The sequence below is a fragment of the Allochromatium humboldtianum genome, from assembly GCF_013385175.1.
Classification (GTDB): Bacteria; Pseudomonadota; Gammaproteobacteria; order Chromatiales; family Chromatiaceae; genus Thermochromatium; species Thermochromatium humboldtianum.
Window position 1 is genome coordinate 282,644 of sequence record NZ_JABZEO010000002.1, and the last position, 115,343, is coordinate 397,986.

Consider the following 115,343-nt stretch of genomic DNA (forward strand, 5'->3'; position numbering starts at 1 on the left):
TCCATGTCTACAACTCGACCTCGCCCGTACAGCGCGACTGGGTGTTCGGCCAGGATCGCGAGGGCGTGAAGGCGATCGCGCGCCAGGGGGCCGAGTGGGTGGCGCAGGGTGCGCGCGACTATCCCGAGACACGCTGGACCTTCCAGTACTCGCCCGAGAGCTACACCGCGACCGAGCCGGACTATGCGGTCGAAGTGTGCGAGGCGGTGCTCGACGTCTGGCAGCCGACACCCGAGCGGCCCTGCATCATCAATCTGCCGGCCACGGTCGAGGTGTCGAGTCCGAACGTCTTCGCCGATCAGGTCGAGCACTTCGCGACCCACATCAGCCGGCGCGACTCGATCGTGCTCTCGGTGCACACCCACAACGACCGCGGCGGGGCGGTGGCGGCGGCCGAGCTGGCCTTGCTGGCCGGCGCCGATCGGGTCGAGGGCACCCTGCTCGGCAATGGCGAGCGCACTGGAAACGCCGATCTCCTGACGCTGGCGATGAACCTCTACAGCCAGGGCATCGACCCGAAGCTTGACCTCAGCCGTCCGGACGAGATCGTCGCCGTCTGCACCGAATGCACCGGCTTGCCGGTCCATCCGCGTCATCCCTGGGTCGGCGAACTGGTCTACATGGCCTATTCGGGCAGTCATCAGGACGCTATCCGCAAGTGTCTGGCACGCCAGACGCCGGACGCGCCCTGGAACGTGGCCTATCTGCCGATCGATCCGGCCGACCTGGGACGCAACTATCAGGCGGTGATCCGCGTCAACAGCCAGTCGGGCAAGGGCGGCGTGGCCTTCGTGCTGGAACAGGAATTCGGCCTGAGTTTGCCGCGCTGGTTGCAGGTCGAGCTGGCGGGCTTGGTTCAGCGCGAGAGCGAGACGCGCGGCGGGGTGCTGGACGCAGCGCAGATTCGCGCCATCTTCGAACGGCACTTCATCGTCGATCAGGCCCCGCACCAGTTGCTGGGCTATCGCTTGGACCGCAACGGGCACGACGTCATCGAGGCGCGGATCGGCGCCCCGGACGGCGAACGGATGCTGCATGGCGAAGGGCAGGGCGCGATGGCCGCCTTCGTCGATGCCTGGACGCGCTGGAGCGGTCGGAAGGTCTCGGTGCTGGACTATCAGGAACACGCCATCGGCGAGGGCACGGACGCCGAGGCCGCCGCCTATGTCCGGGTCGAGGTGGACGGACAGGCCATCAGCGGCGCGGCCATCGACCGCGACACGGTGGCCGCCTCGCTACGGGCCTTGCTCTCGGCGCTGAATCGTCGTTAGAGTGCGATCCTTCAACCAGACCGAGGCCATGGACTGCCGCGATCAGCGGTCCCTTGGCCTCGGTGTCATCCCGCTGGAATAAGCCGGACGCGCGCACCGATGGCTTGCACGGCACGGTTTGACGGATTTCCACCTCTCGCCTTCGGATGCGCTCTTGCATGATCAAGAAGATCGACGTCGCCGACCTGCGTGTCGGCATGTATGTCCATGACCTCAACTGCGGCTGGCTGGATCACAGCTTTCTGCGCAGTCGGTTCCAGATCAAGTCCGACTCCAACATCGAGCGTATCCGGCGTCTGGGTATCCACGAACTCTATATCGACACCGACAGGGGCGCCGACCTCCCCGAGGCGCCCACCGAGGGCGAGGTCGTCGAACAACTCGAACAGGAACTGGTCGAGGTCGGCGAGCAGGAGCACGTCCTGCCGCAGCCGGTCTCGCTCGCCGAAGAACGGGTGCAGGCCCGACGCATCCACAACGAAGCGCTCCAGCTCATCGGCGGACTCATGCGCGATGCCCGGCTCGGGCGTCCGATCACACTGGAACAGGTGCGCAACACCATCGGCGAGATGGTCGGCTCGATCTTCCGCAATCAGAACGCGCTCATGGCCCTGGCGCGTATCCGCCATACCGACCGCTACACCTTCGAGCACTCGGTCAATGTCTCGGTACTCATGGTCTCGTTCGCGCGCGAACTGGGTCTGGAGCCTACTGTGATCGAAGAGATCGGCATCGGCGCCCTACTGCACGACATCGGCAAGACCCAGGTGCCGGACGCGATCCTGAACAAACCCGGCCGGCTCTCGGACGAGGAGTTCGCGATCATGCGCGGTCATGCCGCGCACAGTCGCGACATCCTCGCCGCTATTCCAGGTTTCTCGCCGACGGCGCTCGCGGTTGCCGCCGAACATCACGAGCGCTTCGACGCCACCGGCTATCCCGACGGCAAGGGCGGCGAGTCGATCTCGCTCTATGGCCGGATGGCGGCCATCGTCGATGTCTACGACGCCATCACCTCGGATCGCGTCTATCACAAGGGCATGGAGCCGCATCAGGCGCTGCGCAAACTGCTCGAATGGAGCCGCTTTCATTTCGATCCGGATCTGGTGCGCCAATTCATCCGCTGTGTCGGCATCTACCCGGTCGGCAGTCTGGTGCGGCTGGAGAGCAACCGGCTCGGCGTGGTGCTGGAGAACGGTCGCGAAGGACTCATGGAACCCATCGTGCGCGTGGTGATGGATGCGCGCTGGCGGCGCTTTCTGCCGGTCGAGGACGTGGATCTGTCGCGCAAGGTTCGGGGGAAGAAGGATCAGATTCTCGGCGCCGAGGCGCCCGAGCAGTGGGGCATCGATTGCGAGGAGACGCTGCGTCTGCCCTGCTGATGCGCCGAGGCCCGCGCGCGGCGGGCCTCGGTGTCTGCTCGATCGTCGTGATGGCTGGTTCTTCAGCCCGTCCTCGCGGTGAGGGCTGAGTCCTGGGGCACGACGCTCAGGACGTTACTCATGATGCGCGGGATGCGGCTGAGGATCTCGGGATGATCGCTCAGGACCACGACCCGGGCGCCGATGTGCTGGAGTCGTTCGTTGAGCATCCACAGCAGCGCCAGACCCGAGTCGAAGACCCGGTCCAGGCAGGTCAGATCCATGATGCAGGTCTGAAGATTGGCGGGGATCGCGGCGAACACGCGGCAGACTTCGTCGGTGATCGTCAGATCCAGGTTGCCATGGAAGGAGAGGTCGAGCCTGTCCTCGCTTGGGATGAACGATGTTGTCAACGGCATAGTAACCATCCTCCAGTGATGTGCCGCAAGCCGGTCGGGGTTTACGGCAACGGGTTGGGTCTCTTCTGAGCACTCGGGACGCCCTGACGACCGGCCGGCGCTGATTATGGACCCATTGATCAGTGTTTGGCCAGTGTCCCGTCAATCCAGTCCCGTGGCTCTCGAGGGCCGAGCAGGAGGGTCTTTGCTTACAAGCCCACCATTAACATGGGTTTCGGGTCTGTGAGAAATCCGTACGACTACTCAAGACAGGCGTTTCCACGGCAAGTCCTGGAGCGACGACCTGCGGTTCGACCGCGAATCGGGCGCGGCGTTCAACGTGTCCAATCGAGCATCTCACTGGCATGGTCGCGGGTACGCGCGGTGATCTCGGTGCCGCCGAGCATCCGGGCGATCTCGTCGACGCGCGCGCGGTCGTCGAGCGGCTCGATGCGGGTGAAGGTCTGGCCGTCGATGGTCTCCTTGCGCACGCGCAGCTGATTGTGGGCCTGGGCGGCGACCTGGGGCAGGTGAGTGACGCAGAGTACCTGACGCGATTCGCCGAGCCGGCGCAGCAGCCGCCCGACGATCTCGGCCACGCCGCCGCCGATCCCGACGTCGACCTCGTCGAAGACCAGCGTCGGCACCCGTCCGCACTCGGCGGTGGCGACCTGGATGGCGAGACTGATGCGCGAGAGTTCGCCGCCGGAGGCGACCTTGGCCAGCGGCTGCATGGGCTGGCCGGGATTGGCGCTGACCAGCATCTCGACGCGCTCCAGACCATTGGCGCTCGCGCGTTCCTCGGGCAGCGGATCGAGCTGGAGGCTGAACTGGCCGCCGTTCATGCCGAGCTGCTGCATCGAGCGCGTGACCGTGGTCGAGAGACGCTCGGCGGCGGTCTGGCGGGCGCGCGTGAGTTCGGCAGCGGCGGCGAGGAAGTCGCGCCAGACCCGTTCGCGGCGTTCGCGCAGGTCGCCGAGCGTGACGTCGGACTGTTCGAGCGCGTCCAGTTCGGCGCGACGCTGGTCGAGCAGCTCGGGCAGTTCGGTCGGCTTGACGCGGTACTTGCGCGCCAGATCGTGGAGCTGGCCGAGACGGATCTCGACTTCCTGGAGCGCGGCCGGGTCCAGGTCCAGCCCGTCGAGATAGCGGCGCAGTCCGGCCGCCGCCTCGCCGGCATGGATGGCAGCCGTCTCCAGCAGATCGCGGCTCTCGGCCAGCGCCGGATCGATGCCGGCCAGTTCCTCGATCTCACGGGTGGCGCTGCGCAGCTGATCATCGATCGCCGGTTCGCCCTCGGCCAGCAGCAGCAAGACCCGGCCGACGGTCTCCTGCAAGCGTCCGATGTGACTCAGACGGCGCTGTTCATGGTCCAGGTTTTCAATGGCCTCGACGTTCAGACCCAGCGCCGAGAGTTCATCGACCTGGAAGCGCAGCAGATCCAGCCGCGCGGCGCGATCGGCACTGGCCGTTTCGAGCGCCTGGAGCCGCTGATCGAGGTCGCGGAAGGTGCGAAAGGCCGTCGCGACCGCCGTCACCTGATCGCCATGCCCGCCATAGGCGTCGAGCAGCTCGCGCTGGGCATTGGCGCGCAGCAGCGATTGATGCGCGTGCTGGCCATGAATGTCCACCAGCCGTTCGCCGAGATCGCGCAACTGGGCGCCCGTGGCCGCGCGGCCATTGATGAAGGCACGCGAGCGGCCTTCGCGCACGATCAGCCGCCGCACCACGCAGGCATTGTCATCGTCCAGCCCCTGCTCGACCAGCCAGTCGCGCGCGTCCGGCGCCTGATCGAGATCGATCTCGGCCAGGATCTCGGCGCGTTCGCGTCCGGCGCGGATCAGACTCGCGTCGGCCTTGTCGCCGAGCACCAGACCGAGCGCCTCGATCAGGATCGACTTGCCGGCGCCCGTCTCGCCGGTGAGCGCGGTCATGCCGGCATGGCATTCGAGTTCGAGATGACTGACGATGGCCAGATCCCGGACCTGGAGATAAGTCAGCATGGTGGAGTCCGTGTTATGTGATGCCCGCCCCAGTGGAGCTTGGCGCGGAGGATCTGATAGTGGTCGTGTCCCTTGGGGTGGATCAGATGCGCCGCGTGCGGATGGCGCGCGATACGCACCCGCGCCCCAGGCGGCAGCCGCAGATCGGTCTGACCGTCGCAGGTGACTTGCACATGACCCTGCTCCGAGCCGCGCACCCGCACCTCGATCGAACGCCCGCCCGGCACCACCAGCGGGCGGTTGCTGAGATCATGCGGACAGATCGGCACCAGGAGGATGGCATCCAGCGCTGGATCGACCAGCGGTCCGCCGCCCGAGAGCGCGTAGGCGGTCGAGCCAGTCGGGGTCGAGACGATGAGTCCGTCGGAGCGCTGGGCGCTGACGAAGACGCCGTCGATCCAGATCTCCAGCTCGATCATGCGCGCCGTGCCCCATTTGTGGATGGTCACGTCGTTGAGCGCGGCCTCGGGGTCGCCGGCGTCCTGCTCGGTGACGATCCGGGCATCGAGCATCGAGCGCCGGTCCGAGTCGAACTCGCCGGCCAGGATGCGGTCGAGCGCCGATTCGATGTGCTCGGGCGAGACGTCGACCAGAAAGCCCAGCCGTCCGAGATTGATGCCGAGCAGGGGCACGTCGTGCGGCGCCATGACCCGCGCGGCATGGAGCAGGGTGCCGTCGCCGCCGACCACCACGATCAGGTCGCAGACCGCGCCGAGCCGATCCAGGGCCAGCGCCTCGCCGATGGGCGCATCGAGCAGATGGGCGCTCTCGGCCTCCAGTCGCACCTCGATGGCGCGCGCGCGCAGATGTTCGCGCAGGCGCACGAGGGTTCCGCGAACCCGCTCGGGGTCGCCCTGCTTGGCGATGAGGCCGAGCGTCTGGAAAGCGGGCATAGGGTTCAACCGCGTCTGTGGGTGGATGTTCAGGGTGTCCTGTCGGACGACGTCGCGGATTCTAGCAATGGCTCCAGCCGTTTTCGATGCTCGGATCAGTGCGCGCCCAAGTCGGCCCAACCTTGACAGCCTGAGTCGGAATCCCTAAATTGCGTGTTAGCACTCTGGCTTGGTGAGTGCTAAACATCAATCACGAACGCGATTCGGACAGTATTCATCGACTATCGTGGGCACCGGGAAACGCATATCCGCCGGCGACAGGCTCCAGACCAGCGAGGGTCAGGTCAGCGAGCGCGCGCAGCATTTCCTCAAGGCGCTCGTCGAGCGCTACATCCGCGAAGGCCAGCCGGTCGGCTCGCGTACCCTGGCCAAGGATACCGGACTCGATCTCAGTCCGGCGACCGTGCGCAACGTCATGGCCGATCTGGAGGATCTGGGGCTGATCGCTTCGCCGCATACTTCGGCGGGGCGGGTGCCGACGGTGGCCGGTTATCGGTTGTTCGTCGATACGCTGCTGACGGTGCGTCCGCCCTCGGAGGACGACATCGCCTCGCTGCGCACTCAGTTCAATGCACGTCTCGACCCCAAGGCGCTGATCGAGACGGCCACGAATCTGCTTTCGGGCATCACGCATCTGGCCGGCGTGGTCATGCTGCCGCGCCACGAGCGGCACGCCTTCCGCCAGATCGAGCTGCTGCCGCTGTCGGACGCGCGCGTGCTGGCGATCCTGATCACCAGTGAGGGCGAGGTCCACAACCGCATCATCAACACCGACCGGCGTTTCATGCCCTCGCAGCTCGAACAGGCGGCGAACTATCTCAACCAGATGTTCACCGGGCAGGACATCAAGGACGTGCGCAAGCGGTTGCTGGAGGATCTCCAGCGCACCCATGCCCACATGGATCAGATGATGATGCGCGCCCTGGCCATGGCGCAGGACGTGATGGCCTCGGCCGAGGGCCGCGACGACTGCTACATCGCCGGTCAGACCAATCTGATGGAGTTCGGCGAGCTGGCCAGCATGGACCGGCTCAAGTCGCTGTTCGACGCCTTCACCCAGAAGCACGAGATCCTGCACATCCTGGATCGCTGCATCGCCGCCGATGGGGTGCAGATCTTCATCGGCGAGGAATCGGGCTATTCGCTGCTCGACGATTGCAGCCTCGTCACCACGCCCTATCGGGTCGAGGATCGGGTCGTCGGGGTGCTGGGCGTCATCGGCCCGACGCGCATGGACTACCAGCGCGTGATCCCGATCGTCGACGTCACGGCGCGGCTGCTGGCGGCGGCGCTGCGGCAGTGAGGTTCGGTCGGAGCGAACCCCGGCCCGACCGCGAAGGCAAAGGCAGGCCCCGCCGGCGGGCCGCTGACACTGAATCAACGATTGCGCCCCCAGGGGCGGAATTTCAACCGGAGGTTTTTTTGATGAGCACGGAACCACAGCGCCCGGAGTCGGCGCCCCAGGAAGCGCCCCAGCGCGACGAGGCGGCCCTGCGCGCGGCGGTTGAAGCCTACAAGGAAGCCGACACCACGCTCGACGAGCTGCCCGCGTCGGCGGACGGGGCGAGCGCCGAGTCCGAGGCCCAGACCGAGGAGCGTTCGATCGAGGAGCTGAGCGCCGCCCTGGATGCCGCGCGCGTCGAGATCGAGGATAGCCGCGATCAGGTACTGCGCGCGCGCGCCGAACTGGAGAACCTCAGACGCCGTCACGCCCAGGAGCTGGAGAAGGCGCACAAATTCGCACTCGACGGCTTCGTGCGCGAGCTGCTCCAGGTGCGCGACAGTCTCGAACTCGGCTGCAACGCGGCGCAGGAAGCGAGCGCGGATGTCGACAAGCTGCGCGAGGGCACGGAACTGACGCTCAAACTGCTCGGCGACGTGATGGAGAAGTTCGGCGTGGGCGTGGTCGATCCGACCAATCAGCCCTTCGATCCCGAGTTCCATCAGGCGATGTCGATGCAGCCGCGCGAGGACGTGCCGCCGAACACCGTGGTGCTGGTCATCCAGAAGGGCTACACGCTCAATGGACGGCTGGTGCGCCCGGCGCTGGTCATGGTCTCGCAGGCGGCGGCCGCGCAATAGACTTGAAGGGCTTGGGGGCTTGCCCCAACTGAACCAATCATTTGGCGCCCGAGCGCCATTCCAAACGCTTTCGGAGAATAGAACCCATGGGAAAGATCATCGGCATCGATCTCGGCACCACGAACTCGTGCGTGGCCGTGATGGAAGGCGACAACGTCAAGGTCATCGAGAACGCTGAAGGCGACCGCACCACGCCCTCGATCATCGCCTACACCGGCGACGGCGAGGTGCTGGTCGGTCAGTCGGCCAAGCGCCAGTCGGTCACCAACCCCAAGAACACGCTGTTTGCCATCAAGCGCCTGATCGGACGGCGTTTCGAGGACGGTGTGGTCGGCAAGGACAAGGACATGGTTCCCTACCGGATCGTCAAGGCCGACAATGGCGACGCCTGGGTCGAGGTCAACGGCAAGAAGATGGCTCCGCCCGAGATCTCGGCCAAGGTCTTGCAGAAGATGAAGAAGACCGCCGAGGACTATCTCGGCACCACCGTGACCGAGGCGGTCATCACGGTCCCGGCCTACTTCAACGACTCGCAGCGTCAGGCGACCAAGGACGCCGGACGCATCGCCGGTCTCGAGGTCAAGCGCATCATCAACGAGCCGACGGCCGCCGCGCTCGCCTATGGCATGGACAAGAAGCGCGGGGATCAGAAGATCGCCGTCTATGACCTGGGCGGCGGCACCTTCGACGTCTCCATCATCGAGATCGCCGAGATCGAGGGCGAGCATCAGTTCGAAGTGCTCTCGACCAACGGCGACACCTTCCTCGGCGGCGAAGACTTCGACATGCGCATCATCGACTTCCTGGTCGACGACTTCAAAAAGTCGCAGGGCTTCGATCTGCGCAACGACCCGCTGGCGCTCCAGCGTCTGAAGGAGGCAGCCGAGAAGGCCAAGATCGAGCTGTCCTCCAGCCAGCAGACCGACATCAACCTGCCCTACATCACGGCGGATCAGAGCGGGCCGAAGCATCTGAACGTCAAGCTCACCCGCGCCAAGCTGGAGTCGCTGGTCGAGGATCTGATCGAGCGCACCATGGAACCCTGCCGCATCGCGCTCAAGGACGCGGGTCTCGCCGCCGGCGAGATCGACGAGGTCATCCTGGTCGGCGGTCAGACCCGTATGCCCAAGGTGCAGGAGAAGGTCGAGCAGTTCTTCGGCAAGACCCCGCGCAAGGACGTCAACCCGGACGAGGCGGTGGCCATCGGCGCCGCGATCCAGGGCGGCGTGCTCGGCGGCGAGGTCAAGGACGTGCTGCTGCTGGACGTCACCCCGCTGTCGCTCGGCATCGAGACCCTCGGCGGCGTGATGACCAAGCTGATCGAGAAGAACACCACCATCCCGACCTCGGCCCAGCAGGTGTTCTCGACCGCCGACGACAACCAGACCGCCGTCACCGTGCACGTGCTCCAGGGCGAGCGCGAGCGTGCGGCGAGCAACAAGTCGCTGGGTCGCTTCGATCTGTCCGACATCCCGCCGGCGCCGCGCGGCGTGCCGCAGATCGAGGTCAAGTTCGACATCGACGCCAACGGCATCCTCAACGTCTCGGCCAAGGACAAGGCGACCGGCAAGCAGCAGTCGATCGTGATCAAGGCATCCTCCGGTCTGTCCGAAGCCGAGATCGCGCAGATGGTCAAGGACGCGGAGGCCCATGCCGAGGACGACCGTCAGTTCCATCAGCTCGTGGCCGCACGCAACCAGGCCGACACCATGATCCATGCCGCGCGCAAGTCGATGGAACAGCTCGGCGAGCAGATGGAGAGCGGTGAGAAGGAATCGATCGAAGCAGCCATCAAGGATCTGGAAGAGGCCATGAAGGGCGAGGACAAGGATCGCATCGAGTCGCTGACCAAGAAGCTCGGCGATGCCTCCGGCAAGATGGCCGAGCGCCTCTATGCCAAGTCCGGCGACGCGGGCGCGGCGGGTGCCGAGCACGCCCAGCCCGGTGCCGGCGCGAGCGGTGCGGCCCACGACGACGTGGTCGACGCCGAATTCGAAGAAGTCAAGGACGACAAGCGATAAGGTGCCAGGCTCGCGCGCCCGTCGGTCTTTAAGGCCGGACGGGCGTAGCAGCCGGAAACAGATACATGGCAAAACGCGACTATTACGAAGTGCTGGGGGTTCAGCGCAACGCCAGTGAGGCCGACATCAAGAAGGCCTTCCGGCGGCTGGCGATGAAATATCACCCCGACCGCAATCCGGGCGACAGCGAGGCTGAGGCCAAGTTCAAAGAGGCCAAGCTGGCCTATGACGTGCTGACCGATCCCAAGAAGCGTTCGGCCTACGATCAGTTCGGCCATGCCGGCGTCGATGGCGCCGGCCCCGGCTTCGGCGGTTTCGGCGGCGGCGGTCCGGGCGACTTCGCCGGCGCCGGTTCCTTCTCGGATATCTTCGGCGACGTCTTCGGCGACATCTTCGGCGGCGGCGGACGCACGGGCGGCCGGCGCTCACAGCGCGGGGTCGATCTGCGCTATGACCTGTCGCTGACGCTGGAAGAGGCGGTCGCCGGCAAAGAGGTCAAGATCCGGCTCCCGACCTGGGTCGACTGCCAGTTCTGCAACGGCAGCGGCGCCAAGCCCGGCACCAAGCCCAAGACCTGTCCGACCTGTGGCGGACATGGTCAGGTACGGATGCAGCAGGGTTTCTTCTCGATCCAGCAGACCTGTCCCGAGTGTCGGGGCACGGGTGCGGTGATCGAGGAGGCTTGTACGCACTGTCACGGACGCGGGCGGATTCAGGAAGAAAAGACACTCGCGGTCAAGGTGCCGGCGGGTGTCGACACCGGCGACCGCATCCGGCTGGCAGGCGAGGGCGAGCGTGGGGAGCAGGGCGGGCCTCCGGGCGATCTCTATGTCCAGATCCAGGTCATGGAGCATCCGATCTTCACCCGTGAGGACGCCAATCTCTACTGTCAGGTGCCGATCAGTTTCGTCACAGCGGCGCTCGGCGGCGAGCTGGAAGTGCCGACGCTCGACGGCAAGGTGATGCTTAAGATCCCGCCCGGCACCCAGACCGGCAAGATGTTCCGGGTGCGCAACAAGGGTGTCAAACCCGTGCGCGGCGGTGTGGTCGGGGATCTCATCTGCCGGGTGCTGATCGAAACGCCCGTGGATCTCACCGAGCGCCAGAAGGAGCTGCTGCGCGAGTTCGAGGCCAGCGTTCAGGAAGGCGGATCGCGGCACAATCCGCAATCGCACTCCTGGCTCGACGGGGTCAAGAGCTTCTTCGAGAAGATGGGACTCTAGGAGCGTTCCAGGATCAAGCGGGTGACGTCATGAGTGAAGCACTGCAAACGGCCGTCGCCCGTCAACGTCTGCTGTTGCGCGGACGGCTGGCCGGTCTGCTCGAACGGCTGGCGCTCCAGGCCCGTGACGACTGGCCCGAACGCGCGTCCCTGGAGCGGCTCCTGGCCGAGGCGTTGCCGAACCTGCCGTCCTGCAAGTATCTCTATGTGCTCGACCGGAGCGCACACCAGATCACGGCCAATGCCTCGCCCCAGGGGCTGTTGCCCGAGCATCTGGGGCGCGACCGAAGCGACCGTCCCTATCTGGCCGAGGCGCTGGCCGGCGAGCGCTTCTCGCTCTCACCGGTCTACATCAGCCGCAACGCGCGCCGCCCCTCGCTGACCGCGATCCAGCGTATCGAGGACGAGTCGGGCAATTGGCTCGGCTTCCTCGGCGCCGACTTCGACCTGCGCGAGCTGCCGCTGACGCGCGAACTCTATCAGCCCTCCGGCGACTGGGTGCAGCTCAAGGGCGATCCGGCCATCCGGGGCGGGCTCTTCAGCCAGCAGCGCGTCGAGAGCCTGATGGACGCACGCATCGACGCGGTGCTGGCGCTCCTGGTCGAGCTGATGACCGCGCACGGCGTCTTTCACGGCAAGCTGCATTTCTCCAGCTCGCGCGCCACGCTCTGGACGCTCGACGATCCCTATCGCTACCGGCTGCTCGATTACGAGGATCTGGCCGATCCGGGCATCTGTCTGGCCTATCCCCGGCGCGACTACCCGAGCGAAGCGTCGATCCCCGAGTCGCGGGTCGCCGATGTCTTCCACACCTTCCGCGAGCTGCGTTTCATGGACGAGACCATCTATCTGCGCTCCGGATCGCTCAACATCTTCAATGGCATGGTCGGGCTGAACTTCTCCTGCGACGGCTCGCACTACATGCCCTGGCACGAATTCCTGCGCAAGAGTCTGGGCTTCTGGCTCGGTACGGGTGAGGCTTGCGCCTGACGACGACCATCTACAATCTCCGGGGACTTGCCGCCCGTCTCGGCCTTCGGACTTGCTTCAACCTGCCTCGAATCGGAACAGGGCCACGGCCCTGGCCAGTGACCGCGCCTGATCCTCCAGGCTCTCGGCCGCCGCCGCCGCTTGCTCGACCAGGGCCGCATTCTGCTGCGTGACCTCGTCCATCTGGATCACGGCGCGCGAGATCTGTTCGATGCCGCTGCTCTGCTCGCGGCTGGCCACGGCGATGTCGGTCAGCAGGGTCGTCACCTGCCGGAAGGAGTCGACGATCTCGGTCATGGTCTGACCGGCCTGTTCGACCAGCTTCACCCCGTCGTCGACCTGCTCGACCGAGCCGACGATCAGTGTCTTGATCTCCTTGGCGGCATTGGCCGAACGCTGGGCCAGATTGCGCACCTCGGCGGCGACCACGGCGAAACCCTTGCCCTGTTCGCCGGCGCGCGCGGCCTCGACAGCCGCATTGAGCGCCAGGATGTTGGTCTGGAAGGCGATCGAGTCGATCACGCCGATGATGTCGGCGATCTGGCGGCTCGAATCCTGGATACGGCCCATGTTGTCGACCACATGCCGGACGAGCTCGCCGCCGCGCGCCGCGACCTTGTTGGAGTCCTGGGCGAGCTGATTGGCCTCCTGAGCATTGTGGGCGTTCTGCTTGACCGTGGCGCTCAGCTCTTCCATGGCGCTGGCGGTCTCCTCCAGGGTGCCGGCCTGGGTCTCGGTGCGGGCCGAGAGATCACTGTTGCCGGAGGCGATCTCGGCGGCGGCCGTGTTGATGGTCTCGGTCGATTCTTTGATGTCGGTGACGACCTCGCGCAGACGCTCGACCGTCAGGTTGGTGTCGTCCTTGAGTTGGCCGAAGGTGCCGGCATAGTCCGATTCGATGCGCCGGCTGAGATCGCCCTGGGCGATGGCCGCGAGCACCTGGGCCACATCGGCGAGTCCGGCCGAGAGGATGTCGATCAGTCGGTTGAGTCCGTCGGAGAGCTCGTGGAAGAACCCGGTCTTGCCGTCCAGCGTCAAGCGGCGCGAGAAGTCGCCCTGGACGGCGGCTTCGAGCAAGGACGCCAGTTCGGCTTCGGTCTCGACCTCGGTGGTGCGGTCGGTCCACTCGACCACGGTGCCCAGCCGCTCGCCCTGAGCGTCGATGACCGGATTGAGGATCAGCCGGAAGGTGCGTCCGCCGATACGGATCTGGGCGAGGTGATTGTTCTGGAGGGTCGCCAGCATCGATTGCTGGCGCTCCGGATGGCGATGGAAGACGTTCAGATGGCTGCCGAGCAGGCTGTCCACCCGGAACTCGGGCAGGTCGCGGCGCAGGTCGGATTCGGCCAGGCGCAGCATCCCGAGCAGGGCTTCGTTGGCGTAGATGATGATCCCGTTCGGGTCGGAGACCATCATGTTGGTCGAGGACTTGTCGAGCGCGCTCTTGATGCGCAGGGCCTCGGCGGCGATCCGGGCATCGGCGCGGGTGCGCTCGTCGAGGTTTGCCTGCATCCGCGCCAGGGCGCTGAACAGGGCGCCGATCTCGTCGCGTCTCGTGGTGTCGATCCGGCTGTCGTAATGACCGGCGCCGATGCGCTCGAAGATCCGTGTGGCTTCGCCGAGCGGCCGGCCGACCAGACGGCGCATGAGCCAGAAGAGGATGAGCGCCAGCGTCAGCACCACGACCACAGCGGCGCCGAGCGTCAGGTTGCGCAGCAGGACGCTGTCGCGGCTCAGCTCGTCGTCGTAGGAACCGCCGCCGATCACCCAATCCCAGGCCGGGAAGTGGGTGTAGGCCACCACCTTCATGCGCGGCGCGGTCTCGCCCGTCTCGCGGTTGATCCAGGGGTAATGGATCACGCCCTCCCGGTTCTCCAGGATCTCGCGGATGAAGGTCCGGCCGTCGGCATCCCTGGCGTCGAGGATGTTGGCGCCTTCCTGAGCCGGGTGGATGACCAGCCGCCCGAGATCTGCGCCTGGCCGGGCATCCAGCGCATAGAAGTAGCCGGTCTCGCCGATCTTGATCGACAGGATCTCGCGCTTGAGATGGTCCAGACCCTCGGTCATGTCGAGCCCGATGAAGAGCGCACCGATGACTTCGCGGCGCGCGTTCAGCATGGGCCGGTAGACGGTCATGTGATCGTGCCCGAAGAGGGTGGCGCGGCCGATGAATTCCTCGTCGGCGAGCAATGCCGGGAGCGCGGGGTGGCCGTCGGCGAGCAGGGTGCCGAGCGCCCGCTCGCCCTGTTCGTTCTTGAGCGTGGTGGCGACGCGCACGAAGCCGTCGCCCGTCCGCACGAAGAGCGTGGCCACGGCGCTCGTGGTGTTGGTGAAGCGGTCGAGATCGCTGTTGTCGAGCGTGAGTCGACGCTCGCCGTCGTAGAGCGCCGGGGTGATCCGGCCGCCGACCCGCACCGGCTCCTCGGGGTTCAGCGTGAAGGCCGAACCGAAGCGCGCGGCCAGTTGCTCCATCAGCCGATGGGCCTCTTCGCGTAGCGCCGTATCATGGTTGGCGAGCATGGAGCGCACCAGCCGGCTCTGCTGTTCGAGCTGGGCGATGACTTTGCGCTCCATGAGCGAGTGATTGAACTGGGCCACGCCGATGGCGAAGGCGCCCATCAGCACCGCGATCACCCCGACGGCGGCCAGCGTCAGGGCCATGGCCACGGAGCGGCCGCCAACGAATCTCTGTCCGATCATTCCGAGTTTCTCTATCCGAACCGAAGTGTTTGAGTCTCGACACAACCTTGGCTTGCCAAGGAACACTACACCTCAGGCCAGACGAGACGATGCACGCTGTCGCACAGGAAAGGAGGATGCCGCCAAGCGGTCGATTCGATCGCGCGCTTGGGCATCACCTGAAGACGAGCCGGGGTATTTTGGCAGGATTTCGTGGTGTCGGGCCACAATTATCATTGCAATAACCCAAAGTCGATCGAGTCTTCGGAGGCGACGCAGCACCAGCTCTGCGTCGGGCGCTATACTGCGACGGCGGCCGGGGTCGCTCCCGAATCGCCACGCCTCGCAGACCGTGGCTTGCCGCGCCCAGTTCGAGTCTGCGGTGACGGCGGAGACGACTTTTGACACTTGATGTGTTCATAGTTAAATGGAGGGGCAACCCCCCGATCCTGAGACGAACCGAGGGTCTCTTCGACAAGCGCAGCTTTTTTTGGGTGGAAATCCTTGACGCTGGGTGGTTTTCGGGCCTATCTTGCGTCGTTTGCCCTGAAACAGCGCACCAAAACGCGCCGACAGGTACAAATCATTGCTTTGACAGGATGCCTCCCATGCCGATCACCCTTGCCCCCAAAACGCGCGAGACGCTTTGCAAGGAGCTGGGCGTTTCCAATCTTCCGGATCTGATGGACCGTGATTTCCAGGACATTTCACCAGACACCGATGTCGATCGCGCCAAGGTTGCCTTATATGCGGACAGAAACCGTGGATCCGTGCGCCTGAACTCGGGCCGGTTCTATACGGCGAAAGAGTTTGCCGACCGCGTGCGTAAAATAAAGTCGCTTGTCTTGCCTTGACCTGGAGTGTGCACATGGATGGTTTGAACGCCGAACCGTCTTCTCTCGATCAGGATCGTGAAGGGCTAAAAAATCTCGCCGAACTCTACGCCGAAGCCAAGGCGTTGATTCTGTATTCCGAGCAGATCGATCCGGACTCACGGTCAAACCTGCAAGTCATCAAGGAGCTTCGTGACGCCTTCGATCACCTGATGCGCGTCATCGCGACACGCACGACGGATCGCACGCTGTCTGACGCGGATGATCCGGACTATTGCCGCAAACACATTCAGAAATCTGTCGGGCATGTCTATCGCGCCGCCTTTGATGCTCTCGACGGAACGGTGCTGTCGCTGATCACCAAGATCACTGAGGTGGTCGATCATTATCCACCCGAAGTGCTCAATCAGGTCATCCCGAACTATTGGGAGATGAAATCCGAACTCTATAAGCTCTCCGGCAAGATCGCCGATCATCGCGCCAGAAAGGACGTTGGTGCGCAAATCGGCTTGACGCTCGACCGCTATGTGCAGGACATTGAGGTTGTCAAAGGGTTCTACCAGACGGTTCTCGACTGTGGGCCGTCTCTTGAAGAATGCGCAGCTCAGTACAAAAAACACAACACCAAGGCCAAGCGAAAGGATCTCTTCGAGAAGATCCTTCTGGTCATCTTATCCGTTGTGCTGACGCTGATCGCGCGGCACTTTATTCCGTTGTAGTCGCTCCCCTGGCGGATAACGCCGAAGCCCCGGCAACAGCGATTGGCTGTGCGATCCCCTATACCTTGATCGACCCGAGCGTCAGGTTGGAGTAAGAGCGGTTCGTATTGCCGAGGACGATGTAGCCTTGGCCGTGCTAGACTGGATGTGAACCCCGTATACGGAAGGGTAGGTGTCGATTCCGGCAACGCGCCGGATTCAGTCACTCCCTGTTAGCCCTGCGGGGTTCGTTTGTGTTGGTGCTGACGTGGGTAGTCCGGGAGTCGAACCCGGCCCTCCTGACCCAAAGCCAGGCGCATCGTGCTCCATCCCACGCCAGCGGGAGCAGTGTACTCCGTTTGGCCCTTGTATTTCCGCTTGTTACTCGCGATTTCCGCCGATCACCTGCCAATCCTGGTTCTGGTAGAACCGGATGCGCGTTCGTGATCCAAGCGCTTCATGGAGTGCTTGGGCGATCTCAGCCGCTTCCTGTTCGTGGCGATCCCACCAGTCATCATCGGCGGTGGCGGGCGGGAAGTTATTATCCTCGAAATCATCCTGCCAAGCGGCGATCCGGCGCACCAGCGGAAAAGGGATCGCCAGATCATCGTAGCCGAGCATCCTGCCCTCATTATCCCACAGTCCGCTACTGCCGTATTCGTCCTCCAGACGAATTTCAGGGAGTTCGCGGGTGAAGGCTTCGCGCCGCCGCGCGTGCTCGGCGACACGCTCTGGAACATTGCCGGTTTTGAGGCTGTCTTCCGGCTTCCAAAGCCCAGTTCCGTTCGAGTAAAGAAGCTGTGTCGGCACATTGAAGAGATGGGCATACCACAGCAGCTCATCGATGGACGGTGAGATGCTCAGGTTCGGTCCCGAGCTCGGACGTGAGTCGTTGCTGATGACATAGAGTTCGTCGAGACAGGCCAGCAGGGTGATGGGTTTCGCTATCAGGTCATCGCGCAGATACTGATGAACCCAATCGGGACAATGGCGTGTGGCCTTCTTGATCCAGTCATCCGGTGCCAACTCCTTGGGAGCGATGATCCAGACTTTGGCTCCGATCAACCCCGACAACCGGATTTCAGCGATGGCCCGCGCGGCGAGCGACGAAAACACAACGCCCACCGTCCGGGTCAAATCCGGCGGCTGATAGCGAAAGCGGCAACTGCGCGTCTCGTAATCATCGCACGACGTGTAATTCATCTCGAACGGATGACGATAGTTCGCCGGATCGATCAGTGCTGCCTTGAGCGCTTCGATATCCTCGGTCCCGCAGGCTTCCATCAGGAATTTCACATAGTTCGATTCCGGCTGATAGAGGCAACAATAGTAGAGCACCAGGAAGCGATGGCCGTAGTCGTCGCCGTATTCATCATCCAAATCACGAAAATGATACATTTTTCGAGAAAGAGCAGATTCCAGTTGCTCTGTAATGGGCCGAAGTTTCGTATGCCACTCAGCAACGGCCGCTAACTCTTCCTCTTCATCCAGATCACACTCGTTACACGGCACGCCTGGAATGAACTCAATCATTGCCTTGGCGGGTGGTCGGTCAGGTAGGGTTGCCAGCGACCAGGGGCAGTCGCGCTGATCGGGGTTACTGAAGATGGCGGCCGATGACACCGCGTCCAGCACTCTCGTCAGGAAGTCAGCAAGACGATCTGCGATCAAGTGTCTGCCTTGCAGATGGTCCAGCAATCGCGGCAAAGGGATGCATTCAGGTGTATTGGGATCGCAGCTATCGAAACATCTCACGCGCTCAACTAGGCGTAGACCCGGCCTGAGTGCGGCATACTCGGCTATGGCCCGTTGTTTCGCGATTTCATAAGTCTCCCCCTGGTGCTGAAACAGTATGGTCAGCATCTCGATCGGATCGACAAAGGGGACACGTTGAGTAGCGGGCGGCTCCACGAGCCGAATGGCCCGAAGCGCTTTGCCGGAGACCGGATCGGTCAGTCCCTCAATGAAAGCAACTTGCTCGGGTTCGAGATGCGAGATCGGCAGCACAGCGAACAGGTTGGACAGATCAAGCATACGATTCTCCATAACGTCATGGGGTCGCTCAGTCCGTGTTGGGGCGGATTGACGAACCCGGCGCGGCTGTGGCTGAATGCGGGTGTGCGCTCCCGAGTATAAACGGGTGTTAGGCTGGACTCGACGCCAGTCGGCGCACCGGATGTCACCGCATAACAGGCGGCTTCGATGCAGGTTCCGTGCGATCCGGGACACTTGCTCCGGTGGCATCTGCCAGACTGTGGCCCGAGATATAGCGCTAGGGGACTTCGGTTGATTGGTCTGCGCCCTTTCCCACAGCCTGGACCCCGCTCTGCGGCTCCCATCGTGCCCTGTATACCGGAGGGGTGCGATGCGTAGGCCGCGTTGGCGTTAACCGCCTCGCGGCCATCCGCGCCTGCCGAATAAATCTTCCGATCATCTACAGAGATCTACGCCGACCCTGCTCGCATAGCGCAATCCGCCTGCTTGAATCGGGTGCCGCCACAGCCTGCATCCTGTTCGATGGTGTTGGCGATCTGGTCGATGTTCATGACGCTCGCTGCTCCAGCTCTGCGTCGGGCGCTATACTGCGACGGCGGCCGGGTCGCTCCCGAATCGCCACGCCTCGCAGACCGTGGCTTGCCGCGCCTAGTCTGAGTCTGCGGTGATTACTTCTACTTTGTCAGATTTCAGACCAACTCATTGATTTAAAAGGAAATGACGACCTAGCCTGTGGGTAACTAAAGTCATTAGATTCAATGAGTTACGGTAAATGTGACAAAGTAGAATTACGGAGACGATTTGTGACACCGGATACGTTCATTGCGCTGTGGAAAGGCAAGCCACTGACCGAGCGCCAGGGCGCACAGCAGTATTTCAATGATCTGTGCGATCTGCTGGGGGTCGACAAGCCGCGCGATCCCGATAACTACTGCTTCGAGCGCGGGGCGAAGAAGGCCGCCGGCGGTCAGGGCTGGGCGGATGTCTGGAAGCGCGGATACTTCGGCTGGGAAAACAAGAAGCCAGGGCTGGACCTGGACAAAGCCTACAAGCAGTTGACCGACTATGCCGGTCATCTCGACAACCCGCCGCTGCTGGTGGTGTGCGACCGCGAGCGGATCATCATTCATACCGCCTTCACCGGCTATCCGGACGAGCCGCGCGAGATTCGTCTCGATGACCTGCACGATCAGGATCAGCGTCAGATTCTGCGCTGGGTCTTCACCGATCCGGAGAAACTGCGTCCCGAGAAGTCCAGCGCGGCGATCACGGAAGAGGCGGCGCGCGAGTTCTCGGCGATTGCCGAACGGATGCGCGCACGCGGGATCGAGCATCAGCGGGTGGCGCATTTCCTGGTGCAATGTCTGTTTGCGATGTTTGCCGAAGACGAGACGCTGCTGCCGGGCAAGGTGTTCACGTCACTGCTGGATCATTGGCGCGCGGCTCCGGAGAAGGCGGCCAAATCGATCGCTGAGTTGTTCCGGTCGATGCAGAAGCGCGGCGGCGGCGCCTATGGTCATTACGACATCGCTTGGTTCAATGGCGGGTTGTTCAAGGTCATCGATGTCCCGGAGCTGACCGGCGAGGACATTGCGGATCTGCACGCGGCGGCTTTGCGCGACTGGCGCGCGATCGATCCGACGATCTTCGGGACGTTGTTCGAGCGGGGTCTGGACAAGGAGCAGCGCGTGCCGATCGGTGCGCACTACACGGACACGGCGACGATTCGGAAATTGATCGATCCGCTGATTACGGAGCCGTTGAGCGCGGAATGGGCGGAGGTCAAGGCCAGGATCGCCAAGAATCCCACCGGGCGGGCGGCCAAGACGCACTACAACCGATTCATGCTGCGTCTGGCGGAGTTTCGCATCCTCGATCCGGCCTGTGGGTCGGGGAATTTTCTGTATCTGAGTCTGGCGGCCTTGCGTGACATCGAGAAGCGCGCGCATGTCGAATCGGTGGAATTGGGCTTTCCCGAGCAGATGGACTTGGCGACGGGCACGCAGAATGTGCTGGGGCTGGAGATCAATGGCTTTGCCGCTGAGCTGGCGCGCGTCACGGTCTGGATCGGGGATATTCAATGGTGTCGGCGCAATGGTTATCGGCATGCCACGAATCCGATCCTGCGTCCGCTCACGGGCATCGTGCATCAGGATGCCTTGCTGACGGCGGATGGGGCTGAAGTCGAGTGGCCCAAGGCCGATGTCATCGTCGGCAATCCGCCGTTTCTGGGTGGCAGCAAGAAGCGTGGTGCGCTGGGTGACGACACGTTCGAGGCGCTTGAGCGCCGGTACAAAGGTCGGGTGCCGGCCGGCGCGGATCTGGTGTGCTATTGGTTCGAGAAGGCGCGGGCGCAGATCGAGGCGGGTCAGCTTCAAGCGGCGGGGCTGGTGGCGACCAACTCGATTCGCGGCGGGGCGAACCGTAAGGTTCTGGAGCGGATCTGCGACAGTGGCGCGATCTTCGAGGCGTGGAGCGATGAGCCTTGGGTCAACGAGGGCGCGGCGGTGCGGGTGTCACTGGTGGCTTTTGGACACGCCGGGGATCGGACGGGGGCCAAGCTGGATGGTCAGCCGGTGGCGGCGATCCATGCCGATTTGACAGGTCAGGTGGCCGACACCGCGATGGTGAATCTGACGCAAGCCCAGCCGCTTTCGGAAAATGTTGGCGTGAGTTTCCAAGGGTCTCAGAAGATCGGTGCCTTCGACATTCCCGGAGAGTTGGCGAGGCGGTGGCTACCCCTACCCAACCCGCATGAACAACCCAACAGTCAGGTTTTGAAGCCAAGCTGGAACGGCCTGGACGTGACGCGCCGTCCGCGTGATGGCTGGATCATCGACTTCGGAACACGGATGTCGGAAGACGACGCCGCGCTCTATGAGGCCCCTTTCGGCTATGTCGTGGAGCATGTCAAACCAGAGCGGAGCCGGAATCCGCGTGAAGCCTACAGACGATATTGGTGGCGACACGGAGAGCCAAGGATTGCAATGCGAGCGGCTTTGGAAGGGTTGCCACGTTATCTGGTCACTTCGGAAGTGGCCAAGCACCGTACCTTTGTTTGGTTGAAGTCTGCAATTCTGCCGGACAAGCGACTCATCGTCATAGCCCGTGCCGACGACACGACTTTCGGTATCTTGCACTCGCGCTTTCATGAACTTTGGTCGCTGCGGCTTGGCGCAACGCTCGAAGACCGCCCTTGCTACAGACCAAGCACCTGCTTCGAGACCTTCCCATTCCCCGATGGTCTGACGCCCGCCGACACCAAGCACGGCACCGAAACCCTCGACAGCGGCCCCATCGTTCCGGTTGTCGCGCCCGAGGTCGCCGACCACGCCCGCGCCATCGCCGAGGCCGCGCACCGGCTCAACACCCTGCGCGAAAACTGGCTCAACCCGCCGGAGTGGATCGAGCGCATCCCCGAAGTCGTCCCGGGTTATCCCGATCGGATCATCGCCAAGCCTGGACACGAGGGCGACCTGAAGAAACGCACCCTCACCAACCTCTACAACCATCCTCCCGCCTGGCTCACCAACGCCCACCGCGCCCTCGATGCCGCCGTCGCCCGCGCCTACGGCTGGGAGGACTACACGCCCGACCTTCCCGACGACGCGATCTTGCAGCGCCTGCTGGCGCTCAACCTGCAACGCGCGTCCTCATAGTCCATCACCGAACGCCTGAGCGCACCGACCGCACGGACGCGGCCCCGATCCCGAGACCGACCATGAGCACCATCACCTTCGACACACTGAAGTTCGTCCGCACCCTCAAAGACTCCGGAATCCCTGAATCACAGGCCGAGGCCATCACCGAGGCCGTGCGCGCGGCTCAGCAAGACATAGAGCCGGTCATCCGCCCCGATCTACGCGAACTGGAACTGCGGCTGGACGCGCGCATCCGCGAAACGGAATTACGGCTGGAGGCCAAACTTGCCGAGGCCAAGGCCGACCTGACTCGCTGGGTCATCGGGGCCGGACTGTTGCAGACCACCGTGATCGTCGGCGTCTTGCTGAAGATCGCCAAGCTGATCTAGGCCGTCACCGCTGCTTGCTCTCACAAACTCCGGCCTTCAGGCCGGGGTAGTTGACATAGCCGCACTCGATCTCGCGGTGGAAGGACTCGGGAATCCGCGCCCAATCCACCACATCGACACGAATCGGCAAGTTACTTTCAACGAACGCCTCGCGCAGATCGAACAGCCTTTCACAGACCTGATGCGGATCGATGGGATGACGGACCACGAGATCAAGGTCACTCGCCTCGAACGCACCGCCCGTAACACGGCTCCCATAGGCCCAAACCTCATATTCCGGAACATACCGGCACAGGATCTCACGCACCATCTCCAGATAACGATCAGGCAGATCGAGTCCGGCGCCGGTACTCATGATGCAAGGCCGCTCACAGCTCGCGCACCTCGCCATTGATCTCGAAGGCGACCGCACCATCCCGGATGAAGACCCGCACCGACCCGCCGCCCACCAGATCGCCGAACAAGAGTTCATTGGCCAGCGGTTTCTTGATGTGCTGCTGGATGACCCGCGCCATGGGCCGCGCACCCATCTTGGGGTCATAGCCGGTGTCGGCCAGCCAGCGGCGCGCATCCTGATCGATGGTCAACGCGACCTTCTTCTCTTCGAGCTGCTGCTCCAGCTCGAAGATGAACTTGTCGACCACGTTGAGGATGGTCTCCTCGTTCAGGGGGCCGAACTGGACGATGGTATCGAGCCGGTTGCGGAACTCGGGCGTGAAGTAGCGCTTGAGCGCCTCCATGCCGTCGGTCGCATGATCCTGCTCGGTGAAGCCGATCGAACGGCGTGAAGTCTCCTCCGCGCCCGCATTGGTGGTCATCACCAGCACCACGTTGCGGAAATCGGCCTTGCGTCCGTTGTTGTCGGTCAGGGCGCCGTGGTCCATCACCTGCAACAGCAGGTTGAAGACATCCGGATGTGCCTTCTCGATCTCGTCGAGCAGGAGCACTGCATGCGGATGCTTGTTGATCTGCTCGGTCAGCAGCCCGCCCTGATCGAAGCCGACATAGCCGGGCGGGGCGCCGATCAGCCGCGAGACGGTGTGCCGCTCCATGTACTCCGACATGTCGAAGCGCAGCAGCTCCATGCCCAGGATGCGCGCAAGCTGGCGCGTGACCTCGGTCTTGCCCACACCCGTCGGACCCGTGAACAGGAACGAACCGATCGGCTTCTCCTCATGCCCCAGCCCCGAACGGTTCATGCGAATGGCCGAGGTCAGTGCATCGATGGCCGCATCCTGGCCATAGACCACCATCTTGAGATCGCGGTCGAGATTCTTGAGCGATTCGGCGTCCGAGGCCGACACCCGCTTGGGCGGAATGCGCGCGATCTTGGCCACGATCGCCTCGACGTCGGCGACATCGATGCGCTTCTTGCGCTTGGACGGAGCCATGAGCTGCACATGGGCGCCGGCCTCGTCGATGACGTCGATCGCCTTGTCGGGCAGATGACGGTCGTTGATGTGACGTGCCGAGAGTTCGGCCGCCGCACGCAGCGCCGGCTGGGTGTAGCTGACCTGATGATGCGCCTCGAAGCGCGATTTCAGACCCTTGAGGATCTCGATGGTCTCCTCGACCGAGGGTTCCTCGACGTCGATCTTCTGGAAGCGACGCGCCAGCGCCCGATCCTTCTCGAAGATGCCGCGATATTCCTGATAGGTGGTCGAGCCGATGCAGCGCAGATCGCCCGAGGCCAGCACCGGCTTGATCAGATTGGAGGCATCCATCACCCCGCCCGAGGCCGAACCGGCGCCGATGATGGTGTGGATCTCGTCGATGAAGAGGATGGCGTGCGGCTGGCGCTTGAGCTGGGCGAGCACCGCTTTGAGCCGCTTCTCGAAGTCGCCGCGATACTTGGTTCCGGCCACCAGACCGCCGAGATCCAGCGAATAGATCACCGCATTGCTCAAGACCTCCGGCACCTCGCCGTCGACGATCTTCTTGGCCAGCCCCTCGGCGATCGCGGTCTTGCCCACGCCCGCCTCGCCGACGAACAGCGGATTGTTCTTGCGCCGCCGGCACAGGATCTGGATGGTGCGCTCGACCTCGGGCGCGCGCCCGATCAGCGGATCGATCCGGCCCTGACGCGCCAGCTCGTTGAGATTGGTGGTGAAGCTTTCGAGCGGACTGGCGCTTTCTTTCTCCTCGCCGCGCGCTTCCTCGGCCTCGCCACCGCCGTGCGCGTCCTCGTCACGATTCTCGCCCGGCACTTTGGAGATGCCGTGCGAGATGTAATTGACCACGTCGAGCCGGGTCACGTCCTGCTGATTGAGCAGATAGACGGCCTGGGAGTCCTGTTCGCTGAACAACGCCACCAGCACATTGGCGCCGGTCACTTCCTTCTTGCCCGCCGACTGGACATGGAAGACGGCGCGCTGGAGCACGCGCTGGAACCCGAGCGTCGGCTGGGTGTCGCGCTCCTCGTTGGGCGGGATCAGCGGCGTGGTCTCCTCGATGAAGGTCGCGATCTCGCGGCGCAACCGCTCGGCATCCGCGCCGCAGGCTCGCAACACCTTGGCGGCGGTCGGGTTGTCGAGCAGCGACAGCAGCATGTGCTCCACGGTCATGTATTCGTGGTGCTTGGCCCGAGCCTCCTTGAAGGCCCGGTTCAGCGTGAATTCGAGTTCTTTGCTCAGCATCGGCCTGTACCAAGGTTTGGATTCAACGATAAAGCGGTCTTTCAGTCGTGGACGCGGTTCAGGCCTCTTCCATGGTGCACATCAGCGGATGCTGATGGCCTCGCGCATAGTCGTTGACTTGCGCCACCTTGGTTTCGGCGATGTCCTTGGTGAAGACTCCGCAGACTCCGACGCCCCGTGTGTGCACATGCAACATGACTTGGGTCGCCTTTTCCCGATTCATACCAAAAAAGATCTCCAGAACCAACACCACGAACTCCATCGGGGTGTAGTCGTCATTCAAGAGCAGAACCTTATATAGGGGCGGTCGGCGCAATTTGGGACGGGCTTCCTGCACGCTCAGGCCGGATTCGCGCTCCTCGCCGGATCTAGGGTTAGTCATGGGTCTCTGGGGTGTTCGTCGAAGATGGGTCAAACAATGCACGTTTGACCATGGAAATCAAGTCACTATACTACCGAATCAGGGTGCCGTCCGTCGGATTCAAGCCCCGATGTCCGGCCAGCCCAGGGTGTGAGAGGACGCGCCCGACCGGGTGCGTCGCCAAGGCCGTGTCCCGTAACAACGAAAAAGCCGCCCCGCAGGCGGCTGCGATCCCGAAATTACCCTGAAGTGCGGAGTCTATCGAGGAGAGAGTGATGATTACCGGTGTCGTCAAATGGTTCAACAACGCGAAGGGCTATGGATTCGTGCAGCCCGAGGGGCGTGAGGAGGATGTGTTCGTCCATTTCTCGTCGATCGACATGGACGGCTACAAGACCCTGCGCGAGGGCCAGAAGGTCGAGTTCGAGCTGAGCGAGGGGCCGAAAGGACTGCATGCGGCCAATGTGCATCGCGTCATGTGAGACGTTTACCAGCCCCTCTCCGCACGCAGGAGAGGGGCTTTCCTGCGAGTCCGACTTACATCTTGCCGACGACGGCCTCGCCGAACTCCGAGCAGCTCAGCTTGGTCGCGCCATCCATCAGACGATGCAGGTCATAGGTCACGGTCTTGGCCGCGATCGCTCCTTCCACGCCCTTGATGATGAGATCCGCCGCCTCGGTCCAGCCCAGGTGGCGCAGCATCATCTCGGCCGAGAGGATCAGCGAGGCCGGGTTGACCTGATCCTTGCCGGCATACTTGGGCGCCGTGCCGTGAGTGGCCTCGAACATGGCGACCGAATCCGACAGATTCGCGCCCGGCGCCATGCCGATCCCGCCGACCTGAGCCGCCAGCGCGTCCGAGATGTAGTCGCCGTTCAGATTGAGCGTGGCGATCACGTCGTATTCCTTCGGACGCAGCAGGATCTGCTGCAGGAAGGCATCGGCGATCACATCCTTGACCACGATCTCGCGCCCGGTCTTGGGGTTCTTGAACGCACACCAGGGACCGCCGTCGATCTCCACCGCGCCGAACTCGCGCTGGGCCAGCTCATAGCCCCACTGCTTGAAGGCGCCCTCGGTGAACTTCATGATGTTGCCCTTGTGGACCAGGGTCACGGAGGCGCGATCATTGTCGATGGCGTACTGGATGGCCTTGCGCACCAGACGCTCGGTGCCCTCGCGCGAGACCGGCTTGATGCCGATGCCCGAAGTCTCCGGGAAGCGAATCTTGGTGACGCCCATCTCGTTGCGCAGGAAATCGATCACCTTGCGCGCGCCATCCGTGCCTTCCTGCCACTCGATGCCGGCGTAGATGTCTTCCGAGTTCTCGCGGAAGATCACCATGTCGGTGTGTTCGGGTTCCTTGAGCGGGCTGGGCGTGCCGCTGAAGTAACGCACCGGACGCAGGCAGACATAGAGGTCGAGTTCCTGACGCAGGGTGACGTTGAGCGAGCGGATGCCGCCGCCGACCGGCGTGGTCAACGGTCCCTTGATCGAGACCACGAACTCCTTGACGGCCTTCAAGGTCTCTTCCGGCAGCCAGACGTCCTCGCCATAGGTGCGGGTCGACTTCTCGCCGGCATAGATCTCCATCCACTGGATCTGACGCGCGCCGCCATAGGATTTGGCGACCGCCGCGTCGACCACGGCACGCATCACGGGCGTGATGTCGATGCCGATGCCATCACCCTCGATGAAGGGGATGATCGGTTTGTCCGGCACGTTCAGTGAAAAATCGGCATTGACGCTGATCTTCTCGCCGGTGGTTGGAACCTGGATCTTCTCGTAAGACATCGAGTCTTCTCTCTCTGGCCATTGAATCGGCCTATGCTATCACTACGCTTCGCTCTTGCGCATCGCCCCGGCTCGTTCCCCGGCGATGTCCAACCGCCGTCCGGCGATCCAGACCAGCACGATCACCGGCACCCCGATGAGGGTGGTGAAGACGAAGAAGCCCGGATAGCCGATGCCGTCGACGATACTGCCCGAATAGCCGCCGAGCACCTTGGGCAGCAAGGTCATCAGCGAGCTGAAGATGGCGTACTGCACGGCGGTGAAGGAGACATTGGTCAGGCTCGACAGAAAGGCGACGAAGGCCGCGCTCGCCAGCCCGGCCGCCAGATTGTCCGCACCGACGGCCACATAGAGCAGGGTCACATCGGCCCCGGCATGGGCCAGGACCACGAAGATCAGATTGGTCGCCGCCGACAGGATCGCGCCCAGCATCAAGATACGCACCACGCCATGCCGGTCGGCCATCAGCCCGCCGAGCACACCGCCCGCGATACTGACGAAGACGCCGAAGGTCTTGACCGCCGTGGCGATCTGCGGCTTGCTGAAGCCGATGTCCTGATAGACGACGTTGGAAATGACGCCGAGCACAATGTCCGAGATCCGGTACAGCCCGATGAGCGCCAGCAGCAGCAAGGCCGTCTTGAGTCCGTAGCGGGCGAAGAAGTCGAGCACCGGCTCGATCCAGACCGCGCGCGCCATGGCTCGATCGATCGCTCCCAGCCGCACCAGCGTCCAGCCGACGAGCGCCGCCACGCCCACGGCCAGTCCGAAATGCAGGGTCTCCAGCAGAAAGGCCCCGAGCGCACCGCCGCCGAGCCAGTGCTTGAGATCGCCGAACAGCGTCCCGCTCAGGAAGAATCCGCCGACGAAGGCGCCGGCCATGAGCGCGAACACCAGCACCAGACGCAGATAGTCGAGCGCCGAGTAGTGAGTGAGCGCCTTGGGCCGATAGGTCTCAGGCTCGCGGATGACGAGCGTGGTCAGCACCCCGATCAGCATCACGGCGGCCATGATCAGATAGGTCGTGCTCCAGGCGCTGTAGCTGTAACTCCCCAGCTCCGAGCCGAAGGCCGAGGCCAGGAACAGCGCGCCCGCCCCCGAGGCCACCATGGCAACGCGATAGCCCGCGATATAGGTCGAGGACATCAGCGCCTGGAGCCGGGGCGGGGCCGATTCGATGCGATAGGCGTCGATCACGATGTCCTGGGTCGCCGAGGAGAAGCCGAGCAGCACGGCCGCGAGCGCCATGTGCGTGAGACTGTCCCCGCCGCTCGCCGGATCGACCAGCGCCATGAGCACGATGGCCGTGATGATCGCCAGTTGCGAGACCAGCAGCCAGGCGCGCCGCCGACCCAGCCGGCGCGTCAGCCAGGGCAGGGGCAGGGTGTCGATCAGCGGCGCCCAGACGAACTTGAACGAATAGCCGAGCGCGGCCCAACTGAAGAAGGTGACGGCATTGCGTTCGATCCCCGCCTCACGCAGCCAGAGTGACAGCGAGGAGAAGATCAGCAGCAACGGCACCCCGGCCGAGAAGCCGAGCAGCAGCATGGCGAGCACGCGCCGGTCGAGCAGTTCGCCGAGCGTTTGGCGCCAGCCGCGCGGCGCCTCCACCGAGAGTTGATCCATCCTTCAGCCCGCCTGCACCACCGCCAGCGCCGTCATATTGAGCAGCCCGCGTACCGTGGCGCTGGGCGTGACGATGTGCGCCGCCTGGGCCGTGCCGAGCAGCATGGGACCGAAGGCCGCCGCATCGTCGAGCGTGCGCAGCAGGTTGAAGGCGATGTTGGCCGCGTCCTGGTTGGGCATGATGAGCAGATTGGCGCGTCCGGTCAGACGTGAATCCGGGAAGCGCGCCTGACGCCCGATGGCATCGAATGCCAGGTTGGCGTGCATCTCGCCCTCGACCTCCAGCTCGGGTTCCTGTTCGCGCAGCAGACGCAGGGCCTCGGTCATCTTGGCCGCGCTCGGCGAGTCGTCGCTGCCGAAGTTGGAGTGCGAGACGAAGGCGACCCTGGGCGTGAGACCGAAACAGCGGATCTCGGCCGCGCACAGACGGGTGATCTCGGCCAGATCCTCGGCGCTGGGGTCGATCTGGACATAGGTATCGGCGATGAACAGCGGTCCGGCCGGCAGCACCACCGCGTTCATGGCGGTCATACGGCGCACGCCGGGGGCGGTGCCGATCGCTTCCTCGACATGCTTGAGATGGCGTGAATAGCGTCCGACCAGACCGCAGAGCAGGGCATCGGCATCGCCGCAGCGCACCAGGGTCGCGGCCAGCACCGTGGGGTCGTTGCGGATGTATTCGCGCGCCTCGTCCGGCGCATAGCCGCGCCGCTTGACCTGATCGTAGAAGGTCCGCCAGTGGGTCTCGATCCGGGGGTTGTCGCCGGGGACGACGAGATCGAAATCGCGCTCGGGGCGCAGACGCAGACCCAGGGCTTCGATCCGTGCTTCGATCACCTCGGGGCGACCGATCAGCATCGGGCGCGCGATGCCCTCGCTCACCGCCTGCTGTGCGACCTGGAGCACACGCTCGTCTTCACCCTCGGCGAAGACCACGCGCTTGGGCGCGGCGCGCGCCTGATCGAACACCGGCTTCATGGTCAGCCCGGTGCGGTAGGCACGATGACGCAGCGACTGACGATAGGCGTCCAGATCGGCGATCGGGCGCGTGGCCACGCCGCTGTCCATGGCCGCGCGCGCCACGGCCGGGGCCAGATGCTCCATCAGACGCGGATCGAAGGGCTTGGGGATCAGATACTCGGGTCCGAACTGGAGCTGCTGTCCGCCATAGGCCGCGCGCACGATGTCGGACGGCTCGGCCAGCGCCAGATCGGCGATGGCGCGCACGCAGGCGACCTTCATGGCCTCGTTGATCTCGGTGGCGCCGCAGTCGAGCGCGCCGCGGAAGATGAAGGGGAAGCAGAGGACGTTGTTGACCTGATTGGGGAAGTCCGAGCGCCCGGTGGCGATGATGGCATCGGGACGCGCGGCGCGCGCCAGATCCGGCATGATCTCGGGGACCGGATTGGCGAGCGCCATGATGATCGGCGCCTCGGCCATCCGGGCCAGCCACTCGGGCTTGAGCACGCCGGCGGCCGAGAGTCCCAGGAAGATATCGGCGCCAGCGATGGCCTGCTCCAGGGTTCGCAGGTCGGTCGCGATGGCATAGCGGCCCTTGTAGGGGTCCATCTCCTCGACGCGCCCCTGATAGACGACGCCGGCGATGTCGGTGAGCGTCACGTTCTCCTTGGGCAGTCCCAGCGCGACGAGCAGATCCACGCAGGCGAGTGCGGCGGCGCCCGCGCCGGCCGTCACCAGCCGCACCCGGCTGATGTCCTTGCCGACCACGCGCAGGGCGTTGAGGATGGCCGCGCTGACAACGATCGCCGTGCCGTGCTGGTCGTCGTGGAAGACCGGGATGCCCATGCGCTCCTTGAGCCCGCGCTCGATGATGAAGCAGTCCGGCGCCTTGATGTCTTCCAGATTGATGCCGCCGAAGGTCGGTTCCAGTCGCGCCACGGTCTCGATGAAGGCTTCGGGATCGCGCTCGTCGATCTCGATGTCGAAGACGTCGATGTCGGCGAACTGCTTGAACAGCACCGCCTTGCCTTCCATCACCGGCTTGGAGGCCAGCGCCCCGATCGCGCCCAGACCCAGGACGGCGGTGCCGTTGCTGATGACGGCGACCAGATTGCCGCGCGCGGTGTAGTGCGAGGCGGCGAGGGCGTCCTGTTCGATCTCGCGGCAGGCGGCGGCCACGCCGGGCGAATAGGCGAGCGCCAGATCGCGTTGGTTGGCCAGCGGCTTGGTGGCCTTGATCTCCAGCTTGCCGGGCTTGGGATAACGGTGATAGTCCAGGGCGCTCTGGTCGCGGTCTTCCGACATGGGTGTCTCCGATGGTGGGCCTTGGGATGGTCTCCCCTGACCGGACATTATGATGCAGTGCAACAGGCGGCGGCAAAGTCCGTAAATGAGTGTACGAACCAGGCTATCGACAGCGACCCGGATCCGGTCGACAATCGCACCAACAGCCAATGAGGGATCGCGTCATGAACGAGACGATGACCGAGTCGAACACGGTCGCGGATGGGGAGACCGCCGCGGTGGTCCAACTGGGCCGATTGCGCCCCTGGCACTGGTCGCTCGCGCTCCTGGCGGCGGGCCTGCTGACGCTCATCTTCTTCGAGGGCCTCGTGAAGATGGTGGGCGCCTGGGATCAGGAGGAATACAGCCACGGCTACATGCTGCCCGTGGTCGCGGCCTTCCTGGTCTGGCAGCGCTCGACCCGGCTCGCGCTCATCCCATTCGAATCGAGCTGGTGGGGCGTGCTGCTCACGGTGTTCGGGCTCTTCGTCTTCGTCGCCGGCGAGCTGGGCACGCTCTACACGGTCGTCCAGTATGGACTGCTGATCACCCTCGGCGGTCTGCTGCTGTCCTTCATGGGCCGGCGCGCCTTTCTGCTCATCCTGCCGGCCTATGGACTGCTATTCTTCACAGTCCCGCTGCCGAACTTCCTCTACAACAACCTCTCCTCACAGTTGCAGCTCATCTCCTCCGAGCTGGGCGTCCATGTCATCCGGCTGTTCGGGATCCCGGTCTTCCTCGAAGGCAACGTCATCGATCTGGGCGACTATCAGCTCCAGGTGGTCGAGGCCTGCAATGGTCTGCGCTATCTCTTCCCGCTGGTCGCGCTCGGCTATATCGCGGCCGTGCTCTTCAAGGGCGCCTGGTGGAAGAAGATCGTGCTCGTCGTCTCGACCCTGCCGATCACGGTGCTGATGAACAGTTTCCGTATCGGCGTCATCGGCGTGCTGGTCAACCGCTATGGCGTGAGTCAGGCCGAAGGCTTTCTGCACGACTTCGAGGGCTGGGTGATCTTCATGGCCTGCGCGGCGCTGCTGATCGGCGAGATGGCGCTGCTGGCGCGCGTCGGGCGCGACCGCATGCCGCTCCTGGATGCCTTCGCCGTCGAGGGACCCGAGCCGCCGCCGCATCCGGCGCGGATCGTCCATCGCCGGCTGACGCCCTCGTTCATGGCCGCGCTCTCGATCCTGCTGGCGATGGCCATCGTGGCCCAGATCCTGCCGCACCGCGAGGAGATCGTCCCCGAGCGCGAGCGCTTCCTGTTCTTCCCGAGCGACATCGGCGAGTGGCGCGGACGGGTCGACCGGCTGGAACAGATCTATATCGACGCGCTCAAGTTCGACGACTATCTGCTCTCGGACTATACCGACGGGCAGGGCGATTCGATCAATCTCTATGCGGCCTATTACGCCTCGCAGCGCAAGGGGGCCTCGGTGCATTCGCCCAAGAGCTGTCTGCCCGGCGGCGGCTGGCGCATCAAGGAGTTTTCGCAGCGCGAGATCACGGGGCCGGGGATCGGCCCGCGTCCGCTGCCGGTCAATCGCTCGCTGATCCAGATGGGCGAGGAGCGTCTGCTGGTCTACTACTGGTTCCAGCAGCGCGGGCGTCTCATGACCAACGAGTATCTGGTCAAGTGGTTCCTGTTCTGGGACGCCCTGACGCGCCAGCGCACCGACGGCGCCCTGGTGCGCGTGACCACGCCTGTGGCGCTCGGCTCGGACGGCACGGCTGAGGACAAGCGTCTGACCGAGTTCGTCAACGTCATCGCGCGTCCGCTCGGGCGTTTCGTCCCGGACTGAGTCCGAACCTCAACGTCGACCCTTGCGCGGCGGCGTCGGCACGATCTTGACGGTCCGCACGCCATTGTCGGCTGTCTGGATGATCTCCAGCGGATGCTCGGCGAGCTTGAGGCTGGTGCCAGGCTCGGGGATGGTCTCCATGTACTCCAGGATCAATCCGTTGAGCGTCTTGGGTCCGTCGGTCGGTAGATCCCAGCGCAGTGCGCGGTTGAGGTCGCGCAGGCTGATTGAGCCGTCGACGAGCAGACTGCCGTCCTCGGTGCGATGGATCTCGGGCAGGCTGTCGGCGGGGTCGGTGGTGAACTCGCCGACGATCTCCTCCAGGAGATCGGTCATGGTGATCAGTCCCATGAAGTCGCCGTACTCGTCGACGACCAGCCCGACCTGCTGCTTGGTACGCTGGAAGTTGAGCATCTGCTGATAGAGCGGGGTGCTCTCGGGGACGAAATAGGGTTCGCGGGCGATCTCGCGCAGGGACGCCTTGTTCAATCCGGATTCCAGCATGGTATGCAGGGCATTGCGGGCGTGCAGCAGGCCGATGACGTTGTCGATGCTGCCGTCGTAGAGGGGGAGCCGCGTATAGCTGGTATTGCGGATGGTTTGAAGGATCTCCTCCTCGCTGTCCTGGAGGTCGATGCCCTCGACCTCGTTGCGTGGGATCATGATGTCCTCGACCGTGGCGTTCTCCAGGTCCAGGATCGCCAGCAGCATCGTGCGACTGCGCTCCGGGATCATGGCCCCGGCCTCGCTGACCACGGTGCGCAGTTCCTCGCGGCTCAGGTCCGCCGGCGGCGCGCCCTCGGGGACGATCCCGATCAGTCTCAGGATGCCGTTGGTGAAGAGATTGACGAACCAGACGACGGGATAGAGCAGCGTCAGCAAGGGCCGGTAGACATGGGCGGCCGGAAAGGCCAGACGCTCCGGATGCAGGGTCGCATAGGTCTTGGGTGCGACCTCGGCGAAGATCAGGATGACGAGCGTCAGCAGTCCGGCGGCGAGGCCGATGGCCGCCTCGCCGCCGAGCCGTAGCGCGATCACGGTCGCCAGCGACGAGGCCATGATGTTGACGAAGTTGTTGCCGAGCAGGATGAGTCCGATCAGTCGGTCGGGCCGCTCCAACAGCCGCCGGGCGAGGCGCGCCCCCCTGTGTCCGTGATCGGCGAGATGTTTCAGCCGGTAGCGGTTCATGGTCAGGAGCGCGGTCTCCGAGCCGGAGAAGAAGGCCGAGAGTGCGATGAGGACGAGGAGTGCGATGAAGAGTCCAGGCAGTGAGAGTTCGTTCACAATGTACCGATCGGTGGCCGAGGTTACGGTCATTCTAAACCGCTCCCGTATGGCTTGCCCTTTCCGCGTCGCCCCGAGTCGGGCATACTCCGCGCCTTTTCGTATGGGGACTCGCCATGTTCAAGAATGCACGCTTCTTCCGTCTGGACCAGCCGTTCGAGTTCACGGCCGCCGAGCTGGAGGAGGCGCTGGGCGGGCGGCGCTTCCGTCCCTGTGGTCCGATCGAGACTTCGACTCTGGGTTGGACCTCGCCGCTGGGCGAGGAGACCAGTGCACTGGTGCAGGCGGTGAGCGGCTGCTATCTGATCTGCGCGCGCAAACAGGAGCGGCTGTTGCCGTCGGCCGCTGTGGCCGAGGCGCTCGACGAGCGGGTGAGCGAGCTGGAGGCGGGCGAGGCGCGCGATGTCGGGCGGGCCGAGCGGCGTCGGCTGCGCGAGCAGATCATCAATGAGATGCTGCCGCGTGCCTTCACCCGTTCGCGTCGGACCCAGCTCTACATCGACACCGAGAGCGGCTGGCTGGTGGTGGACTCGTCGAGCGAGAAGCAGGCCGAGGACGTGGTCTCACTGCTGCGCGAGACGCTGGGTTCGCTGCCGGTCAGGCTGCCGGATCCGGTGCGGCCGGCGGCCAATGTGCTGACGAGCTGGCTGCTGGAGGACAGTGCGCCGAGCGATTTCGTGCCCGGGGATGCCTGCGAACTGCGCGACCTGGGCGAGCAGGCGGGCGTGGTCCGCTGCAGCCGGCAGGATCTGGCCAGCGAGGAGATCCTCAACCATCTGCGCGCCGGCAAACAAGTCACCAAGCTGGCGCTGGAGTGGGACGAGCGTCTGAGCTTCACTCTGGCCGACGATCTGTCGCTCAAGCGCTTGCGGGTGGGGGAGGCGTTGCTGGAGGAACTGGACGGCGACGACATGGACCCGGCGCAGCGGCTGGACGCGGAGTTCGTGATCCTGGCGTTGCAGGTGCGTCAGTTGATCGCGCGTCTCGATGAGCTGTTCGGGCTGGCGCCGGCGAGTCCCGTCGCCTCCGCTCCATCCGCGACCAGGCAGGACGCCCCCTTCTGAGGTCGCGCCGCCGGAGCTTCGCGACCTGAGTGAAGCTCTGGCCTTCAGGCCGATCCGGTGTCCGAAGTCCGGCGCGCGGCGGCACGCTCACGCGCCGCTGCGATCAGGGCTTGCTTGGGATCCTCGCCGGAGTCCGTCGACTTGGGCGCGGCCAGCGCCTCCTTCTGCTTGCGCAACCGGGCCTGTTTCTCCTGCTCCTGACGCTCCAGTCGCGCCTGCTTGGCGGCATGACGCGCGCGCGCCTGCTCGGACTTGCGCTTCTCCTGCTCGCGCGCCCAGATCTCGGTCTTGGCATAGCGATAGTACTGCACCAGCGGGATGTGACTGGGGCAGACCTGGGCGCAGCAGCCGCACTCGATGCAGTCGAACAGGTTGTAGTCCTGTACCCGGTCGAGATCCTTGGCGCGTGCGTTCCAGTACATCTGTTGCGGCAGGAGCCGGGTCGGGCAGACCTCGGCACAGCGTCCGCAGCGGATGCAGGCCAGCGCCGGTCCCGGATCTGGGGCTTCCTCGGGCGCGAGCGCCAGCACGCAGTTGGTCGCCTTGGTGATGGGCGTGGCCGATTCGCGCAGTTCGAAGCCCATCATGGGTCCGCCGCAGACGAGCTTGCGCGGAGCCTCGCGATAGCCGCCGCACTGGGCGATCAGGTGCTCGATCGGGGTGCCGACCGGCACCTCCAGATTGCGCGGCGCGGCGATGGCGCGACCCGTGACCGTCACCACGCGCGCGATCAGCGGTTTGCCTTCGAGCACGGCATCCGCGACCGCCGCCGCCGTGCCGACGTTTTGGCAGACGATGCCGATCTGGGCCGGGATGCCGCTCGTCGGCACCTCCTTGCCGGTGAGGATGCGGATGAGCTGCTTCTCGCCGCCGCTCGGATAGAGCGTGGGAATCGGGACGATCTCGGTATAGCCGCCCATGTCGGTCTCGGCCAGGGCCAGTTGCATGGCCGCGATCGCCTCGGGCTTGTTGTCCTCGATGCCGATCAGCACCGTCCGCACCCGCAGCAGATGATGCATGATGCGCACGCCTTCGAGGATGTGCGCCGCGCGCTCGCGCATCAGCCGGTCGTCGCAGGTGATATAGGGCTCGCACTCGGCGCCGTTGATGATGAGGGTCTGGATCTCGCGATCCGTGCCGGGCGTGAGCTTGACGCTGGTCGGGAAGGAGGCGCCGCCCATGCCGACCACGCCGGCCCAGCGGATGCGCTCGCGGATCAGCGCCGGGTCGAGTTGCGGATAGTCGGCGAGCGGCGGCGGGAGTTCGGCCCAGGTCTCCAGACCATCCGGTTCGATCAGGGCGCAGGGGGCCGACAGACCGGACGGATGGGGCACCGGATGCGGCTCGATCGCGACCACCCGACCCGAGGTCGGCGCATGGACCGGGGCGCTGATGAAGCCGGTCGGCTCGGCGATCATCTGACCCTTGAGCACATGGTCGCCCACGGCGACCAGCGGCCTTCCCGGTGCGCCGATGTGCTGTTGCAGGGGCACCCAGAGACGCTCGGCCAGGGGCGGGCGCTCGATGGCGCGTTCGTTCGACAACGCCTTCTCGTCCGGGATGTGGATGCCGCCGTGGAAGCGCCACAGACGGCGCTGGCTGGTGGATTTGGGTTTGAGTGCGATGGCCATGCGCGCGGCGTTCCTCAGGCGGCGTCTCGGAGGGGCGCGGCGATGTCGCTCGCGACCGGCTGACGGGCCGGATAGGGCCAGCGCCAGCGTTGGATGTCCTCACGGATCGGGCGCATCTCGATGCAGGCGACCGGGCAGGGCTCGACACAGAGTTCGCAGCCGGTGCATTCGCTGTTCAGGACCGCGTGCAACTGCTTGGCCGCGCCGATGATGGCATCGACCGGACAGGCCTGGATGCAGCGCGTGCAGCCGATGCAGAGTTCGGGGTCGATGAAGGCGACCGAGGGCACCTTCTCCTTGATGTCCATGGCCACCGGCTCGCGTCCGAGCAGATCGGCGAGTGCCAGCACTAGGGCTTCGCCGCCGGGCAGGCACTTGTTGATCTCCTCCTCGCCCTTGGCCAGCGCCTCGGCATAGGGACGGCACCCCGGATGGCCGCACTGACCGCACTGGGTCTGCGGCAGCAAAGAATCGATCTGATCGGCGATGGGGTCGCCCTCGACCCGAAAGCGGATCGCCGAATAACCGAGCAGGACACCGAAGAAGGCGGCGAGGGCGGCGAGGGCCAGGATGGCGGCTAGCATGGCGACGGATGACTCGATCGATGACTCAAGGGATGACTCGATGACGGCCGATACGCGGGACGGAGGCGCGGCATTGGACGCTCCGGCCTCAATTGGCGACCAGACCGGCGAAGCCCATGAAGGCCAGCGACATCAGCCCGGCTGTCACCAGCGCGATGGCACTGCCCTGGAACGGCTCGGGCACGTCGGCCACGGCGACCCGCTCGCGGATGGCGGCAAAGAGCGCTAGCACCAGCGAGAACCCGAGGGCGGCGCCGAAGCCATAGAGCGCGGACTCGACCAGTGTGTGTTCGGCCTGCTGATTGAGCAGAGCCACGCCCAGCACGGCGCAGTTGGTCGTGATGAGCGGCAGGAAGATGCCCAGCAACTGATAGAGCATGGGACTGGTCTTGCGCATCACCGTCTCGGTGAACTGCACTACGGCCGCGATCACCAGGATGAAGGAGATGGTGCGCAGATAGCCGATATCGAGCGGTTCGAGCACGAACTCGTTGACGACCCAGCTGATGACCGAGGACAGGGTCATGACGAAGGTGGTCGCCAGACCCATGCCGGTGGCCGTCTCCAGCTTCTTGGACACGCCCATGAAGGGGCAGAGTCCGAGGAACTTCACCAGCACGAAGTTGTTGACCAGCACAGTGCCGACCAGGATGAGCGCGTATTCGGTCATGCGGGCGGATGAGTCGTGGACACGGGCGGATTGATGGGACGGGGTTCGGGTGGACGCCGATGGAATCGGGCGAACATGGGCGCGCAAGGATACGCTGCTCGTCGGTTCGCTACAACCGACATTCGTTAGGGTTTAATTGTTGGTTGTGTCTGGCCAGACACCGGCCAGTCGGGTCTCTTGAGCGCGCCATTCGGCAATGCTCAGCTCAAGGAGCACATGGAATGTCGTATTTTCGGCAAACGTGTTGCATTAGCCTAAAAAATGTGAGATCTATGATGAGATTGTGTCCGCAATGCGCGCCAAACCGGCGGAGACAGGCAAGGCCAAGCGAATGCTCATAGTTGAGCGCGACAGCCTGAACCATGAAATGGCTCTTATAGCTAAACCATTCGATGATCCCTGTTTTGCCATCACGTCTATCTTCGGATTCGGCCTGCCTGGGGATCAAACCTATCGGTTGGGCATCGCCTTCGACCCTGGTGCTACTTGCAGCGCTCGCCAGCAGCCATGTGTGCGGCGCGGCTACCGCAGATGCCACAACGAAGGCGGCAGGCAACGGGAACGAAAACGGGGTGGAAGTCAGCGTTCCCTATGTCACCAATCGCCGATTGATGGCGCATACCAGCGAACAGGGGAGCTATGGCGGCGAGCGCGGCGTACCTGACTTCGGCCAGTGTGAGGTCGTCTTTACTCCAATTCCGGTCATCAACCAGATCGCGCCCCGTGTGCCCTTCTATCTGTTAGACGAGATGCGGGAGGTACGCTTCAAGCGCCAGAGTGACATGGAAGCGTTCTGGGGCCATCTCCAGCGCAAGATCGCACGCACGACCTCCCAATCTGTCGTGGTGTTCGTGCATGGCTATAACTACGCCTTCGAGAAGCATTGCAGGGTGGCGGCAAAGCTGCAACGGACCCTCGAGGGAAAAGCACTGGTCCTTATGTTCAGTTGGCCATCCAACGGTCGACCCACTGACTACATTCCCGACCAGGCAGACGTCGAGTGGAGCGTACCCTTACTGGCGCAGCTGCTGGCGGATCTCGGTGATCGATTGGGACCGGAAAAAGTGCAGGTTCTTGCCCACAGCCTGGGATCGCGCGGCCTGGTCTTTGCGCTTGAACGCCTAGCGGCAGAGCGAAAGACGCTTCCGTTGATCGGGCAACTCGTGCTGATGGCGCCGGACTTCGATGCTCAGACCTTCGTCGAGCGCTTACCTGCATTACTGCCACTCACCACTGGCATCACGCTCTATGCTTCCAGCAACGACACCCCGCTCAAGGCGTCGCGACAGTTGCACGACTCGCCACGGCTTGGCGAGGGCGGCGAATTTCTGACGGTCGCAGAGGGCATGCAAACCGTAGATGTTTCGCCCGTCGGGCGCTATCAAGTATTGGGGCATGAGTATTTTCTGTTCCATCCGAAGGTCGCGGCCGATCTAGCGACTCTGCTGGGCGAAAGCCGGGCGGCCTGGGACCGAGCCGGACTGCGACCCGCGCGGTTGAATGGCTTGGACTACTGGGAACTGGTCGGCGAAAGACCGCCGGACGACACCGGCCATGAATGACCTGCAACCTGCAACAACGCGACGCTGGTCCGTAAAAGGGCTGCGGCGAGTCCCCAGCTGGTTTTGAGCGCCGACTGGAATCAGGACTCGAAGGGCGCGTCACCAAACCCGCAGTCCAGCCTCGTGTTCCTCAGCGATCCGACGCCCGCGTGTCTCGTCGATGCGGCGCGCGATCAGGAGCGCGACGGCAAACAGCAGGGCACAGAACAGCATCGCCTTCTGGAGTCCGAGCCAGGCCTGGAGCAGACCGATCCCGAGCAGGCCGAAGACACTGGCCGACTTCATCGCCAGCCCCCAGAACCCAAACAGCTCGGCCGAGCGCGAACGCGGCGCGAAGAGACCGATCAGAGTGCGGGTGCTCGACTGACAAGCGCCCAGACTGGCCCCAGCGACGCAGCCGACGACCAGGAACACCTGTTGCGCCTGCCAGCCGAGTCCGAACCAGAAAAACGCGGCGTCGGCGATCCAAGGCGTGAAATAGATCAGCAAGATCGCCAGGATCCAGAGCACCAGCGTGAGGCTGTAGGTGCGGCACGCCCCGAGCCGATCCTGGATGACGCCGAAGGCCAGGGCGCCCCCGGCGGCCGTGAGCTGCACCAGCACGAACATCAGGGTGCGGGTCGTTTCGTCCCACTGAATCACCTGAGCGCCATAGATGAAGGCATAGGTGATGACGATGGCGATGCCGCCCATCGAGAAGAAGACCGAGATCAGCAGCAAGGCCAGATCGCGATGGGCGCGTAGATGCCGCAGCGTCTGCCGGACCCGACTGAACCCCAGCGCGAGATAGCCACGTCCGGCCGGCAATGGTCGTGCCTGGCCGCGTTCGCGCACCCAGATGAAGGTTGGAATCGCTGCGAGCAAGAAGAACAGCGCCGTCCAGGGACCGACCCAGCGGATGCGCTCGAAATTCGCGACACTGACCTCGCCGAGCACCGCCAGCACGAAGATGGCCGCGACCAGACCGCCGATATAACCGAGCGCCCAGCCGAACCCCGAGATCTTGCCCAGATCCTCGGGCGGCCCGAGATCCGGAAGGAAACTGGCGACGAAGGACTCACCGAGCGCAAAGCCGAAGTTCGACAGGATCAGCAGCAGCATCCCCACCCAGACATAACCCGGCGCGGCCCAGTAGAGCGCGGCCGTGGTCACGACTGTCAGCAGGTAGCTCGCAAACAGAAAGCGCTTCTTGCTTGCGCTGTAGTCCATGATGGCCCCGGCCACCGGCGAGACCAGCACCACCATGAGATAGCTCGCTGCGAGCGCCAGACTCCAGAGCAGATTGCCGAGCCGGTAGTCGGGCGCATCGCCGACGATGACGCGCGTGAACAGATCACCGAAGACGACCGTGATGATCAGCAGCGTATAGGCCGAGTTGGCGAAGTCGAACATCGCCCAGCCGAGGATCTCGCGGCGCGGGGCGCGGGGGCGCGTGTGCATCCTTCGGTTCCTCCGGTGGTCGGGCGATGGGACGGGCGACGCGCCCGGTGCCGGCCGCCAGGGGCGGCGGCCAGTGCAACCTGGAACGGCGATCAGCCGTGCCGGGGCGTCGTGGCAAGACCGCCTTCATACCATCCCTTGGTCCGGTTGACCACCCGCACCACCAAGAGCATCACCGGCACCTCGATCAGCACCCCGACCACGGTGGCGAGTGCGGCGCCGGACTGGAAGCCGAACAGCGCAATCGCCGCCGCCACCGCCAGCTCGAAGAAGTTCGAGGCCCCGATCAGCGCCGAGGGACAGGCGACACTGTGCTTCTCGCCGACCAGACGATTGAGCCAGTAGGCCAGCGCCGAGTTGAAGAACACCTGGATCAGGATCGGCGCCGCCAGCAGCGCGATGATCAGCGGCTGGGCGAGGATCTGCTCGCCCTGGAAGGCAAACAGCAGCACCAGGGTCAGCAGCAGCGCGACGATCGAGGCGTGACCCAGAGTGTCGAGCACGGCGTCGAAATGTTCCTGACCCTGGGCCAACAGACGCTTGCGCCAGACCTGAGCGATGATGACCGGGATGACGATATAGAGCAGCACCGAGATCAGCAGCGTGTCCCAGGGCACGACGATCGCCGACAGCCCCAGCAGCAACCCCACGATCGGCGCGAAGGCAAAGATCATGATGGTGTCGTTGAGCGCCACCTGCGACAGGGTGAAATAGGGATCGCCCCCGGTCAGCCGGCTCCAGACGAACACCATGGCGGTGCAGGGCGCAGCAGCCAGCAGGATCAGCCCGGCGACATAGGAATCGAGCTGCTCGGCCGGCAGCCAGTCGGCGAAGAGTCCACGGATGAACAGCCACGCCAGCAGCGCCATCGAAAACGGCTTGACCGCCCAGTTGACGAACAGCGTGACGCCGATGCCCTTCCAGTGATCGCGGACCTGATGCAGGGCGCCGAAGTCGACCTTGATGAGCATCGGGATGATCATGATCCAGATGAGCAGACCCACGGGCAGATTGACCTGAGCCACTTCCAGCTCGCCGAGGAACTGGAAGGGCGCGGGCAGAAACCGGCCCAGGGCGATTCCGACGACGATGCAGAGCGCGACCCACAGGCTCAGCCAACGCTCGAACACGCTCATGGACACACCGGCGGCCTGTTTGGCGGTGACTTCACATTGAACCGACATGCGTTTACTCCGATGGGGGCAGGTCGAGACTCAGCGCTTCGGCCACGGCTGGAATCAGTCGCGCGCGGATGTCGTCGCGCACCGCGATGAAGGATTCCAGCGGCTCACCGTGCGGGTCATGGAAGGGCAGATGGATCTGTTTGACTGGACGCGGGAAGACTGGGCAGCTTTCATGCGCGTTGTCGCAGACCGTCACCACCAGATCGATGGGTTCGTCGAGTACGGCGTCGATGTCTTTGGGATGCAGCCCCTCGGTCGGCAGGCCGAGTGCTTGCAGCGCCGCGATGGCTCCATCCGCGACCTTGGGCTGAGGCCGGGTGCCGGCCGACAGGGCGCGCACCTGCCCGGCCAGATCATGGTTGAGCAGGACTTCGGCCATCTGCGAGCGGCAGGAATTGCCGGTGCAGAGGATCAGGACAGTCTTGGGGGCTGGGTTCATGAGGGTGTTCTCGCAAGATGGCGTGAAGCGATGAGTGTGAACGGCGCTGGGTCTCGATCAGCGATCAGGACTCACAGGGTTGGCAAACGGATGGCGCTGGTGCGATCGGTTCACTCCCCATCCCATCGCGCATGTGCATCAGGATGCGCAGCGCCCAGGCCGGCAGTTGCGGATGCAGGCGGTAGCGCATCCAGGTGCCGTCGCGCCGCGCCAGAACCAGATTCGCCCCGCGCAATACCGCCAGATGACGCGAGACCTTCGGCTGTGGCGCATCGAGCGTGCTGTGCAGATCACAGACGCACAGCTCGTCGGCCTCCAGCAACATGGCCAGGATGCGGCGGCGGATGGGGTCGGCGAGGGCTTCGAAGAAGGCTTGGGGGTCGAGCATGGGGCGAATCGGCGTAAGCGGGCGACTGTGGCTGACTGATGATACGGCTGGATCATATTTGATCTAGCGCATATTTAAAAGCGCAAATAAAGCTTTTCAAATTAATTTGTATCGCTTGTATCGGATTCAGTCGCTACGCACTCGCCACTTGGCCAACACACGACCTGGGACCGGCGCCGGCCAACCGCACATAGAACGCCCCGGCCAGCATCAGCCGGGGTTAGGCATCGAAAGGTGAACGGAAAGAACCTCAGTCGGAGCGAGACGTCGCTCCCTCCAAACGCGCCATCAGCGCAGTAAGAGCGTGGGAATCCGTGCCGAGCGCAGCAGATCCGAGGTCTTGCTGCCGAAGAGCAGGGTGCGGATCGGCGAGTGACTGTAAGCGCCCATGATCAGCAGGTCGATCTCCTGCTCGCACACCGCGCCGGCGATGACCCGCTCGGCATCACCCGGCGCCAGCGCCGCCGACGCCTCGAAACCGGCCTTCTCCAGCGTTGTTTTGGCCCAGTCCAGTTGCTTGGCGCCATCCCTGGTCGCCTTGCCTGACATCAGCAGGTGCACCGGCAATCCCTGGAACAGCGGACTCCTGGACACCAGCTCGACGCCACGCTTGGCCATGCCGCCGCCATCGAAGGCGATCAATACCTGGCGCGGCTCCCGGAATTGCTCGGTGACGGCCAGGATGGGTTTCTTGAGCGCGCGCACCACGCGCTCGACATTGCGCCCGAGATCGCGCTGGGTGGTCTCGGCCGATTCGCCGCGACGCCCGAGCACGAACAGCCGCACGCCGGACTGCTGCCCGACCAGGGTTTCTTCCAGATCGCCGTGACGCTGGCGCACGTCTGGCGCGACCGCGCCGGCGGCGATGGCCCGCTCACGCAGTTGGTTGAGAAAGATCCGCCCCTGTTCACGCGCCGCCTTGCTGCGTGCGGCATCCTCCTCGGCCAGCTCGGTCAGCAGGGTCTGCTGGGCGTTGAAACCGATGGCGCCGCTGTGATCCTTGCCGCTACCGATCTCGGGATGACGGTCGAGGATGTGCAGCAACTCCAGCGGCGTCGACAGACGTCGCGCCGCCCAGGTCGCGGCATCGGTCACGGTCTCGGCGAAGTGCGAGCGATCGACACAGGCCAGGATCTTGTCTTCGTCATGCATGGTTCTGGCTCCTCTCAATGATCCGTCAGGCGTGCAACCGCGTCGGGCTTGTCGTGCACCGCGAACTTGTCGATCAGGGTGGCGCTGGCCTCGTCGAGACCGATGACCTCGACCTCGGCGCCCTCGCGCCGGAACTTGATGACCACCTTGTCGAGCGCACTCACGGCCGTGATGTCCCAGAAGTGCGCGCGGCTGACGTCGATGCGTACCCGTTCGATGACCTCCTTGAAGTCGAACGCGGCGACGAAGCGATCGGCCGAGGCGAAGAACACCTGCCCCGTGACCAGATAGGCGCGGGTGCGCCCCTGCTCCAGCGTGATCGAGCTGACCGCCAGCACCTGACCGACCTTGTGGGCGAAGAAGAAGCCCGAGAGCAGCACGCCGACGAGCACGCCCTGCGCCAGATCATGGGTGGCGACGACGACGGCGACCGTGGAGATCATCACCACATTGGCACCCAGCGGATGCTCGCGCAGATTGCGGATCGAAGCCCAGTTGAAGGTGCCGATCGAGACCATGATCATCACCGCCACCAGCGCCGCCATCGGGATCTGCGCCACCCACTCGCCGGCAAAGACCACCATCAGCAGCAGACAGACACCGGCGGTCAGGGTCGAGAGCCGCCCGCGTCCGCCCGATTTCACGTTGATGACCGACTGGCCGATCATGGCGCAACCGGCCATGCCGCCGAGAAAGCCGGTGGCGACGTTCGCCACGCCCTGACCGACGCACTCGCGGTTCTTGTTGCTGCTGGAGTCGGTCAGATCGTCGACGATGGTCGCCGTCATCAGGGATTCGAGCAGGCCGACGACCGCCAGTGTCGCCGAGACCGGGAAGATGATCTGGAGCGTTTCGAACGTGAGCGGGATGTCCGGCAGCAGGAACACCGGCAGACTGTCGGGCAGCTCGCCCATGTCGCCGACGGTGCGCACGTCCAGTCCCAGATACAGGGTCACGCCGGTCAGAACCAGGATGGTGACGAGCGGCGAGGGGACGACCTTGGTCAGATAGGGGAACAGATAAATGATCGCCAGCCCGGCCGCCACCAGTGCATAGACCTGCCAGGTTGCATTCGCCCCGGTCAGCTCCGGCAACTGCGCCATGAAGATCAGGATCGCCAGCGCATTGACGAAGCCGGTGACGACCGAGCGCGAGACGAAGCGCATCAGTGCGCCGAGTCTCAGCCAGCCGGCCAGGATCTGGAGCACGCCGGTCAGGACCGTGGCCGCCAGCAGATATTGCAGGCCGTGCTCCTTGACCAGCATCACCATCACCAGCACCATGGCGCCCGTGGCCGCCGAGATCATGCCCGGACGTCCGCCGACAAAGGCCGTGACCGTAGCGATACAGAAGGAGGCATAGAGCCCGACCTTGGGGTCGACGCCGGCGATGATCGAAAACGCGATCGCCTCAGGGATCAGCGCCAGCGCGACCACCAGGCCGGCGAGCAGATCGTTGCGGACATTGGAAAACCAGTCCTGGCGGATGGAGTTCATGCGGAATGAGTACCTTCGCGGATGGGGCCGAGCGTATCGGCGATGGAGTAAAACGCGAAGGCCGGGCACCTGAACGGCGCGTGGTTCGAGCGGAGAACCGGGTGGAGTCGGGGAACAGCGCAGACATCAGGTGCGCGGCATCGCGTCGATGGTTAGACGGAGCGTTCTGAGAACGCGGGCGAGCCGGAATGTCTACACTGGCAGGTGACTCCTGAAATCGGATGGGATGACGCAGAATGACGGACAGGATAACGAACAGGTACTTCGATGGCAACCGTGACCGAGTCCGACCAGGGATGTTAGGCTGAAAGCACCGCCATGAAATACACGAATGGAAGATATTATGCGAATTGCGATCATTGATGCCTGGCGCGAGCGATGGCGCCTGTCGCCCGTGTTCCAACCCGAGCGTCTCGCCTCACGCGCCGACTATGCCGCTCCCCAGCGCTCAAAGATGTTGGAACAGCGTCGCACCTATGTCTCGAACCTCACGCCGGCGGATCAGCAGCCATTCAGTGTGCCGGGCTACTGTCAACCCTGCCAGCGCCAGGTTGCGTTACAGGTCGACTTCGCCTATGCCTACCCGGTCGATGGCCGGCTGCAACCCAACTGGCGCGAGCGACTGCTCTGTCCCCACTGTCGCCTCAACAGCCGGATCCGCGCGACCCTGCATCTGTTCGAGCGGTTCGTGGGCGCGCGACGCCGAGATCTGCTGTATCTCACTGAGCAGAACACGTCGCTCTATCGCTGGATGGCGGATCGCTACCCCAATTTGACCGGCAGCGAATATCTCGGGTCCGAGTTCCAGCCTGGACAGGTCGATGCGCGCGGCTGGCGTCATGAAGACCTCACGCGCCTGAGCTTCGCGGATGCGAGTCTCTCGGCCATCCTCTCGTTCGACGTGCTGGAGCATGTCCCCGATTATCCGGCGGCCGCGCGCGAGTGTCTGCGCTGTCTGAAACCCGGAGGCGTCTTCGTCTTCAGCGTGCCCTTCATCGTCGAGGCCCAAGAGACGCTCGTGCGCGCGCGGCTTGGATCGGACGGCCAGATCGAACATCTCCATCCACCCGAATATCATGGCGATCCGGTCAGCGACGCCGGCTGTCTCTGCTACTACCACTTCGGCTGGGAACTGCTCGATCAGTTGCGTGACCTGGGGTTCGTGGACGTGACGGCGCTCGATTACTGGTCGGCCGCGCATGGCTATCTGGGCGGCAACACGCTGCTATTCACGGCGCGCAAGCCCGCTGTTTCCATGATAAGTTTCCGAACAGTCGCGCAGACGTAGTCCGCATTGTCCGAGAAGTGTGTGGGAAAGCGGCCGGATTCCGGCACAGGTCGAACATGACCCAATCTGTCAGGCCGCCGACGGGACGTCTATAATTCGGCCCAGCACCATCCAGTACAACGATCCACCGGAGGTCATGATGTCAGCCGAACCTCAACCGCATCTTTCCTTCGACGACTGGCTCGCCATCGAGCGAACCTCCACCGATCAGCGCTGCGAATACGTGGCCGGCGAGGTCTTTGCGATGGCCGGCGGCAGCGAGGAGCACAATCTCATCGCGCTCAATGTCGGTGCCGAGCTTCGCAACCAGCTCAAGGGCCGACCCTGCCGCGTGTATCCGAGCGACATGAAGGTCCATATCGCCACCGCCGACGTGGGGGCCTATCCCGATGTAATGGTGATCTGCGGCGAGCGCGACTTTCACGACCGGCGGCGCGACGTCGTCACCAATCCGACGCTGATCGTCGAAGTGCTCTCGGATTCCACCGAAGCCTATGATCGCGGCGACAAGTTCCGCTACTACCGAAGCCTTCCAAGCCTGCAAGCCTATCTGCTGCTGTCGCAGGATCGGATACAGGCCGAGCTGTTCCTCCGTCAGTCGGACGGAACCTGGAGCCTGAGCACCTATCAGGCGTCCTCGGAATCCATCCCGCTATCGGTGATCGAGGCCGAGCTGTCGCTGGCCGAGATCTACGACAAGGTGGAAGGGGTTGCCGGTTAGTGTTCGGGGCGGATCTCAGCCGCCGGTCATCGACATGAAGCGCACCACCTGTCCGGGGCGCTCGTTGAACTCATGGCGCTCGGGTTTCAGAGCGATCGCCTGTTGCAGGTGTGTCTGAAGTTCCGTGTCACTGATCCCGGCGCGCAGCAGATCGCGTAGCGGATAGCTGTGATCCTGACCCAGGCACAGATAGAGCGTTCCCTCGACGGTCAGGCGTACCCGGTTGCAGGTCGCGCAGAAGTGCTGCGACAGCGGTGTGATGAAGCCGAGTCGGGTCTCGGCGCCGGCGACCCGATAGTAACGAGCCGGGCCGCCGCCGGGCAGGATGTCCGGGATCAGCTCGAACCGCTGCTCCAGACGCCGCTTGATCGGCTCCAGATCGCCGAAAGCGCTTAGCGCCGCCTGTCCGGTCGCACCCATCGGCATGGTCTCGATCAGACGCAGGGTGAAACCATGTGCGTCGCAGTAGTCGAGGATGTCCTCGATCTCGGCGTCGTTGACGCCGCGCATCACCACCGTATTGACGCGGATCGGCTCCATGCCGGCCTCCCGCGCCGCCGCGATGCCGCGCAGCACCCGCGCCAGATCGCCGCCCGTGATCTGGCGGAAGACCTCGGGATTCAGACTGTCGAGACTGACATTGAGCCGCCGCACACCGGCACGCACCAGCGGTTCGGCGAGCGACTCCAGTTGTGTCGCATTGCTCGACAGCGAGAGATCATCGAGACCGGGCAGGGCCGACAGACGTTCGGCCAGCTCGGTCAGACCACGGCGCATCAGCGGCTCGCCGCCGGTCAGACGCACCCGCCGCACCCCCAGCGCCGTGAAGGCCGCGACCACGCACTCGATCTCCTCGAAGGTCAGCCAGTGCGCCGGCTCCTCGAACCCCTTGAAGCCCTTGGGCAGACAATAGCCGCAGCGCAGATCGCAGCGATCCGTGACCGAGAGCCGCAGATAGTCGATGCTCCGGCCAAAGGGATCGGTCAGGGATAGGTGCCTCATCCTCGGTTTCCTCGCGTGTGATTCGACGGCGATGATGCCATGAGCGACCAGTGAGGCGCGCGCCTGAATATTCGGCCTACAGCCGTGCCGTGAAACGCGGTAGCGCGATCTCCCAGCGGATCGCTGCCACGCGCAACAGGAAGATCAGTGCGCCGCCCGCCATGGCGGCCTGTCCAGGATCGAGCCCCCAGGTCATCGAACCGATGAAGACCAGCGCTCCGGCCCAGGCAGCGGTCGCGTAGAGCGTGCCCTGAAAGACCAGTGGTTCCTCGTTGCACAGCACGTCGCGCAGGACGCCGCCCATCACGCCGGTGATGACGCCCATGAAGCTGGCCACCAGCCAGGGTGCACCCCAGACCAGCGCCGCCTTGGTGCCGCTGATGGTGAAGAGCGCCAGCCCTGCCGCGTCCGGAACCAGGAACAGCCTCGCCGGCAAGGCGAAGATCCGTGCCAGGAAGAAGGTGAGCATGGCCGCGATGAGCGCCGCGACCAGATAGGTCTGATCGGCGACCCAGAACACCGGCCGGTCGAGCAGCACATCGCGTAGCGAACCGCCGCCGAGCGCAGCGGCCAAGGCGACGACGACCATGCCGAACAGATCGAAACGCTTGCGTCCGGCCTCCAGAACACCGGCAGCGGCCATCATGGCCACCGCGCCCAGGCTGATGCCGTACATCAGTTGATCGAGCGGGATCTTCGATAGATCGAGTGTCATCGCGGGATTACCATCAGTCCGATGAGCAGCAGCAGCCCGATCCAGAGCATACCCGCGACCAGCCAGAGCGCCATCAGGCGCTCGGCTGTGCTGGCGCGGGTCGCGTGCCAGTGCAGGTCGACCCAGTCGAGCCAGGGATCGAGCAGGCGCGCGCGCCAGTTCGCCCAGCGACGCTTGATCCAACGCTGACTCCAGCGCAACTGCGGCGGCAGTGGACGCAGTGCCTCCAGCAGATCACCCGGCGGGATGCGGTCGAGTATCCCGTCGAGCGTGCCCGGACGCTGGAGCGCGGCCAGCAGCACCGGCAACCCGATCGCCAGGGCGATGGCGATGAGGCCGAGGTTGGTCGTCCAGCCGAGCTGGGCTCCACTGCCGAGAGCCACGGTCGGCGGCAGCACCAGGATCGCCGCGATCAGTAGCGACCAGACCGCGCCCGCCGACCGGTAGCCCGGTTCGGGATGCGGCTCGGTCCGCCACATCAGCCACAGAAAGCGCGCCATCAGCAGCGCTGTGACCACGGACGCCAGTCCCAGACCCGCGCCGAGCCAGCGCCAGTCGAGCACCTCCAGTATCGGTTTGAGTCCGTCCTTGGTGATGGCCCCACTGGTGAGCGGCGCGCCGATCATGACCAGCACCAGCAGGCTCAGCCCGGCGAGGATCATTGGCTGGCGCCCGCTCGTGTGACGCAATCCGACCCCGAGGAAGAGTCCGCCCTTGGTCAGGGCATGGTGTCCGGCATAGAGGGCGAGCGCCGGCACCCCGACAAGGGCCAACCGAGGTTCGATCAGCAGCAGCCCCAGCGCTAGGGTCATGACGCCCATCTTGGCCACGCTCGAATAGGCCAGCACCACCTTGGGGTTGGTCTGGATCAGACCGATCAGCGGGGCCAGGATCGCCGTGATCAGCCCGGCCAGCACCAGCAGCAGTCCCCAGTGCGGCAGCGCCAAGGCGCCGAGCGGCAGGAAGCGCAGCCATCCGAGCAGGGCGGCCTTGATCATGGTTCCGCTCAGGACCGCGCTCGCCGGCACGGGCGCGGCCGGATGCGCCAGCGGCAGCCAGACGTGCAGCGGCATCAGACCGGCCTTGACCGCCAGCCCCAGGATCAGCAGCCCGATGGCCAGGTCGTCGATCGCGGTCAATGCGGCGGCTGAGGGCGCGATCGAGCCGGTCTGGTGCGCGATCAGCACCAGCGCCATGAAGAGCGTGCTCTCGCCGAGCAGGGTCAGGATCAGATAGACCTTGCCGGCGCGCAGCGACTCACGTCGTCCGTCGTGGATGACCAGACCATAGGAGGCGATCCCCATGAGCGCGAAGCCGGTATAGAAGCTTGCCAGATCGAGCGCGACGATCAGCCACAGATTGCCCGCCATCGCCAACAGGAAGAACAGATGGAAGCGCCCGGCGTGCGGCGAGTCGCGCAGAGCGCGGACGGCATGGACGGCGGCGACCAGCCACAGCAGTGCCGTGAAGCCGAGAAAGATCCGCCCCGGCGTGTCCAGACCCAGGGTGGCGCCGACCAGCAGCCAGGGCAGTTCGACCCGGGCGCCGGCCGGAATCCACAGCGCCGTCGCCAGCGCCGGAAGGGGCGCGAGTGCGACCAGCCAGTGCCGCCGAGGCTGGAGCACCAGCGGCGCGAGCAGCAGTGGCCACAGCCAGCTCAGGATCAACGGCACTGTCATCAGTCTTGCGCGAGAAACCCCGTCCTTGACTGGCGGGGAGGGATAGCGCACCGCGCGCAGCGCGGTTAGGCCGCCCGTCTCGCTGCCTCCATTTCTGGTTTAAGTTTGAATGAATAGCCATAGCCGTCGGCGCGTTGCAGGAGGCGGCAATGGCGGTAGGAAATCCCCTGAACGGTTCCGGCCTGGGTCTGGATGTTGAACGATCCCGTTTGGCGCACCGCCACGCGCCCGACATGCACACCAGCTTTCTTGCCCGTGGGCACCTCGGCGCGCACCCAATCGCCGGTCTGGAAGCCGTGGATGCGCTTGTGGCGCATGAGATAGCCGCGCGGAAAGCCGTTGTTGAACGTGCGGGTGCGGCGGTAGGCCCCGCGTCCGGTGGCGCGGATGGCCAGGACCGGGCGGTTCCAGTCGCGCACCTGATCGACAGCGCCGACACAGAGCGCATCGAGGGCATGGGTTTTGGGGATGTCCAGGCGCGTGCGGTTGTACTTGGTGCGTCCGCCCGAGGCGGTCTCGACGGGAAGCCCTGTCGCTGTCAGGGCTGCAAACAGCGCCCAGCGCGTGGCATTGACGGCGGCGGCGTCCTGGAGCGGTGCTTTGGCCTGGGCCTGGATCTGGTGCAGGCGCGCCGGTTGGCGTTGCAGAAAGTCCTCGATGGATCGGTTCCCCTTGCGCTGATTGCAGGGCCGGCAGGCGAGCGTCAGGTTCGAGACCCGATCCGAGCCGCCTTTGGCGCGCGGCACGATGTGCTCGATCTCCAGTGGCACGTGCGTCGCGCCACAATAGGCACAGGTCCGGCGCCACTTCTCCAGCAGGTATTCACGGACTTCGTAACCGGCCAGTTCGCCCTGTTGGTATTCGACCCCGCTGATCTCGGGATTTTGCATGGCTTGGGTATCGAAACGCACCAATTCCTGACTGAGGGCGGTGATCGGGGCGAGCCGGCGCAGGCGCTGCACCCAGTTGACGGTGGTGTCGAGCCGATGCTGTAACGACGGCGGCAACCAACCCGCGCGGCGGGGGCGATTCAGGAAGCGCGGCGCCCGGTAGCGCGTCTTCCGAGACCGGCGTGCCCGGCGGAAGTGACGCCGAAGTGTCAGCGCCTCCCGGATGATCTGACCACGATGCGCCAGTTCCCCAAACCACAGCCCATGCTCCAAGCGATCGATCGCGCCCGTGTCTGGATCACAGGTCTCGGATTCGCGCACCAGGGCCAGTCCGGTCACGCGACTGCCGGGATCGAGCTTCAGGCGCAGTGGTTGCAGCGCTCCGCCGATCCGATCCTTCAGGCGAATGGTGAACGGGGCCAGACGCACCACCACCGCCCGTCCGCGCTCCAGTAACAGCCGCGCGCGTTTCTCCGTGCACGGCATCAGTGGTTTCTTCTGTTTGTCGAGTACGAATACAGCCATCGCTCGGTTCCAAAACGCGCCCTTACGGGCCTGGTGACGGAGCCTTGCGGCTCGCTCCCCTCGGGAAGGTCTGCAACCGGCTCCCGCCGCGCGGCGGCGACCCGAACCTTCGACGCTTTACCTTTCGTCAGCATGGTCCGGGTCTTCGAGAGTCCGAGGCTGAGGAAGCACCTCGGAGTCGGTCTGTGCGACCTGTTGCAAACGCAGCGGGTTTTCACCGCTTTCCCTGGTCAACCCAGCTCTTTCAAGCTCCGGCCTTCAGGCCGGGGTAGTTGACGGCGTGATCAGGACCAGTAGCAGGAGGAGCAGGGTCACACCCAGCCACAGCCAGCCGGCGGTCGGCCAGGCGCGTAATGTCCGCTCGGGATCGGACGGCGGCGAACCGACCCGCTCGCCCAGACCATAGAGATGTGCGCGCACCGCCTCGACCATGGCGTTCCAGCGTCCGAACAGCGCGCGCGCCGCCCAGAGCTGCGCGGTCAGGATCGGTTCGGCGAGCACCACCAGATCGCCCAAGCGGCGTTGGCGCACGGGGCGTCCCGAGCCGGGCGCCCGATGCCGGATGGCGAGCGCCAGCGGCGCCGCGATCAGCCCGGCGACGAGCATGGCTCCGGCATTGGTCGGCCAGGCCGACGGCTCGCCGAGCACGAACGGAAAGCCCGCGACCAGTCCGAGCAGCAGGATCCAGGCCGCGAGACTCCAGATCGGAAAGACGGACCGGGGAGCGATCGGCGTCTGAGGCTCTTGGAAGTCACTGACTGTCGGTGCGGATTTGACCACGCCCGGCGCCGGCCAGATCAGCCAGACGAAGCGCGCCATCAGCAGCGCGGTCGCCACCGTCGCCAGCATCAGCGCCAGATCGAGCCAGATCCAGCCCGGTGAAAGCAGCACCGGCTTGGCGACATACTTGGCCAGCGCGCCACTGGTCAGCGGCGCCCCCGCCAATGCCAGCGCCAGCAGGATCAACCCCGCACGCACCAAGGGCCGCGCCGGGTCCAGATCACGCAATCCCAGCCCCAGAAACAGCCCCGACTTGACCAGTGCATGATGCGCGGCATAGAGCGTGAGCGCCCCAACCCCGACCGGCGTCAATGCCGGTTCGAGCAACAGCAGACCCAGCAGCAGCACGAACAGACCCGCCTTGCTGATGCTCGAATAGGCCAGCACCCGGCGCGGATCGGTCTGCACCAGCCCCACGCCCAGCGCCACCAGCAGGCTGACCAGCCCCAGCCACACGAACAGCATCCCCCATTCTGGCAGCGCGACCTGTCCCAGCGGCAGCAGCCGCAGCCAGCCGAGCAGCGCGACCTTGCTCATGGCGCCGCTCAGCACGGCGGCGGCCGGCGCGGGCGCGGCGCTATAAGCCAGCGGCAGCCAGGGATGCAGCGGCATGAGTCCGGCCTTGATGCCGAATCCGATCAGCAGCAGCGTGATCACCGCGCCATCGGGCGTCGGCGTCTCGGGCAGACTCCAGGTCACGCCCTGAGTCCGCGCCATCATCAGTAGCGCCACGAACAGCGACAGCTCCCCGATCAGGGTCATGGCCAGATAGACGCGTCCGGCCCGTCGGCGCATCAGCCCGCCCGGATGCAGGATCAGCCCATAGGCCGCCAACCCCATGAGAGCGAAGCCGACATAGAACCCGACCGGCTCGCGCGCCAGGATCAGCCACAGATTGCCGGCGAGCGCGAGCAGGAACAGCAGCCGGAAGCGCCCGGTCCCCGGCGCCGTGCCCAGGCGTTCGACCACCGACACCGCCGCCAGCGACCACACCAGCGCCGTGAACAGCAGAAAGACCCGCGTCGTCTCATCGAACCCGAGCGCTGTGCCGAGCAGCAGCCAGGGCAGCTCCAGGGTCGCGTCGGGCGGCAGCAGCGCCAGACCGACGAGCGCGGGCAGCGGGGCGATCAGCACCAGCCAGCGCAACGCCGGATGCACGGCGAGCGGCGCGAGCAGCAACGGCACCAGCACCACCGCCAACAACAGCCCACTCATCGCCCATACTCCCGCTCGGCGATCAGGGTCGCCCATTCGAGCGGACTGAAGGGCGCGGCGGCCAGCAATCCCGCGATCACGGCCAGCAGCGCCGTCACCACTGGCGGCCACAGCAGGGACGGGGCCGTCTCCAGCCGTTTCGACAACACAGGCTCTTTCGGCCAGTGCTCCGGCGGCGGACGGAACCAGGCGCGATAGAGGATCGGCAGGAAATAGGCGGCATTGAGCAGACTGCTGACCAACAGCACGCCAATCACCCAGTAGGCCCCGGCCGAGGCCGCGCCCAGCCCCAGATACCACTTGGTGACGAACCCGGCCACCGGCGGAATGCCGATCATGCCCAGCGCCCCGACCGTGAAGGCCAGCGTCGTCCAGGGCATGCGCCGACCGACGCCGTTCATCTCGCTGACCCTGTGCACGCCGAGCGTCTCGGCATAGTTGCCGGCGCAGAAGAACAGCGTGATCTTCATGATGCCCTGATGTACTAGATGCACCAGACCGCCGATGGTCGCGATCGGGCCGAGCACCGAGGCGCCGAGCGCGATATAGGACACCTGACTGACGGTCGAATAGGCCAGCCGTTTCTTCAGCCCGTCCTGCGACAGCGCCTTGATCGAGCCATAGATGATGGTGGTGGCCGCCAGCACGCCGAGCACGGTCAGCAGCCCCAGATCATGGGCGAATTCGACGCCATAGACGTCATAGACCACGCGCACGATGCCGAAGGCGCCGGCCTTGACCACGGCGACCGCGTGCAGCAGGGCGCTGACCGGCGCCGGTGCGATCATCGCTTGCGGCAGCCAGCCGTGCAGGGGCACCAGCGCCGCCTTCACGCCCAGCCCGGCCAGCAGCAGGAAGAAGATGACGATGAACTGACCGTGCAGCGCCTCGGGCGCCGCCCCGAGCAGACCGCCCTGGGTGAAAGCCAGTTGACCGACCAGGGTCTGGAGCCAGACCGCACCGACAAACAGCAGCACGCCGCCGCTCATGGTGTAGGCCAGATAGACCTTGGCCCCGTGATCGGCGTCCGGCGTGCCGCGATGGGCGACCAGCGGATAGGTCGCCAGCGTGAGGATCTCGTAGAAGACCACGAAGGTCATCAGATTCCCCGCGAGCGCGATACCCACGGTCGCCGACACGCAGAGACTGAAGAAACCGAAGAAGCGGCTACGGTTCGGCGAGTGCTCCAGATAACCGATGGCATAGATGGTCGTCACCAGCCACAGCACGGTCGACAGCGCCACGAACAGCACCGAGAGCGCATCGGCGCTCAGCACCAGTTCCAGACCCGGCATCAGCGTCAGCCGGCTCTCGTAGACATGGCCGTGGAAGACGCCCCAGATCATCCAGCCGACCAGGACGATCTTGAGCAGGGCGCCGAACATATTGAGCGCGGTTCGCAGCCGGTAGCTGTCCTCGCCCAGCAGGAAGATGAGCACGCCCGGCAGGGCGGAGCTGAGCACGATGGCCAGCGGCAGATAGGGATCGAGATTCATGCGTTCAGACTCCCGCTCCAAGCAGGACGGCGATGGGCTGGGCGGCCAGACCGACGGCCAGGGCCGAGAGCGCGGCCAGCAGCAGGGCCGGGATCTCGGTGCGCGGATCGGTCAGGAAGCACTTGGGCGTCGGCTCGCGGTTGAAGGCACGCGCCAGCACCCGGAACACATAGGCCGCCGCCAGCAGGGTGCCGGCCATCGCCACCAGCGCCCACCACCATTGACCCAGGGCGATGGCCTGTCCGACCAGCACCCACTTAGCAAAAAAGGTGCCGCTCGGCGGCAGGCCGATCAGGGCCACGCCCGCCAGACCGATGGTGAAGGTCGCCGCCGGCAGACTTTGAGCTGCGCCGCCGAGTTCGCGGATGCGATCGTGCCCGGTGCTTTTCTGCACCAGCCCGGCAGCGAGGAAGAAACCGGCCTTGGCGAAGCCGTGGGTGAGCGCCAGCAGCACCAGCGCCGTGAGCAGCCGTTCGCGCGTGTCCCCGTCCGGCGCGGCCGTCAGCAGCGGCAGGAACAGGAACAGATAGCCGATCTGGGCCACGGTCGAATAGGCCGCCAGCAGTTTGAGCCGTTCGGCCCGTAGCGCGCGCCAGGAACCCCAGAGCACCGCGCCCGCCCCGAGCAGTCCGAGCAGCATGGCCGCCGGCAGGGTCGCGATCCCGTCGAACAGATCCAACCACAGTCGCAGCACCAGATAGACCGCCGCCTTGACCACCAGGGCCGAGAGCGCCGCGCTGACCGGAGCCGGTGCGTTGGCATGGGCCGGCGGCAGCCAGAAGTGCAGCGGGAACAGGGCTGATTTGAGCAGCAGTCCGCCGATCATGAGCGCCAGCGCCGACCAGGCCACTGGGCCGGGCGTCAGCGCTTCGGCCACCAGCTCCAGATCCAGCACGCCATAGGCCGTGTAAAGCAGGGCCACGCCGAGCAGATAGGTCATGGACCCAAGCAGGCCCACCAGCAGATAGCGCAGATTGGCCTCGGCGGCTTCGCGGGTGCCGGTGAGCGCACCGAGCGCGGCGGCCGAGAGTCCCAGCAGCTCCAGCATCACATAGAGGTTGAACAGATCGGCGGCCAGGAACAGCCCGTTGAGCGCCGTCCACAGCAGCAGCCACAGCGGCCAGAACTTTCGGCTCGACTCGGCCGCGCCGAAATAGCCGGTGGCATTGATACTGATGGCCAGTGCGACCAGATTGGCCATGGCCACCAGCGCCGCCGCCAGACCGTCGGCGCGCAGACCGATGCCGAGCGGCACGCCCCAGCCGCCGAGATCCGAACGCAGTCCCTCGCCGCTCCAGACCGTGACGGTCAGCCACAGCGCCACGCCTGTGGTCGCCAGCGCCGTGAGCATTCCCAGCGTGCGCGACCAGCCGGGGAGCATGGTGACGAGCAGCGCCCCGAGCAGCGGCAGCGCGACCGCGAGCGCCAATGGATCAAGCATGGGTTCCGTCCTCCCGATCATCGACTCCGCCGTGAGCGTCGGATGTGTGCTCGGGTGCTTCGCGATCCAGACGCCGGCCGAAGGCGAGCGCCAGCGCCGTGGCGCTGACCGCGACCACGATCCCGGTCAGCACCAGGGCGTGCGGTACCGGATCGGGCGGCGCGTCCAGCCCGCGATAGGCGACCGCGACCAGGACATGGAACACCCCGGCGCCCATGATGTTGAGCGCGATCAGTTTGCGCCACAGGGGTTCGTGGCTGATGAAGGACCAGACGCCGAGCAGAAAGAACAGGATGCCCGCACCGCCATAGAGCAGTTGGGTGAGCAGGATCTCATGGCTCATGGTTCGGCGTTCCTCTTGGCGCGCGGCCGGCCGCCGAGGAAGGCCGCCGCCAGGGTCGCGCCGATGCTCAGGGTGGCGCCGGTCTCGATGGTCAGGATCAGCGCCTTGGCCAGCGCCGGCGGATAGGTCAGGAAGCCCAGCCCCACCCCCATGAGCGTCAGCCCGATGAGCGCGAACACCAGGGTGCCGAGCGCGGCCAGCACACGCAGCCAAGCCTCGCCCGGCAGACCGGCGTTCGGTCGTCCCGAGAGCGCCAGGGTCACGCCGGCCGCGCCGAGCAGGGCGCCGGCCTGAAACGCCCCGCCCGGCGCCTGCCCGCCGATCCAGAGCAGATAGCCGCCGGCGATGATCAGCATGGGCACCACCCAGCCGACCAGGCTGTCGAGCAGCAGCGACGCCCGCTGATAGGGCGCCGCCGCCGGGCCGAGCGACCAGATTCCGAGCAGCGCGGCCAGCAGCACCGCCAGTTCGAGCAGGGTGTCATAGGCGCGGAAGTTGAGCAGCACCGAGGTCACGGGATTGCTGGCGCCCGACTCGGGCACCCGCTCCAGGGCCAGGGCCGCCAGCCGCTCGCCCTCGTGGCCGGTGAGGCCGCTCCAGAAGGCCCAGAACAGCAGTGCCCCGATCGCCGCCAGCAGCAGCGGGATCAGAAGGGCTTGGGGGTTCGAGGATGACATCTAGCGCCTCCGGGCCGCGCGTCGGGCGGCCGACAGCATCAGCGCCCCGGCCAGACCCGCGCCGATGGCCGCCTCGGCCAGCGCCAGATCGGGTGCGCGCAGTCGTGCCCAGACCAGGGCCAGCAACAGGCCGAATGCAATGAAGAGGATGACCCCGCGCCGGGGTTCGCGGCTGGTGAGCGCGGCGAGCGCCAGCCCCAGCAGCGTGGTCGAGAGCAGGATATCGAAACCGAGCAGCAGTGGATTCAATGGGCGTCCTCCCCATCGCCGCGCAGCGCGCGCTTGGCGATCAGATGGGCTCCGGTGGCGCTCGCCACCAGCACGAACAGCCAGACGAGCACCAGCTTGAGTCCGTTCAGGACTCCAGGCGCCTCCAGCAGCAGACCCAGGATCAGCAGCCCCAGTCCGACATTGTCGGCCTTGGTCAGGGCGTGCAGCCGGCTGAGCCGATCCGGCAGCCGCATGAGTCCGACCGTACCGGCGACGAAGAAGAAGGCCCCGGCCAGGATGCAGGCGGTCGACAGCCAGAGCAGCAATGTGGCGGGCGTCATGCGTTTTCGTCCTCGCGTCGGCGGGTGAAGGCGACGATGGCCACGGCCGCCAGGAGCGAGAACACCAGCGCCACGTCGATCAGCGCCGGCACCCGGATCACCGGGATCAGCACCAGCAGCAGCCCGATCCCGGAAGTCCCGAGCAGCTGCGCGGCCATCAGGCGATCCGATGGCGTCGGGCCGATGGCGACCCGGATCAGACCGATACTCATGGTCGCCAGCAGCAGCAGGGCGACGGCCAGATGGATATCAGAGAGTGACATGCGGATGTCCTCGATTCGTCATGTTTCGTCCCGAAAGCGGCGTTCACGTCTGGGCGACTTTGGCGTCCCGGCAGGACAGGACATCCGCCCGTTCAGGGTCGGCCTCGCTGGTCGGGGCTGCGAGCCGCTCGCCAAAGAGCGTGCCGATGCGTTGTTCCAGTTGCGCGATGTCGGCGTCGAGCTGCGCGCCGTCGGCGGCGTCGAGCGCATGGACTGTCAGGACGTCGCCGCGCAGATCGGCGCTCAGCGTGCCCGGCAGCAGACTGAGCGTGTCGAGCAGCACCACACGGGCCGAGGCGTTCGTCAGCCTGAGTCGATAGGTGTGTATGCCCGGCGCGATGCGCATCCGAGGGCGCATCACGCGCCAGGTCACGTCGAGCCCGCCCTTGAGCGACTGCCAGAGAAAGAAAGGCACGAAAACCAAAGCCGCGAGCAGGCGCGGCGATCCGCCATCGCGCCGGCTCAGGCGCAGACTGGCCCAGGTCGCCGCGATCACGGCCGGTGCGCCGATGATCCAGGAACCCGGATCGGTCCCGGCGATCACCAGCCAAGCACAGGCAAAGAGCAGGAGGCGCAGCAGGATGGCGCCGAAGGTCGATTTGGATCGCGTCATCGAGTCTGAAGCTCCAGGCTGTATACGCCACGATACGATTTGAGCTATTCGTGGACAATCTCCGGTGTATGAGGTTCCCGATTCTTGCATGTTCAGCGAGAGCGGGCGCGCGAGTTCGGCATGGATCGCGTCTGGCTCGTCCAATCTTGACAGCCCGCAGTCGATTCGGGACTATGACTCGCCTTGTCATCCGGGCGAGCCGATCCCATGTCGGCATCGACGCCCAGCCGTGAATTCGCGCCCACACACCATCTCGACCCACTCGATCGACGCTGCTCCCCCATCTACCGGATCTCCATGTCGCGTAAGCTTTTCATTCAAACCTATGGCTGCCAGATGAACGAGTACGACTCGGCGCGTCTGGCGGATGCGCTGCGTGTCGCGGCGGGTCTGGAACTGACCGATCAGCCCGAAGAGGCCGATGTCCTTCTGCTCAACACCTGCTCGATCCGCGAGAAGGCGCAGGAGAAGGTCTTTTCGCAGCTCGGACGCTGGAAGCCCTGGAAGCAGGCGCGGCCCGATCTGGTGATCGGCGTCGGCGGCTGTGTCGCCAGTCAGGAGGGCGAGGCGATCCGCACCCGCGCGCCTTACGTCGATCTGGTGTTCGGACCCCAGACCCTGCACCGGCTGCCGCAGATGCTCAAGGATCTGGAGACCAGCCGCCGGCCCCAGGTCGATGTCTCCTTCCCCGAGATCGAGAAGTTCGACTGTCTGCCCGCGCCGCGCGCCGAGGGGCCGACCGCCTTCGTCTCGGTGATGGAGGGCTGCTCCAAATACTGCACCTATTGCGTGGTGCCCTACACCCGTGGCGAGGAGATCAGCCGTCCCTTCGACGACGTGATCGCCGAGGTCGCGGATCTGGCCGAACAGGGTGTGCGCGAGATCAATCTGCTCGGCCAGAACGTCAATGCCTATCGCGGTCTGATGGCCGATGGCTCCACGGCGAGTCTGGCGCTGCTGATCCGCTATGTGGCGGCGGTCGAGGGCATCGGACGCATCCGCTTCACCACCAGCCATCCGGTCGAGTTCGGCGACGATCTGATCGAAACCTTCGCCGAGGTGCCAGAGCTGGCGAGCTTCGTCCATCTGCCGGTGCAGTCCGGCTCGGATCGCATCCTGGCGGCGATGAAACGCGGGCATACCGCGCTCGAATATCGCGCCAAGATTCGCCGCTTGCGCGAGGCGCGTCCGGACATCTGCATCTCGTCGGACTTCATCGTCGGTTTTCCGAACGAGACGGACGAGGACTTCGCCGCGACCATCGATCTGATCGACCAGATCGGCTTCGACCACAGCTTCAGCTTCGTCTACAGCCGCCGCCCCGGCACGCCCGCCGCCGACTATCCGGACGCGGTGCCGCTGGAGGTCAAGAAGGCGCGTCTGGAACGGCTGCAACAGCGTATCGACACCAACGCCCAGCGCATCAGCCGCCAGATGGTCGGCACGGTGCAGCGCGTGCTGGTCGAAGGGCCGTCGCGCAAGGATCCGGCCCAGCTCGCCGGTCGCACCGAGAACAACCGCGTGGTCAACTTCGATGGCCCGGCCGAACTCATCGGCCAGTTCCTCGACCTGACCATCACTGAATCACTCCCCAATTCATTGCGTGGGCAACTGGCCCACTGATCCGCTTGAGCATTCAACCCCAATCCATCGACCTCGAGCTCACGCCCGAGGACAACACACGTCTGGCCAATCTGTGCGGCCAGTTCGATCAACACCTCCGCCAACTCGAACGCCGGCTCGGGATCGAGATCGGCAATCGCGGATCGAGCTTCCGCCTGATCGGCGAGGGCGATGCGGTACGGCTCGGCGAGCAGGTGCTGCGCGCACTCTATGCCGAGACCGCCGAGTCGGTGCTCACACCCGAGACCATCCATCTGGTGCTCCAGGACTCCGGCGTGGATGCGCTCTTGGAGCAGGTCGAGGACCGGCTGCCGGAGGTGATCATCAAGACCAAGCGCGGTCTGATCCGGGCGCGCGGACCCAATCAGCAGGAATACCTGCACGCCATCCTCAAGCACGACATCAATTTCGGTGTCGGTCCGGCGGGTACCGGCAAGACCTATCTGGCCGTGGCCTGCGCGGTCGAGGCGCTGGAGTCCGATCGGGTGCGGCGTCTGCTGCTGGTGCGCCCGGCGGTCGAGGCGGGCGAGCGGCTCGGCTTCCTGCCCGGCGATCTGGCGCAGAAGATTGACCCCTATCTGCGTCCGCTCTATGACGCCCTGTTCGAGATGTTCGGCTTCGAGAAGGTCAACAAGCTCATCGAGCGCAATGTGATCGAGGTGGCACCGCTGGCTTACATGCGCGGTCGCACCCTGAACGAATCCTTCATCATCCTCGACGAGGCGCAGAACACCACGCCCGAGCAGATGAAGATGTTCCTGACCCGCATCGGTTTCGGTTCGACCGCCGTCATCACCGGCGACGTGACCCAGGTCGATCTGCCGCGCGGCCAGCCGTCCGGCTTGCGGCAGGCGGTCGAGATCCTCAAGGACGTGCCGGGCATCAGCTTCACCTTCTTCAACGCCCGCGACGTGGTGCGTCATGCGCTGGTTCAGCGCATCGTCAACGCCTACGACGCCTTCGAGAATCAGCCATGAGCGTCGAACTGGAACTGGATCTGCAGGTCGCCACCGAGGACGCCGATCATCCGCTGCCGCCCCAGTTCGAGCGCTGGGTCCGGGCCGCGCTGGAGCAGGCCGATCCGCCGTTTCAGCGCGCGCGTGCCGAGCTGACCATCCGCCTGGTCGACCCCGACGAGAGTCAGGCGCTCAATCTCCAGTATCGCGGACGCGACAAGCCGACCAATGTGCTGTCCTTTCCGTTCGAGGCGCCGCCCGGTCTGGACACGGAGGATCCGATCCATGACCTGCTCGGCGATCTGGTGATCTGCACCGAGGTGGTGCGGCGCGAGGCGCTGGAACAGGGCAAGACGCCGGAAGCGCACTGGGCGCACATGGTGGTGCATGGCGTTCTGCATCTGCTTGATTACGATCATGTTACGGACGCCGAGGCCGCCGTGATGGAAACACTGGAAACGGCGATCCTGGGCGGGTTAGGATTCCCCCCACCTTACGAAGACCAGGGCCACCTGGAGGATGACAAGACTTCTCATGACGAGCGATCGATCTAGCGAGGGTTCGCGATCACGCAACTGGCTCGGACGTCTGGGCCAACTGCTGGGTGGCGAGCCACAGGACAGGGAACAGCTCATCGAGCTGCTGAAGGATGCGCGGCAGAGGGAACTGCTGGACACGGACGCCCTGAGCATGATCGAGGGCGTGCTCCAGGTCTCGGACCTGCGGGTGCGCGACATCATGGTTCCGCGCGCCGAGATGGTCGCGCTGCGCCGCGACGACCCGTTGGAGAAGATCCTCCAGATCGCGGTCAAGTCGGCCCATTCACGCTTTCCGGTCACGGGCGACGACAAGGGCGAGGTGGTCGGCATCCTGCTGGCGAAGGATCTGCTCTCGTTCTGCATCGAGACCGGTCGACGCGCCTTCAATATCCGCGATCTGCTGCGCTCGGCCGTCTTCGTGCCCGAGAGCAAGCGGCTCAACGTGCTGCTCAAGGAGTTTCGCGCCAGCCGCAATCACATGGCGATCGTGGTCGACGAGTACGGCAACGCCTCGGGTCTGGTGACGATCGAGGATGTGCTCGAACAGATCGTCGGCGAGATCGACGACGAGCACGATTACGACGAGGGTTCGGGCATCTTCCGCCGTGGCGAGAACGATTTCAGCGCCAAGGCGCGCACCCCGATCGAGGATTTCAACGAGTACTTCGGCAGCGATTTCTCGGACGAGGAGTTCGACACCATCGGCGGGCTGGTGGTCAATGCCTTCGGGCATCTGCCCAAGCGCGGCGAGTCGGTGGAACTCGGGCGCTTCCGCTTCACCGTGATGCGCGCCGACAGCCGGCGGGTGCATCTGCTCAATATCGAGTCGCTGGAGCCCTTGGAGGAATCGCCGCCCGACCAGTCGGGGGACGGCGCGGGCTGAAGGCAACGCTCAAAGGTCATGGCCGGCATAGGAGCCGTTGACCGATTTGTTGCAGACCGGGAAATCGGGGACGATGTTGCCCAGAATCAGCCGTTCGAGCGCCGGCCAGGTGAACCAGCTCGGGTCGCGCGGGAAGTAGCGGGCGATGCGTCCGGTGTCGTCGAAACGCACGAAGCTCAGGATCTCGCCGCGCCAGCCGTCGATCAACCCCAGGCCCATGGCGCCGGCTTCGGGCGGCGGGAGCGGCGTCGCGATCTCACCCGTCGGCAGGTCGTCGAGCAGGCGGTCCAGCATCCACAGACTTCCGCGTACCTCACCGAGCCGCACCCGCACCCGTGCGGCCACGTCACCCTCGGTCTGGACCGGCACCTCGACCCGCAGTCGGTCATAGGGCGGGTAGGGGCTGTCCTGACGAACATCGAACGCCAGACCGCTGGCCTTGCCGACATAGCCGGTACAGCCGAGTTCACGGGCATCGGCTTGAGACAGAATGCCGGTCGTGAGCAGCCGGTCGTCGAGTGACGGCAGATCCTCGACGATGTCGAAGATGGGGTCGATGGCCTGGCGGAGCGCGGCATGGTCGAGTCGTAGATTATGGAAACCGCCGACCGACAGATCCTGGGCGACACCGCCGGGGATGACCACATCCATCAGCAACCGATGCCCGAACAGCTCGCGCGAGCGCCGCTGCCACTGCTCGCGCAGTCGTGCGCACTGGACATGAGCGAAGGCGAAACCGACGTCGTTGCAGATGGCGCCGATGTCGCCCAGATGATTGGCGATGCGTTCGCGCTCGGCCAGGAGCGCGCGCAGGGCCAGGGCGCGCGGCGGCGCCTCACAGCCGGTGGCGCGTTCCATGGCCTGACAGGCGGCCCAGGCATGGGCGACCGTCGAATCGCCCGAGACCCGTCCGGCGAGCCGCGCCAGTCCGGCCGGATCGCGTCCGACGGCGAGTTTCTCGACCCCGCGATGGACATAGCCGAGCCGTTCCTCCAGCCGCAGGACTTCCTCGCCCATGGCCTGGAAGCGGAAGTGTCCCGGCTCGATGATGCCGGCATGGACCGGACCGACCGGGATCTCGTGGATGCCGCTGCCCTGGATGGGCGCGAAGGGGTACTCGGCGTCGGCCGGGGCGCGTCCGGTGTCTTCGCAGCTCACGGGGAAATCGGCGCGCAGTGGGAAGCGATCCTCGGGCCAGGCCTGATGGCGCGTCCAGCGGCGTCCGTCGGGCTGATCGGTCCAGATGACTCCGGTCAGGTCATGCGCGTGGCGCTCCAGGCGACCGATTCCGGGGAAATGCGATGCCTGTGAGGCCAGATGAGGCCGGCTCAGCGGAACCTCGGTCTCCAGGATCAGATAGTCGCCGCCGTGTTCCAGACAGGCCATCACGCGCAGACGGGGTTCAGTACTGTTGCGCGCCGGATCGGCAGGGGTGTCGAGCGGATCGGCCCAGACGCCGGCATGACGCAGCCCTATAGCCGCCGCCGCTCGCGCCGCCGGTTCCCAGGATGCCGGATCGAGGATCAGCCGCCGCGCGGGCGCGAGCCTCTCGTCGTCACGGACGTTCGCGCCGAACTCACCGAGGCGGCTCAGAAAATCGGACAACCAGTCAAAGCGACTCATAACACCCCACCACCAGTGATCAGTGCCGTCGCCCGATCCAGCCATTCGGCGAGAAAACCGGGGATGGCCAGCCCCAGCCACAGCACCAGTCCCAGATGCACGAACACCGGCAACAGGTTGGCCGAGACCGGCGTCTGTCCCTCGGGCGCCGTGCCGTAGACCATCGGATGCAGATGCCGGAACAGTCCGGCGAAGGCGATCGCCAGTCCGCTCAGCAGGACCACGGTGAACCAGGGGTATGTCTGCATGGTCGCGGTCAGGAGCAGGAATTCACTGGTGAAGACCCCAAACGGCGGAAACCCCGCGATGGCCACCACGCCGAACAGCAGCGACCAGCCGATCGCCGGCTGGGTGCGGATCAGCCCGCGAATGCGCTCGATCGACTGGGTGCCGGCCAGATGGGTCGCGTGCCCGACGGTGACGAAGATCGCCGATTTGGTGAGCGAATGCACCAGCATGTGCAGCAGCGCGCCGAAGGTCGCCAGCGGCCCGCCGACCCCGAAGGCGAACGTCATCAGCCCCATGTGCTCGATCGACGAATAGCTGAACAGCCGCTTGATGTCGCGCTGACGGTGCAGGAACAGCGCCGCCACCACAAAGGACACCAGCCCGAAGCCCATCAGCAGCGCCCCGGCCAGATGCGGCGTGTCGGTCGCGGCCAGCGAGCCGTCGACCAGCATCTTGAGCCGCACCACCGCATAGAGCGCCACATTGAGCAGCAACCCCGAGAGCACCGCCGACATCGGCGTCGGTCCCTCGGAATGCGCGTCCGGCAGCCACTGATGCATGGGCACCAGACCGACCTTGGTGCCGTAGCCGACCAGCAGGAACACGAAGGCAATGCGCATCACGGTCGGATCGAGCGCGCCGGCGTGGGCATGGAGCACGCTCCAGGTCAGCCCGGACTCGGTGTCATCGAGCACCAGTTGCGCGGCGAAATAGGTCAGCACCGTGCCGAACAGGGCCAGCGCGATCCCCACGCCGCAGAGGATGAAATACTTCCAGGCCGCCTCGACCGCCTCCGGGGTGCGATAGAGCGAGACCAGCAGCACGGTCGCAAGCGTCGCGCCCTCGACCGCCACCCAGAGCACGCCGAGATTGTCGGTGGTCAGGGCCACCAGCATGGTCAGCATGAACGCCTGATAGAGACCGTGGTAGAGACGCAGATTGAGCACGCTGATGCGCCCGCTCGCCTGCACATGCTCCATGTAGGGGCGCGAGAAGATGGCTGTGGTCAGCCCGACGAAGGCCGTGAGCACGATCAGATAAACGTTGAAGGCATCGATCCGGAAGCCCAGTCCCGCGACGACCTCGACCCGAGCAACCGTCCAGGCCAGCCACAGCGAACCGAGCAGGGTCAGGCCCGAGACGGCCAGATTGAGCCGTCCAGCCGTCCCGAGCGCCCGCACCAGGAAGAGCGCCAGTCCGCCGATCAGGGGGGGGAGCAATGTCAGCAGCAAGGGCGCCATGTCAGAGCCTGCCGTCGGAGTCGCAGAGTCGTGCGCGGTCCATCTACTCCACCTCCGTCAAGCGATTGAGCCGGTCGACATCGAGCGAATCGATGCTCTCGCGGATCTGGAAGAAGAACACGCCGAACAGCACCATGGCCACCAGCAGATCGAAGGCCACGCCCAGTTCGACCACCAGCGGCATCCCGGCGGTCGCCGAGACGGCGGCCAGGAACAATCCGTTCTCCATCGACATGAAACCCAGCACCTGCGCCACGGCCTGATGGCGGAACACCATCATCAGCAGCCCGATCAGCACCAGCGCCAGACTCACGGCGATGATGTTGCGGGTGAAGGCCAGCCCCTGTTCGACCATCGGTAGCACCAGCCAGTAGCTGAAGATCACCAGCGCCACGCCGGCCATGACCACCAGCGCCGGATGCCGCAGACGCTCGGTGTGGCGCTCCAGCCCCAGACGGCGCACCAGACGATGCAGCATCCAAGGAATCAGCAGCGCCTTGAGGATCAGGGTCAGGATCGCCGAGAAATAGAGATGCCCGGCGTGTCCGGTCAGGGCCACGGTGAAGGTCACGGCCGCCACCAGCGCCCCCTGCCAGGCGAAGACATGGATCGCCGCCACCAGCCGCGTCTGCGCCAGCAGCACGAAGGACAGAAACAACGCCAGCGCCGCCAGCAGCACGACGAACTGTTGCAGCAGCGGCATCACAGCCAGACTCATGCCCCGACCTCCAGGATCACATGGCTCAGCAGTCCCAGCAGACCCAGGAGCAGCGCCAGATTCAGAAATCCCGGCACGCGGAACAGCCGCATCTTGGCCATCAGCGTCTCGCCGAGCGCGAGCGCCGCGCCCAACAGCGCCAGCTTGACGACCACGGCGATCAGCCCCAGCGCCAGCGCCGCCGGCGTGAACACGGTCGCGATGCCCCAGGGCAGGAAGACGTTGACGATCAGCACGCCATAGAGCAGCAGCTTGATCCAGGCCGCCCATTCCATGAGCGCCAGATGGCGTCCGGTGTATTCGAGCAGCATGGCCTCGTGGACCATGGTCAGTTCCAGGTGCGTTGATGGATTGTCGACCGGAATGCGTCCGCACTCGGCCAGCGCCACCAGCACCAGCGCGCCGAAGGCGAACAGATAGGACGGACGCAGCAGGAAGCCATCGGTCAGATGATGCTCCATCACCCCAACCAGACTGGTGCTGTGCGCGGTCATGGCCAGGGTGAAGACGGCCATCAGCAACGCCGGCTCGGCCAGCGCCGAGATCAGCATCTCGCGCGAGGCGCCCATGCCGCCGAAGGCCGTGCCCACGTCCATGCCGGCCAGCGCGAGGAAGAAGCGACCCAGCGCCAGCAGCCCCACCAGCACGATGATGTCGGCGATGCCCGCCGTGGGCAGATCGAGCGCGATCAGCGGCACGGTGGCGCACGCCAGCCAGATGGCGACGAAGACGATGTAGGGCGCGACCCGAAACAGCGGTGAGGCGGTGTGCGCCACGCGCGTCTCCTTGATCATCAGCTTGTGCAGATCGGCATAGGGCTGGAGCAGGGGGGCGCCGCGCCGGTTCTGGAGCCGCGCCTTGACCCGGCGCACCCAGCCGACCAGCAGCGGGGCCAGGGCCACACAGAGCAGGGCTTGCAGCAGGGCGATGAACCAGGCACTCATGAGATGACCCACAACAGCACGAGCAGTGTCACCAGCGTCCAGCCGAGATAGAGGCGCACGCTGCCCGATTGCAGCCGCGCCACCTGTCGCGCCGAACTGTCGACCGCGCGCGCCACCGGCAGATAGAGCCAGCCCCTGGCACGATCGGCGATCCTGAGCCGATAGCGCGTGACGCCATCCGCACCCTGTTCCTGGCCCTCGTCGATCAGGAACAGCAGCGCGAAGACGCGCCGGATCGGCTGGGCAAAGGAGGCGGCGCTGTATTGCATCCGGGGCGTCGGTGCGGCGAATCCGCAGTCCCAGGGATCACAGCGCCGCACCCGCCAGGAGGCGCGGCGTTTGAACCACCAGATGGCCGCGCCCGCGATCAGGGCTAGCAGCAGGATGGTCAGGGGCGCGCTATAGCTGGCGGTCTCGGCTGAGATCGGCGTCAACCACAGCCAGCCGTTTGCGCCGGCCTGAGGCACGCCCGTCCCCAGCAGCTGTTCGGCCACCGGATCGAGCAGGCCGAGGATCTGGGTCGGCAGTACGCCGAACAGCACGCACAGCGCCGCCAGCACGCCCTGACCGGCCCACATGCCTTTGGGTGAGGGTCGGGCGCGGCGCACATGACGCGAGCGCGCCTGCCCCAGAAAGGCGATGCCGTAGACCTTGACGAAGGTCGCCGCCACCAGCGCGCCGGTGAGCGCCAGCACCGCCGAGGCGATCGGCACCAGACTGCGCAGCACGCCGCTCTCCAGGTTCCAGGCTTGCAGCGCCGACTGGAAGATCAGCCATTCCGAGACGAAGCCGTTGAAGGGCGGCAGGGCCGAGATCGACAGACAGCCGATCAGGAAGAACGAGCCGGTCCAGGGCATCCGCCGCAGCAAGCCGCCCATTTGGTCCAGGTCGCGCTCGTGGGTGCTGTGCAGGATCGCGCCCGCACCCAGGAACAGCAGTGACTTGAACAGCGCATGGTTGAGCGCGTGATAGAGCGCCGCGACCAGGGCCAGCGCCGCCAGATTGGGATGGCCGGTGGACTGGAACAGCAGCGCCAGTCCCAAAGCGATGAAGACGATCCCCAGATTCTCGACCGACGAATAGGCCAGCAACCGCTTGAGATCGGTCTGGACCAGCGCGAACAGCACCCCGACCAGCGCCGAGAGACCGCCGACCGCGATCAGGGTCACGCCCCAGGACCAGTGCACCTCGCCATTGAGATCCAGCACCACGCGGATGAAGCCATAGACCGCGACCTTGAGCATGACCCCTGACATGAGCGCCGAGATGTGCGAAGGCGCGACCGGATGCGCCTCCGGCAGCCAGGCATGGAGCGGCGCCAGCCCGGCCTTCATGCCGAAGCCGAGGAAGGCGAGGGCGAAGGCGACGCCCGCCCACAGCGGTGTGAGTTCAGCCGCACGCATGGACGCGAAGTCGAAGCCGCCGCCGAAGGCCGCCAGTACCCCGAAGCCGAGCAGGATCGCCAGTCCGCCGACGTGCGCCATGAGCAGATAGAGGAAGGCCGCACGCCGGTTGGCGGCCTGTTCGTGCTGGAAGGCGACCAGGAAGTAGGACGACAGGGACATGACTTCCCAGGCGATCATGAACACGAAGGCATCGTCGGCCAGCACCACCAGCAGCATCCCGGCCAGGAAGAGTCCGCTGAAGCCGCCGAGCGTGATCAGCGACTCGCGCCCGCCCTCGAAGTGGCGCACATAGTCGCGCCCATAGAGTCCGACCGCGCCTGTCACCAGCCCGATGAGGACGAGAAAGACGCCGGAGAGCGGATCGAGCCGCACATGCCAGGGCAGCCAGGGCAGGCCCAGCGGCAGGATGGCGCTCGCGTTCGTCTCCGCGATCAGCGTCCAGAGACCCGCAACGAGCGCCGCCGTGCCCGCCAGCCCGAGCAGCGGCACGGCGGCCAGCCGCAGCAGGCGCGGCTCGCGCCCGGCCAGCAGAGAAATCGCCGACGACCCCAGTGCCAGCCACAGAGACGACAACGCCAATACGAGCGGAGAGTCTGACATCGGCATCGAACCTAGATCGGCAGCAGCCGATACTGCCGCTCCAGCACCACCAGGGTCAGCACCGCCAGCGTCAGGATCCACACCAGCACATAGATGACCATGGCGCGCTTGGCCTTCTCCTTCTCCAGCCATTTGCGCGGTCGGATGCCCTTGAAGAAGAACACGATCTTGCTGGCCAGATTGACGCTCACCACGTTGATGGCCAGCAGCAATGCCGCACCGAGCGCCGGTTCGAGATGCCCCTGACCCAGCATCAGTCCCACGGTCGCCGCCGGCGGCAGCAGAGCCACGGCGACCATGACGCCGACCAGCACGCTGGAGAGTCCGGTCGTGACCGAGAGCGCCGCCGCCGCGCCCGAGGCGAGCGCCAGGAGCACGGAGTCCAGCCCGGCCTCGGTGCGCGACAGCACCTCGCGGCTGTTCAGTTCGGTCGGCCACAACCAGCCGAGGATCGCGGTGAGTGTCACGGCGATCAGGATGCCGACCAGCACCGTCTTGACCGAGCGGCGCATCAGGGGCACGTCGCCCAGGGCGGTGCCGAGACTGAGCGCCAGATTCGGCCCCAGCAGCGGCGCGATCACCATGGCGCCGATCACCACGGCCACGTTGTCCTCGATCAGTCCGATCGCGGCCACCACGGTCGAGAGCATGACCAGAATCAAATAATTGGGTCCGAGTCGCGAATTTTTGTCCATGCCCTCGTAGAGCGCCTCGCGCGCCGCCGTGGCCGAATCCTCCTGTTTGCGCGCCTCCTCGTCGGGCGGCGGGATGCTCGCCTCGACCGCGAGCACCAGGATGCGAGCCGAGGGCTGGGCGCCCAGCAGACCCTGGAGCAGGTCGAGCAGCCGTTGGACCTGATTATCGCTCACCAGGAGGCGGGTCGCCTGGAGTCCGTCCGGTCCAACCGGACCCAGACGCACATCGAGCGCCTTGACGCGCTCGGCGGCCGCGCGCACGGTCTCGGCACTGCCGGCGCCGGCGATCACCTCGACGTATTTCATCGTTGACTCCGCGAGAAGACAGGTCCGGGCAGGTCGGATGGGTGGGGTTCAGTCCAGATCGGGCGTATGCCCCGAGGCGACATAGATGGCACGCTCGGCGACATTGGTGGCGCGATCGGCCACGCGCTCGTAATTGTGCACGATCCAGAGCAGATAGGTGCCGGTGGCGGCGAACGCAGCGTCGGCGCGCATGCGCTCCAGCACCTGGGCGATGAACTCGTCTTCCTCGCGATCGACCTCGGATTCCTTTTCGACTGCCGCGCGCAGCGTGGCCTCGCTGCCGTTGGCGACGAAGGCGGCCAGGGTCTGTTCGAGCATGTCGATCGCGTCCTCGGCCAGCTCGGCGATGGCGGCGACCGGTTCGGCGGGCAGGGGCGCCTGGACGTCGCGCTCGAGGATGCGGGCGACGTCGGCGGCATAGTCACCGATGCGTTCCAGTTCGGAGGCCAGTTCCATGCAGGCGCCGACGGCGCGCAGATCCTCGCCGGCGGGTTTGTAGGCGGCCAGAGTCACCAGACATTCCTGCTCCAGCAGACGGCGCTGCTGGTTGATGAGCTGATCGCCGGCGATGATGTCGGCGGCCAGGGCCTTGTCCTGGGTCTTCAGACACTCGACCGATCGATGCAGCGCCTCGACCACGCGCGCGCCGAGATCGCCCACGGCTCCCTGTAGGTGCGAACGTCTCTTTTGAACCAGATTCAAGCTCTCGGGCATTGCTCCATCCTCGGTCTTGGGTGTGTGTCGGTCGGCGCCGGGGCTCGACGCGACCGTTCCGAGGCGTCATCTTAAATCCAGTGATGGTCCGATGGCGAATAGGGCGTTCGTTATGGCGATGGAGGAATCAATAGCCCCAAAGCCGCGCAACCTGCTCCAGCAACCGCTCGAGCGCCGCCTCGGCGACCGGACTCAGTTGGCAATGGGCATAATCGAAGCAGGCCCCCGTCGCGGTGATCAAATAGGCTTCCGGCGCCTGTCCATACAACTGCCGACACCAGGCCAGCAATTCCGACGGATCGAGAAAATGCGCCATCGTCGAGTGTGCAGCCACATCGGGTTCTAGACGATGCACCTGCACCGTGCCCGGCTCGCCACCGGCCGCCGCGTCGAGAAAGATCGCCCGCTCGCGTCCCGCCAGCTCAGTGACCAGCTCAGCCGTCAGCACATGACGCGCGATGGCCTCCACACCGGCCGGCAAGCCGCGCTCGACCAGCCGCTCGACCGCTAGCGGACCGATGGCGTCATCGCCCCGGATCGGACTGCCGTAGCCGATGATGAGTGTCTTGTCCAAGAATCCGGCTCAGCGTGTCAGTCGGTCGACCACCCGGCCCGCCGCATCCCGCAGTTCGATCGCCAGCGGCATCTGGCCGAAGGCGTGCGAGGCGCAGGACAGACAGGGGTCGTAGCAGCGAATCACCGCCTCGACCCGATTGAGCATCCCTTCCTCGATCGCGTTGCCGTCGACATAGGCTTCGGCGACCTCGCGGATCGACTGATTCATGGCCAGATTGTTGTGCCCGGTGGCGATGACCAGATTCAGCCAGGTGATGAGCCCATCGTCGTCGATGCGATAGTGATGCATGAGCGTCCCGCGCGGCGCCTCGGAGACGCCGATGCCCTCGTAACGGTTGCTGCGGGCGCGTGCGCGCACCCGAGTGTCCAGGATCGCCGGATCCTTGAGCAACCGCTCGATCATCTCCAGACCGTAGATGATCTCGACCAGACGCGCATAGTGATAGTGGAAACTGCTGACGATGGGGCCGGAGTCCTGGAGCATGTGGAACTCGGCCAGCGCTACGTCGGCATAGGGCGTGCCGCACGCCTGGACGTTGTTGAGCCGCGCCAGGGGGCCGACCCGATAGATCCCCTGCGGATAGCCCTGCGGCTTGTAGTAGGGGAACTTCATGTAACTGAAGTCCTCGACCGCCTCGCCGATCAGATGCCCGTACTCCTCGGGCGGCACCTGATCCTCCAGAATCCGCCCCTGAGCGTCCTTGACGCGCAGCACGCCGTCATAGTGCTCCAGGTTGCCTTGGGGCGTCACCAGACTCAGGAACAGCGTCGGCTGGGTGCCGAAGTGCGCGGCCTCGTCTTTGAATTTGGGCGCCAGCGTCTTGTAGAAGGCATAGGTGCGCTTGGCGATCTCAAGCCCCTCGGGCAACAGCTTGAGCATGGACGCGCGCTTCTCGGCGCTCAGCGGCTCGGACACCCCGCCCGGCACCACCCAGGTCGGATGGATCTTCTTGCCGCCCAGGGTCTCGATGATGGTCTGGCCGATCTGACGCAGGCGGATGCCGTCGCGCGCCAGCTCGGGGTTCTGGCGCATCACGCCGAAGATGTTGCGCGTGGCCGGGTCCGAATCCCAGCCGAGCAGCAGATCCGGCGAGGACAGATGGAAGAACGAGAGCGCATGCGACTGGACGATCTGGGCCAGATTCATGATCCGCCGAAGCTTCTCGCCCGTCGGCGGGATGTCGACCGCGAGCAGATGGTCGCACGCCTTGTTGGAGGCGATGATGTGACTGACCGGACAGATGCCGCAGGTACGCGCGGTCAGGGCCGGCATCTCGCGATAGGGCCGACCCTCGCAGAACTTCTCGAAGCCGCGAAACTGAGTGAGATGGAAGCGGGCGTCCTCCAGCCGGCCGTCCTCGCCGAGCTGGAGCGTGATGCGGGCATGGCCCTCGATGCGAGTGACCGGCTCGATGGTGATGGTGCGGCTCATGGCGTGAAATCCCCTCGTGAAGCGGCAAGGATCAGCGCGGCGCGCCTCAGGCGCCGAAGCGCGTGACGGCGTTGGGGTCAGGTGCCCGTCCCGCGATCAGCTCGCTCAAGACCGCCCAGATGGCATCCGCGCTCGGCGGACAGCCGGGCACGAAGACATCGACCTTGACCTCGCCGTGAACAGGCTTGACCGGCGTCAGCAGGGCCGGGACGCTCCGGGTCGGGATCTGCGGCTGGAGCGTGACGTTCTCGCGATAGGCGCGGTCGAGCACGGCGTCGAGCTTGAAGTGATTGCGCATGGCCGGGACATTGCCGGTGACGGCGCAATCGCCCAGGCTGACGAGCAGCGTGCAGCGCTCGCGAAACAGCCGCGCCTTCTCCAGATCGTCTTCGGAGCTGATCGAGCCTTCCAGGATGCCGACATCGACCTGTTCGGGCAGTTCCTTCGTATCGACCAGGGGGCTGTAGACGATGTCGACCTGCTCGACGAGTTCGATCAGACGCTCGTCGAGATCCAGAAAGGACATGTGACAGCCCGAGCAGCCGTCGAGCCAGGCGGTGGCGATCGTGATCTTGGGTTGAGTGCTCATTGGGCGTGTCTCCGCCGTGCCAGGATCGGTAGGAAGTGTTGATCCTTGACCATCTCGCCCGCCGAGGTGCCCTGCTTGACCAGGGCGCCGGTCGGGCAGACCTGCACGCACTTGCCGCAACTGGTGCAGGTCTCGCTCTCGCCCCAGGGACGGGCCATGTCGGTGATGACGCGACAGTCGCTGCCGCGCCCCATGACGTCCCAGGTATGGGCGCCCTCGATCTCGTCACAGACCCGCACGCAGCGGGTGCAGAGGATGCAGCGGTTGTGGTCGAGCCGGAACATCTCGTGCGAGCTGTCGACCGGGTAGGGCGTCTGACGATAGGGCAGGCGCACATGGTCGACGCCGCAGCGCTGGGCGAGCGACTGCAATTCGCAGTGACCATTGGAGACGCACACCGAGCAGACATGGTTTCGTTCGGCGAACAGCAGCTCGACGATGGTGCGTCGATAGTGTCTGAGCCGTTCGGTGTCTGTCTGGACCGTCATGCCCTCGGCGACGCGCGTCGAGCAGGCGGCGACCAGCCGGCCCTGACCGGCGATCTCGACCATGCACAGCCGGCAGCCGCCCCAGACCGAGAGTCCGTCGAGATGGCAGAGGCTGGGGATCGGAATCCGGTTCTCGCGACAGACCTCGATCAGGGTCTCGTCCTCGCGCGCCGAGAGATCGCGGTCGTCGATGCGGAGCGTGACGACGCGCACGTTCGGCTGGGGTGTGGGTCGGGGCATGTGTCGGCTCCTCGGAAGCGTCTAGGCGTCTCGGCGTGGCTTGAACAGTGGGGTAATGTCAGGCAGCACGTGAGAGTTGTTGGTTGACGCTTTGCCAAAAGGTCGCGATCGACTCCGGGCGACCCTCGAAGAAGTCCTCGAAGAATCCCGGTTCGTTGAGCGCGGCGGGATAGGCATAGCGTTCGCCGTCGTCCCCGGTGGAGACCACCCAGTCATCCGGTTCACCTGCGTCGACGATTGCGAACAAGTCCGCCGGATAAAGATAGGGTCGCCCTCGATCATCGAGCAACCGATAGTCGTCGGCTTCGATTCCAATGACGCAATAGGTCTGTCCAGTGGACAGATCGGGGTAGTCGGACCGTGGTTCGATCAGTTTAACGATCATCGTGCCACCTTCTTCAATTTGATCTCGAAGCGTCCAAGGCCGTGATGTTCGTACCAGTGCAATTCATAGTGCTCACCATCCATCTCGAAGACTGGACTGCTCTTCTTCACCCACTGCGACGCACGTCCACCATAAGTTTCGACGAGACGTTGTAAATCGCGGATACGTTGACCTTTGGCAATGACGCGAGACTGAGCCAGCAAAGGCCCCGTGAGCGGCGGCATCATGTCAGCAGCTTGGCTTCATACTCGTCACGGAAATATCTGAGCGTGCTCAGCACCGGATTGGGCGCGGTCTGGCCGAGTCCGCAGAGACTGGTCGCGCGCACCACCTCGCACAGATCCTCCAGCAGCGCCAGATCGGCGCGCGTGCCCCGGCCCTTGGTGAGCGTGTCGAGGAGGGCGTGCATCTGCCAGGTGCCGGCGCGGCAGGGGATGCACTTGCCGCACGACTCGCTCATGCAGAACTCCATGAAGAAGCGCGCCACATCGACCATGCACGAAGTCTCGTCCATCACGATCATCCCGCCCGAACCCATCATGGTGCCGAGCGTCTTGAGACTGTCGTAGTCGACCGGGATGTCGAGGTGCGCCTCTGGGATGCAGCCGCCGGACGGTCCGCCGGTCTGCACCGCCTTGAAACGCTTGCCGTCCGGGATGCCGCCGCCGATGACCTCGATGATGTCGCGCAGCGGCGTGCCCATCGGGACTTCGATCAAGCCGGTGTTCTGGATCTTGCCGGCCAGTGCGAAGACCTTGGTGCCCTTCGATCCCTCGGTGCCGATCGAGGCGAACCAGTCGCCGCCCTCGCGAATGATCGGCGCGATGTTGGCGAAGGTCTCGACATTGTTGATGAGCGTCGGACAGCCCCAGAGACCGGATTCGGCCGGGTAGGGCGGTCGCGGACGCGGCTGGCCGCGCAAGCCTTCGATCGAGGCCATGAGCGCCGTCTCCTCGCCGCAGACGAAAGCCCCGGCGCCGAGTCGGATCTCGACCTCGAAGGCGAACTGGGTGTCGGCGACCTTGGCCCCGAGAAAACCGGCACGCTTGGCCTTGCGGATGGCCGTCTCCAGACGCTCGACGGCCAGCGGATATTCGGCGCGCACATAGACATAGCCTTTGCTCGCGCCCACGGCATAGGCAGCGATCGCCATGCCTTCGAGAATGCGATGCGGGTCGGATTCCAGCACCGCGCGATCCATGAAGGCGCCCGGATCGCCCTCGTCGGCATTGCAGACGACATATTTCTGACCGGGCGGCATCTTGGCGATGGTCGACCACTTCAGCCCGGTCGGATAACCGCCGCCGCCGCGTCCGCGCAACCCGCTGGTCGTGACTTCGCGCAAGACATCAGCGGGCGTCATCTCGGTGAGCGCCTGGATGAGCGCCGCATAGCCGCCGACGGCGATATAGCCGCGCAGACTGTCGGGGTCGATCAAGCCCGAATTCTCCAGCACGATCTTGTGCTGACGGCTGAAGAAGGGCTGATCCGTCGGACAGCGCAGACGCTCGACCGGCGTGCCGCAGACGCTGGCCATGATGTCGGGCGCATCGTCCGGAGTGACATCGCGATAGAGTACGGATTCGTTCAGCTCACAGTCCTTGTCGGCCACGGCGACCAGCGGCCCGGCCGAGCACAGCCCCATGCAGCCGACGCCCTTGACCTTGCACGAACCGGCCCCCCGACTGTCACAGGCGGACTTGAGCGCTTCCAGGACTGGCAGCGAGCCGGAGGACTGACAACTGGCCGCGACACAGACGCGCACCTCGCGCTCGATGTGCGCCTCCTCGTTGCGATACTGGGCGGCCTGTTCGGCCAGGTCTTCGAGATGCATGTCAGCTCAACTCCTCCAGCGTGGCGACCAGTGTATCCGCCGCCTGTTTGCCCAGCACCTCGCCGTCGACGACCACGGCCGGAGCCAGTCCGCAGGCGCCGACACAGCGCGCGGTGAGCAGCGAGAGCCGGTCGTCTCCGGTGGTCTCGCCGGGATCGATCCCATAGCGCTCCTGGAGTCCCTCGATCAGGCCGCCCGCGCCCTTGATGTAGCAGGCCGTGCCGGTGCAGACCACGCAGGTGTGCCGACCCTTCGGTTTGAGCATGAAGATGTGGTAGAAGGTCGCCACGCCGAAGACCTTGCTCACGGGCAGGTCGAGCGAGGCGGCGACGAAGCGCAGCGAGGTCTCGTCGAGATAGCCGAAGGCGTCCTGGACGCTGTGCAGGGTCTCGATCAGCGCGTGACCGGCATAGCCGTTGCGGCGCATGGTGGCATTGACGAGCTTCCAGCGCTTGTCGTCGCTGGGCAGGGGCGGTCTGGCAGGCGGCTGTGTCATAAGGATCGACCCTATTCCAAAGGGGTTTGGAAGACCACGCTTGCTATCATGTCTCCCACGATTTCTTCGCTAACCGACACCCGATACTATGGACGAAACTCAGGCTCCACGCAAAACCCGTCGCGGCATCTATCTGCTGCCCAATCTGTTCACGACCGCCGCGCTCTTCGCCGGCTTCTACGCCGTGCTCTCGGCCACGCAGGGGCGCTTCGAGGCCGCCGCGATCGCCATCCTTTCGGCTCAATTCCTCGACGGCTTCGATGGGCGCATCGCGCGTCTGACGAATACGCAGAGCGCCTTCGGCGCCGAGTACGACAGTCTCTCCGACATGGTCGCCTTCGGGGTGGCCCCGGCGCTGGTCGCCTATCACTGGGCGCTGGGCGAGCTGGGCAAGGTCGGCTGGCTGGCGGCCTTCATCTTCACGGCGGCGGCGGCGCTACGGCTGGCGCGCTTCAACACCCAGGTCGGCACCGCCGACAAGCGCTATTTCCAGGGACTGGCCAGTCCGCCGGCGGCGGCCATCATCGCCATGGGCATCTGGACGGCGCAGGAATTCGGCATCTCGGGGCAGGATGTGTCCTGGCTGGCGGCCTTCCTGACGGCGGGGGCGGGACTGCTGATGGTGAGCAACTTCCGCTACTACAGCTTCAAGCAGCTCAACCTGCAGGGGCGTGTGCCCTTTCTGCTGGCGGTGGCGGTGATGCTCGGCTTTGCCATCGTCTACATGCATCCGCCGCTGGTGCTGTTCCTGATGGCCCTGACCTATGCGGTCTCGGGACCGGCCTGGACGCTGTTCCGGCTCAAGAGCAATCGCGAGCGCCGCCGGCGCGAACCGGCGGCTTGAGGGCCTGATCAGTAGCCGGGGCAGTCGCCTCGGCCCTGCCCATATCCACCGCGGCGGCCGCGTCCCTCGTCGAGTTCGGCGAGCTGCTCGGCGGTCAGGATGGCCGCCATCCGCTCATGCATCTGAGCGCGTGTCAGGGCGCGGCTCTGGCGCTGCTCGGTGAAGAGCGCCTTGAGCTGGCCGGCCTGCTCGTCGGTCAGGTCGAGCTGGTCGGTCAGACGCTCGACCTGACGGTTGACGGCCTTGAGCTGGCGCTCGGTGCGCTTGGCCTTCTGCTCCTCGGTCAGCAGCGCGTCGATCTGGGCGCGGTTCTCCTGGCGCAGACGCATCTGTTCCTGGCGCGTCTTCTCCAGGATGGCGCGCACCTGTTCCTGCTGCTCGGCGGTCAGATCGAGCTGCTTGGTCATGTATTCGACCTTGGCGCCGACGTCCATGTCGGGTCCGCCGTGCCCGCCCATTCCAGGCCCAGCCTGAGCCGTCGTGGCGCCGATGAGCGCGGCGCCCAGGATCAGGCCCAGCGCAGCACTGGTGCGGGTGAAGCGGGAGTGAGTCGATTGGCTGTTCATGGTTTGATGCCCTCGCTTTGGAGTGGTGGGCGACTCAGAGGATCGAGCCGCTGGGATTTGGAGCCGAATTGCTCCGACGCGTTCAGAATAGAGCCCCATTCAGCACTCGGGGTGCAGCGAATCGACAAACACCGTGAACACGGTCACGCTGGATGCGCACGGATCGGCGGCGAATCACTTTTTAATCCTGAGGGCTTGCGCTAGTATCGCGAGGCATTCGTCACTAGGCGCGTTCCGGCCATACAGGAGTTCCCGATGCCCCAAGTCCTCTACGATGCCCACCCCTCGCTGCTGCGTACCCGTCCATTCGGAACCCTGCTGACCATCCTGCTGATGCTGGGCGGAATCCTGGTCGCTGTGGTCGGCGATCAAGTCATTCCGCCGGAACTCAAGCCTCAGATTCGGCTCGACGGACGGACGCTACAGATGATCGGCATCGGCGTCTTCGCCTTCTTCACCCTCCAGCTCCTGACCTGGTGGGTCGCGACCCTCACCGATCATCTCGAGATCACCGCCGACGAAATCCTCTGGACCCATGGTCTGCTCAGCAAGCAGTACACCGAGATCCAAATGGCCTCGGTGCGCACAGTGCGGGTCACGCAGACGCTCTTTCAGCGCCTCATGAATGCCGGCGACATTACCATCTACACGGCCGGCGACACCCCCGAGCTGGTGGTGCGCGGTTTGCCCGATCCAGGCGAGATCCGCGAACTGATCAAGGCGCAGCCGGCCTCTGGGGCTTGAGCATCATGGGAACCGGCAATCGCGGGGATCTCAAGCTGCTGGCGGTGGTCGTCCTGATCGCCGTCCTGGTGCTGGCGCTTCTGGCCCTGTTTCTGCTGCCGGCGGCCACACCCATCGTCGGCGCCCTGAACGAAGGGCTGGGGGTCCGGGAGTCCGTGCCCTGGGGTTTCGGTCTGACCGTCGCACTCATCGCCTTTTTCGCGCTGGTGGCCGGCGACGGGCTGATCGGTGAGCTGCAATTCATGCTCGGCGCTTTCTTTTCATTCTTTCTCATTCTGACCCTGCTGATCGCCTGGGTCTTCTGACCATGCAACAGGGGATCGGCAAGGGGGAGTCATCCGGGACGATGCATCGATTCGAACAGCCCCAGTCTGCTACCGTGATCCGGCCGCCGTCCGGTTCCGATGGCACGGACGCCACCGTGGTGAGGGATCAGGAACGGCGCGGCTGGGTCTATGCGGTCTATTTCCTGATCCTGGCCGCACTGGTCGGCGGCCTGCTGGCCCATTTCCTCGCCTACACGCACCAGCAGACCGAGCGCTCCATCGAGGAGTCCTGCGCGAACGAGGCCCATGTCATCGCCAATCAGGTCGACTCGATGCTGCGCCGCATCGACGCCACGACCGCGCTGATCGCCGAGCGCTTCCGCGAGGATCTCCTCGGGGCCGAGCTGTCCGCCGCGCGCGCCGCCCAGATCGAGACCGAGCTGGCGGCGCTGGCGCGCAACTTCCCCGAGGGCGCAGGCTATTTGGTCTTCGATCAGCACGGCCGGCAACGCTTGGCCAGCAATCCGCGCCACAGTTCCATCGACATCGCCGACCGCGACTATTTCCAGTCCAGCCTTGCCGCGCCCAGCACCGAACTGCGCTTCTCCGAGACGCTCATCGGCAAGCACACCGGACAGCGCATCCTGTCGGCCTATCGCGCCGTGACGGACGAGTCCGGTGCCTTGCGTACCCTGATCGTCGCGACCATCCATGTGCCCTATCTCGAACAGGTCTTCTCCGAGGTCAGGGTCGGCCAGCGGGGCATGATCAGCATCCGGCGCAGCGACGACAGCCGGCTGGTGGTGCGCTGGCCGGTCGTGGAATCCGAGATCAACCTGCCGGCCGCCAAGACGCCGCCCTATCAGCGCATCCTCGCCGGCGAGCGACGCGGCGTGATCCGCTATGTCGGCAAGACCGATGGCGTCGACCGCATCTTCGCCTACTACAGGATCAGCGACTTCCCCTTCTATGTCCTGGTCGGGCGTGCCGTCGAGGAACAGTTCCGGTTCTGGCTCAACAGCGCCATCATCTCGACCGCCCTCACACTCTCGGGCCTGGTGCTCATCGGCATCTTCTTCGTCCGGCTCCATCGCGGCGAGCGGATACTGGCGCGGAGCGAGCAGCGTTTCCGCGTCCTGTCCGATGAGCTGGCCTTCCATCAGCATCATCTGGAAGAACTGGTCGCCCAGCGCACGTCCGAACTCGAGGCGGCCAAGGAGAACGCGGAGGCCGCCAACACGGCCAAGAGCCTGTTCCTGGCCAACATGAGCCACGAGATCCGCACGCCCCTGAACGGCGTGCTCGGGCTGGCCCAGATGGGCTATCGCGACAGCGTTGGACGCGCCAAGTCCCAGAGCTACTTCGCCCGCATCCTCGATTCGGGGCGGCTGCTGCTCGGCGTCATCAACGACATCCTCGACTTCTCCAAGATCGAGGCCGGCAAGCTGGACGTGGAGTCCGTGCCCTTCTCGCCCCGGCATCTGGCCCTGGAAGCGCTCGGCCTGATCGCCGAGCGGGCCGCCGACAAGGGGCTGGCGATCAGGCCGCTGATCGACGAGTCCCTGCCCAGGGCCTGTCTGGGCGATCCCACCCGCCTGACCCAGATCCTGATCAATGTCCTGTCCAATGCCGTCAAGTTCACCGATCGCGGCTCCATCAGGCTCGAGGTCTTCAGGCGTGACGACACCCTGATCTATGCGGTCAGCGACACCGGGATCGGCATGACGCCCGAGCAGCTCGCGCGGCTGTTCACGCCCTTCGAACAGGCCGATTCCAGCACGACGCGCAAATACGGCGGCACCGGACTGGGGCTGTCGATCTGTCGCGGTCTGGCCACGCTCATGGGCGGCCGCATCCAGGTCGAGAGCACTCCAGGGGCGGGGACGCGGTTCGAGGTCATACTGCCCTGCGTCCGGGCCGAGGTGTCGGACGAACAGACTTCGCTGGAACCACAGGCCGAGATCCTGGAGATGCCGGGACGACTCCTGGGTCGGCGTTTACTGGTCGCCGAGGACAACGAAATCAATCAACTGGTGATAGAAGACATGCTGACGAGCGAGGGTGCGATCCTCACCCTGGCCGACAACGGACGCGAGGCCGTTGAGATGGTCGCGCGCACGCCCGAAGCGTTCGATCTGGTGCTGATGGACGTGCAGATGCCCGAGATGGACGGCCTGGAGGCCACGCGGCGTCTGCGGACCCTGGCGCCCGAGCTGCCGATCATCGGCCAGACCGCACATGCGTTGAACGAAGAGCTGGAGAAATGTCTCGAAGCCGGCATGACCGACACCCTGACCAAGCCGATCGATCACGAGCAGTTGGTCGAGATCGTGCTCAGTCATTGTGTGCCGCCGGTCGCGGCGGCGCCGGACGGCGACCCGAGCCTGGAAGAACTGGAACGGCGGCTGCGCCGAAGTCACGCGGGTCGGCGCCTGCTGCTGGTCGAGGACGAGCCGATCAATCAGGAGGTCGCCCTGTCCCTGCTGGTCGAGGGGGCCGGACTCCAGGTCGATGTCGCCGACAATGGACGCCAAGCGCTGGATCTGGCCCGCGAGCGGCGCTACGACCTGATCCTGATGGACAATCGAATGCCGGAGATGGACGGGTTGAAGGCGACGGCGGCGATTCGCCGACTGCCGGGGTATGCCGAGGTGCCGATCCTCTCCATGAGCGCCAGCGATCTCGACGAGGACATCCGGCATTGTTATGACGCCGGCATGAACGACCGCATCGCCAAGCCCGTCGACCCACAGGTGCTCTACCGGACGCTGCTGAAATGGCTGCCGTGATCGATTCGACCGAACGGCGTCTGCGGGTCGACATCGACACCCAGCGGCTGACCCTCTTCGTCGGCGCGCGGCCGGTGCGGCGCTATCCGGTCTCGACCGGGGCGAACGGCGTCGGCGAGGTCTACGGCAGCGGCTGCACCCCGCGCGGGCTGCATCGCGTGCGGCTGCGTATCGGCGACGGCTGTCCGATCGGCGCCGTCTTTCGCGGACGGCGCCCGACCGGCGAGATCCATGACGCCGCCCTGGCCGCCGCCCACCCCGAGCGCGACTGGATCCTGACCCGCATCCTCTGGCTCACCGGCTGCGAGCCGGGGCGCAATCGCGGCGGACGGGTCGACACGCTCCGCCGCTTCATCTACATCCACGGCTGCCCGGACTCCGAGCCCATGGGGGTGCCGCGCTCGCATGGCTGTATCCGCATGCGTAACCCGGATCTGATCGAGCTCTTCGAGCAGACGCCCAACGGCACCCTGGTCGAGATCCGGGGCGGCTGATCACTCCGAATAGCCGCGCCGTCCCGAGCCGCGGATATCGCGCGCGAAATAGCCGACCTGTCCCTGAGGGACGACGGTCACGCCGCCTGGACTGACCTGGAAGCGCTCGGCATCACGCGCGCGGTCGAAGCCGATCTCGTCTCCAGGCGCGATGATGTTGTGGCGGTCGACGATCACGCGCCGCAAACGCGCGCCCCGACTGACGCGCACATAGTCCATGATGATGCAATCCTCCAGCACCACGTCCTCCTCGATCACCGCCTCGCGCCGGATGATGGAATTCCGGATGCTCGCGCCCTTGTGGATCATGGTCGCGGCGCCGAGCAGGGTGTTCTCGATCTGGCCGCCGAGGACGCGCGCCACTGGTCCCTGATAGCTGCTCGAATAGATCGGCCATTCCGGGTTGAAGACATCGAACACCGGCTCGGCGCCCAGCACGTCGTGATGGGCGTCGAAATAGGCATCCAGGTTGCCCACGTCGCGCCAGTAGACGGCGGTCTCGTAGGGCTGGACGCCGGGGATGCGGTTGGTGGCGAAGTCGTAGGCGAAGAGCCGATGGGTGCGCAGCAGGCGCGGCAGGACGTGCTGACCGAAGTCGGTCTCGCCGGCCTGCTGGGTCTCGTGCAGGGCCTGGAGCAGTACGTCCGTGCTGAAGATGTAGTTGCCCATCGAGGCGAAGGCCATGTCCGGATTCGACGGCATGGGCGTCGGATTGGCCGGTTTCTCCTCGAACGCCTGGATGCGCCCGGTCTCGTCGGCGGCGATCACGCCGAAGCTGGAAGCCTCATGCAGCGGCACGGGCAGGGCGGCGATGGTGACATCGGCCTGACGCTCGCGATGGAAGTCGACCATCTGGCGGATGTCCATGCGATAGATGTGGTCGGCGCCGAACACCGCGACCAGCCCTGGACGATGTTCCTCGATCAGGTTGATGTTCTGATTGACGGCGTCGGCCGTGCCCTGGAACCAGTGCTCGCCCGACATCATCTGCGGCGGCACCACGGTGACGAACTGATTCTGGAGCAGCGGCGAGATGGTCCAGGCCTTGCGGACGTGTTCGATGAGCGACTGCGACTTGTACTGCACCAGCAGATAGATGGTCTGGATCTGCGAGTTGACCAGATTGCTGAGCACGAAGTCGACGATCCGATAGCGCGAGCCGAAGGGCACCGAGGGCTTGGAACGCCCGGTGGTCAACGGCTGGAGCCGGGAGCCTTGGCCACCGGCCATGACGAAGGCGATGATAAGGTCGTTCTGCATGAGTCCTCCGCTGCCCCTTTGGCGGATGGGGCGCTACTGCTTCGTTGGTGGGGAAACCGGAGGCCAATGATAATCGCAAGACGGCACGCTTTCCCGAGATTCCGAAGAGCGGCGGTTCGGACGCTTCCAACCGTCCAAGTGACGCCGTCGAGGGCCCTGGCCGGAGCTCGGCGCCCAATCCTTTGCATTGCCGTTCTCGTTCTGCGCCTCGGGCCGTCGGCGTGTCATACTGCCGCATCGATCACGCCCAACCAGACCTTACAGTTCGAGTCGCCCTGTATTCGAGTCGTCATGAACCGCACCGTTTTCTTCGTTTCCGAGAGCACCGGCATCACCGCCGAGACCCTGGGCCACAGTCTGCTGTCGCAATTCGACACCGTCGAGTTCGAGCAGGTCTACATGCCCTATATCAACACCGAACTGCGCGCGCGCGCCCTGACCCAGCGCATGCAGGAGGCGGCCGATCGCGATGGCGCGCGCCCGATCGTCTTCGCGACCATGATCGACGACGAGATCCGCGCCATCCTCAAGAACGGCAACTGCTTCTATGTCGAGCTGTTCGAGGTCTTCGTCGATCCGCTGGCGCGCGAACTCGGGGTGCCGCCGAGCCTCAAGGCCGGCCGCAGTCACGCCATCACCAAGCCGAGCTACTACACCAAGCGTATCGAGGCGATCAATTTCGCCATGTCCAACGACGACGGCATCCGTCCCGACAACTTCTATCGCGCCGATGTGGTGCTGACCGGGGTCTCACGCTCGGGCAAGACGCCGACCTGTCTCTATCTGGCCATGCACTATGGGCTGCGTGCGGCCAACTATCCGATCACCGAGGAAGACTTCGAGCGCGGCGACGTGCCGCAACTGCTCTACGACTGCAAGCACAAGCTCTTCGCGCTCACCATCGACCCGCAGCGCTTGCAGCTCATCCGCGAGGAGCGCCGTCCCGGCAGCCCCTATGCCTCGCTCAAGCGCTGCCAGGATGACATCCGGATGGCGCATCAGATCTACAAGCGCTTGCAGGCGCCCGTGCTCAACACCACTTCACAGTCGATCGAGGAGATCTCCTCGCAGATCGTCAAGGCGCTCAAGGAGGCCCAGGAGGGACGGAGTCCCGTGTTCACCGAGACGCTCTGAAGCCGCTCCGAGGTCCGTCACTTGAGTTTCATCGACAAGATCCATGCCTGTAACGCCTGGAATCCGGGCGATTTCGTGCCCCTGCTGCTCGACGGGGCGCGGGTCGGCTGGTTGCGCCGGAGTGCGTGCGACCATCTGCGCCGCTGGCCGGAGCAGTTCGCGGTCGAATCCGAGCGCGTGACCTGGGTCGGAGCGCCGGCCGAGTTCGCGGCACGTACCGCCGTGCTGGATACCATCTTCGACCGTCTAGCCGAAGAGGGCGTCGTCAGTCATCTGCATGGCGAACGCTATCCGCTGACCGCCGGCGCCCGTGAGCAGGCGTGTTGTCTGATCGACCGCGCCTGCGCGCCCTTTCTCGGCGCGCGCGCCTTCGGCCAGCACCTCAACGGCTATGTGCGCACCGCGCGCGGGATCGAGATGTGGATCGGCCGGCGTGCGGCCGATCGGCGTCACTATCCGCTCCATCTGGACAATCTGGTCGCGGGCGGGCTCCCGCATGAGCTGAGTCTGGTGGATAATCTGCGCAAGGAATGCACTGAGGAGGCCGGGATACCGCGCGCGCTGGCCGATCGGGCGGTGGTGGTGGGAGCCATCACCTATTGCCGCGACTCGGCGGGGGGGCTCAAGCCGGACGTCATGTATTGCTACGATCTGGAACTGCCCGAAGACTTCGTTCCGGTCTGCACCGATGGCGAGGTCGAGTCCTTCCGGCGATTGCCGCTCGCTGAGGTCGCCGCTCTGGTACGTGACACGGATGCGTTCAAGCTCAACTGCAATCTGACCATCATCGACTTCCTGGTCCGGCACGGTTTCATCACGCCCGAGGAACCGGACTATCTGGAGATCCTGGCCGGACTGCGCGCGCCGCTGCCCTGAACCGCCCCTGCAAACCTCTCCTGTCCACATCGCCCACGCGGAACGAATCGAACTCATGAGCCAAACGAACACCCCCCAGCGACGCCAGACCCTGCCCGTGACCGTTGGGTCCGTGACCATCGGCGGCGGAGCGCCGATCGTCGTCCAGTCCATGACCAACACCGACACGGCCGATATCGATGCGACCGTGCGTCAGGTCGCCGAGCTGGCGCGCGCCGGATCCGAGATGGTGCGTCTGACCGTCAACCACGAGTCGGCGGCCAGGGCGGTGCCGGCGATCCGCGAGGCGCTCGAGGCCCAGGGCTGCCATGTCCCGCTGGTGGGTGACTTCCATTTCAACGGCCATCGGCTGCTGACCGACTATCCCGAGTGCGCCCTGGCCCTGGCCAAGTACCGCATCAATCCGGGCAACGTCGGCAAGGGCGAGAAGAAGGACAGCCAGTTTGCGACCATGATCGAGCTGGCCTGCCGTTACGACCGTCCGGTGCGCATCGGGGTCAACTGGGGCAGTCTGGATCAGGAGGTCGTGGCGCGGATGATGGACGAGAACGCCCGCGCGTCCCAGCCCAAGGACAGCGATCAGATCATGTACGAGGCCATGGTCGAGTCGGCGATCGGCAGCGCCGAGCGTGCGGTGCAACTGGGTCTGCCGAAGGATCACATCATCCTGTCGTGCAAGATGAGCGGGGTGCAGGATCTGATCCGGGTCTATCGGATGCTGGCGGCGCGCGGCGACTATGCGCTGCATCTGGGTCTGACCGAGGCCGGCATGGGATCGAAGGGCATCGTCGCCTCGACGGCCGCACTCGCCGTGCTGTTGCAGGAGGGCATCGGCGACACCATCCGCGTCTCGCTCACCCCGGAGCCGGGCGAGTCGCGCACGCGCGAGGTGGTGGTGGCGCAGGAGATCCTGCAATCCATGGGCTTTCGCTCGTTCGCGCCCATGGTGACAGCCTGCCCCGGCTGCGGACGCACCACCAGCGACACCTTCCAGCATCTGGCCAAGGACATCCAGGGCTATCTGCGCGAGCAGATGCCGGAATGGCGCACCCGGTATCCGGGGATCGAGACCATGCAGGTGGCCGTGATGGGCTGCGTGGTCAACGGACCGGGCGAGAGCAAGCACGCCAACATCGGCATCAGCCTGCCCGGCAGCGGCGAGCGCCCCGCCGCGCCCGTCTATGTCGACGGCGAGAAGGTCGCCACCCTCAAAGGCGAGGGCATCGCCGAGCAGTTCAAGCGCATGGTCGATGAGTACATCGAGTCGCGCTATGGGCGCGGCACTGGAGCCTGAACCAGCGTTCGACGATGGATCATCCCGTCCTGTTCGAGCCCCTCTCCCCTTGCGGGAGAGGGGTTGGGGAGAGGGGGAGAATGAACCGCAATGGCTTGGTCGTTCCGGCCCCTTACTCGGGGACCAGCGCCGCCCTGACGCGCTCGAAACGTTGTTCGAGCGCCGGATCACGCGGAGCCGGACCGAGCAGATACCAGTCGTCGAGCAGCCGCAGACCGCTTTGGAGCGAATCCTCCTCGCCCTCGCTCAATCGCTCGGCCAGACGCGCGACCTGGAGTTCCAGGCGCTGCTGAGCGAATTCGGGCGGGGTCTCGACACCGGCGGCGATTTCGAGCTGGAGGCAGAGCTGGGCGCGTTGCCGGCCATTGTCGGCGAACGACTGGCGCAGGCTGTCCAGTTCGGCCTCGTCCCCGAGTGCTTGCAGAGCACGCTCGAAGCGGGCCGTGATCGCGCGCTGAAGACCGGAATCCGCTTGCACCGGCAACTCCGCCCACTCACGACGCAGCCCTTCGGGATCGAGTCCATCGCTCCGTCTCTCGATCAGCGCCAGTTCCAGACGTTCGCAGAACGCCGCCAGACGCTCCAGATGTTCGAGCGCGGCTAGTCTCAGTCCTCGCTCGGCGATCTGCCGACGGCGCTCCAGCGTCTCGCGGCACGCCTGCCAGCGGCGCGCGATCTGGGCCGCCGCCTGACGGGGCGCCGGCAACGACTCAGCCTCGCGCCAGCGCGCGATCAGGTCGCGCTGGGCGGCGGCCAGGTGCTTGGGATCGTGCTCGCCGGCGGCCAGACGTTCGGCCTCCTCGCACAGCGCCTCGCGCAGCGCCAGATGCTCGGCCAGGTCCTGGGCATGGGCCTGCCGGCGCACGGCGCGACGCTCGAAGACGGCGTCACAGGCGGCGCGGAACTCGCGCCAGAGTCGGTTCTCGTCCTTCTGGCGCGCCGGCACCGTGGTGTGCCATTCGCGTTGCAGCGCTTTGGTCTGTTCGATGGCCGCTTCCAGGTCCGGAGTCTCGACCAGGGCCTGGACGCGCGCGATGAGGTCGCGCTTCAGGGCCTGATTGCGCTGACGCTCGGCGTCCAGATGGCGGTCGAGGATACGCAGCGACTGGTGGAAGCGACGTTCGAGCGCTTTGCGCACGCGCCCCTCGGTCGGGCCGATGGCGGCCCAGGCCTGACGCATCTCGCGCTCGGCGTGCAGCGTCTTCTTCCAGTCCACGCGCTCCCAGTCGACTTGGGCGACGAAGGCTTCGAGCTGCTCACAGAGCCGTTCGCGGGTCAGACGGTTGGTCTCGCGCTCGGCGGCCTGGGCCTCGATGAAGGGGCGACAGCGCTCGTAGACGCGCTCGGAAGCGGCATGGAAGCGATCCCAGAGCGCCTGATTGGCCGGGGAGCCGGCCTTGTCGAGTCCTTTCCAGTCCATCTGAAGGGCGTGCAGCCGCTCGGCGAGCACGGCCGGCGCCGGATCTTCCGAGGCGAGCAGCGATTCCATCTCGGTGCAGAGCATCTCGCGATGCTGGTCGGCGCCCCAGCGGCGCCATTGCTGGAGCTCGCGCAGACGCGGCGCCAGGGCGCGCAGACGGCGGTTGAAATCGGCGGCCTGATTGGGTTCGATGCCGCTCGACTGGATGAGTTCGAGCGCCGACAGCAGGCTCTGATGCAGCGGGTCGGCCTGCTTGAGTTCGCCCTCGGCCAGATGGGCCTCAAGCTCGGCGAGCCGCTCGGGGAATTGACGCAGACGCTGCTCGGCGTGCTTGCGCTGGGTGCGCAGACGCGATTCCAGGCGTTCGGCGAGCGATTGGAAGGCCAGCGCCGGTTCGGCATCGGTCCAGCGCGCGGCCAGTGCACGCCCCTGGTCGAGCAGACGGCGTACCTGTTTGTGGTCGAGCGGCTTGGAGGCGCCGAGCAGTGCTGTGATCTGGACGCTCGTCTGCTCCAGACGTTCGAGTTCACGCGGGTCGGCCGGACGTGCGACTGGCGCGGTTTCGGGCAGATCGACAGGACTGTCGCTCGTCTCGTGCGTTTGGCCATCCGGCTCACTCTGAGGGGCGTTCGGCTCGGCCGGCTGTGACTCGGCAGGCTGGAGCACGGCGGCGTGCGCCTCGGTCTCGGCTTGCCGCTTGGCCTGCTCCTCGATGTGAGCGGCGTGGGCGTCGAGGAAACGCGCCCGTTCGCGCTCGAAGCGGATCCGGTATTCCGGCTCGGCCTCGTCCTGGAGTGCGCTCCACTGCCGTTCGAGATGGTCGAGCAGGGCGCGATCCTGGTTCCAGTTGGCCAGCCGACCGAGACGCTCGACCTGGGCGCAGAGTTCCTCGCAGCGCTCGCGCACGATCCGCGGGCGTTCCTCGCGTTCGGCGATCAGGCGAAGCTTCTCGCGGGCCATCCGGTAGACGCGCTTGTCCTTCTTGCCGATGCGTCGCGTGACCTCTTCGAGCGCGGCCTTGTCGTCGAGGCGTTCGAGCGCGCGGGCGCGATGGGCGGCCAGGGCGTCGTGGATGGCGCACTCGACGAGCACGGCTGGATCATCGATCTGCTCGATGGCCGCGAGACGCTGGGCCGGATCCGGATGCAGGCGCGCCTTCTCGGGTAGTGTTTCAGGGAGCGGAGGCGCTGGGACCGGAGCGGCAGGCGCCGCCTTGGACTTATCCGGGGTCTCGTCGGCGTTCGCTTTACGCCGTCTGAGCAATCGCTGGAATAGCATGGGATTCTGCTCCGAGAATTCGTGCCCAAGCCAGGTCCGGTGGGCTGGACGTCGTGTTGCGCCTGGAGTCCGGGTGGCTCCAGGCGTACGGGTTCATTCGCCGACGAAGGGGTTGCTGCGTCGCTCCTCACCGAAGGTCGACATGGGGCCGTGGCCAGGGATGAAACGCACCTCGTCGCCGAGCGGAAAGAGCCGGTGACGGATCGAGTCGAGGAGCTGGCGATGGTTGCCGCGCGGAAAGTCGGTGCGCCCGATCGAGCCGCGAAAGAGCACGTCGCCGACCTGGGCCAGCTTCGACTCCGGATCATGGAAGACGATGTGTCCGGGCGTGTGTCCGGGGCAATGGATGACCTCCAGGGTCTCCTCGCCGACCGCGATTCGCTCGCCCGGCTGGAGCCAGCGATCCGGCTCGAAGGCGTCGATCGGCGGAAAGCCGAACATCCGGCACTGCTCCGGCAGTGCCTGGAACAGAAAGGCATCGTCCGGATGCGGCCCCTCGATCGGGATGGTCAGGCGTCGCGCCAACTCGGCGCCGGCCCCGACATGATCCAGATGACCATGGGTCAGCAGAATGCGCTCGGGCTCCAGTTCGAGCTGATTCAGAAGCGCCTCGATGCGATCCGGCTCGCCGCCAGGATCGACGATGGCTGCCCGGCGCGTGCGTGGACACCAGAGCAGGGTGCAGTTCTGCTGAAAGCCGGTGACGGGTAGGATCTGAAACTCCACGGTGTCTTCAGGCCCGAATCATGTCGTAGAGCGTGTCCTTGAGATGCAGACGCTGTTTCTTCAGATCCTCGATGGTCTCGTCGGCCACCGGAGTGCCCAGTTCCTCGAACTGGCGCACGCGCGCATCGAGGCTGTCATATTCGTCCATGAGCCGTGCGAATTCCGGATTGTCGGCGCGCAGTGCGGCGATCTTCTGATCGAGATCAGGGAATTCGTGAAGCAGATCGTGTGATTCACCAAGCATGGGGTCCGGTCCTCTGAGGCGGTCCGGCGCGGTCTTGCCGCACGCGGTTGGGGATAGGGGGACTCCGGGACCAACGCCGGAGCCGATCCGGACCTCGGACGAAGCGGGACGTTCGAGGCGCCCGGAGTATACCCCAGTGGCGACGCGCTGAAACAGCCGGGTTGAGGCGTCCGGCCGATGAGCGGTCACTTGGCCTTGGAGTCCATCTGCTTGATGACTTCGGCCGTGATATCGAGACCGTCGTCCATGTAGAGCAGTCCGCCGACACTCCGCTCGAACACCATGCCGAGCTTTTTCTTCTTGGCGACGGTGTTCAGCGCCTCGCGTGCCGGCTCCAGGATCTCGCGGCCCTTTTCCTGCTGGGCCTTCATCAGCTCCTGCTGGATGGGCAGGGTCTTCTTCTGATAGGCCTCGATGCGCGCCTTGATCTCCTGTTCCTTCTTGGCGACCTGATCGTTGCTCATCAGCGGCTTGTCCTTGGCCAGGGCCTGCTGCATCTGGGCGATCTCGCGCTCTTCGTCGGCGAAGCCCTTGGTGCGCGGCTCGAATTCGTCGCGCAATTGTTTCTGCAAGCGCTGCCCGAGCTTGCTCTCCTCAAGTACCTTTTGCATGTCGACGAAGCCGACACCCTCATTGGCCAGAGCCTGGACGGGCAGGCTCAGGGCAGCGATCAGTGCGGCGAACAGAAGCGGACGGGACATGGATGCACTCCAGATTGGTTGGCGTAGTCGAAAGCGTTGGTCCTCGGACCGGAAACCCGATTGTAACCGTCGCCCGGTCCGGGCAAAACCACCGGCGATTTTCGCCCGACCGGGCTTGCCTCCAGCGGCGCGCTGGTAGATCCTCTCGCGATCCCGACTCTATACCATCGTTCGATCCCGGAGACCCTTCGCCGTGGGTAACTCATTACAAGAGCAGCTGCTCAAAGCGGGCCTGGTCAATGAGCAGAAGCTCAAGCAGACACGCTCGGACAAGCGCAAACAGGTCAAGCAGACCGGCCGCCAGCCCACCGCCGAGGAGCAGGCGGCGCGTCAGGCCGCCGAACGCGCGCGCGCCGAGAAGCTGGCGCGCGACCGTGAACTCAATCGTCAGCGCCAGGAAGAGGCCGCGCGGCGCGCGGCCGAGAACGAGATCCGTCAGCTCATCCATACCCACCGCGTCGTGCGCGATGGCGGGGATCTAGCCTACAACTTCACCGATGGCAGCGCACTCAAGCGGCTCTATGTCAACAAGGATCAGCATGCCAGGCTGGTCGGCGGACGTCTGGCGATCGTGCGTCAGGACACCTTCTACGAGCTGGTCCCGGCCGAGATCGCCGAGCGCGTCCAGGCGCGCGATGCCTCGCTGGTGCTGGTGCTCAATCGCGCCAGGGACGAGGCGAGCACCGATGATCCCTATGCCGAGTATCAGGTGCCGGACGATCTGATGTGGTAGTCGTCTGGCCGGCGACCGGCAACGACTGATGCGATGTTGATCGACACCCACTGCCATATCGATGTGAGCGAGTTCGACGCCGATCGCGCGGACGTATTGGCGCGCGCGCGGGCGGCTGGGGTCGAGGCTCTGGTGGCGCCCGCCATCGATTCCGGCGGCTGGGAGGCGCTGCTGGCGCTCTGTGGCTCCGCGCCGCCGGATGGGCCGAGGCTGTATCCGGCGCTGGGTCTGCATCCGGTCTATCTGGATTCACATCGGGATGCCGATCTGGCGCGGCTCGAAACGCTGGTGGCTGAACGAGCCGTGATCGCGATCGGCGAGATCGGGCTGGACCATCATGTCGCGGGGCTGGATCCGGAGCGCCAGACGCGGCTTCTGGAGCGTCAGTTGGCGATCGCGCGCGCGGCGGATCTGCCCGTACTGCTCCATGTGCGCAAGGCGCACGATGAGATGCTGGCGCTCCTGCGCCGTCAGCCGGCGCCGGCGGGCGGCATTGCCCATGCCTTCAACGGCAGTCTCCAGCAGGCCCATCAGTATCTGGAGCTTGGATTCAGGCTGGGTTTTGGTGGGATGCTGACGTTCGAGCGCTCGCGCAAGCTCAGGCGGCTGGCCACTGAGCTGCCGCTCGACGCCCTGGTTCTGGAGACCGATGCGCCGGACATGACCGTCGCCTCGCATCAGGGCGAGCGCAACAGTCCGGAATATCTGCCCGAGGTGCTGGAGACGCTGGCGCGTCTGCGCGATCTGGAACCGTCCGAGGTGGCCGCGCGAACCACGGCCAATGCGTGCGAGGTCTTGCGAGGATTGGGGTGATTGGCGCGCCCGACAGGATTCGAACCTGTGACCCCAGCCTTCGGAGGGCTGTACTCTATCCATCTGAGCTACGGGCGCTTTGAACGGTGGCGCTGGAGCCGCGTGTGGAGTAGGTCATCCACCCGACATTGGCATTCAGCGGTCGCGCATTATCACTCTTACTGCCCCATTCGTCAAAGGCCATCGAACCCAGACGGGCAAATCCGTTGGCTTCGACCGGGATCTCAGCCGGACGCCAGCATATTCCTGAGCGCGCTCAGATGCGCCCGGCCACGCGCCTTGCGATCCTCGGGACTGTCCTCGCGACGCTCACCGTCCCAGTCGAGCTGATCCTCGGGCAGTTCGCTCAGAAAGCGGCTCGGCTCGCCCTGGACCCATTCGCCATAGCGCCGTCGGCGGCGTGCGAGTGTGAAGGTGAGCGCCTCGCGTGCGCGCGTGATGCCGACATAGGCCAGTCGGCGTTCTTCCTCGATGCTGTCTTCCTCGATGCTAGTGCGATGCGGCAAGAGTTCCTCCTCCATGCCGACCAGGAACACCTGCGGGAACTCCAGCCCCTTGGCCGCATGCAGCGTCATCAGATGCACCCGATCGCCGCCTGACTCCTCATCCTGGCGGTCGAGCACGTCCATGAGCGCGAGATGATCGACCAGTTCGACGAGTGAGGTCTTCGGCGACTCGCCCTGACGCAGACGCCCGAGCCAGTCGAGCAGATCCTCGACGTTCTGATACCGGCGCTCGGCGACCGGCTGGCTGGAGGCGTTCTCGCGCAGCCAGCCCTTGTAGCCGACGGCCTGGAGCAGCGCGCGCGCCGCGCCGACCGGATCGGCGCGTCCACGTTCACGGTGCTCGGCGATGAGCCGGACGAAGGCGGCCAGCCGCTCGCGCTGGCGTGGATTGAGATGCTCGGCCAGCCCTGGATCGGTGCAGCCGGCGAGCAGGGTCAGACCCTGCCGGCGACTGTGATCGGCCAACTGTTCGAGCGTGGTCGAGCCGATCTCGCGTCGGGGCGTGTTGACGATGCGCAGAAAAGCGGTGTCGTCGGTCGGATTGGCCAGCAGGCGCAGATAGGCCATGGCGTCCTTGATCTCGGTACGCGCGAAGAAGGACGTTCCGCCGCTGAGGAAATAGGGAACACTGTGCTCGCGCAGCGCCTGCTCGAAGGGGCGCGCCTGATGATTGCCGCGAAACAGGATGGCGATGTCGCCGAAGCGACACTTCTCGGCGAACTTCAGATGCAGGATCTCGGAGACCACGCGCGCGGCCTCGTCGCGCTCGTCGCGGCAGCGGATGACGCGGGCGCGCTCGCCGGGGCCGTGCTCGCTCCACAACCGTTTTTCGAACACATGGGGGTTGTTGGCGATCAGGGTGTTGGCCAGCCCCAGGATGCGCGCGCTGGAGCGATAGTTCTGCTCCAGCATGATGACGCGCAGGGCCGGATAGTCCTCCTGGAGCCGCGCCAGATTCTCGGGCCGCGCGCCGCGCCAGGCATAGATCGACTGATCGTCGTCGCCGACCACGGTGAAGGCCCCGCGCGCGCCGGTCAACTGGCGTACCAGCTCGTACTGGGCGCTGTTGGTGTCCTGATACTCGTCGACCAGCAGATAGCGGATGCGACCGCGCCATTGCTCCAGGATCGCCGGCTGGCTGCGGAACAGACGCGTCGGCGCCAGGATCAGATCATCGAAATCCACCGCGTTGTAGATGCGCAGACGACGCTCGTAGTCGGCATAGAGTGCCGCGAGCCGCGTCTCGAAGGCATCCTCGGCGAGTTGGGCTGCACGCTCGGGGTCGACGAGATCGTTCTTCCAGCGCGAGATCCGGTGCTGCACCGCCCCTGGACTGAGCGCATCGGCCTCGGCCAGACCGCGTAACCCCTCCTTGAGCAGCGACTCGGCATCCTGGGCGTCGAGCAGGGCAAAACCCGAATGCAGACCGGCCGCCTCGGGATGACGGCGCAGGATCTCCAGCCCCAGCCGATGGAAGGTCGAGATGGCCAGTCCGCGCGTCTGGGTGCCCTTGAGCTGATGGCTCACCCGCTCGCGCATCTCGCGCGCGGCTTTGTTGGTGAAGGTCACGGCCCGGATGTGCCGGGGCGCGAGTCCGATCTGCTCGATCAGGTGCGCGATCTTCTGGGTGATGACGCGCGTCTTGCCCGAACCGGCACCGGCAAGCACCAGGAGCGGGCCGGCGGTGTAATGCACGGCGTCGAGTTGTCGCGGATTGAGTTCGGCCATGATGTCGGGGCGCGTTCGTGCGGAGCGGGCGGGGAGGGCGCATTATGCCCGATCGGGCGAGCAATCCGGAGCGGATCGTACTACCATTCGGGCCATGTTCCCCGACCTGGCCTGGTGATCCCGTGCTCAACCGACGACTTGCCGTTCTGATCCTCGCGTCCTGCCTGACGACCGTTTACGCTCAAGAAGCCCAAGACGAAACGGAGGCGCCGGACGCCGGCGGATTCCTTCAGGCCCCTGAGGTCGTGCCGTCCCCGGTCACGGGCGAGGCCGTCGAACCGGACATCACCATCAAGGAGTCCGGCGGCGAGATCGTCTACGAATATCGGGTGCGCGGCGTGCTCTACATGGTACGGGTGCAGCCGCAGGTCGGACCGGCCTATTATTACTATGACATCAACGGGGATGGACTGATCGACGCCCAGGAGCGTTCGACACGCAATACATCGGTGCCTCAGTGGGTGTTGTTCGAGTGGCAGTGAGTCGTCGCTGAATCGCGTCCCGCTCGAACCGCGCGGTGCGGTTCAGGCGGCATTGAGTCCTGATCCGGCCTGGGCGTCGAAGGCGGCGTGCGGCATTGGAGGCATGAGCGATTCGTCGCTCGCTTGCGGGAGTTCGGGGTGTGTGCCACGGAACATGACGCCGATCCCGGTCTTGTCCTGATGGACCACGATGGCTGGGATGCGCCACTCGCGGTCCATGTCCCGGACTTCGAGTACCACCAGGGTGCCGGTCGGCAATGTCAGGTTGCTGACCTCGAGATACATGCCCTGGTCGGAAAGATTACGTCCCCTGGCGCTGCGGAAGCGGCGGTTGCGGTACAGGATCTGGACTTCGATGTCACTCGCACGGCGCGTGCGGTAGCGATGCTCGATACTCATGATTGACTCCGGGTGCGTCCTCTGTCTCTGTGTCTCGCTTATGTTAGGCGCGGATCTTGACGATCGTATTCAGCGCCCGTGACGAGACCGTGAACGGGCATCCAACTGCGCACTGAATTGGTGCATATCAGGCCGCTTGGCACGCATAGCCGGCGCCAGGCCGAGTCGTCATCAGGCTGTTCCTGGAGACCTTGGCCTCGGCCTGATTCAGGTCGCGGATGCCTCGCGCGCGCAGATAGTGCCAGATGGCGGCGGCAAAGAATTCAGCATCCTCGCGCAGAAAATCGAAGCTGAAGGCGCTCATGTAGTGCTTGAGCACGGTATCAGCATGTCGGGCCGCGAATTCCTGCTCGGTCAAGCGGCTGTCCACGAGTAATCGCGCCTCGGTCTCCGGTGTCGTCGCCAGATCTTCGAAGAACCCCTGGCCAATGCGAATGAGCTCGGTCATGGTCTTCTCCTCCTTTCCAAACTTCAATAATCGATGTCAGAAGTATTTATATAACAACTTCGTTAAGTTCTCGTGACGGTCGCGTCGGTTCGTGAATTCCGCGATCGTGATCCGCCAATCCGGATGATTGTGCGATTTTTGAGCAAAAAATAGGCCAGCATCGAATCGAGCCGCTAGGCGCGACGACCGAATGCGTCGACGCACAAAGTGAGGCTGAGCCTCATCTGCGGCGGCTTGGGTGAAATGGCTTGATGAGCAAACAAAAACCCCCGAGGTCTGGGGTTAAAGGCCTCGGGGGACAAGCCCCGGCTTGGGGGAACCGGGGTTGGGGCCGTCATCCAGGGGGAGAGATGTCCGGTCCCGTTTCGCTCGAAGACTCCGACTACCAGGATCGGATTTGGTTCCCGCGAAGGCGGGCGAAATTCGACTCAGTGCGCATCGTCCCAGTTCGCGCCCTCACCGATGTCCACCACCAGCGGCACGGCCAGTTCGGCGGCGGTCTCCATCGCCTCGCGGACCCGTGCGCGGGTTTGCTCGACCGCCGACTCGGCGACTTCCAGTACCAGTTCGTCGTGGACCTGCATGATCAGCCGCACCGCAGGTCGCTCGGCTTCGATCCAGGCATCGACGGCGATCATGGCGCGCTTGATGATGTCGGCAGCCGTGCCCTGCATGGGGGCATTGATGGCGGTGCGCTCGGCGGCGGCGCGTCGGGTCTGGTTGCCGTGGCCGATCTCGGGCAGATGCAGCCGGCGACCGAAGAGCGTCTCGACATAGCCGTCCTCGCGCGCCTGCCGGCGGGTGCGGTCCATGAAGTCGCGCACACCCGGATAGCGCTCGAAATAGCGGTCGACGTACTCCTGGGCCGCGCTGCGTTCGATGCCGAGCTGGCGGGCGAGTCCGAACGCCGACATGCCGTAGATGAGTCCGAAGTTGATGGCCTTGGCCGAGCGGCGCTGTTCGCTGGTGACATCCTCGGGCGCCAGCCCCAGGATCTCGGCGGCGGTGGCGCGATGGATGTCCTGACCGCCGGCGAAGGCGGCGAGCAGACGTTCGTCGCCCGAGAGATGAGCCATGATCCGCAGTTCGATCTGCGAATAGTCGGCGGCGAGCAGGCGATGACCGGGCGCCGCGACGAAGGCGCGGCGGATGCGCCGCCCCTCCTCGGTGCGGATCGGGATGTTCTGGAGGTTCGGATCGCTCGACGACAGCCGTCCGGTGGCCGTGACCGCCTGATGATAGGAGGTGTGGACGCGCCCGGTGTCGGGATCGACCATGCGCGGCAGCTTGTCGGTGTAGGTCGACCTGAGTTTGGACAGCCCGCGATGGTCGAGGATGATCCGGGGCAGTTCATGGCCCTCGGCGGCCAGACGTTCGAGCACGTCCTCGGAGGTCGAGGGCGCGCCCTTGGGCGTCTTGGCGACCACCGGCAGACCCAGTTCATCGAAGAAGATGGCGCCGATCTGCTTGGGCGAACCGAGATTGAAGCGTCGGCCCGCGACCCGGTAGGCGGATTCCTCCAGTTCGAGGATTTTGCGCGCCAGCTCGGCACTTTGCGTGGCGAGCAGGGCGCTGTCGATCCGCACTCCGGCGCGTTCCAGGCGCGAGAGTACGGGCACCAGTGGCATCTCGATCTCGCGATAGAGGCGTTCGAGCGCGGGCACGGCCGCCAGACGCGGCTGGAAGACCCGATGCAGGCGCAACGTGACCTCGGCATCCTCGGCGGCATAGGGACCGGCCTGTTCCAGCGGCACCTGATCGAACCCGATCTGTTTGGCGCCCTTGCCGGCGACGTCCTCGAAGCGGATGGTGTCGTGGTCGAGAAAGCGCTTGGCCAGCGAATCCAGGTCATGACGCGCGGTGCTGTCGAGCACATAGCTTTCGAGCAATGTGTCGTGGGCGATGCCGCGCAGTTGGATGTCATAGCGGGCGAGCACGCTCATGTCGTACTTGAGATTCTGGCCGACCTTGGCGCGGTCGGGGTCTTCCAGCAACGGTTTCAATCGGGCCAGGACGCGGTCGCGGTCGAGCTGTTCGGGTGCGCCCGGATAGACGTGCGCGAGCGGAACATAGGCGGCGCGCCCCGGTTCGAGCGCGAACGAGACGCCGACCAGTTCGGCCTGCATGGCGTCGAGCGCGGTGGTCTCGGTATCAAAAGCGAAGAGTTCCGCCGTTCGCAGGCGACTCAGCCAATCCTCCAGAGCCGCTTCGGTCAGTATCAGCTCGTACTGGGGTTCGGCGCCGGCCTTGGACTCCGTCGAGTGCTCAGCCTCGTGCGAGCGTGCAGCGGTCGGCGCGCCGGCGACTCCGACCCCATCGAGCGTCGCCATCAGACGGCGCGACTCCAGGCGTTCATACCAGTCGCGCAGCGTCTCGACGTCCGGCGGGGTGGGGCGCAGATCGGTCGGCCCGAGATCGAGCGCGACATCGCGCTTGATGGTGGTGAGGTCGCGCGCCAGCGGGAGCCGGTCGAGCACTGCGCGCAACGACTCGCCGATCTTGCCCTTGATGGTCTCGGCATTGGCCATGACCCCATCGAGATCGCCGTATTCGGCGATCCACTTGGCCGCCGTCTTGGGTCCGCACTTGGGCACGCCGGGGACATTGTCGACACTGTCGCCCATCAGGGCCAGATAGTCGACGATGCGTTCGGGCGGCACGCCGAACTTCTCGCGCACCCCGTCCGGATCGAGCACCATACCTGTCATGGTGTTGATCAGAGTCACATGCTCGCCGACCAGTTGCGCCAGATCCTTGTCCCCGGTCGAGATCAGGGTCGGCAGACCCGTCGCCGCCGCTTGCGTGGCCAGGGTGCCGATCACGTCATCGGCCTCGACTCCGGGCGCCACCAGCAGCGGCAGCCCCATCGCGCGGATGATCGCCAACAGCGGCTCGATCTGTTCGCGCAGATCTTCCGGCATCGCCGGGCGATTGGCCTTGTAGTCGGGATAGAGGTCGTGACGGAAACCCCGCCCGCCGGCATCGAAGACCACGCCGATGTATTCGGGCCGATGATCCTCGATGAGCTTGCGCAGCATGTTGAGCACGCCGACCAGCGCCCCGGTCGGTTCGCCCCGCGAGTTGGTCAGCTTGGGCAGGGCATGATAGGCCCGGAACAGATAGCCGGAGGCGTCGACGAGGATCAGGGGATAATGAGGTGTCATGGGGCGCGTGCTCGGATACGTTGGCCGTCATCGAAGGCTGAACGGTAGCACACTCGTCTTGTAGGGACTTGCCAAGCGTCGCTAGAATGCCGCCGTACCCGAGACCCAGGGTACAAAGGGCCGGGCAGGCCCGGATCGCCTGTGAAGTGAGCGGTGCACTCAAGCCGCCAGCAGCAGGAACCCACCGAAGCGACTCCTTCAGGCGTGGGAGGATGCCAAGGAGACCGAAGTCGAACACGCCTGTACGTCATAATGTTCTTTCAGTGAAAGACGGTTTTCTCATGTGGAGGATCTGAAGATGACGATGAAGCGACTCCTTCTGGCCTCGGCCCTAGCCGGAGCCTCCGCACTCGCCACCTTGCCCGCCAATGCCTTCTGGGGCTGGAATCCCTTCGGTTGGGGCGGCGGCCCCTGGGGCGGTCCTTGGGGCGGCGGCCCCTGGGGTAGCCCCTGGTACGGCGGCTATCCTTATTACGGCGGCTACCATCCCTACGGACTCTATGGCGCACCCTATGGTTGGGGCGCACCCGTCTATGGGTATCCCGGCTACGCCTATCCGGGCTATGCCTATCCCGCCGCCCCCCAACCGAGCACCAAGAGCCAATAATCGGCTCGACGCTTGATCCCGGCGCCTCCGCCCGTACTCTTGCGTGTTCGGGCGGGGCTGTCGACGGCGCGTATCCCTGCGGTGATTTCACGGCCGCGCGCACATCTTGCTATGATCCCCGCCGACTGATCGCGACCCCTCATTCCCGCCGATGGCGACAGCGTGCTCGCCGCCTGGTGACTGGAGATCCGGATATGCGCTTGTTGGTAGGTGACATCGGTGGCACGAAGACGGCCCTTGGTCTGGCCGAGACGGATGGCGGGGCCGTGCGTTTGGGCGAGACGCGGCTTTATCCGAGCGCCTCCTTCGGCTCGCTCGATCAGATCATTCAGCGTTATCTGCTCGAAACCGGGGCCAAATGCCGGTTCGCGGTCTTTGCCGTCGCCGGTCCTGTGCACGACCAGCGCTGCGAGACGACCAATCTGCCCTGGGTGCTGGATGCCGAGGCCCTGGAACAGAGCCTGGGTCTGACCTGTGTGGAACTGATCAATGATCTGGAAGCCGTCGCCTGGGGCGTACCCATTCTCAGCTCGGACGATCTGGCCGAACTCCATCCGGGCGATCCCGGCAATCAGGGCAACGCCTGTGTCGTGGCCGCCGGGACCGGGCTGGGGCAGGCCGGGCTGTTCTGGGACGGGCTGCGTCATCATGCCTTCGCCACCGAGGGCGGGCATTCGGACTTCGCCCCGGCGGACGACCTGGAGTTCGCGCTCCTGAGCTATCTCAAGTCCCGTTTCGGGCGTGTGAGCTGGGAGCGGGTCGTCTCGGGGCCGGGGATCGTCAATCTGTTCGACTTCCTGCGCTTCCATCACGGTGTCCAGGCGCCCGACTGGCTGCAAGCGGCCATCGACACCGGCGGCGACACGGCGGCCATCATCGCCCAGGCCGCCGCCGACGATTGCTGTCCGCTGTGCCGCGAGACCCTGAATCTCTTCATGCGTCTCTATGGACGCGAGGCGGGCAATGCCGCGCTCAAGCACATGGCGCTCGGCGGGGTCTATCTGGGCGGCGGGATCGCCTTGAAGAATCTGGAGTGTCTGCGCCGGGGCGGCTTCCTGGAAGGGTTCTTCGACAAGGGGCGCATGGGCTCGCTGATGCGGCGCATGCCGGTGCGCGTCATCCTGCAACCCAACACACCGCTGCTCGGTGCGGCGCGCTTCATGGCCTTGCAATGATTAGTGTTGCGCGGCATCGACAGTCTTGGGTCGTGCTCTCGCTGACGCTCGGGTTGCTCGGCGTCGCACCGGCCTGGGCACTCAAACTCGAGGTCAAGGTCGAGGGACTCAAGGGCGAGCACGAGGCCAATGTCCTGGCGCTCTTGAGCATCTACAACGAACGCACCGAGGCCGACCTGACCGCCACGCGCGTCGAGGCCCTGCATCTGCGCGCCCCGGATCAGATCCGCGAGGCGCTCGCCCCCTTTGGGCTCTACCGTGTCCAGGTCGAGGATCGGCTCGAACGCCCGGCCAATGGCGAGGGCGCCTGGCGTGCCCAGTATCGCGTCGAGCCGGGCGAGCCGGTGCGGATCGCCAGGGTCGATTATCAGGTCACGGGGGCGGGCGCGGTCGATCCGGTCTTTCCCAAGACCTTCCCCATGAAGGCCGGCGATGTGCTCCTTCACGCTGCCTACGAAAAGGCCAAGTCCGACCTCCGTTATGCGGCGACCTCCGCCGGCTATCTGGACTATCGGCTCGATCGCCATCAGGTGCTCATCGACCCTCTGGCCTATGAGGCGCACGTTTTCTTCCATCTGGAGACCGGCCCGCAATACCGTCTCGGCACGGTGCGCTTCAAGCAGGATCTGCTCGACGAGGATCTGCTCGAGCGCTATGTCCGCTTCGAGCCCGGCGATGTCTATGACCCCGACGTCCTGCTCGGACTCCAGGGGCGTCTGCTCGGCAGCGAGTATTACAGCGATGTCGAGATCGTGCCGCTGAAGGACGAGGTCGATGCCTACAACCGGGTGCCGATCGAGGTCGTGGCCCAGCGCAACAAGGCCAACAAGTACCGTATCGGTCTGGGCTTCGCCACCGATGTCGGGCCGCGTCTGACCCTGGACTACCGCCGCCGTTATCTGAATTCTCATGGCCACAAGCTGAGCACCGAGCTGAGCCTGTCACCGGCGTTCTCGCAGTGGGAGCTGGACTATCGCATTCCGATCCAGGATCCGACCCGCGACTATGTCATCGTCAAGCCGGTCTCGGCCTACTACGACACGGCCACGCGCCAGGGCTGGGTGCACAGCATCCAGGCGGCGCACTCGACCCTGAGTCCGGGCGGCTGGCGGCGCAACATCGGTCTCGACTATCGCTACGAGGATCTCGACATCAACGAGAACGCGATGGGCGCGACGAGCGAATTGGCCCCCAACGTCTCCTGGTCCAAGACGGTCGCCGACGATCCGGTCTTCACCAATGACGGTTATCGGATCAAATACAGCCTGGTCGGGGCGATGCAGGGGCTGGTCTCGGAGGCGTCCTATCTGAGCGGTCAGATCCAGTTCAAATGGGTGCGGCGCTTCGCGCGCGACTATCGCTTCATCACCCGCACTGATCTGGGCGCGACCTGGGCCGAGAGCGTCGATGACCTGCCGGCCGGCCGACGCTTCTATGCCGGAGGCGACAACTCCATTCGCGGCTGGGGCTTCGATGCCCTGGGTCCGAACGATCCCGTCACCGACGAGACGGTCGGCGGGCGCTATCTGGCCGTGGGCAGCCTGGAGCTGGAACGGCGCGTCAAGGGGCCATGGAGCGCGGCGATCTTCACCGATTTCGGCAACGCCTTCGATCCCGACTACGAACAGGAACTGGCCCAGAGCGTCGGCATGGGCGTGCGCTGGGCCTCGCCGATCGGTCAGGTGCGTTTCGATCTGGCCTTTGCCATATCCAGGGACGCGGACGATGGCACGCCGCCGGCCCGGTTGCATATCGTGATCGGGCCGGACCTCTAGACGAGCACGCGACCGATGGACGACACCAAGACATCCGCCAGCCCGCCGACGGCTGGATCGACAGAGACCGGGGCGAGCGAGGCCGTACCGTCGCCTGAACCGCGCCTGTCCAAATCACGCCGGCTGGGCTGGATCGGCTGGCTGGCTGGTTCACTGCTGGCGCTGGTCCTGATCCTGGCGGCCGGACTCGGCGTCCTGCTCGGCACCCAGAGCGGGCTGCGCTGGGGGCTGGATCTGGCGCAGCGTCTGGCGCCCGAGACGTTGAGCGTGGGAGAAATCGAGGGGCGTGTGCTCGACCGTCTCCGATTGTCAGACGTGACGCTGCATCTGCCGACACTGGGCCTGCGCATCGGCGCGCTCGAACTGGACTGGTCGCCGCGCGCGCTCCTGTCCGGTGTGCTCGACGTCGGGCGTCTGGCTGTTCGCGATCTGGACGTGGCGCTGGGGCCGAGCGCCGAGGACGACGAGCCGCTGACCCTGCCGGCGATCGTGTTGCCGCTCGGCGTCGAGGTCGGCGAGCTGAATCTGGAGCGCTTGCGAATACGAAAGATGGGTGCCGATGAACCGCTGTTCGCCCTGGAATCGGCCCGACTCGCCGACAGCCGTCTCGTCGGCGGCGAGCTGGATCTGGGGCGCCTGGAGGCCCGTCTGCTCGAACCTGCGCTGAGTGCCGGTCTCCAGGGCCGGGCGACCCTGACCGATCAGTATCCGCTCGCGCTCGATCTCGATTGGGCGCTGGATCTGTCGCCCGAGGCTCGGCTCGCCGGTGAAGGCCGACTGAGCGGCGATCTGCAACGACTCGAGTTGACTCAGGCGTTGAGCGGTCCTGTCGAGGTTCAGCTCGCCGCCGAGGTGAAGGATGTGCTCGGCGCCCTGGGCTGGGATGGCCGGATCGAGGTCGCGCGGGTGGATGTGCCGGCCTTCCGAGCGGATCTGCCGCCGATCGAGGTCCAGGCCCGACTCGCGACCCAGGGCACGCTCGCGGAGGCTGCGCTTTCAGGCACGCTCGACACGCGCGCGCCGGATCGACCCGAGCTCGGACAGCTCGCCCTGGTGCTCGATCTGCTGTGGAAAGAGAACCGGCTGAGTGTGCGGTCGCTGGAGCTGACCGAGCAGGTCTCGAACGCCGATCTGCGCCTCCAGGGCGAGCTGGATCTGAGTCAGGAGCCGGGCCGCTTCGCGCTGGAGGGCGACTGGAAACAGCTGCGCTGGCCGCTGAGCGGCGAGCTGGTCGCCGAGTCGGCCGAGGGGGCGCTGACGGCCTCGGGCAGCTTCGAGTCGTTCGTCTATCGACTCTCCGGAAAGGTCGCCGGGCCGAGCGTCCCGAGCACCGGCCTCGAACTGGCGGGGCAGGGGACGGCCAGCGGCACCCAGCTCGAATCCTTCGCGCTCGATACGCTCGATGGCCGTCTGGAGGGGGCGGGTGCTCTGACCTGGGCGCCGGAGCTGACCTGGGATCTGAGTCTGCGCGCGGCGGGTCTGAATCCGGGCGTCCAGGCGCCCGAGTGGCAGGGACGGATCGACGGACGTCTGACCAGCCGGGGTCGCCTGGACGCCGAGGGACGCCCGGAGTTGACGGCGGTCATCGAGGAGCTGAGCGGACGTCTGCGCGAGTATCCGATCGCCGCCGGCGGTCAGGTGCGGATGGAGGACGGCAGGCTCCAGATCGAGCGTCTGAGCGCCTCCTCGGGACCGAGTCGGTTGAATCTCGATGGACGGATCGAACAAGACCTGGATCTCAGCTTCGCGCTGGAGTCGCCCGATCTGGCGAATCTGTGGCCCGAAGCACGCGGGCGCCTGAGCGCGTCCGGGCGGGTCCAGGGAACACGCGAGGCGCCGCGCGTCACGCTCGACCTCAAGGGCGAGCAGATGACCCTGGCCGAGAACCGTGTGACCGAGCTGAGCGGAACCGCCGAGGTGGATCTGGCCTCGGATGGACGCTTCGCGCTCCAGTTCACCGGCCGCGATCTGGCCGCCGGCGGGATGACCTGGAGCGGACTGGAACTGCGCGGCGAGGGACGGATGGCCGATCATCGCCTCTCGGCACGGCTCACGGGCCAACCGCTCGGACTCAATCTGGAGGCCACGGGCGCGCTCGCCGCGAACGGCGGCTACAGCGGTCGGGTGTCGACCCTGAAGCTCGACAGCCGGGACTGGGGCGTCTGGTCGCTCCAGCGTCCGTTGCCGCTGACGCTCGACGGCGCCCGGATCGTCGCTGGCCCCGTCTGTCTGCGTCAGGCTCAGGGCGCCGGCGGCTGCGTCGGCTTCGAGCAGACCGAATCGGGACGCTGGAGCGCTGAACTCGATCTGGACCGACTCGACTTCACCCTGCTCAAGGGTCTGCTGCCGGATACCCTGGCCGCCGAGGGCGCGGGCCGGATCAAGGGCCGCTTCCAGGCCAATGGCGCTGTCCTCAGCGGCCAGGCCACCGCTGAGATTCCTCGGGGGCAGGTCACGCTCGACCTCGGACAGAACAAGCGGGAACGACTGGATTTCTCCAGCGCGCGTCTGACGCTCGACGCCGGGGCCACCGGACTCGCCGCACGTCTGGCCGTTCCGGTCGCCGGACTGGGCCGGATCGACGGCGAGCTGAGTCTGCCGGGCTGGCGTCTGGACGCCCCCGCGCGACCCGCACAGTCACTGCGCGGCCGTGTGCGCGCCGAGGTCGGCGATCTGAAACCGCTGGCCAGTCTGGCGCCCGACATCAGCGGACTCCAGGGCTCGATCTCGGCCGACCTGAATCTCGGCGGAACACTCCAACGGCCCGGTGTCAGCGGTCGGCTCGGCATCAAAGGCGTGAACTTCCAATTGCCGCTGCTCGCACTCGGCGTCGAGGACATGAACATCGAGGCCACGGCGCCCTCGTTCGAGCGCTTCGACATCCGTGGCTCGGCCAAGCTCGGCGGCGGCACCCTGACTCTGACCGGGGAGGGAGGCACCGGCGGCCAGGGACCGACGGCCAAACTGCGTCTCGAAGGCGACAAGCTCAAGCTCGCCGACACCAAGGAGTATTTCGTGCGTCTCTCGCCGGGGATCGACATCAAGGTCGGTCCCAGCGGCGCCGTGGTGGGCGGCGAGATCCGCGTGCCCGAGGCGCGCATCCGTCCGCGCTCGCTGCCGGCCGGCACCGTCTCGCCGTCGAGCGACGTGGTGCTCAAAGCCACACAGCCCAGCACTCCCTTCCCGGTCAGGCTCGATCTGCGTCTGGTGCTCGGCGACGAGGTCACGATCGACAGCTTCGGCGTGCGCGGGCGTCTCTCCGGCGCCCTGAGCGTGCTCCAAGAGCCGGGACGCGACATGCTGGGCGATGGTCAGTTGCAGATCACCGAGGGCCAATACCGGCTCAGCGGCGGTTTCGGCATCGCCGCCGAGCTGGGCGCGCCGCTCACCATCACCCAGGGCCGGCTGATCTATGCCAAGAGTCCGATCGGCAATCCGGGCCTGCTGCTCCAGGCTGAGCGCCAGGGCGGCGACACCACGGCCGGCGTTCGGGTGGTCGGCACCCTGCGCAATCCCAAGATGACCTTTTTCTCCGACAGCGATCCCGGTCTGACCCAGGCCGACATCACCAAGTATCTGATGACCGGCATCCCGCCCTCGGCCAACGATCGAACCGATCAGGCGGGGCTGGCGGTCGGCACCTATATCGCCCCCAAGATCTATATGGAATACGAAAGCGGACTCGGCGACGAGTCCAACAAAGTCAAGCTACGTTACGACGTTTCCAAGCATATCGAACTCCAGACCGAGACCGGTGAGAGTCAAGGTGCCGACATCTTCTTCAAATTCGAAAACTGACCGGGCGCTCCGGCATCCGCGCGCCTGGCCGAGTTGGTTCGGGGTGTGGCTGATCCTGGCGCTGGGCCGGCTGCCCTTTCCGCTACTGTGGGTGCTCGGCTCGGTGTTCGGGCGTCTCGCCTATCTCATGGCCGGCTCGCGGCGTCTGGTCGCGCGGCGCAATCTGGAGATCTGCTTTCCCGAGAGCACGCCTGCCGAGCGCGAACGTCTGCTGCGCGCCCATTTCGGCCGGCTCGGCGTGGCCGCGTTCTGTCAGGGTGTGGCCTGGAGCGCACCGCGCGCGCGGCTGGCGCGTCTGGTGCGGCTGCGCCACCGCGAGCGCGTCGATGCCTGTATCGCCGAAGGACGACCGGTCATCATCCTGCTGCCGCATTTCGTCGGACTGGAGCTCGGCGCTCAGGCCTTTTCGGCCCTGGTGCATTCGGGTAGCTGCATGTACCAGAAGATCCGCAATCCGGTGTTCGAGCATCACGTCAAGCGCACGCGCGGGCGCTTCGGCGGTCTCTCGGTCGAGCGCCAGGACGATCTGCGCGGACTGGTGCGCGAGATCAAGCGCGGCACGCCCTTTCTATACCTGCCCGATCAGGATGGCGGGCGGCGTGGGATCTTCGTCCCGTTCTGTGGTATCCCGGCCTCGACCGTGCCCATGCTCGGGCGCTTCGCGGCCATGACAGGGGCTGTGGTCATTCCGACCATTCCGCGTTTCCTGCCCTGGGGACAGGGGATGGAGCTGATCTTCGACCCGCCGCTCGACGACTTCCCGAGCGGCGATCCGGAGCACGACACGGCGCGCATGAACCGGATCATCGAAGCCTGCGTGCGTGACACACCGGATCAATATTTCTGGGTCCACCGTCGCTTCAAGACCCGCCCGCCGGGCGAGGCGCCCATCTATCCGCCCAAGCGCAAGAAGCGCAGACATGGTTGATCCGGACGTTCGCACGGGCGCCCTGCGTCTGGGGCGGGTGCGCGACTGGCTGTTCGGCGGGGCGTTGTTGCTGGCGCTGGTGGTCGCGGTCGAGTTCCTGGTCGGCTGGGGGCCATTGCTGGCGCCCTGGCGCGAACTCTCGCCCTGGCTGCTCGCCTGGCTGTTCCTGCTCACGGCGCTGAGCTATGGACTGCGCGCGGTGCGGGTGAGTGACTATTTCGGCGCCCGCCTGACCGGGCGCTTCCCGGCCGTGCTGCGGCTGACCATCCTGCACAACACGGCCAACAATCTGCTGCCGATGCGCACGGGCGAGCTGGTCTTTCCCTGGCTGATGCGCCGCTATTTCGGGCAGGGGCTGCTGGACTCGGCCGCCGCGCTGGTCTGGATCCGGCTGCTCGATCTGCACTTCCTGGCGCTGATCGGCCTTTTGATCCTCCAGCTCGGGCATCCCTCCTGGCTGTGGTGGCTGGCGGGCGGACTCTGGATCCTGGGACTCGGCGTCCTGATCGTCCTGTCCGGGATGGGTGAGTCGGCCAAGCTGGCCGGCGCGGGGCGCCTGCGTTCGATCCTGCGCCGGGTGCTCCAGGCCGCGCCGGGCGACCCCTGGCTGATCGCGCGCGTCTATGGCTGGACGGCGCTGATCTGGAGCCTGAAGTTCGTTGCCTTCACCAGTCTGCTCAGATTCTTCCTGCCGATCGATGTCTGGCGGCTGCTGGCCGGGGTCATGGGGGCCGAGCTCTCCAGCGTGCTGCCCTTCCACGGCATCGCCGGGTCCGGCAGCTACGAGCTGGCGGCGGTCGCGGCCCTGGCCCCGCTCGGGGTCGATCCGAAGCTGGCGCTGGCCGGCGCGGTCAATCTGCACCTGTTCCTGCTCGGCAGCACGCTGTTGCTCGGCGCGCTGGCCTTTCTCTTGCCCAGAGGTGCGATGCCGGCCGAGGCGCGCGCCATCGCTCCCTGAGCTCCATCCAGCCGCGACGGCACGATCACGCACGACCGGCCGCGCGGCGGCTGGCTCAGAAGTGATGCACGTAGCGCAGATTCAGCCGCGCACCCTCGGGCCGATTCTCGGCCAGGGTCTCCCAATAGAGATTGGCGAACAGGTGATCGTTCTTGGAGACGTGATAGACGAGTCCCGGCCCGATACCGAGCACCTGCTCCTTGCTGTCCGACAGCTCGCGCCCGTCGACCTTGCTCTCGGTGATCTGCTTGAGATAGTAGCCGTTGATGCCGAGCCGCAGACGGTTGGGGATGACCTCGTAGGCACTGGCGAAGTTCAGATGGATGGCCTGACCGGCCTGTGAGTCGTCGGCGCCGAGTGCACTGTTGGGGTCGGAGTTCTCAGCGTTCCAGAGATAGTGCAGACGCCAGGAGACTGTCCACTTGGGATCGATGAAGAAGGTCGCCGCCCAGTAGGGATTGAAGGAGAAGACGTTGCTGCCCGGATTGAGCGCATGATCGGGGTCATAGTCCCCGGTCGGCAGGAGCATCTGCAACTCGATCCGCTGCATGAAGCGCGGTCCGTTCGGTCCCATGACGGGATCCCATTGCAGAAAAGGGCCGACCAGCAGATCGCCGAGATTGCCGCTGTTGTTCGATAGGGCCAGATTATCGCCGGGATCGATATCGAAGCCGGCGATCGGCAACATGAAGTTCAGACCCCATTTGCCGCCCAGCAGCAGCTCCTGATCGGACGAGTAGAGCAACTGTGTCAGACTGACGTTGACGTCCACCTCGGCCTTTTCGAGTCCGCGCCCGGTCGGCAGGCGCAGGTCGTCACCGTCGGCATCCTTGAGACGCCCCTGACGGTAGAACTGGAAGTATTGCTGGGCATACCAGCCCGGACCGGCCGGCGGTCCACCGTCGAGGAAGCTGGTGAATCCGAGATTCACAGACGGCAGATCATAGGCCGACACCATGGGCGCTGTGGTCAGCGCCAGGGTGGCGGCCAGGGATTTCAGAGCGGACAGGCGCATCGGAAGCCTCTTGTCGTTGTGTTTGGAGTCGAGCGCGCGGAAAGGTAACACAACTGCAATCGGCATCCGAGCCGGGGCGAGACCGGCGGCCGAACGGCGCGCGCGGCCCGATCCGGGGCGGATGTGATCAGGTCAGGCTGCATGCCATGGGCGGTCCGAACCATCCCGAGTTGCTTGGCCGGATCGGTCTGGTCGGCATCTGGGTGGCGGGTGGATCGAGCGAGTTGAGGTATCTCCAGATGCAGCTCGCAAAGAACTCGGCATCCTCCTGAAGGAACTCCAAGCGTGCTATTTTCGTGTAATGCTGCCGAATGGTTTCGGCATGCCGGGCCGCGAACGCATACTCCGATAGCCGGCGATCTCTCATCAGCGCTGATTTGACGTCTGGAATCGTGGCCAGATCATCGAAGAAAGCGCTGCCAATACGAATCGTCTCGGGCATCATCCGTCCTCCCCTGGCTTTCAAGAAAACCATGAATTTCTTATTTTGTATAATACTGATCCAATTGAAGTTCTTCTGAGCTCGCGGAATCGTCTTCCATGGCGTTTGATTCAAGACCCGACGATGAATAACGTCGATTCACAACCTTGTCAATAGCTTGTTAATTCGTGCATGGGCTTTTCTCTGGTTTGTGAGTCGCGTCAAATGTTTCTGGCGTCGATAGAGGATGATTCCGTGTGTTATGCCACGAAAAGTTTAAATTCTGGTGCGCGGTCGTCGGCGACGGGTGAGTCGTGACCCGGTATCGCCGTGGCTGGAGACATTCGGCCACGCAAGGTATGCTCCACGCCCTAACATCCAAGCCTTCGACCCACTGGACTCCAAGACCGCACCGATGAGACTCGAGCGCATCAAGCTCGCCGGCTTCAAATCCTTCGTCGATCCGACGACCGTGCATTTTCCGAGCAATCTGGTCGGCATCGTCGGCCCGAACGGTTGCGGCAAATCCAACGTCATCGACGCGGTGCGCTGGGTGATGGGCGAGTCCTCAGCCAAGATGCTGCGCGGCGAGTCCATGGCCGACGTCATCTTCAATGGCAGCACCGGGCGCAAGCCGGTCGGCGTGGCCAGCATCGAGCTGATCTTCGACAACAGCGACGGCGGGGCCGGGGGCGAGTATGCGGCCTTCGATCAGATCTCGGTCAAGCGTCAGGTCGCGCGCGACGGTCAATCCAGCTACTTCCTCAACGGCACCCGCTGCCGGCGGCGCGACATCCAGGATCTGTTTCTCGGCACCGGACTCGGGCCGCGTTCTTACGCCATCATCGAGCAGGGGATGATCTCGCGCATCATCGAGGCGCGTCCGGAGGATCTGCGGCTGTTTCTGGAAGAGGCGGCGGGGATCTCCAAGTACAAGGAGCGTCGGCGCGAGACCGAGAACCGGATGCGCCATACGCGCGAGAATCTCGACCGGCTCAACGACGTGCGCGAGGAAGTCGGCAAACAGTTGCTGCATCTGGAGCGTCAGGCGGCGACAGCCGAGAAATACACCCAGTTGCGCGCCGAGGAACGCCGTCTGGATCTGGAACTCAAGGCGCTGCGCTGGCGCGCGCTCGACGATGAACTCCAGGCGCTGAGCCGGCGTCTGGCCGAGGCCGAGAACCAGGGCGAAGCGGGTCTGGCCGAACAGCGGCGGCTGGAGGCCGAGATCGAGTCCAAACGCGAGGCGTACAACGCCGCTTCCGACGACTTCAACGCGATCCAGGGGCGCTATTACGCCGTCGGCGCCGAGATCGCCCGCGCCGAGCAGGCCATCCAGTTCGCCAACGAGGAACGCGGTCGGCGCGAGGCCGAGCTGGTGCGGCTCGATCAGGAACTCTATGAGGCCGGGCAGCATCTGGAGCGCGATCGTGAGCGTCTGACCGAGATCGAGCGCGCGCTCGCCGAGGACGAGCCGCAGCTGGAACAGGCCGAGTCCGAGTTGTCGGAGGCGACGGGTTCGCTCATGACGCTCGAAGACCAGCTCAAGTCCTGGGAATCCGAGTGGGACGCCTTCAACGCCGAGGCCGCGCGACCATCCGAGCAGGCGCAGTTGGAGCGCGCCCGACTCACGGCGCTGGAGCAGGCCCAGGGACGCGAGCGCGAGCGTCGGCGCCGGATCGAGGAGGAACGCGCGCGGCTGGATGAGTCCGATGTCTCGGCACGGCTGGAGGAACTGAGCGAGCGTGAATCCATGCTCGACGAGCGGATCGATGCCCTGGAAGACGAACGCGACGCGGTGCTCGAATCCCTGGCTGGACACGAGACGGCGTTGCGCGCGCTGGCCGATACGCTCGATCAGGTTCGCACCCGTCTGCGCGAAGCCAAGGGACGTCTGGCCTCGCTGACGGCGCTCCAGGAATCGGCCCTGGCCGACACCGATGTCGAGCGCCGCGACTGGCTGGCGAGCCGGGGGCTGGCGGGCGCGGCGCGTCTGGTCGAGCAGCTCAAAGTCGAACCGGGCTGGGAGCGCGCGGTCGAGATTCGGCTTGGACAGGCCCTGCGCGCCGTGACGGTCGAGGCGCTGGAGACGGTCGTGGCGGACGCCGGCGAACTGCCGCCCGGTCTGGTGTTGCTCGAAACGATGGGCGGTCCCGTACCTGATTCCGAGTCCGAGACCGGATACTGGCGGCTCGGCCAGCGCGCCCAGTCGCCCTGGCCGATCGGCGGGCTGCTCGGCCCGACGCACACGGTCGCTCATCTGCGCGAGGCGCTGGCGGCGCGTCATGATCTGAGCCGCGACGCGACCCTGATCACGCCCGAAGGCATCGAGGTCGGGCGTCACTGGCTGCGCGTCCCGGAGCGCGACGGCGCCTCGGGCGTGCTGGAGCGCGCCGAGAGCATCGCCGCGCTCGAATCCGAGCTGGCCGCGCTCGCCGACGAGGAGGCCGAACGGCTCGACGAAGAGATCGAACTGCGCGACGCGCGCACCGACTCAGAACAGCGTCGACTCGCGCTCGAATCCGAACTGACCGGCCTGGAGCGCGAGCGCTCGGCCTTGCGCTCCGAACTGAGCGCTCTGCGCACGCGCGTCGAGCATCAGTCCGAGCGTCGGCGCGCACTCGACGAGGAATGGGCCGACCTGGAACGCCAGAGCGCCGAATCGCTCGCTGAGATGGAAGACACGCGCGAACGCCTGCACGACTGGCTCGATCAGATGGAGACCCTGGCCGAACAGCGGGTCACGCTGGAGCAGGAACGCACCCGTCTGCGCACCCAGGTCGCCGCAAGCCGCGAGCGCGAACGCACCTGCCGCGACCGGGCGCAGTCCCTGCGCATCCGGGTCGAGTCCAACCGCGCCGCGCGCGAGGCGACCCGCCAGAGCCAGACGCGCGCCCAGGCCCAGCAGACCCAGTTGCTCGAACGCCGCGATGAGCTGATCGCCGCGCTGGAGGAAAGCGTCGAGCCGCTGGCCGAACAGCGCGAACGACTCGACGAACATCTGGTGCGCCGCGTCGAGGTCGAGGACGAATTGCAGGGCGCCCGCCAGCGGCGCGAAACGCTGGAAGCCGAGGTCCGCATGCTGGAGCAGTCGCGTCAGCGCGCCGAGCAGGCGGTCCAGGCCAACCAGCGCGGACTGGACACCGTGCGGCTGGAGCGTCAGGAGCGTCTGGTGCGCCAGCGCACGCTGGAGGAACAGTTCGCCGAACTCG

100 protein-coding genes and 1 tRNA gene (2 of these 101 running past the window's edge) are annotated in these 115,343 nt (G+C 65.4%); 39 read left to right on the forward strand and 62 right to left on the reverse strand.

The genetic code is table 11. The features are described from left to right. Positions 1–1,271, forward strand: partial view of a 2-isopropylmalate synthase gene (gene leuA, locus HW932_RS03860; protein WP_176975169.1) — the 3' portion only. Its footprint begins 373 nt before the window's first position; the window shows 1,271 of its 1,644 coding nt (coding positions 374–1,644); its start codon lies beyond the left edge, outside the window; it ends in the stop codon at positions 1,269–1,271. Between the two features lie 158 nt (positions 1,272–1,429). After that, positions 1,430–2,653 (forward strand): HD-GYP domain-containing protein, encoded by a 1,224-nt coding sequence (locus tag HW932_RS03865; RefSeq protein WP_176975170.1) that lies wholly within the window; start codon positions 1,430–1,432, stop codon positions 2,651–2,653. A gap of 62 nt (positions 2,654–2,715) precedes the next feature. Here the strand turns inward: HW932_RS03865 and HW932_RS03870 are convergent, their stop codons facing one another. From HW932_RS03870 to HW932_RS03880, 3 genes are all read right to left on the reverse strand, one after another. Next, a complete protein-coding gene (locus HW932_RS03870; RefSeq protein ID WP_176975171.1) occupies positions 2,716–3,051 on the reverse strand; it encodes a hypothetical protein in 336 nt (111 codons plus the stop codon). 314 nt (positions 3,052–3,365) lie between these two features. Continuing rightward, positions 3,366–5,033 (reverse strand): DNA repair protein RecN, encoded by a 1,668-nt coding sequence (gene recN, locus HW932_RS03875; RefSeq protein ID WP_176975172.1) that lies wholly within the window; start codon positions 5,031–5,033, stop codon positions 3,366–3,368. Beyond that, complete coding sequence (locus HW932_RS03880; protein ID WP_176975173.1) at positions 5,027–5,926, reverse strand: NAD(+) kinase; 900 nt, start codon at positions 5,924–5,926, stop codon at positions 5,027–5,029. Before HW932_RS03880 ends, recN begins: the two co-directional genes overlap by 7 nt. 226 nt (positions 5,927–6,152) lie before the next feature. Between HW932_RS03880 and hrcA the strand changes: the two genes are divergently transcribed. From hrcA to HW932_RS03905, 5 genes are all read left to right on the forward strand, one after another. Further along, the gene (gene hrcA / locus HW932_RS03885) at positions 6,153–7,229 is read left to right on the forward strand and encodes a heat-inducible transcriptional repressor HrcA (protein WP_176975174.1); all 1,077 of its coding nucleotides are present in this window, start codon (positions 6,153–6,155) and stop codon (positions 7,227–7,229) included. A gap of 122 nt (positions 7,230–7,351) precedes the next feature. Further along, positions 7,352–8,008, forward strand: coding sequence for a nucleotide exchange factor GrpE (grpE, locus tag HW932_RS03890; protein ID WP_176975175.1), 657 nt, complete (start codon positions 7,352–7,354; stop codon positions 8,006–8,008). Between the two features lie 86 nt (positions 8,009–8,094). Then, the gene (gene dnaK / locus HW932_RS03895) at positions 8,095–10,029 is read left to right on the forward strand and encodes a molecular chaperone DnaK (RefSeq protein WP_176975176.1); all 1,935 of its coding nucleotides are present in this window, start codon (positions 8,095–8,097) and stop codon (positions 10,027–10,029) included. A 65-nt stretch (positions 10,030–10,094) separates the two neighbouring features. Then, the gene (gene dnaJ / locus HW932_RS03900; RefSeq protein ID WP_176975177.1) at positions 10,095–11,252 is read left to right on the forward strand and encodes a molecular chaperone DnaJ; all 1,158 of its coding nucleotides are present in this window, start codon (positions 10,095–10,097) and stop codon (positions 11,250–11,252) included. A 29-nt stretch (positions 11,253–11,281) separates the two neighbouring features. Next, entirely contained in the window at positions 11,282–12,241 is a 960-nt protein-coding gene (locus tag HW932_RS03905) for a PDC sensor domain-containing protein (RefSeq protein WP_176975178.1), read from the forward strand. Between the two features lie 57 nt (positions 12,242–12,298). Here the strand turns inward: HW932_RS03905 and HW932_RS21985 are convergent, their stop codons facing one another. After that, the gene (locus HW932_RS21985; RefSeq protein ID WP_176975179.1) at positions 12,299–14,941 is read right to left on the reverse strand and encodes a Cache 3/Cache 2 fusion domain-containing protein; all 2,643 of its coding nucleotides are present in this window, start codon (positions 14,939–14,941) and stop codon (positions 12,299–12,301) included. A 587-nt stretch (positions 14,942–15,528) separates the two neighbouring features. Here HW932_RS21985 and HW932_RS03915 point away from each other — a divergent pair. Both HW932_RS03915 and HW932_RS03920 read left to right on the forward strand, forming a co-directional pair. Further along, complete coding sequence (locus HW932_RS03915; RefSeq protein WP_176975180.1) at positions 15,529–15,774, forward strand: hypothetical protein; 246 nt, start codon at positions 15,529–15,531, stop codon at positions 15,772–15,774. Positions 15,775–15,788: 14 nt separating this feature from the next. After that, a complete protein-coding gene (locus HW932_RS03920) occupies positions 15,789–16,472 on the forward strand; it encodes a hypothetical protein (protein WP_176975181.1) in 684 nt (227 codons plus the stop codon). Between the two features lie 360 nt (positions 16,473–16,832). Here HW932_RS03920 and HW932_RS03925 read toward each other — a convergent pair whose 3' ends face one another. Beyond that, positions 16,833–18,485, reverse strand: coding sequence for a hypothetical protein (locus HW932_RS03925; RefSeq protein ID WP_176975182.1), 1,653 nt, complete (start codon positions 18,483–18,485; stop codon positions 16,833–16,835). A 764-nt stretch (positions 18,486–19,249) separates the two neighbouring features. On the opposite strand from HW932_RS03925, the gene HW932_RS03930 reads away from it, so the two are divergent. Together HW932_RS03930 and HW932_RS03935 are read left to right on the forward strand one after the other, a co-directional pair. Then, entirely contained in the window at positions 19,250–22,105 is a 2,856-nt protein-coding gene (locus HW932_RS03930) for a DNA methyltransferase (RefSeq protein ID WP_176975183.1), read from the forward strand. A 62-nt stretch (positions 22,106–22,167) separates the two neighbouring features. Beyond that, the gene (locus HW932_RS03935; RefSeq protein ID WP_176975184.1) at positions 22,168–22,476 is read left to right on the forward strand and encodes a DUF1640 domain-containing protein; all 309 of its coding nucleotides are present in this window, start codon (positions 22,168–22,170) and stop codon (positions 22,474–22,476) included. A gap of 4 nt (positions 22,477–22,480) precedes the next feature. On the opposite strand, the gene HW932_RS03940 is transcribed toward HW932_RS03935, so the two are convergent. Genes HW932_RS03940 through clpS form a run of 3 tightly spaced genes read right to left on the reverse strand, consistent with a single transcriptional unit; the run spans position 22,481 to position 25,494 of the window. Further along, positions 22,481–22,831: a nucleotidyltransferase family protein gene (locus HW932_RS03940; protein ID WP_176975185.1), complete on the reverse strand. Its 351-nt coding sequence runs from the start codon at positions 22,829–22,831 to the stop codon at positions 22,481–22,483. Positions 22,832–22,844: 13 nt separating this feature from the next. Continuing rightward, positions 22,845–25,112 carry an ATP-dependent Clp protease ATP-binding subunit ClpA gene (gene clpA / locus HW932_RS03945; protein ID WP_176975186.1) on the reverse strand — a complete coding sequence of 756 codons (2,268 nt, stop codon included), beginning with the start codon at positions 25,110–25,112 and terminating at the stop codon, positions 22,845–22,847. Between the two features lie 58 nt (positions 25,113–25,170). Continuing rightward, positions 25,171–25,494 carry an ATP-dependent Clp protease adapter ClpS gene (clpS, locus tag HW932_RS03950; protein WP_176975187.1) on the reverse strand — a complete coding sequence of 108 codons (324 nt, stop codon included), beginning with the start codon at positions 25,492–25,494 and terminating at the stop codon, positions 25,171–25,173. 254 nt (positions 25,495–25,748) lie between these two features. Between clpS and HW932_RS03955 the strand changes: the two genes are divergently transcribed. Continuing rightward, positions 25,749–25,955: a cold-shock protein gene (locus tag HW932_RS03955; RefSeq protein WP_176975188.1), complete on the forward strand. Its 207-nt coding sequence runs from the start codon at positions 25,749–25,751 to the stop codon at positions 25,953–25,955. A gap of 55 nt (positions 25,956–26,010) precedes the next feature. On the opposite strand, the gene icd is transcribed toward HW932_RS03955, so the two are convergent. Genes icd through HW932_RS03970 form a run of 3 tightly spaced genes read right to left on the reverse strand, consistent with a single transcriptional unit; the run spans position 26,011 to position 31,158 of the window. After that, the gene (gene icd / locus HW932_RS03960) at positions 26,011–27,267 is read right to left on the reverse strand and encodes an NADP-dependent isocitrate dehydrogenase (protein ID WP_176975189.1); all 1,257 of its coding nucleotides are present in this window, start codon (positions 27,265–27,267) and stop codon (positions 26,011–26,013) included. A 42-nt stretch (positions 27,268–27,309) separates the two neighbouring features. Then, positions 27,310–28,893, reverse strand: coding sequence for an AmpG family muropeptide MFS transporter (locus tag HW932_RS03965; protein WP_176975190.1), 1,584 nt, complete (start codon positions 28,891–28,893; stop codon positions 27,310–27,312). Between the two features lie 3 nt (positions 28,894–28,896). Further along, on the reverse strand, positions 28,897–31,158 hold the full coding sequence (locus HW932_RS03970; RefSeq protein ID WP_176975191.1) for an NADP-dependent malic enzyme: 2,262 nt from the start codon (positions 31,156–31,158) through the stop codon (positions 28,897–28,899). A 164-nt stretch (positions 31,159–31,322) separates the two neighbouring features. Between HW932_RS03970 and xrtD the strand changes: the two genes are divergently transcribed. Beyond that, complete coding sequence (gene xrtD / locus HW932_RS03975) at positions 31,323–32,936, forward strand: VPLPA-CTERM-specific exosortase XrtD (RefSeq protein ID WP_246296644.1); 1,614 nt, start codon at positions 31,323–31,325, stop codon at positions 32,934–32,936. A gap of 9 nt (positions 32,937–32,945) precedes the next feature. Here the strand turns inward: xrtD and HW932_RS03980 are convergent, their stop codons facing one another. Then, on the reverse strand, positions 32,946–34,220 hold the full coding sequence (locus HW932_RS03980; protein ID WP_176975354.1) for a CNNM domain-containing protein: 1,275 nt from the start codon (positions 34,218–34,220) through the stop codon (positions 32,946–32,948). Positions 34,221–34,336: 116 nt separating this feature from the next. Here HW932_RS03980 and HW932_RS03985 point away from each other — a divergent pair, with 116 nt between their 5' ends. After that, a complete protein-coding gene (locus HW932_RS03985) occupies positions 34,337–35,284 on the forward strand; it encodes a recombination-associated protein RdgC (protein WP_176975193.1) in 948 nt (315 codons plus the stop codon). 44 nt (positions 35,285–35,328) lie between these two features. Here HW932_RS03985 and rsxC read toward each other — a convergent pair whose 3' ends face one another. The 3 genes from rsxC to rsxA all read right to left on the reverse strand — a co-directional run bounded on the left by rsxC (position 35,329) and on the right by rsxA (position 38,169). After that, positions 35,329–36,915, reverse strand: coding sequence for an electron transport complex subunit RsxC (rsxC, locus tag HW932_RS03990; protein ID WP_176975194.1), 1,587 nt, complete (start codon positions 36,913–36,915; stop codon positions 35,329–35,331). Between the two features lie 14 nt (positions 36,916–36,929). Continuing rightward, on the reverse strand, positions 36,930–37,499 hold the full coding sequence (rsxB, locus tag HW932_RS03995) for an electron transport complex subunit RsxB (RefSeq protein WP_176975195.1): 570 nt from the start codon (positions 37,497–37,499) through the stop codon (positions 36,930–36,932). 88 nt (positions 37,500–37,587) lie between these two features. Then, a complete protein-coding gene (gene rsxA / locus HW932_RS04000) occupies positions 37,588–38,169 on the reverse strand; it encodes an electron transport complex subunit RsxA (RefSeq protein ID WP_176975196.1) in 582 nt (193 codons plus the stop codon). Between the two features lie 404 nt (positions 38,170–38,573). Here rsxA and HW932_RS04005 point away from each other — a divergent pair, with 404 nt between their 5' ends. After that, entirely contained in the window at positions 38,574–39,731 is a 1,158-nt protein-coding gene (locus tag HW932_RS04005) for an alpha/beta hydrolase (RefSeq protein ID WP_176975197.1), read from the forward strand. Between the two features lie 99 nt (positions 39,732–39,830). On the opposite strand, the gene HW932_RS04010 is transcribed toward HW932_RS04005, so the two are convergent. From HW932_RS04010 to HW932_RS04035, 6 genes are all read right to left on the reverse strand, one after another. After that, on the reverse strand, positions 39,831–41,171 hold the full coding sequence (locus HW932_RS04010; protein ID WP_176975198.1) for an MFS transporter: 1,341 nt from the start codon (positions 41,169–41,171) through the stop codon (positions 39,831–39,833). Between the two features lie 92 nt (positions 41,172–41,263). Beyond that, positions 41,264–42,355, reverse strand: coding sequence for an ACR3 family arsenite efflux transporter (arsB, locus tag HW932_RS04015; protein ID WP_176975199.1), 1,092 nt, complete (start codon positions 42,353–42,355; stop codon positions 41,264–41,266). A 4-nt stretch (positions 42,356–42,359) separates the two neighbouring features. Next, the gene (locus tag HW932_RS04020; RefSeq protein WP_176975200.1) at positions 42,360–42,794 is read right to left on the reverse strand and encodes an arsenate reductase ArsC; all 435 of its coding nucleotides are present in this window, start codon (positions 42,792–42,794) and stop codon (positions 42,360–42,362) included. 64 nt (positions 42,795–42,858) lie between these two features. Further along, positions 42,859–43,182, reverse strand: a complete 324-nt coding sequence (locus HW932_RS04025; RefSeq protein ID WP_176975201.1) for an ArsR/SmtB family transcription factor — start codon at positions 43,180–43,182, stop codon at positions 42,859–42,861. Between the two features lie 288 nt (positions 43,183–43,470). Next, entirely contained in the window at positions 43,471–44,334 is an 864-nt protein-coding gene (locus HW932_RS04030; RefSeq protein ID WP_176975202.1) for a universal stress protein, read from the reverse strand. 14 nt (positions 44,335–44,348) lie between these two features. Next, complete coding sequence (locus HW932_RS04035; protein WP_176975203.1) at positions 44,349–45,830, reverse strand: SulP family inorganic anion transporter; 1,482 nt, start codon at positions 45,828–45,830, stop codon at positions 44,349–44,351. Between the two features lie 343 nt (positions 45,831–46,173). Between HW932_RS04035 and HW932_RS04040 the strand changes: the two genes are divergently transcribed. Both HW932_RS04040 and HW932_RS04045 read left to right on the forward strand, forming a co-directional pair. Continuing rightward, positions 46,174–47,118, forward strand: a complete 945-nt coding sequence (locus tag HW932_RS04040) for a class I SAM-dependent methyltransferase (RefSeq protein ID WP_176975204.1) — start codon at positions 46,174–46,176, stop codon at positions 47,116–47,118. A gap of 139 nt (positions 47,119–47,257) precedes the next feature. Continuing rightward, positions 47,258–47,839, forward strand: a complete 582-nt coding sequence (locus tag HW932_RS04045; protein ID WP_176975205.1) for a Uma2 family endonuclease — start codon at positions 47,258–47,260, stop codon at positions 47,837–47,839. A 15-nt stretch (positions 47,840–47,854) separates the two neighbouring features. Here HW932_RS04045 and moaA read toward each other — a convergent pair whose 3' ends face one another. The 13 genes from moaA to HW932_RS04105 form a co-directional block, all read right to left on the reverse strand. Beyond that, positions 47,855–48,841 (reverse strand): GTP 3',8-cyclase MoaA, encoded by a 987-nt coding sequence (moaA, locus tag HW932_RS04050; RefSeq protein WP_176975206.1) that lies wholly within the window; start codon positions 48,839–48,841, stop codon positions 47,855–47,857. 76 nt (positions 48,842–48,917) lie between these two features. Next, complete coding sequence (locus HW932_RS04055) at positions 48,918–49,556, reverse strand: trimeric intracellular cation channel family protein (RefSeq protein WP_176975207.1); 639 nt, start codon at positions 49,554–49,556, stop codon at positions 48,918–48,920. Beyond that, entirely contained in the window at positions 49,553–51,235 is a 1,683-nt protein-coding gene (locus HW932_RS04060) for a complex I subunit 5 family protein (protein ID WP_176975208.1), read from the reverse strand. Before HW932_RS04060 ends, HW932_RS04055 begins: the two co-directional genes overlap by 4 nt. 65 nt (positions 51,236–51,300) lie before the next feature. Continuing rightward, positions 51,301–52,650, reverse strand: coding sequence for an RNA-guided endonuclease IscB (gene iscB / locus HW932_RS04065; protein ID WP_176975209.1), 1,350 nt, complete (start codon positions 52,648–52,650; stop codon positions 51,301–51,303). A gap of 258 nt (positions 52,651–52,908) precedes the next feature. Next, positions 52,909–54,645, reverse strand: coding sequence for a proton-conducting transporter transmembrane domain-containing protein (locus HW932_RS04070; protein WP_176975210.1), 1,737 nt, complete (start codon positions 54,643–54,645; stop codon positions 52,909–52,911). Then, entirely contained in the window at positions 54,642–56,141 is a 1,500-nt protein-coding gene (locus HW932_RS04075) for a proton-conducting transporter transmembrane domain-containing protein (RefSeq protein WP_176975211.1), read from the reverse strand. The genes HW932_RS04070 and HW932_RS04075 overlap by 4 nt, the downstream gene beginning before the upstream one ends. 4 nt (positions 56,142–56,145) lie before the next feature. Further along, positions 56,146–57,582 (reverse strand): complex I subunit 5 family protein, encoded by a 1,437-nt coding sequence (locus HW932_RS04080; protein WP_176975212.1) that lies wholly within the window; start codon positions 57,580–57,582, stop codon positions 56,146–56,148. After that, positions 57,575–57,925 carry an NADH-quinone oxidoreductase subunit K gene (locus HW932_RS04085; RefSeq protein ID WP_176975213.1) on the reverse strand — a complete coding sequence of 117 codons (351 nt, stop codon included), beginning with the start codon at positions 57,923–57,925 and terminating at the stop codon, positions 57,575–57,577. Before HW932_RS04085 ends, HW932_RS04080 begins: the two co-directional genes overlap by 8 nt. Beyond that, positions 57,922–58,602 carry an MnhB domain-containing protein gene (locus tag HW932_RS04090; protein ID WP_246296646.1) on the reverse strand — a complete coding sequence of 227 codons (681 nt, stop codon included), beginning with the start codon at positions 58,600–58,602 and terminating at the stop codon, positions 57,922–57,924. The genes HW932_RS04085 and HW932_RS04090 overlap by 4 nt, the downstream gene beginning before the upstream one ends. Continuing rightward, complete coding sequence (locus HW932_RS21770; RefSeq protein WP_012970619.1) at positions 58,603–58,851, reverse strand: DUF4040 domain-containing protein; 249 nt, start codon at positions 58,849–58,851, stop codon at positions 58,603–58,605. Then, positions 58,848–59,153 carry a monovalent cation/H(+) antiporter subunit G gene (locus HW932_RS04095; RefSeq protein ID WP_176975214.1) on the reverse strand — a complete coding sequence of 102 codons (306 nt, stop codon included), beginning with the start codon at positions 59,151–59,153 and terminating at the stop codon, positions 58,848–58,850. Before HW932_RS04095 ends, HW932_RS21770 begins: the two co-directional genes overlap by 4 nt. Continuing rightward, entirely contained in the window at positions 59,150–59,416 is a 267-nt protein-coding gene (locus HW932_RS04100) for an MrpF/PhaF family protein (RefSeq protein WP_176975215.1), read from the reverse strand. Before HW932_RS04100 ends, HW932_RS04095 begins: the two co-directional genes overlap by 4 nt. Positions 59,417–59,459: 43 nt before the next feature. Continuing rightward, positions 59,460–60,029, reverse strand: coding sequence for a Na+/H+ antiporter subunit E (locus tag HW932_RS04105; RefSeq protein ID WP_176975216.1), 570 nt, complete (start codon positions 60,027–60,029; stop codon positions 59,460–59,462). Between the two features lie 297 nt (positions 60,030–60,326). Between HW932_RS04105 and miaB the strand changes: the two genes are divergently transcribed. From miaB to HW932_RS04125, 4 genes are read left to right on the forward strand one after another with little or no spacing between them, the layout of a single operon-like run. Beyond that, positions 60,327–61,652, forward strand: a complete 1,326-nt coding sequence (miaB, locus tag HW932_RS04110; protein ID WP_176975217.1) for a tRNA (N6-isopentenyl adenosine(37)-C2)-methylthiotransferase MiaB — start codon at positions 60,327–60,329, stop codon at positions 61,650–61,652. A gap of 5 nt (positions 61,653–61,657) precedes the next feature. Next, complete coding sequence (locus HW932_RS04115) at positions 61,658–62,629, forward strand: PhoH family protein (protein WP_176975218.1); 972 nt, start codon at positions 61,658–61,660, stop codon at positions 62,627–62,629. Continuing rightward, positions 62,626–63,162, forward strand: coding sequence for an rRNA maturation RNase YbeY (gene ybeY, locus HW932_RS04120; RefSeq protein WP_176975219.1), 537 nt, complete (start codon positions 62,626–62,628; stop codon positions 63,160–63,162). The genes HW932_RS04115 and ybeY overlap by 4 nt, the downstream gene beginning before the upstream one ends. Beyond that, complete coding sequence (locus tag HW932_RS04125; RefSeq protein ID WP_176975220.1) at positions 63,143–64,030, forward strand: CorC family transporter; 888 nt, start codon at positions 63,143–63,145, stop codon at positions 64,028–64,030. The genes ybeY and HW932_RS04125 overlap by 20 nt, the downstream gene beginning before the upstream one ends. Before the next feature lie 9 nt (positions 64,031–64,039). On the opposite strand, the gene HW932_RS04130 is transcribed toward HW932_RS04125, so the two are convergent. From HW932_RS04130 to hoxE, 15 genes are all read right to left on the reverse strand, one after another. Further along, on the reverse strand, positions 64,040–65,653 hold the full coding sequence (locus HW932_RS04130) for a hydrogenase large subunit (RefSeq protein WP_176975221.1): 1,614 nt from the start codon (positions 65,651–65,653) through the stop codon (positions 64,040–64,042). Next, entirely contained in the window at positions 65,650–67,122 is a 1,473-nt protein-coding gene (locus tag HW932_RS04135; protein ID WP_176975222.1) for a hydrogenase 4 subunit F, read from the reverse strand. The genes HW932_RS04130 and HW932_RS04135 overlap by 4 nt, the downstream gene beginning before the upstream one ends. Positions 67,123–67,165: 43 nt before the next feature. Next, positions 67,166–67,840 carry a formate hydrogenlyase gene (locus HW932_RS04140; RefSeq protein ID WP_176975223.1) on the reverse strand — a complete coding sequence of 225 codons (675 nt, stop codon included), beginning with the start codon at positions 67,838–67,840 and terminating at the stop codon, positions 67,166–67,168. Further along, positions 67,837–68,784, reverse strand: coding sequence for a respiratory chain complex I subunit 1 family protein (locus HW932_RS04145; protein ID WP_176975224.1), 948 nt, complete (start codon positions 68,782–68,784; stop codon positions 67,837–67,839). The genes HW932_RS04140 and HW932_RS04145 overlap by 4 nt, the downstream gene beginning before the upstream one ends. Next, positions 68,781–70,790 carry a hydrogenase 4 subunit B gene (hyfB, locus tag HW932_RS04150; protein WP_176975225.1) on the reverse strand — a complete coding sequence of 670 codons (2,010 nt, stop codon included), beginning with the start codon at positions 70,788–70,790 and terminating at the stop codon, positions 68,781–68,783. The genes HW932_RS04145 and hyfB overlap by 4 nt, the downstream gene beginning before the upstream one ends. An 11-nt stretch (positions 70,791–70,801) precedes the next feature. After that, a complete protein-coding gene (locus tag HW932_RS04155; protein WP_176975226.1) occupies positions 70,802–71,791 on the reverse strand; it encodes a TIGR00341 family protein in 990 nt (329 codons plus the stop codon). 48 nt (positions 71,792–71,839) lie between these two features. Next, the gene (gene phoU / locus HW932_RS04160; protein ID WP_176975227.1) at positions 71,840–72,505 is read right to left on the reverse strand and encodes a phosphate signaling complex protein PhoU; all 666 of its coding nucleotides are present in this window, start codon (positions 72,503–72,505) and stop codon (positions 71,840–71,842) included. Positions 72,506–72,632: 127 nt separating this feature from the next. Continuing rightward, complete coding sequence (locus HW932_RS04165; protein ID WP_176975228.1) at positions 72,633–73,079, reverse strand: hydrogenase maturation protease; 447 nt, start codon at positions 73,077–73,079, stop codon at positions 72,633–72,635. 9 nt (positions 73,080–73,088) lie between these two features. Continuing rightward, positions 73,089–74,513 carry a Ni/Fe hydrogenase subunit alpha gene (locus HW932_RS04170; protein WP_176975229.1) on the reverse strand — a complete coding sequence of 475 codons (1,425 nt, stop codon included), beginning with the start codon at positions 74,511–74,513 and terminating at the stop codon, positions 73,089–73,091. Positions 74,514–74,559: 46 nt separating this feature from the next. Further along, positions 74,560–75,102 (reverse strand): NADH-quinone oxidoreductase subunit B family protein, encoded by a 543-nt coding sequence (locus HW932_RS04175; protein ID WP_176975230.1) that lies wholly within the window; start codon positions 75,100–75,102, stop codon positions 74,560–74,562. Further along, on the reverse strand, positions 75,099–75,830 hold the full coding sequence (gene hoxU, locus HW932_RS04180) for a bidirectional hydrogenase complex protein HoxU (RefSeq protein ID WP_176975231.1): 732 nt from the start codon (positions 75,828–75,830) through the stop codon (positions 75,099–75,101). Before hoxU ends, HW932_RS04175 begins: the two co-directional genes overlap by 4 nt. 58 nt (positions 75,831–75,888) lie before the next feature. Then, positions 75,889–76,215, reverse strand: a complete 327-nt coding sequence (locus tag HW932_RS04185) for a hypothetical protein (protein WP_176975232.1) — start codon at positions 76,213–76,215, stop codon at positions 75,889–75,891. Further along, a complete protein-coding gene (locus HW932_RS04190; RefSeq protein ID WP_176975233.1) occupies positions 76,212–76,442 on the reverse strand; it encodes a hypothetical protein in 231 nt (76 codons plus the stop codon). The genes HW932_RS04185 and HW932_RS04190 overlap by 4 nt, the downstream gene beginning before the upstream one ends. Continuing rightward, positions 76,439–78,049, reverse strand: a complete 1,611-nt coding sequence (locus HW932_RS04195) for a NuoF family protein (RefSeq protein WP_176975234.1) — start codon at positions 78,047–78,049, stop codon at positions 76,439–76,441. Before HW932_RS04195 ends, HW932_RS04190 begins: the two co-directional genes overlap by 4 nt. A gap of 1 nt (position 78,050) precedes the next feature. After that, positions 78,051–78,545, reverse strand: coding sequence for a bidirectional hydrogenase complex protein HoxE (gene hoxE / locus HW932_RS04200; RefSeq protein WP_176975235.1), 495 nt, complete (start codon positions 78,543–78,545; stop codon positions 78,051–78,053). Positions 78,546–78,633: 88 nt separating this feature from the next. On the opposite strand from hoxE, the gene pssA reads away from it, so the two are divergent. After that, entirely contained in the window at positions 78,634–79,389 is a 756-nt protein-coding gene (gene pssA, locus HW932_RS04205; protein WP_176975236.1) for a CDP-diacylglycerol--serine O-phosphatidyltransferase, read from the forward strand. An 8-nt stretch (positions 79,390–79,397) separates the two neighbouring features. Here pssA and HW932_RS04210 read toward each other — a convergent pair whose 3' ends face one another. Continuing rightward, positions 79,398–79,955 (reverse strand): Spy/CpxP family protein refolding chaperone, encoded by a 558-nt coding sequence (locus tag HW932_RS04210; protein ID WP_176975237.1) that lies wholly within the window; start codon positions 79,953–79,955, stop codon positions 79,398–79,400. Between the two features lie 255 nt (positions 79,956–80,210). Here HW932_RS04210 and HW932_RS04215 point away from each other — a divergent pair, with 255 nt between their 5' ends. Genes HW932_RS04215 through HW932_RS04230 form a run of 4 tightly spaced genes read left to right on the forward strand, consistent with a single transcriptional unit; the run spans position 80,211 to position 84,248 of the window. Further along, the gene (locus tag HW932_RS04215) at positions 80,211–80,699 is read left to right on the forward strand and encodes a PH domain-containing protein (RefSeq protein WP_176975238.1); all 489 of its coding nucleotides are present in this window, start codon (positions 80,211–80,213) and stop codon (positions 80,697–80,699) included. A 5-nt stretch (positions 80,700–80,704) separates the two neighbouring features. Then, the gene (locus tag HW932_RS04220) at positions 80,705–81,004 is read left to right on the forward strand and encodes a hypothetical protein (RefSeq protein ID WP_176975239.1); all 300 of its coding nucleotides are present in this window, start codon (positions 80,705–80,707) and stop codon (positions 81,002–81,004) included. A gap of 41 nt (positions 81,005–81,045) precedes the next feature. Then, positions 81,046–83,754: a hybrid sensor histidine kinase/response regulator gene (locus HW932_RS04225; protein ID WP_176975240.1), complete on the forward strand. Its 2,709-nt coding sequence runs from the start codon at positions 81,046–81,048 to the stop codon at positions 83,752–83,754. Beyond that, positions 83,742–84,248: a L,D-transpeptidase gene (locus tag HW932_RS04230; protein ID WP_176975241.1), complete on the forward strand. Its 507-nt coding sequence runs from the start codon at positions 83,742–83,744 to the stop codon at positions 84,246–84,248. Before HW932_RS04225 ends, HW932_RS04230 begins: the two co-directional genes overlap by 13 nt. On the opposite strand, the gene HW932_RS04235 is transcribed toward HW932_RS04230, so the two are convergent. After that, entirely contained in the window at positions 84,249–85,508 is a 1,260-nt protein-coding gene (locus tag HW932_RS04235; RefSeq protein ID WP_176975242.1) for a glucose-1-phosphate adenylyltransferase, read from the reverse strand. It abuts the gene before it with no gap. 291 nt (positions 85,509–85,799) lie between these two features. On the opposite strand from HW932_RS04235, the gene ppsR reads away from it, so the two are divergent. Genes ppsR through ispG form a run of 3 tightly spaced genes read left to right on the forward strand, consistent with a single transcriptional unit; the run spans position 85,800 to position 88,812 of the window. Further along, positions 85,800–86,642, forward strand: a complete 843-nt coding sequence (ppsR, locus tag HW932_RS04240; protein ID WP_176975243.1) for a posphoenolpyruvate synthetase regulatory kinase/phosphorylase PpsR — start codon at positions 85,800–85,802, stop codon at positions 86,640–86,642. Positions 86,643–86,663: 21 nt separating this feature from the next. Next, positions 86,664–87,518, forward strand: coding sequence for a DUF4743 domain-containing protein (locus HW932_RS04245; protein ID WP_176975244.1), 855 nt, complete (start codon positions 86,664–86,666; stop codon positions 87,516–87,518). Between the two features lie 55 nt (positions 87,519–87,573). Then, complete coding sequence (ispG, locus tag HW932_RS04250) at positions 87,574–88,812, forward strand: flavodoxin-dependent (E)-4-hydroxy-3-methylbut-2-enyl-diphosphate synthase (RefSeq protein ID WP_176975245.1); 1,239 nt, start codon at positions 87,574–87,576, stop codon at positions 88,810–88,812. A 112-nt stretch (positions 88,813–88,924) separates the two neighbouring features. Here the strand turns inward: ispG and HW932_RS04255 are convergent, their stop codons facing one another. From HW932_RS04255 to HW932_RS04270, 4 genes are all read right to left on the reverse strand, one after another. Further along, positions 88,925–91,510: a DUF349 domain-containing protein gene (locus HW932_RS04255; RefSeq protein WP_176975246.1), complete on the reverse strand. Its 2,586-nt coding sequence runs from the start codon at positions 91,508–91,510 to the stop codon at positions 88,925–88,927. A 93-nt stretch (positions 91,511–91,603) separates the two neighbouring features. Continuing rightward, positions 91,604–92,236 carry an MBL fold metallo-hydrolase gene (locus HW932_RS04260; RefSeq protein WP_176975247.1) on the reverse strand — a complete coding sequence of 211 codons (633 nt, stop codon included), beginning with the start codon at positions 92,234–92,236 and terminating at the stop codon, positions 91,604–91,606. A gap of 7 nt (positions 92,237–92,243) precedes the next feature. Next, positions 92,244–92,480, reverse strand: coding sequence for an HP1242/YdcH family protein (locus HW932_RS04265; RefSeq protein ID WP_176975248.1), 237 nt, complete (start codon positions 92,478–92,480; stop codon positions 92,244–92,246). Between the two features lie 185 nt (positions 92,481–92,665). Beyond that, positions 92,666–93,181, reverse strand: coding sequence for an OmpH/Skp family outer membrane protein (locus HW932_RS04270; RefSeq protein WP_176975249.1), 516 nt, complete (start codon positions 93,179–93,181; stop codon positions 92,666–92,668). A 193-nt stretch (positions 93,182–93,374) separates the two neighbouring features. Between HW932_RS04270 and HW932_RS04275 the strand changes: the two genes are divergently transcribed. Together HW932_RS04275 and HW932_RS04280 are read left to right on the forward strand one after the other, a co-directional pair. Further along, positions 93,375–93,914 carry a DUF2058 family protein gene (locus tag HW932_RS04275; protein ID WP_176975250.1) on the forward strand — a complete coding sequence of 180 codons (540 nt, stop codon included), beginning with the start codon at positions 93,375–93,377 and terminating at the stop codon, positions 93,912–93,914. A gap of 33 nt (positions 93,915–93,947) precedes the next feature. After that, a complete protein-coding gene (locus HW932_RS04280; RefSeq protein ID WP_176975251.1) occupies positions 93,948–94,727 on the forward strand; it encodes a TatD family hydrolase in 780 nt (259 codons plus the stop codon). A 1-nt stretch (position 94,728) separates the two neighbouring features. Here the strand turns inward: HW932_RS04280 and HW932_RS04285 are convergent. Both HW932_RS04285 and HW932_RS04290 read right to left on the reverse strand, forming a co-directional pair. After that, positions 94,729–94,805: transfer RNA gene (locus HW932_RS04285), tRNA-Arg, on the reverse strand. Positions 94,806–94,951: 146 nt separating this feature from the next. Beyond that, the gene (locus tag HW932_RS04290; protein WP_176975252.1) at positions 94,952–96,961 is read right to left on the reverse strand and encodes a UvrD-helicase domain-containing protein; all 2,010 of its coding nucleotides are present in this window, start codon (positions 96,959–96,961) and stop codon (positions 94,952–94,954) included. A gap of 122 nt (positions 96,962–97,083) precedes the next feature. Between HW932_RS04290 and HW932_RS04295 the strand changes: the two genes are divergently transcribed. Continuing rightward, positions 97,084–97,443, forward strand: a complete 360-nt coding sequence (locus HW932_RS04295; RefSeq protein WP_343046955.1) for a DUF2782 domain-containing protein — start codon at positions 97,084–97,086, stop codon at positions 97,441–97,443. Positions 97,444–97,485: 42 nt separating this feature from the next. On the opposite strand, the gene HW932_RS04300 is transcribed toward HW932_RS04295, so the two are convergent. The 3 genes from HW932_RS04300 to polA form a co-directional block, all read right to left on the reverse strand. Further along, a complete protein-coding gene (locus HW932_RS04300) occupies positions 97,486–97,842 on the reverse strand; it encodes a PilZ domain-containing protein (RefSeq protein ID WP_176975254.1) in 357 nt (118 codons plus the stop codon). A 127-nt stretch (positions 97,843–97,969) separates the two neighbouring features. After that, positions 97,970–98,290 carry a hypothetical protein gene (locus HW932_RS04305; protein WP_176975255.1) on the reverse strand — a complete coding sequence of 107 codons (321 nt, stop codon included), beginning with the start codon at positions 98,288–98,290 and terminating at the stop codon, positions 97,970–97,972. Between the two features lie 428 nt (positions 98,291–98,718). Beyond that, positions 98,719–101,454 carry a DNA polymerase I gene (polA, locus tag HW932_RS04310; RefSeq protein ID WP_176975256.1) on the reverse strand — a complete coding sequence of 912 codons (2,736 nt, stop codon included), beginning with the start codon at positions 101,452–101,454 and terminating at the stop codon, positions 98,719–98,721. Between the two features lie 298 nt (positions 101,455–101,752). Between polA and HW932_RS04315 the strand changes: the two genes are divergently transcribed. The 6 genes from HW932_RS04315 (at position 101,753) to HW932_RS04340 (ending at position 110,695) form a co-directional block, all read left to right on the forward strand. Beyond that, the gene (locus HW932_RS04315) at positions 101,753–102,061 is read left to right on the forward strand and encodes a sulfur globule protein CV3 (protein WP_176975257.1); all 309 of its coding nucleotides are present in this window, start codon (positions 101,753–101,755) and stop codon (positions 102,059–102,061) included. Positions 102,062–102,255: 194 nt separating this feature from the next. Beyond that, entirely contained in the window at positions 102,256–103,236 is a 981-nt protein-coding gene (gene glk, locus HW932_RS04320; protein ID WP_176975258.1) for a glucokinase, read from the forward strand. Further along, the gene (locus HW932_RS04325; protein ID WP_222932217.1) at positions 103,233–105,011 is read left to right on the forward strand and encodes an autotransporter assembly complex protein TamA; all 1,779 of its coding nucleotides are present in this window, start codon (positions 103,233–103,235) and stop codon (positions 105,009–105,011) included. The genes glk and HW932_RS04325 overlap by 4 nt, the downstream gene beginning before the upstream one ends. A gap of 15 nt (positions 105,012–105,026) precedes the next feature. Continuing rightward, positions 105,027–108,809 (forward strand): translocation/assembly module TamB domain-containing protein, encoded by a 3,783-nt coding sequence (locus HW932_RS04330; RefSeq protein WP_176975259.1) that lies wholly within the window; start codon positions 105,027–105,029, stop codon positions 108,807–108,809. A 43-nt stretch (positions 108,810–108,852) separates the two neighbouring features. After that, positions 108,853–109,737, forward strand: coding sequence for a lysophospholipid acyltransferase family protein (locus HW932_RS04335; RefSeq protein ID WP_484476988.1), 885 nt, complete (start codon positions 108,853–108,855; stop codon positions 109,735–109,737). Then, positions 109,730–110,695: a lysylphosphatidylglycerol synthase domain-containing protein gene (locus HW932_RS04340; protein WP_176975261.1), complete on the forward strand. Its 966-nt coding sequence runs from the start codon at positions 109,730–109,732 to the stop codon at positions 110,693–110,695. The genes HW932_RS04335 and HW932_RS04340 overlap by 8 nt, the downstream gene beginning before the upstream one ends. A 55-nt stretch (positions 110,696–110,750) precedes the next feature. Here HW932_RS04340 and HW932_RS04345 read toward each other — a convergent pair whose 3' ends face one another. Further along, positions 110,751–111,710 (reverse strand): SphA family protein, encoded by a 960-nt coding sequence (locus tag HW932_RS04345; RefSeq protein WP_176975262.1) that lies wholly within the window; start codon positions 111,708–111,710, stop codon positions 110,751–110,753. Positions 111,711–111,837: 127 nt separating this feature from the next. Next, positions 111,838–112,152 (reverse strand): hypothetical protein, encoded by a 315-nt coding sequence (locus HW932_RS04350; RefSeq protein WP_176975263.1) that lies wholly within the window; start codon positions 112,150–112,152, stop codon positions 111,838–111,840. Between the two features lie 394 nt (positions 112,153–112,546). Here HW932_RS04350 and smc point away from each other — a divergent pair, with 394 nt between their 5' ends. Further along, positions 112,547–115,343, forward strand: partial view of a chromosome segregation protein SMC gene (smc, locus tag HW932_RS04355; protein WP_176975264.1) — the 5' portion only. It continues 716 nt past the right edge of the window; 2,797 of the gene's 3,513 nt are visible here — the first part of the coding sequence; its start codon is at positions 112,547–112,549; its stop codon lies beyond the right edge, outside the window.

Coding starts and splice junctions, on each gene's coding strand:
- HW932_RS04030 (WP_176975202.1), bottom strand. CDS start 44,334: ATGCATGACGAAGACAAGATCCTGGCCTGTGTCGATCGCTCGCACTTC.
- HW932_RS04055 (WP_176975207.1), bottom strand. CDS start 49,556: ATGACACTCGATCTATCGAAGATCCCGCTCGATCAACTGATGTACGGC.
- HW932_RS04040 (WP_176975204.1), top strand. CDS start 46,174: ATGCGAATTGCGATCATTGATGCCTGGCGCGAGCGATGGCGCCTGTCG.
- HW932_RS04130 (WP_176975221.1), bottom strand. CDS start 65,653: ATGAGTCGCTTTGACTGGTTGTCCGATTTTCTGAGCCGCCTCGGTGAG.
- HW932_RS04235 (WP_176975242.1), bottom strand. CDS start 85,508: ATGCAGAACGACCTTATCATCGCCTTCGTCATGGCCGGTGGCCAAGGC.
- clpA (WP_176975186.1), bottom strand. CDS start 25,112: ATGCTGAGCAAAGAACTCGAATTCACGCTGAACCGGGCCTTCAAGGAG.
- dnaK (WP_176975176.1), top strand. CDS start 8,095: ATGGGAAAGATCATCGGCATCGATCTCGGCACCACGAACTCGTGCGTG.
- HW932_RS04325 (WP_222932217.1), top strand. CDS start 103,233: ATGATTAGTGTTGCGCGGCATCGACAGTCTTGGGTCGTGCTCTCGCTG.
- rsxC (WP_176975194.1), bottom strand. CDS start 36,915: ATGGCCATCGCACTCAAACCCAAATCCACCAGCCAGCGCCGTCTGTGG.
- HW932_RS04095 (WP_176975214.1), bottom strand. CDS start 59,153: ATGACGCCCGCCACATTGCTGCTCTGGCTGTCGACCGCCTGCATCCTG.
- recN (WP_176975172.1), bottom strand. CDS start 5,033: ATGCTGACTTATCTCCAGGTCCGGGATCTGGCCATCGTCAGTCATCTC.
- HW932_RS04075 (WP_176975211.1), bottom strand. CDS start 56,141: ATGAATCTCGATCCCTATCTGCCGCTGGCCATCGTGCTCAGCTCCGCC.
- HW932_RS04070 (WP_176975210.1), bottom strand. CDS start 54,645: ATGAGTGGGCTGTTGTTGGCGGTGGTGCTGGTGCCGTTGCTGCTCGCG.
- HW932_RS03925 (WP_176975182.1), bottom strand. CDS start 18,485: ATGCTTGATCTGTCCAACCTGTTCGCTGTGCTGCCGATCTCGCATCTC.
- clpS (WP_176975187.1), bottom strand. CDS start 25,494: ATGACTAACCCTAGATCCGGCGAGGAGCGCGAATCCGGCCTGAGCGTG.
- HW932_RS04125 (WP_176975220.1), top strand. CDS start 63,143: ATGACGAGCGATCGATCTAGCGAGGGTTCGCGATCACGCAACTGGCTC.
- HW932_RS04135 (WP_176975222.1), bottom strand. CDS start 67,122: ATGGCGCCCTTGCTGCTGACATTGCTCCCCCCCCTGATCGGCGGACTG.
- HW932_RS04340 (WP_176975261.1), top strand. CDS start 109,730: ATGGTTGATCCGGACGTTCGCACGGGCGCCCTGCGTCTGGGGCGGGTG.
- HW932_RS03935 (WP_176975184.1), top strand. CDS start 22,168: ATGAGCACCATCACCTTCGACACACTGAAGTTCGTCCGCACCCTCAAA.
- HW932_RS04145 (WP_176975224.1), bottom strand. CDS start 68,784: ATGAGTGCCTGGTTCATCGCCCTGCTGCAAGCCCTGCTCTGTGTGGCC.
- HW932_RS04265 (WP_176975248.1), bottom strand. CDS start 92,480: ATGCTTGGTGAATCACACGATCTGCTTCACGAATTCCCTGATCTCGAT.
- HW932_RS21985 (WP_176975179.1), bottom strand. CDS start 14,941: ATGATCGGACAGAGATTCGTTGGCGGCCGCTCCGTGGCCATGGCCCTG.
- HW932_RS04350 (WP_176975263.1), bottom strand. CDS start 112,152: ATGCCCGAGACGATTCGTATTGGCAGCGCTTTCTTCGATGATCTGGCC.
- xrtD (WP_246296644.1), top strand. CDS start 31,323: ATGAACGAGACGATGACCGAGTCGAACACGGTCGCGGATGGGGAGACC.
- HW932_RS03965 (WP_176975190.1), bottom strand. CDS start 28,893: ATGGATCAACTCTCGGTGGAGGCGCCGCGCGGCTGGCGCCAAACGCTC.
- HW932_RS04220 (WP_176975239.1), top strand. CDS start 80,705: ATGGGAACCGGCAATCGCGGGGATCTCAAGCTGCTGGCGGTGGTCGTC.
- HW932_RS04315 (WP_176975257.1), top strand. CDS start 101,753: ATGACGATGAAGCGACTCCTTCTGGCCTCGGCCCTAGCCGGAGCCTCC.
- HW932_RS04305 (WP_176975255.1), bottom strand. CDS start 98,290: ATGACCGAGCTCATTCGCATTGGCCAGGGGTTCTTCGAAGATCTGGCG.
- HW932_RS03865 (WP_176975170.1), top strand. CDS start 1,430: ATGATCAAGAAGATCGACGTCGCCGACCTGCGTGTCGGCATGTATGTC.
- HW932_RS04195 (WP_176975234.1), bottom strand. CDS start 78,049: ATGCATCTCGAAGACCTGGCCGAACAGGCCGCCCAGTATCGCAACGAG.
- HW932_RS03955 (WP_176975188.1), top strand. CDS start 25,749: ATGATTACCGGTGTCGTCAAATGGTTCAACAACGCGAAGGGCTATGGA.
- HW932_RS04020 (WP_176975200.1), bottom strand. CDS start 42,794: ATGAACCCAGCCCCCAAGACTGTCCTGATCCTCTGCACCGGCAATTCC.
- HW932_RS04010 (WP_176975198.1), bottom strand. CDS start 41,171: ATGCACACGCGCCCCCGCGCCCCGCGCCGCGAGATCCTCGGCTGGGCG.
- arsB (WP_176975199.1), bottom strand. CDS start 42,355: ATGTCGGTTCAATGTGAAGTCACCGCCAAACAGGCCGCCGGTGTGTCC.
- HW932_RS04215 (WP_176975238.1), top strand. CDS start 80,211: ATGCCCCAAGTCCTCTACGATGCCCACCCCTCGCTGCTGCGTACCCGT.
- ppsR (WP_176975243.1), top strand. CDS start 85,800: ATGAACCGCACCGTTTTCTTCGTTTCCGAGAGCACCGGCATCACCGCC.
- HW932_RS04225 (WP_176975240.1), top strand. CDS start 81,046: ATGCATCGATTCGAACAGCCCCAGTCTGCTACCGTGATCCGGCCGCCG.
- HW932_RS04210 (WP_176975237.1), bottom strand. CDS start 79,955: ATGAACAGCCAATCGACTCACTCCCGCTTCACCCGCACCAGTGCTGCG.
- grpE (WP_176975175.1), top strand. CDS start 7,352: ATGAGCACGGAACCACAGCGCCCGGAGTCGGCGCCCCAGGAAGCGCCC.
- hyfB (WP_176975225.1), bottom strand. CDS start 70,790: ATGTCAGACTCTCCGCTCGTATTGGCGTTGTCGTCTCTGTGGCTGGCA.
- HW932_RS04330 (WP_176975259.1), top strand. CDS start 105,027: ATGGACGACACCAAGACATCCGCCAGCCCGCCGACGGCTGGATCGACA.
- HW932_RS03985 (WP_176975193.1), top strand. CDS start 34,337: ATGTTCAAGAATGCACGCTTCTTCCGTCTGGACCAGCCGTTCGAGTTC.
- HW932_RS04190 (WP_176975233.1), bottom strand. CDS start 76,442: ATGATGCCGCCGCTCACGGGGCCTTTGCTGGCTCAGTCTCGCGTCATT.
- HW932_RS04270 (WP_176975249.1), bottom strand. CDS start 93,181: ATGTCCCGTCCGCTTCTGTTCGCCGCACTGATCGCTGCCCTGAGCCTG.
- dnaJ (WP_176975177.1), top strand. CDS start 10,095: ATGGCAAAACGCGACTATTACGAAGTGCTGGGGGTTCAGCGCAACGCC.
- rsxB (WP_176975195.1), bottom strand. CDS start 37,499: ATGCTAGCCGCCATCCTGGCCCTCGCCGCCCTCGCCGCCTTCTTCGGT.
- polA (WP_176975256.1), bottom strand. CDS start 101,454: ATGACACCTCATTATCCCCTGATCCTCGTCGACGCCTCCGGCTATCTG.
- HW932_RS04175 (WP_176975230.1), bottom strand. CDS start 75,102: ATGAGCACTCAACCCAAGATCACGATCGCCACCGCCTGGCTCGACGGC.
- HW932_RS04080 (WP_176975212.1), bottom strand. CDS start 57,582: ATGCTTGATCCATTGGCGCTCGCGGTCGCGCTGCCGCTGCTCGGGGCG.
- icd (WP_176975189.1), bottom strand. CDS start 27,267: ATGTCTTACGAGAAGATCCAGGTTCCAACCACCGGCGAGAAGATCAGC.
- HW932_RS04155 (WP_176975226.1), bottom strand. CDS start 71,791: ATGAAATACGTCGAGGTGATCGCCGGCGCCGGCAGTGCCGAGACCGTG.
- HW932_RS04085 (WP_176975213.1), bottom strand. CDS start 57,925: ATGAGCCATGAGATCCTGCTCACCCAACTGCTCTATGGCGGTGCGGGC.
- HW932_RS04045 (WP_176975205.1), top strand. CDS start 47,258: ATGTCAGCCGAACCTCAACCGCATCTTTCCTTCGACGACTGGCTCGCC.
- rsxA (WP_176975196.1), bottom strand. CDS start 38,169: ATGACCGAATACGCGCTCATCCTGGTCGGCACTGTGCTGGTCAACAAC.
- HW932_RS04300 (WP_176975254.1), bottom strand. CDS start 97,842: ATGAGTATCGAGCATCGCTACCGCACGCGCCGTGCGAGTGACATCGAA.
- HW932_RS03920 (WP_176975181.1), top strand. CDS start 15,789: ATGGATGGTTTGAACGCCGAACCGTCTTCTCTCGATCAGGATCGTGAA.
- HW932_RS04100 (WP_176975215.1), bottom strand. CDS start 59,416: ATGTCACTCTCTGATATCCATCTGGCCGTCGCCCTGCTGCTGCTGGCG.
- HW932_RS04230 (WP_176975241.1), top strand. CDS start 83,742: ATGGCTGCCGTGATCGATTCGACCGAACGGCGTCTGCGGGTCGACATC.
- HW932_RS04170 (WP_176975229.1), bottom strand. CDS start 74,513: ATGAGCCGCACCATCACCATCGAGCCGGTCACTCGCATCGAGGGCCAT.
- HW932_RS04290 (WP_176975252.1), bottom strand. CDS start 96,961: ATGGCCGAACTCAATCCGCGACAACTCGACGCCGTGCATTACACCGCC.
- HW932_RS04090 (WP_246296646.1), bottom strand. CDS start 58,602: ATGTCATCCTCGAACCCCCAAGCCCTTCTGATCCCGCTGCTGCTGGCG.
- HW932_RS04140 (WP_176975223.1), bottom strand. CDS start 67,840: ATGAGTCTGGCTGTGATGCCGCTGCTGCAACAGTTCGTCGTGCTGCTG.
- HW932_RS03905 (WP_176975178.1), top strand. CDS start 11,282: ATGAGTGAAGCACTGCAAACGGCCGTCGCCCGTCAACGTCTGCTGTTG.
- HW932_RS04185 (WP_176975232.1), bottom strand. CDS start 76,215: ATGATCGTTAAACTGATCGAACCACGGTCCGACTACCCCGATCTGTCC.
- HW932_RS03940 (WP_176975185.1), bottom strand. CDS start 22,831: ATGAGTACCGGCGCCGGACTCGATCTGCCTGATCGTTATCTGGAGATG.
- HW932_RS03915 (WP_176975180.1), top strand. CDS start 15,529: ATGCCGATCACCCTTGCCCCCAAAACGCGCGAGACGCTTTGCAAGGAG.
- ispG (WP_176975245.1), top strand. CDS start 87,574: ATGAGCCAAACGAACACCCCCCAGCGACGCCAGACCCTGCCCGTGACC.
- glk (WP_176975258.1), top strand. CDS start 102,256: ATGCGCTTGTTGGTAGGTGACATCGGTGGCACGAAGACGGCCCTTGGT.
- HW932_RS03880 (WP_176975173.1), bottom strand. CDS start 5,926: ATGCCCGCTTTCCAGACGCTCGGCCTCATCGCCAAGCAGGGCGACCCC.
- HW932_RS04280 (WP_176975251.1), top strand. CDS start 93,948: ATGTTGATCGACACCCACTGCCATATCGATGTGAGCGAGTTCGACGCC.
- HW932_RS04060 (WP_176975208.1), bottom strand. CDS start 51,235: ATGACAGTGCCGTTGATCCTGAGCTGGCTGTGGCCACTGCTGCTCGCG.
- pssA (WP_176975236.1), top strand. CDS start 78,634: ATGGACGAAACTCAGGCTCCACGCAAAACCCGTCGCGGCATCTATCTG.
- HW932_RS04025 (WP_176975201.1), bottom strand. CDS start 43,182: ATGCTCGACCCCCAAGCCTTCTTCGAAGCCCTCGCCGACCCCATCCGC.
- hoxU (WP_176975231.1), bottom strand. CDS start 75,830: ATGCCCCGACCCACACCCCAGCCGAACGTGCGCGTCGTCACGCTCCGC.
- HW932_RS03970 (WP_176975191.1), bottom strand. CDS start 31,158: ATGTCGGAAGACCGCGACCAGAGCGCCCTGGACTATCACCGTTATCCC.
- hoxE (WP_176975235.1), bottom strand. CDS start 78,545: ATGACACAGCCGCCTGCCAGACCGCCCCTGCCCAGCGACGACAAGCGC.
- iscB (WP_176975209.1), bottom strand. CDS start 52,650: ATGGCTGTATTCGTACTCGACAAACAGAAGAAACCACTGATGCCGTGC.
- phoU (WP_176975227.1), bottom strand. CDS start 72,505: ATGCCCGAGAGCTTGAATCTGGTTCAAAAGAGACGTTCGCACCTACAG.
- HW932_RS04345 (WP_176975262.1), bottom strand. CDS start 111,710: ATGCGCCTGTCCGCTCTGAAATCCCTGGCCGCCACCCTGGCGCTGACC.
- HW932_RS04035 (WP_176975203.1), bottom strand. CDS start 45,830: ATGAACTCCATCCGCCAGGACTGGTTTTCCAATGTCCGCAACGATCTG.
- HW932_RS04255 (WP_176975246.1), bottom strand. CDS start 91,510: ATGCTATTCCAGCGATTGCTCAGACGGCGTAAAGCGAACGCCGACGAG.
- HW932_RS04105 (WP_176975216.1), bottom strand. CDS start 60,029: ATGACGCGATCCAAATCGACCTTCGGCGCCATCCTGCTGCGCCTCCTG.
- HW932_RS03870 (WP_176975171.1), bottom strand. CDS start 3,051: ATGCCGTTGACAACATCGTTCATCCCAAGCGAGGACAGGCTCGACCTC.
- ybeY (WP_176975219.1), top strand. CDS start 62,626: ATGAGCGTCGAACTGGAACTGGATCTGCAGGTCGCCACCGAGGACGCC.
- moaA (WP_176975206.1), bottom strand. CDS start 48,841: ATGAGGCACCTATCCCTGACCGATCCCTTTGGCCGGAGCATCGACTAT.
- miaB (WP_176975217.1), top strand. CDS start 60,327: ATGTCGCGTAAGCTTTTCATTCAAACCTATGGCTGCCAGATGAACGAG.